General features: G+C 71.5%; 113 protein-coding genes (1 of these 113 cut by a window edge). 41 read left to right on the top strand and 72 right to left on the bottom strand.

The window, feature by feature from the left end:
- Together KE274_RS06170 and KE274_RS06165 are read right to left on the bottom strand one after the other, a co-directional pair.
- Positions 1-1,097, bottom strand: the 5' portion of a protein-coding gene (locus KE274_RS06170; RefSeq protein ID WP_211541905.1) for an ABC transporter substrate-binding protein. The gene continues 283 nt to the left of window position 1, outside the view; 1,097 of the gene's 1,380 nt are visible here — the first part of the coding sequence; its start codon is at positions 1,095-1,097; its stop codon lies beyond the left edge, outside the window.
- Between the two features lie 167 nt (positions 1,098-1,264).
- Positions 1,265-2,083: a sugar nucleotide-binding protein gene (locus KE274_RS06165; RefSeq protein ID WP_211541903.1), complete on the bottom strand. Its 819-nt coding sequence runs from the start codon at positions 2,081-2,083 to the stop codon at positions 1,265-1,267.
- A 64-nt stretch (positions 2,084-2,147) separates the two neighbouring features.
- On the opposite strand from KE274_RS06165, the gene KE274_RS06160 reads away from it, so the two are divergent.
- A complete protein-coding gene (locus KE274_RS06160) occupies positions 2,148-3,185 on the top strand; it encodes an FUSC family protein (protein WP_211541901.1) in 1,038 nt (345 codons plus the stop codon).
- 57 nt (positions 3,186-3,242) lie between these two features.
- Here KE274_RS06160 and KE274_RS06155 read toward each other — a convergent pair whose 3' ends face one another.
- Entirely contained in the window at positions 3,243-3,893 is a 651-nt protein-coding gene (locus KE274_RS06155) for an MIP/aquaporin family protein (protein WP_211541899.1), read from the bottom strand.
- 239 nt (positions 3,894-4,132) lie between these two features.
- Between KE274_RS06155 and KE274_RS06150 the strand changes: the two genes are divergently transcribed.
- Together KE274_RS06150 and KE274_RS06145 are read left to right on the top strand one after the other, a co-directional pair.
- A complete protein-coding gene (locus KE274_RS06150) occupies positions 4,133-5,500 on the top strand; it encodes an APC family permease (protein WP_211541897.1) in 1,368 nt (455 codons plus the stop codon).
- Positions 5,487-5,696, top strand: a complete 210-nt coding sequence (locus tag KE274_RS06145) for a multidrug transporter (protein WP_211541895.1) — start codon at positions 5,487-5,489, stop codon at positions 5,694-5,696. Before KE274_RS06150 ends, KE274_RS06145 begins: the two co-directional genes overlap by 14 nt.
- A 62-nt stretch (positions 5,697-5,758) precedes the next feature.
- Here KE274_RS06145 and KE274_RS06140 read toward each other — a convergent pair whose 3' ends face one another.
- From KE274_RS06140 to KE274_RS06105, 8 genes are all read right to left on the bottom strand, one after another.
- Positions 5,759-6,529, bottom strand: a complete 771-nt coding sequence (locus KE274_RS06140; RefSeq protein ID WP_211541893.1) for an SDR family NAD(P)-dependent oxidoreductase — start codon at positions 6,527-6,529, stop codon at positions 5,759-5,761.
- Positions 6,526-7,140 carry a nucleoside/nucleotide kinase family protein gene (locus tag KE274_RS06135; RefSeq protein WP_211541891.1) on the bottom strand — a complete coding sequence of 205 codons (615 nt, stop codon included), beginning with the start codon at positions 7,138-7,140 and terminating at the stop codon, positions 6,526-6,528. The genes KE274_RS06140 and KE274_RS06135 overlap by 4 nt, the downstream gene beginning before the upstream one ends.
- An 86-nt stretch (positions 7,141-7,226) precedes the next feature.
- Positions 7,227-8,237, bottom strand: a complete 1,011-nt coding sequence (locus KE274_RS06130; protein ID WP_211541889.1) for a sugar ABC transporter substrate-binding protein — start codon at positions 8,235-8,237, stop codon at positions 7,227-7,229.
- A gap of 45 nt (positions 8,238-8,282) precedes the next feature.
- Complete coding sequence (locus tag KE274_RS06125; RefSeq protein WP_249186118.1) at positions 8,283-9,326, bottom strand: ABC transporter permease; 1,044 nt, start codon at positions 9,324-9,326, stop codon at positions 8,283-8,285.
- On the bottom strand, positions 9,323-10,822 hold the full coding sequence (locus KE274_RS06120; RefSeq protein ID WP_211541887.1) for a sugar ABC transporter ATP-binding protein: 1,500 nt from the start codon (positions 10,820-10,822) through the stop codon (positions 9,323-9,325). Before KE274_RS06120 ends, KE274_RS06125 begins: the two co-directional genes overlap by 4 nt.
- A complete protein-coding gene (locus KE274_RS06115; protein ID WP_211541885.1) occupies positions 10,819-11,874 on the bottom strand; it encodes an NAD(P)-dependent alcohol dehydrogenase in 1,056 nt (351 codons plus the stop codon). The genes KE274_RS06120 and KE274_RS06115 overlap by 4 nt, the downstream gene beginning before the upstream one ends.
- Entirely contained in the window at positions 11,867-13,360 is a 1,494-nt protein-coding gene (gene xylB, locus KE274_RS06110; protein ID WP_211541883.1) for a xylulokinase, read from the bottom strand. The genes KE274_RS06115 and xylB overlap by 8 nt, the downstream gene beginning before the upstream one ends.
- Positions 13,357-14,046 carry an SIS domain-containing protein gene (locus KE274_RS06105; RefSeq protein WP_211541881.1) on the bottom strand — a complete coding sequence of 230 codons (690 nt, stop codon included), beginning with the start codon at positions 14,044-14,046 and terminating at the stop codon, positions 13,357-13,359. Before KE274_RS06105 ends, xylB begins: the two co-directional genes overlap by 4 nt.
- Positions 14,047-14,144: 98 nt before the next feature.
- Between KE274_RS06105 and KE274_RS06100 the strand changes: the two genes are divergently transcribed.
- The gene (locus KE274_RS06100) at positions 14,145-15,095 is read left to right on the top strand and encodes a sugar-binding transcriptional regulator (protein ID WP_211541879.1); all 951 of its coding nucleotides are present in this window, start codon (positions 14,145-14,147) and stop codon (positions 15,093-15,095) included.
- A complete protein-coding gene (locus tag KE274_RS06095; protein ID WP_211541877.1) occupies positions 15,095-15,715 on the top strand; it encodes a hypothetical protein in 621 nt (206 codons plus the stop codon). Before KE274_RS06100 ends, KE274_RS06095 begins: the two co-directional genes overlap by 1 nt.
- 10 nt (positions 15,716-15,725) lie before the next feature.
- Here the strand turns inward: KE274_RS06095 and KE274_RS06090 are convergent, their stop codons facing one another.
- Genes KE274_RS06090 through KE274_RS06080 form a run of 3 tightly spaced genes read right to left on the bottom strand, consistent with a single transcriptional unit; the run spans position 15,726 to position 19,383 of the window.
- Positions 15,726-17,036, bottom strand: a complete 1,311-nt coding sequence (locus KE274_RS06090; protein WP_211541875.1) for an FGGY family carbohydrate kinase — start codon at positions 17,034-17,036, stop codon at positions 15,726-15,728.
- A 20-nt stretch (positions 17,037-17,056) separates the two neighbouring features.
- Positions 17,057-18,073 carry a magnesium/cobalt transporter CorA gene (gene corA, locus KE274_RS06085; RefSeq protein WP_211541873.1) on the bottom strand — a complete coding sequence of 339 codons (1,017 nt, stop codon included), beginning with the start codon at positions 18,071-18,073 and terminating at the stop codon, positions 17,057-17,059.
- A 26-nt stretch (positions 18,074-18,099) separates the two neighbouring features.
- A complete protein-coding gene (locus tag KE274_RS06080; protein ID WP_211541871.1) occupies positions 18,100-19,383 on the bottom strand; it encodes a serine hydrolase domain-containing protein in 1,284 nt (427 codons plus the stop codon).
- A gap of 101 nt (positions 19,384-19,484) precedes the next feature.
- Between KE274_RS06080 and KE274_RS16500 the strand changes: the two genes are divergently transcribed.
- Complete coding sequence (locus KE274_RS16500) at positions 19,485-19,799, top strand: DUF2470 domain-containing protein (RefSeq protein WP_307872161.1); 315 nt, start codon at positions 19,485-19,487, stop codon at positions 19,797-19,799.
- Between the two features lie 57 nt (positions 19,800-19,856).
- Positions 19,857-20,504 (top strand): heme oxygenase (biliverdin-producing), encoded by a 648-nt coding sequence (locus tag KE274_RS06075; RefSeq protein WP_249186117.1) that lies wholly within the window; start codon positions 19,857-19,859, stop codon positions 20,502-20,504.
- A 6-nt stretch (positions 20,505-20,510) separates the two neighbouring features.
- Here the strand turns inward: KE274_RS06075 and KE274_RS06070 are convergent, their stop codons facing one another.
- Complete coding sequence (locus tag KE274_RS06070; RefSeq protein ID WP_211541869.1) at positions 20,511-21,896, bottom strand: ATP-dependent DNA helicase; 1,386 nt, start codon at positions 21,894-21,896, stop codon at positions 20,511-20,513.
- A 114-nt stretch (positions 21,897-22,010) separates the two neighbouring features.
- Here KE274_RS06070 and KE274_RS06065 point away from each other — a divergent pair, with 114 nt between their 5' ends.
- Complete coding sequence (locus KE274_RS06065) at positions 22,011-23,084, top strand: hypothetical protein (RefSeq protein ID WP_211541867.1); 1,074 nt, start codon at positions 22,011-22,013, stop codon at positions 23,082-23,084.
- A 10-nt stretch (positions 23,085-23,094) separates the two neighbouring features.
- Here the strand turns inward: KE274_RS06065 and KE274_RS06060 are convergent, their stop codons facing one another.
- The 5 genes from KE274_RS06060 to KE274_RS06040 all read right to left on the bottom strand — a co-directional run bounded on the left by KE274_RS06060 (position 23,095) and on the right by KE274_RS06040 (position 27,375).
- A complete protein-coding gene (locus KE274_RS06060) occupies positions 23,095-25,119 on the bottom strand; it encodes a cytochrome c oxidase assembly protein (protein ID WP_211541865.1) in 2,025 nt (674 codons plus the stop codon).
- An 82-nt stretch (positions 25,120-25,201) separates the two neighbouring features.
- Positions 25,202-25,489: an HU family DNA-binding protein gene (locus tag KE274_RS06055; protein ID WP_017203554.1), complete on the bottom strand. Its 288-nt coding sequence runs from the start codon at positions 25,487-25,489 to the stop codon at positions 25,202-25,204.
- 187 nt (positions 25,490-25,676) lie between these two features.
- A complete protein-coding gene (locus KE274_RS06050; RefSeq protein WP_211541863.1) occupies positions 25,677-26,258 on the bottom strand; it encodes a TetR/AcrR family transcriptional regulator in 582 nt (193 codons plus the stop codon).
- Positions 26,259-26,410: 152 nt separating this feature from the next.
- Positions 26,411-27,160 (bottom strand): hypothetical protein, encoded by a 750-nt coding sequence (locus tag KE274_RS06045; RefSeq protein WP_211541861.1) that lies wholly within the window; start codon positions 27,158-27,160, stop codon positions 26,411-26,413.
- Positions 27,157-27,375 (bottom strand): PLDc N-terminal domain-containing protein, encoded by a 219-nt coding sequence (locus tag KE274_RS06040; RefSeq protein WP_211541859.1) that lies wholly within the window; start codon positions 27,373-27,375, stop codon positions 27,157-27,159. The genes KE274_RS06045 and KE274_RS06040 overlap by 4 nt, the downstream gene beginning before the upstream one ends.
- 263 nt (positions 27,376-27,638) lie before the next feature.
- Between KE274_RS06040 and KE274_RS06035 the strand changes: the two genes are divergently transcribed.
- Positions 27,639-28,466, top strand: a complete 828-nt coding sequence (locus KE274_RS06035) for an alpha/beta hydrolase (RefSeq protein WP_211541857.1) — start codon at positions 27,639-27,641, stop codon at positions 28,464-28,466.
- A gap of 64 nt (positions 28,467-28,530) precedes the next feature.
- On the opposite strand, the gene rpsN is transcribed toward KE274_RS06035, so the two are convergent.
- From rpsN to KE274_RS05960, 15 genes are all read right to left on the bottom strand, one after another.
- Positions 28,531-28,836: a 30S ribosomal protein S14 gene (gene rpsN / locus KE274_RS06030; RefSeq protein WP_017829734.1), complete on the bottom strand. Its 306-nt coding sequence runs from the start codon at positions 28,834-28,836 to the stop codon at positions 28,531-28,533.
- Positions 28,837-28,839: 3 nt separating this feature from the next.
- The gene (rpmG, locus tag KE274_RS06025) at positions 28,840-29,010 is read right to left on the bottom strand and encodes a 50S ribosomal protein L33 (protein WP_017203558.1); all 171 of its coding nucleotides are present in this window, start codon (positions 29,008-29,010) and stop codon (positions 28,840-28,842) included.
- Entirely contained in the window at positions 29,010-29,246 is a 237-nt protein-coding gene (gene rpmB, locus KE274_RS06020; protein ID WP_025102729.1) for a 50S ribosomal protein L28, read from the bottom strand. Before rpmB ends, rpmG begins: the two co-directional genes overlap by 1 nt.
- 140 nt (positions 29,247-29,386) lie before the next feature.
- Entirely contained in the window at positions 29,387-30,109 is a 723-nt protein-coding gene (locus KE274_RS06015) for a DNA-3-methyladenine glycosylase (protein ID WP_307872160.1), read from the bottom strand.
- A gap of 1 nt (position 30,110) precedes the next feature.
- Positions 30,111-31,838: an Ig-like domain-containing protein gene (locus KE274_RS06010; protein WP_249186115.1), complete on the bottom strand. Its 1,728-nt coding sequence runs from the start codon at positions 31,836-31,838 to the stop codon at positions 30,111-30,113.
- Complete coding sequence (locus tag KE274_RS06005) at positions 31,828-32,634, bottom strand: TIGR03943 family putative permease subunit (RefSeq protein ID WP_211541855.1); 807 nt, start codon at positions 32,632-32,634, stop codon at positions 31,828-31,830. The genes KE274_RS06010 and KE274_RS06005 overlap by 11 nt, the downstream gene beginning before the upstream one ends.
- Entirely contained in the window at positions 32,627-33,667 is a 1,041-nt protein-coding gene (locus tag KE274_RS06000) for a permease (protein ID WP_211541853.1), read from the bottom strand. Before KE274_RS06000 ends, KE274_RS06005 begins: the two co-directional genes overlap by 8 nt.
- Positions 33,664-34,080: a Fur family transcriptional regulator gene (locus KE274_RS05995; protein WP_211541851.1), complete on the bottom strand. Its 417-nt coding sequence runs from the start codon at positions 34,078-34,080 to the stop codon at positions 33,664-33,666. Before KE274_RS05995 ends, KE274_RS06000 begins: the two co-directional genes overlap by 4 nt.
- Before the next feature lie 99 nt (positions 34,081-34,179).
- Positions 34,180-35,058, bottom strand: a complete 879-nt coding sequence (locus tag KE274_RS05990) for a metal ABC transporter permease (RefSeq protein ID WP_249186114.1) — start codon at positions 35,056-35,058, stop codon at positions 34,180-34,182.
- The gene (locus KE274_RS05985) at positions 35,055-35,879 is read right to left on the bottom strand and encodes a metal ABC transporter ATP-binding protein (protein ID WP_211541850.1); all 825 of its coding nucleotides are present in this window, start codon (positions 35,877-35,879) and stop codon (positions 35,055-35,057) included. The genes KE274_RS05990 and KE274_RS05985 overlap by 4 nt, the downstream gene beginning before the upstream one ends.
- On the bottom strand, positions 35,876-36,895 hold the full coding sequence (locus KE274_RS05980; RefSeq protein WP_211541848.1) for a metal ABC transporter solute-binding protein, Zn/Mn family: 1,020 nt from the start codon (positions 36,893-36,895) through the stop codon (positions 35,876-35,878). Before KE274_RS05980 ends, KE274_RS05985 begins: the two co-directional genes overlap by 4 nt.
- Positions 36,896-37,010: 115 nt before the next feature.
- Positions 37,011-38,702, bottom strand: a complete 1,692-nt coding sequence (locus KE274_RS05975) for a glycoside hydrolase family 13 protein (protein ID WP_211541846.1) — start codon at positions 38,700-38,702, stop codon at positions 37,011-37,013.
- 37 nt (positions 38,703-38,739) lie between these two features.
- Positions 38,740-39,618, bottom strand: coding sequence for a carbohydrate ABC transporter permease (locus tag KE274_RS05970; protein ID WP_211541844.1), 879 nt, complete (start codon positions 39,616-39,618; stop codon positions 38,740-38,742).
- On the bottom strand, positions 39,618-40,556 hold the full coding sequence (locus KE274_RS05965) for a carbohydrate ABC transporter permease (protein ID WP_211541842.1): 939 nt from the start codon (positions 40,554-40,556) through the stop codon (positions 39,618-39,620). Before KE274_RS05965 ends, KE274_RS05970 begins: the two co-directional genes overlap by 1 nt.
- Complete coding sequence (locus KE274_RS05960) at positions 40,553-41,878, bottom strand: ABC transporter substrate-binding protein (protein ID WP_211541840.1); 1,326 nt, start codon at positions 41,876-41,878, stop codon at positions 40,553-40,555. Before KE274_RS05960 ends, KE274_RS05965 begins: the two co-directional genes overlap by 4 nt.
- Positions 41,879-41,978: 100 nt before the next feature.
- On the opposite strand from KE274_RS05960, the gene KE274_RS05955 reads away from it, so the two are divergent.
- Positions 41,979-43,199 carry an ROK family protein gene (locus tag KE274_RS05955; RefSeq protein WP_211541838.1) on the top strand — a complete coding sequence of 407 codons (1,221 nt, stop codon included), beginning with the start codon at positions 41,979-41,981 and terminating at the stop codon, positions 43,197-43,199.
- Between the two features lie 16 nt (positions 43,200-43,215).
- Here the strand turns inward: KE274_RS05955 and KE274_RS05950 are convergent, their stop codons facing one another.
- Positions 43,216-44,301, bottom strand: coding sequence for a serine hydrolase domain-containing protein (locus tag KE274_RS05950; protein ID WP_211541836.1), 1,086 nt, complete (start codon positions 44,299-44,301; stop codon positions 43,216-43,218).
- Between the two features lie 106 nt (positions 44,302-44,407).
- Complete coding sequence (locus tag KE274_RS05945; RefSeq protein WP_249186113.1) at positions 44,408-44,788, bottom strand: winged helix-turn-helix transcriptional regulator; 381 nt, start codon at positions 44,786-44,788, stop codon at positions 44,408-44,410.
- Between the two features lie 118 nt (positions 44,789-44,906).
- On the opposite strand from KE274_RS05945, the gene KE274_RS05940 reads away from it, so the two are divergent.
- On the top strand, positions 44,907-46,460 hold the full coding sequence (locus KE274_RS05940) for an MFS transporter (protein ID WP_211541834.1): 1,554 nt from the start codon (positions 44,907-44,909) through the stop codon (positions 46,458-46,460).
- Positions 46,461-46,472: 12 nt separating this feature from the next.
- Here the strand turns inward: KE274_RS05940 and KE274_RS05935 are convergent, their stop codons facing one another.
- The 4 genes from KE274_RS05935 to KE274_RS05920 form a co-directional block, all read right to left on the bottom strand.
- Positions 46,473-47,816 (bottom strand): dihydrolipoamide acetyltransferase family protein, encoded by a 1,344-nt coding sequence (locus KE274_RS05935; RefSeq protein ID WP_211541832.1) that lies wholly within the window; start codon positions 47,814-47,816, stop codon positions 46,473-46,475.
- Between the two features lie 27 nt (positions 47,817-47,843).
- Entirely contained in the window at positions 47,844-48,809 is a 966-nt protein-coding gene (locus KE274_RS05930; protein WP_211543317.1) for an alpha-ketoacid dehydrogenase subunit beta, read from the bottom strand.
- An 11-nt stretch (positions 48,810-48,820) separates the two neighbouring features.
- Positions 48,821-49,948 (bottom strand): thiamine pyrophosphate-dependent dehydrogenase E1 component subunit alpha, encoded by a 1,128-nt coding sequence (locus KE274_RS05925; protein WP_211541830.1) that lies wholly within the window; start codon positions 49,946-49,948, stop codon positions 48,821-48,823.
- A 97-nt stretch (positions 49,949-50,045) separates the two neighbouring features.
- The gene (locus KE274_RS05920) at positions 50,046-51,113 is read right to left on the bottom strand and encodes a histidinol-phosphate transaminase (RefSeq protein WP_211541828.1); all 1,068 of its coding nucleotides are present in this window, start codon (positions 51,111-51,113) and stop codon (positions 50,046-50,048) included.
- 52 nt (positions 51,114-51,165) lie between these two features.
- Between KE274_RS05920 and KE274_RS05915 the strand changes: the two genes are divergently transcribed.
- Together KE274_RS05915 and KE274_RS05910 are read left to right on the top strand one after the other, a co-directional pair.
- Complete coding sequence (locus KE274_RS05915) at positions 51,166-51,570, top strand: phage holin family protein (protein WP_211541826.1); 405 nt, start codon at positions 51,166-51,168, stop codon at positions 51,568-51,570.
- A gap of 1 nt (position 51,571) precedes the next feature.
- The gene (locus KE274_RS05910) at positions 51,572-52,255 is read left to right on the top strand and encodes a hypothetical protein (RefSeq protein ID WP_211541824.1); all 684 of its coding nucleotides are present in this window, start codon (positions 51,572-51,574) and stop codon (positions 52,253-52,255) included.
- Between the two features lie 17 nt (positions 52,256-52,272).
- On the opposite strand, the gene KE274_RS05905 is transcribed toward KE274_RS05910, so the two are convergent.
- Both KE274_RS05905 and KE274_RS05900 read right to left on the bottom strand, forming a co-directional pair.
- Positions 52,273-53,556, bottom strand: a complete 1,284-nt coding sequence (locus KE274_RS05905; RefSeq protein WP_211541822.1) for a hypothetical protein — start codon at positions 53,554-53,556, stop codon at positions 52,273-52,275.
- Positions 53,553-53,816: a hypothetical protein gene (locus KE274_RS05900; RefSeq protein WP_211541820.1), complete on the bottom strand. Its 264-nt coding sequence runs from the start codon at positions 53,814-53,816 to the stop codon at positions 53,553-53,555. Before KE274_RS05900 ends, KE274_RS05905 begins: the two co-directional genes overlap by 4 nt.
- A 211-nt stretch (positions 53,817-54,027) precedes the next feature.
- Here KE274_RS05900 and KE274_RS05895 point away from each other — a divergent pair, with 211 nt between their 5' ends.
- Together KE274_RS05895 and purB are read left to right on the top strand one after the other, a co-directional pair.
- Complete coding sequence (locus KE274_RS05895) at positions 54,028-54,477, top strand: low molecular weight protein-tyrosine-phosphatase (RefSeq protein ID WP_249186162.1); 450 nt, start codon at positions 54,028-54,030, stop codon at positions 54,475-54,477.
- A 23-nt stretch (positions 54,478-54,500) separates the two neighbouring features.
- Positions 54,501-55,883 (top strand): adenylosuccinate lyase, encoded by a 1,383-nt coding sequence (gene purB / locus KE274_RS05890; RefSeq protein WP_211543315.1) that lies wholly within the window; start codon positions 54,501-54,503, stop codon positions 55,881-55,883.
- A gap of 9 nt (positions 55,884-55,892) precedes the next feature.
- Here purB and KE274_RS05885 read toward each other — a convergent pair whose 3' ends face one another.
- The 4 genes from KE274_RS05885 to KE274_RS05870 form a co-directional block, all read right to left on the bottom strand.
- The gene (locus tag KE274_RS05885) at positions 55,893-57,245 is read right to left on the bottom strand and encodes an MFS transporter (RefSeq protein WP_249186161.1); all 1,353 of its coding nucleotides are present in this window, start codon (positions 57,243-57,245) and stop codon (positions 55,893-55,895) included.
- A gap of 127 nt (positions 57,246-57,372) precedes the next feature.
- Positions 57,373-60,579 carry a glycosyl hydrolase family 95 catalytic domain-containing protein gene (locus KE274_RS05880; protein ID WP_211541814.1) on the bottom strand — a complete coding sequence of 1,069 codons (3,207 nt, stop codon included), beginning with the start codon at positions 60,577-60,579 and terminating at the stop codon, positions 57,373-57,375.
- 196 nt (positions 60,580-60,775) lie between these two features.
- Positions 60,776-61,135, bottom strand: coding sequence for a hypothetical protein (locus tag KE274_RS05875; protein WP_211541812.1), 360 nt, complete (start codon positions 61,133-61,135; stop codon positions 60,776-60,778).
- The gene (locus KE274_RS05870; protein WP_211541810.1) at positions 61,132-61,776 is read right to left on the bottom strand and encodes an acyl-CoA synthetase; all 645 of its coding nucleotides are present in this window, start codon (positions 61,774-61,776) and stop codon (positions 61,132-61,134) included. Before KE274_RS05870 ends, KE274_RS05875 begins: the two co-directional genes overlap by 4 nt.
- A 312-nt stretch (positions 61,777-62,088) precedes the next feature.
- Here KE274_RS05870 and KE274_RS05865 point away from each other — a divergent pair, with 312 nt between their 5' ends.
- Positions 62,089-63,000, top strand: coding sequence for a hypothetical protein (locus KE274_RS05865; protein ID WP_211541808.1), 912 nt, complete (start codon positions 62,089-62,091; stop codon positions 62,998-63,000).
- Here the strand turns inward: KE274_RS05865 and KE274_RS05860 are convergent.
- Positions 62,988-63,827 carry a sulfurtransferase gene (locus KE274_RS05860; protein ID WP_211541806.1) on the bottom strand — a complete coding sequence of 280 codons (840 nt, stop codon included), beginning with the start codon at positions 63,825-63,827 and terminating at the stop codon, positions 62,988-62,990. The genes KE274_RS05865 and KE274_RS05860 overlap by 13 nt on opposite strands.
- 96 nt (positions 63,828-63,923) lie before the next feature.
- Between KE274_RS05860 and KE274_RS05855 the strand changes: the two genes are divergently transcribed.
- From KE274_RS05855 to KE274_RS05845, 3 genes are read left to right on the top strand one after another with little or no spacing between them, the layout of a single operon-like run.
- A complete protein-coding gene (locus KE274_RS05855) occupies positions 63,924-64,583 on the top strand; it encodes a GTP cyclohydrolase II (RefSeq protein WP_211541804.1) in 660 nt (219 codons plus the stop codon).
- A 17-nt stretch (positions 64,584-64,600) separates the two neighbouring features.
- The gene (locus KE274_RS05850; protein WP_211541802.1) at positions 64,601-65,071 is read left to right on the top strand and encodes a MarR family winged helix-turn-helix transcriptional regulator; all 471 of its coding nucleotides are present in this window, start codon (positions 64,601-64,603) and stop codon (positions 65,069-65,071) included.
- Positions 65,072-65,131: 60 nt separating this feature from the next.
- Positions 65,132-65,485, top strand: a complete 354-nt coding sequence (locus KE274_RS05845) for a helix-turn-helix domain-containing protein (protein ID WP_211541800.1) — start codon at positions 65,132-65,134, stop codon at positions 65,483-65,485.
- A gap of 53 nt (positions 65,486-65,538) precedes the next feature.
- Here the strand turns inward: KE274_RS05845 and KE274_RS05840 are convergent, their stop codons facing one another.
- Together KE274_RS05840 and KE274_RS05835 are read right to left on the bottom strand one after the other, a co-directional pair.
- A complete protein-coding gene (locus KE274_RS05840; RefSeq protein ID WP_211541798.1) occupies positions 65,539-66,135 on the bottom strand; it encodes a ClpP family protease in 597 nt (198 codons plus the stop codon).
- A complete protein-coding gene (locus KE274_RS05835; RefSeq protein WP_211541796.1) occupies positions 66,132-66,746 on the bottom strand; it encodes a ClpP family protease in 615 nt (204 codons plus the stop codon). Before KE274_RS05835 ends, KE274_RS05840 begins: the two co-directional genes overlap by 4 nt.
- 138 nt (positions 66,747-66,884) lie before the next feature.
- Between KE274_RS05835 and KE274_RS05830 the strand changes: the two genes are divergently transcribed.
- Positions 66,885-67,358, top strand: a complete 474-nt coding sequence (locus KE274_RS05830) for an acyl-CoA thioesterase (RefSeq protein WP_211541794.1) — start codon at positions 66,885-66,887, stop codon at positions 67,356-67,358.
- Positions 67,359-67,419: 61 nt separating this feature from the next.
- Here the strand turns inward: KE274_RS05830 and KE274_RS05825 are convergent, their stop codons facing one another.
- Together KE274_RS05825 and KE274_RS05820 are read right to left on the bottom strand one after the other, a co-directional pair.
- On the bottom strand, positions 67,420-68,847 hold the full coding sequence (locus KE274_RS05825; RefSeq protein ID WP_211541792.1) for a hypothetical protein: 1,428 nt from the start codon (positions 68,845-68,847) through the stop codon (positions 67,420-67,422).
- 182 nt (positions 68,848-69,029) lie between these two features.
- On the bottom strand, positions 69,030-70,271 hold the full coding sequence (locus tag KE274_RS05820; protein WP_249186112.1) for a trans-sulfuration enzyme family protein: 1,242 nt from the start codon (positions 70,269-70,271) through the stop codon (positions 69,030-69,032).
- A gap of 112 nt (positions 70,272-70,383) precedes the next feature.
- Here KE274_RS05820 and KE274_RS05815 point away from each other — a divergent pair, with 112 nt between their 5' ends.
- Entirely contained in the window at positions 70,384-70,869 is a 486-nt protein-coding gene (locus KE274_RS05815; RefSeq protein ID WP_211541790.1) for an Lrp/AsnC family transcriptional regulator, read from the top strand.
- Here KE274_RS05815 and KE274_RS05810 read toward each other — a convergent pair.
- Entirely contained in the window at positions 70,858-71,061 is a 204-nt protein-coding gene (locus KE274_RS05810; RefSeq protein ID WP_211541788.1) for a hypothetical protein, read from the bottom strand. The two genes, KE274_RS05815 and KE274_RS05810, sit on opposite strands and share 12 nt — an antisense overlap.
- A gap of 205 nt (positions 71,062-71,266) precedes the next feature.
- On the opposite strand from KE274_RS05810, the gene KE274_RS05805 reads away from it, so the two are divergent.
- Positions 71,267-72,970: an AMP-binding protein gene (locus KE274_RS05805; protein WP_211541786.1), complete on the top strand. Its 1,704-nt coding sequence runs from the start codon at positions 71,267-71,269 to the stop codon at positions 72,968-72,970.
- Positions 72,971-72,974: 4 nt separating this feature from the next.
- Here the strand turns inward: KE274_RS05805 and KE274_RS05800 are convergent, their stop codons facing one another.
- The 3 genes from KE274_RS05800 to KE274_RS05790 form a co-directional block, all read right to left on the bottom strand.
- Positions 72,975-73,361 carry a hypothetical protein gene (locus KE274_RS05800; RefSeq protein ID WP_211541784.1) on the bottom strand — a complete coding sequence of 129 codons (387 nt, stop codon included), beginning with the start codon at positions 73,359-73,361 and terminating at the stop codon, positions 72,975-72,977.
- Between the two features lie 238 nt (positions 73,362-73,599).
- Positions 73,600-74,100, bottom strand: a complete 501-nt coding sequence (locus KE274_RS05795) for a hypothetical protein (RefSeq protein ID WP_211541782.1) — start codon at positions 74,098-74,100, stop codon at positions 73,600-73,602.
- Between the two features lie 168 nt (positions 74,101-74,268).
- Positions 74,269-75,741, bottom strand: coding sequence for an MATE family efflux transporter (locus KE274_RS05790; RefSeq protein WP_211541780.1), 1,473 nt, complete (start codon positions 75,739-75,741; stop codon positions 74,269-74,271).
- A gap of 220 nt (positions 75,742-75,961) precedes the next feature.
- Here KE274_RS05790 and cycA point away from each other — a divergent pair, with 220 nt between their 5' ends.
- Positions 75,962-77,407, top strand: a complete 1,446-nt coding sequence (gene cycA / locus KE274_RS05785; RefSeq protein ID WP_211543313.1) for a D-serine/D-alanine/glycine transporter — start codon at positions 75,962-75,964, stop codon at positions 77,405-77,407.
- A gap of 72 nt (positions 77,408-77,479) precedes the next feature.
- Here the strand turns inward: cycA and KE274_RS05780 are convergent, their stop codons facing one another.
- From KE274_RS05780 to KE274_RS05770, 3 genes are all read right to left on the bottom strand, one after another.
- On the bottom strand, positions 77,480-77,941 hold the full coding sequence (locus tag KE274_RS05780; protein WP_211541778.1) for a DUF2871 domain-containing protein: 462 nt from the start codon (positions 77,939-77,941) through the stop codon (positions 77,480-77,482).
- A 79-nt stretch (positions 77,942-78,020) separates the two neighbouring features.
- Entirely contained in the window at positions 78,021-78,644 is a 624-nt protein-coding gene (locus KE274_RS05775; RefSeq protein ID WP_211541777.1) for a response regulator, read from the bottom strand.
- Positions 78,641-79,912: a sensor histidine kinase gene (locus tag KE274_RS05770; protein WP_249186111.1), complete on the bottom strand. Its 1,272-nt coding sequence runs from the start codon at positions 79,910-79,912 to the stop codon at positions 78,641-78,643. The genes KE274_RS05775 and KE274_RS05770 overlap by 4 nt, the downstream gene beginning before the upstream one ends.
- Before the next feature lie 80 nt (positions 79,913-79,992).
- On the opposite strand from KE274_RS05770, the gene KE274_RS05765 reads away from it, so the two are divergent.
- The 11 genes from KE274_RS05765 to KE274_RS05715 all read left to right on the top strand — a co-directional run bounded on the left by KE274_RS05765 (position 79,993) and on the right by KE274_RS05715 (position 91,788).
- Positions 79,993-80,646, top strand: coding sequence for an IMPACT family protein (locus KE274_RS05765; protein ID WP_211541773.1), 654 nt, complete (start codon positions 79,993-79,995; stop codon positions 80,644-80,646).
- A 66-nt stretch (positions 80,647-80,712) separates the two neighbouring features.
- Positions 80,713-81,630, top strand: coding sequence for a J domain-containing protein (locus KE274_RS05760; protein WP_211541771.1), 918 nt, complete (start codon positions 80,713-80,715; stop codon positions 81,628-81,630).
- Positions 81,631-81,748: 118 nt separating this feature from the next.
- Positions 81,749-82,741: a LacI family DNA-binding transcriptional regulator gene (locus tag KE274_RS05755; RefSeq protein WP_211541769.1), complete on the top strand. Its 993-nt coding sequence runs from the start codon at positions 81,749-81,751 to the stop codon at positions 82,739-82,741.
- A gap of 35 nt (positions 82,742-82,776) precedes the next feature.
- Positions 82,777-84,042 (top strand): extracellular solute-binding protein, encoded by a 1,266-nt coding sequence (locus KE274_RS05750; protein ID WP_211541767.1) that lies wholly within the window; start codon positions 82,777-82,779, stop codon positions 84,040-84,042.
- Between the two features lie 4 nt (positions 84,043-84,046).
- Positions 84,047-84,943 (top strand): carbohydrate ABC transporter permease, encoded by an 897-nt coding sequence (locus KE274_RS05745; protein ID WP_211541765.1) that lies wholly within the window; start codon positions 84,047-84,049, stop codon positions 84,941-84,943.
- Positions 84,940-85,782 (top strand): carbohydrate ABC transporter permease, encoded by an 843-nt coding sequence (locus tag KE274_RS05740; RefSeq protein ID WP_211541763.1) that lies wholly within the window; start codon positions 84,940-84,942, stop codon positions 85,780-85,782. Before KE274_RS05745 ends, KE274_RS05740 begins: the two co-directional genes overlap by 4 nt.
- A gap of 15 nt (positions 85,783-85,797) precedes the next feature.
- On the top strand, positions 85,798-86,787 hold the full coding sequence (locus tag KE274_RS05735) for a glycoside hydrolase family 130 protein (protein WP_211541761.1): 990 nt from the start codon (positions 85,798-85,800) through the stop codon (positions 86,785-86,787).
- A 4-nt stretch (positions 86,788-86,791) separates the two neighbouring features.
- The gene (locus KE274_RS05730; RefSeq protein WP_307872159.1) at positions 86,792-88,819 is read left to right on the top strand and encodes a hypothetical protein; all 2,028 of its coding nucleotides are present in this window, start codon (positions 86,792-86,794) and stop codon (positions 88,817-88,819) included.
- A gap of 67 nt (positions 88,820-88,886) precedes the next feature.
- On the top strand, positions 88,887-89,306 hold the full coding sequence (locus KE274_RS05725; protein WP_136028563.1) for a Fur family transcriptional regulator: 420 nt from the start codon (positions 88,887-88,889) through the stop codon (positions 89,304-89,306).
- Positions 89,307-89,372: 66 nt separating this feature from the next.
- On the top strand, positions 89,373-90,842 hold the full coding sequence (locus KE274_RS05720) for a catalase (protein ID WP_211541757.1): 1,470 nt from the start codon (positions 89,373-89,375) through the stop codon (positions 90,840-90,842).
- Between the two features lie 145 nt (positions 90,843-90,987).
- A complete protein-coding gene (locus KE274_RS05715) occupies positions 90,988-91,788 on the top strand; it encodes an alpha/beta fold hydrolase (RefSeq protein ID WP_211541755.1) in 801 nt (266 codons plus the stop codon).
- Between the two features lie 3 nt (positions 91,789-91,791).
- Here KE274_RS05715 and msrA read toward each other — a convergent pair whose 3' ends face one another.
- From msrA to KE274_RS05665, 10 genes are all read right to left on the bottom strand, one after another.
- Positions 91,792-92,337, bottom strand: coding sequence for a peptide-methionine (S)-S-oxide reductase MsrA (gene msrA, locus KE274_RS05710; RefSeq protein WP_211541753.1), 546 nt, complete (start codon positions 92,335-92,337; stop codon positions 91,792-91,794).
- Positions 92,334-92,822: a peptide-methionine (R)-S-oxide reductase MsrB gene (msrB, locus tag KE274_RS05705; RefSeq protein WP_211541751.1), complete on the bottom strand. Its 489-nt coding sequence runs from the start codon at positions 92,820-92,822 to the stop codon at positions 92,334-92,336. The genes msrA and msrB overlap by 4 nt, the downstream gene beginning before the upstream one ends.
- Positions 92,823-92,931: 109 nt before the next feature.
- A complete protein-coding gene (locus KE274_RS05700) occupies positions 92,932-93,849 on the bottom strand; it encodes a DUF4862 family protein (RefSeq protein WP_211541749.1) in 918 nt (305 codons plus the stop codon).
- A complete protein-coding gene (locus KE274_RS05695; protein ID WP_211541747.1) occupies positions 93,846-94,532 on the bottom strand; it encodes an N-acetylmannosamine-6-phosphate 2-epimerase in 687 nt (228 codons plus the stop codon). Before KE274_RS05695 ends, KE274_RS05700 begins: the two co-directional genes overlap by 4 nt.
- Entirely contained in the window at positions 94,529-95,461 is a 933-nt protein-coding gene (locus KE274_RS05690) for an ROK family protein (protein WP_211541746.1), read from the bottom strand. The genes KE274_RS05695 and KE274_RS05690 overlap by 4 nt, the downstream gene beginning before the upstream one ends.
- The gene (locus tag KE274_RS05685) at positions 95,461-96,405 is read right to left on the bottom strand and encodes a dihydrodipicolinate synthase family protein (RefSeq protein ID WP_211541744.1); all 945 of its coding nucleotides are present in this window, start codon (positions 96,403-96,405) and stop codon (positions 95,461-95,463) included. The genes KE274_RS05690 and KE274_RS05685 overlap by 1 nt, the downstream gene beginning before the upstream one ends.
- Positions 96,406-96,421: 16 nt before the next feature.
- Positions 96,422-97,222, bottom strand: coding sequence for an ABC transporter ATP-binding protein (locus KE274_RS05680; protein WP_211541742.1), 801 nt, complete (start codon positions 97,220-97,222; stop codon positions 96,422-96,424).
- The gene (locus tag KE274_RS05675) at positions 97,219-99,270 is read right to left on the bottom strand and encodes a dipeptide/oligopeptide/nickel ABC transporter permease/ATP-binding protein (protein ID WP_211541740.1); all 2,052 of its coding nucleotides are present in this window, start codon (positions 99,268-99,270) and stop codon (positions 97,219-97,221) included. Before KE274_RS05675 ends, KE274_RS05680 begins: the two co-directional genes overlap by 4 nt.
- Before the next feature lies 1 nt (position 99,271).
- Positions 99,272-100,228: an ABC transporter permease gene (locus KE274_RS05670; RefSeq protein WP_307872157.1), complete on the bottom strand. Its 957-nt coding sequence runs from the start codon at positions 100,226-100,228 to the stop codon at positions 99,272-99,274.
- An 80-nt stretch (positions 100,229-100,308) separates the two neighbouring features.
- Positions 100,309-101,907: an ABC transporter substrate-binding protein gene (locus tag KE274_RS05665; RefSeq protein ID WP_211541738.1), complete on the bottom strand. Its 1,599-nt coding sequence runs from the start codon at positions 101,905-101,907 to the stop codon at positions 100,309-100,311.
- A 129-nt stretch (positions 101,908-102,036) separates the two neighbouring features.
- Here KE274_RS05665 and KE274_RS05660 point away from each other — a divergent pair, with 129 nt between their 5' ends.
- The 5 genes from KE274_RS05660 (at position 102,037) to KE274_RS05640 (ending at position 106,564) form a co-directional block, all read left to right on the top strand.
- Positions 102,037-102,759 (top strand): FadR/GntR family transcriptional regulator, encoded by a 723-nt coding sequence (locus tag KE274_RS05660; protein ID WP_249186110.1) that lies wholly within the window; start codon positions 102,037-102,039, stop codon positions 102,757-102,759.
- Between the two features lie 50 nt (positions 102,760-102,809).
- Entirely contained in the window at positions 102,810-103,727 is a 918-nt protein-coding gene (locus KE274_RS05655; RefSeq protein ID WP_211541737.1) for a DUF808 domain-containing protein, read from the top strand.
- 97 nt (positions 103,728-103,824) lie between these two features.
- Positions 103,825-104,364 carry a GNAT family N-acetyltransferase gene (locus tag KE274_RS05650; RefSeq protein ID WP_211541735.1) on the top strand — a complete coding sequence of 180 codons (540 nt, stop codon included), beginning with the start codon at positions 103,825-103,827 and terminating at the stop codon, positions 104,362-104,364.
- Between the two features lie 4 nt (positions 104,365-104,368).
- Complete coding sequence (gene pnuC / locus KE274_RS05645) at positions 104,369-105,076, top strand: nicotinamide riboside transporter PnuC (RefSeq protein ID WP_211541733.1); 708 nt, start codon at positions 104,369-104,371, stop codon at positions 105,074-105,076.
- Between the two features lie 105 nt (positions 105,077-105,181).
- Positions 105,182-106,564, top strand: coding sequence for an LLM class flavin-dependent oxidoreductase (locus tag KE274_RS05640; protein ID WP_211541731.1), 1,383 nt, complete (start codon positions 105,182-105,184; stop codon positions 106,562-106,564).
- Between the two features lie 35 nt (positions 106,565-106,599).
- Here the strand turns inward: KE274_RS05640 and KE274_RS05635 are convergent, their stop codons facing one another.
- Positions 106,600-107,445 (bottom strand): helix-turn-helix transcriptional regulator, encoded by an 846-nt coding sequence (locus tag KE274_RS05635; protein WP_211541730.1) that lies wholly within the window; start codon positions 107,443-107,445, stop codon positions 106,600-106,602.
- 121 nt (positions 107,446-107,566) lie between these two features.
- Between KE274_RS05635 and KE274_RS05630 the strand changes: the two genes are divergently transcribed.
- Positions 107,567-108,508 carry an SDR family oxidoreductase gene (locus KE274_RS05630; RefSeq protein WP_211541728.1) on the top strand — a complete coding sequence of 314 codons (942 nt, stop codon included), beginning with the start codon at positions 107,567-107,569 and terminating at the stop codon, positions 108,506-108,508.
- Positions 108,509-108,514: 6 nt separating this feature from the next.
- Here KE274_RS05630 and KE274_RS05625 read toward each other — a convergent pair whose 3' ends face one another.
- Together KE274_RS05625 and KE274_RS05620 are read right to left on the bottom strand one after the other, a co-directional pair.
- Complete coding sequence (locus tag KE274_RS05625; RefSeq protein WP_211541726.1) at positions 108,515-108,691, bottom strand: hypothetical protein; 177 nt, start codon at positions 108,689-108,691, stop codon at positions 108,515-108,517.
- Positions 108,688-109,437 carry a MerR family transcriptional regulator gene (locus KE274_RS05620; protein WP_307872156.1) on the bottom strand — a complete coding sequence of 250 codons (750 nt, stop codon included), beginning with the start codon at positions 109,435-109,437 and terminating at the stop codon, positions 108,688-108,690. Before KE274_RS05620 ends, KE274_RS05625 begins: the two co-directional genes overlap by 4 nt.
- A 141-nt stretch (positions 109,438-109,578) precedes the next feature.
- Here KE274_RS05620 and KE274_RS05615 point away from each other — a divergent pair.
- Positions 109,579-109,813: putative immunity protein (locus KE274_RS05615; RefSeq protein ID WP_368856134.1), on the top strand; the 235-nt coding region annotated here is incomplete at its 3' end.

Raw genomic sequence — 109,813 nt, 5'->3', positions numbered from 1 at the left:
AGCATGCCGCCGGGGACCGAGTGCAGGAAGTCGATGTAGTCCTCGTCCTGGTAGAGGAACTCGAGGAACGCCTTCGCCTCCTCCTGCACCTCGCTCTTCTGCCAGACGACCGTGGCGATATTGGAGGTCTCCCCGCCGTACAGCTCGTCGCCCTTCTCCAGGCGCGGCAGCGGCGCGGCCTTGATCACCGATTCCAGCTGCGGGGAGGTGCCGACGACGCCGGAGATCTGGAACCCGGAGTTGAAGTCGAACGCGGTCTTGCCCTGGTAGAACAGCGTCGCCTGGTCGAGCACGTTGTAGTTGACGCTCCCCTCGGGCGACGTCTTCTCGTACATGTCCACCCAGTACTCGATGCCGTCGATCGCGGCGTCGGAGGTGAGGTTGGCGCGTCCGTCCGCCTTGAGCAGGCTCTCGCCCGCCGACTGGAGGTAGAAGTTGAGGAAGCGCGTGCCCATGAGGTCGTTGGTGCCCATCGGCACCGCGAGCCCGTACTGGTCGGGGCCGGTGGTGAGCGCGACGGCCGCGTCCTTGAGCTCGTCCCACGTCTCCGGCACCTCGAGCCCCGCGGCCTCGAGCAGATCGGCGCGGTACCACATGACCTGGGCGTGGGAGTAGATCGGCAGCGAGTAGGAGACGCCGTCGAGGGTGCCCTCGCCGAGCGCGGCCTCGGTGAAGCGGTCGCGGCCGATGGCGTCGATCACGTCGTCGACCGGGGCGAGCGCGCCCACGTTGATCATCTGCACGACCTGGTTCGGTTGCGCGGTGGACAGGTCGGGCACCTGGCCGGCGGCGAGGCCGGTGGTCCACTTGGTCTGGAACTCGCCCCAGCTGAATGTCTCGATCGTGATGTCGACGTCGGGGTGCTCCGCCTCGAATTCCTCGGCCATGCGCTCCATGTACTCGGCGCGGGGACCCTGGGTGAAGCTGTGCCAGAAGACCACCTCGCCGCTGAGCTCGCCGTCTCCTGCTGCTGTGTCGGAGTCGGGGGTGGTGCCGGCACAGGAGGCGAGAGCCACGACGCTGACCGCGGCGGCTGCGGCGAGGGTCATGGTGCGCAGCCGGGCGCGCGATCCCTTATCGGGGTAGGGGAAAGCCATGAGGAACTCCTTTGTTGCTGGTGCATAGCTCGGACACTCCGACGGTAGATATCAGACGTCAGACAAGTCAATCGAAGCGCGCCGAGATCGCTCGATCACGGCGGCAGGTGACCGTTCTGTGCTAGCACCAGACGGTCAGCCGCACGCCGGAGTCGGGCGGGCGGGGCTCAGGCGGAGGCGTCGCGGTCGAGCATGGCGGCGTAGCCCTCCTCGAACGTCGGGAACTCGAGCGGCCCGAGCAGGGATCGCAGCAGCGCGCCGTCGTAGACGTGGCCGCTCGCGTCGCCGCCGTCGTCCGGGGGCACCGGCACACCGAGGCGCCGGGCGAGGAACGCCACCACGTCGCCCAGCGGTACCGGGCGCTCGTCGACCGCATGCACGAGCGACGGCGGCTCCGGCAGGCGCAGCAGCAGGTCGAGCGTGCGCACCAGGTCGCTCTCATGGATGCGGTTCGTGCGGCGGCGATGGGTCACGGCCGCGCCCTCCCGCACGCGCCGCACCAGGAACTCGCGCCCCGGACCGTAGATCCCCGCGGGGCGCACGACCACCGCATCGAACAGGTCGATCGCCGCGCGCTCCCCGTCGCGCAGCCCGCGACCGCGATCGGTGGTCGGCTCCGGGGCATCGCGCTCGGTCAGCGGCACGGGGCTCCCCGGCCCGTCGAAGACACCCGTGGACGACACGAACACGGTGCGCGACGGCCGGGAGGGCAGGGCCGCGGACAGGTGCCCCAGCATCGCCGGATACGCGGAGGGCCCCTCGCCGGGCGGCAGCGTGATCACCACGGCGTCCACGGCGGGCAGGGGCTCCGGCAGCGGGGCGGCCAGGTCTCCCACCACCCCGGCCACGCCCGCGGGCAGGGCGGCGTCGGTGCGCCGGAGCGCCACGACCTCTCCCCCATCGGCGATCAGCCGCGGGGCGAGCCGGGCGCCGAGCTTGCCGAAACCGACCAGGAGCGTGCGGGCGGGCGGTGGGGTCGTGGTCACCCTCCCACCCTCGCACAGCGCCACGGACGACCGGACGCCCGGGCGACGGACGTAGGCTGGATCGGTGGCGGAATCGCAGGGACGAGTGTGGACGGGGGTCCTGCGCGTCGGCCCGCACCGCGGCGACCACCGGGTGGCGATCCGTGCTGCCGTGAGCGTCGCCGTCCCGCTGCTCGTGCTCTGGGCGCTCGGCCGCCTCGACCTCAGCATCTACGCCAGCTTCGGCGCCTTCGCCGCGCTGTACGGCCGCCACGACGCGTTCCGCGACCGCCTCCGCATGCAGGCCAGCGCGGGCGGGGTGCTGCTCGCCGCGATGCTGATCGGCACGGCGCTGTCGGTGCTCGCCGCACCCGCCGTGCTCAGCGCCGTGGTCGTCGCGGTGGTCGCGGCCGGGGTCACCCTGCTCGCCTACGTCATGCACTGGCATCCGCCGGGCCCGCTGTTCACCGTGTTCGCGACCGGGGCGTGTGCCACCATCCCCGCCACCCCGGCCTCGTTCGGCGCCGTGCTGCTGGTGGGTGGTGCGAGCGTGCTGTTCGGCCTGACGCTCACGGCCTTGGTGGCCGTCGTCACGCGCACCACCGGGGAGGGGGCGCCGAAGGCCCGCCCGACCGTGGGCCCCGTCGCGGTCGAGATGGCGGTCTCGGTGGCGGTCGCGATCCTCGGCGCCGCGATCGTGGGGCTGCTGCTCGGCGGCACTCACTGGTACTGGGCGGCGGTCGGCGCGGTCGCGGCCGTGAGCGGCGCGCAGCTCAACGCCCGCATCATCCGCGGCATTCAGCGCCTGGTCGGCACGCTGCTCGGCGTGCTCGTGGCCGCCGGAGTCCTGGCGCTCGACCTTCCCCCGATCGCCGTGATCGCGCTCGTCGTGCTGCTGCAGGGGGCCGCGGAGCTGTTCATCGGCCGCAACTACGGCATCGCGATGGTGTTCGTCACCCCGCTCGCGCTGCTGATGGTGCACCTCGCCGCCCCCACCCCGGTCGACGAGCTGCTGACCGACCGCGTGCTCGAGACGCTCATCGGCGTGGCCGTGGGCACGGTGGTCGCCGTGGTGTCCGCCGCGCTGCGCCGTCGCCTCGGTCGTCGCCTCACCCGCCGCTGACCCCGTACACGCAGAAGCGCCGCACCCCGGAGGATGCGGCGCTTCGGTGTCACGGTGTCACTCGGCGGCGGCGATCTTCTTCGCGTCGTCGGTGTTGAGCACGCGGAACAGCACGGCGGCGATGATCGCGCCCACGGCCGGGGCCACGATGTAGAGCCACAGCGAGCTCCACGCGAAGTGGCCGCTGACCGAGAGGCCGAGCGCGACGGCGGGGTTGAAACCGCCGCCCGAGATCGAGCCGACCGTGGCGGCACCGATGAACACGGTCGCACCGATCGCGAGGCCGTAGAAGGAGTTGCCCGCGGTGTCCTTCGACGTGGCGGTGTTCAGCACGACCCACACGAGGATGAGCGTGAACAGTGCCTCGACCAGGAACGCGGGGCCGACCTCGATCACCATGGCCTTGTCGCCCGCGGGCCACACGGCGAGCGCGGCGAGCGCGGCGAGCGCGCCACCCGCGAACTGGGCGATCAGGTAGGCGACGAAGTCGGCGACGCTGAGGCCGCCGCGGAGGAACACGCCGAGCGAGACGGCGGGGTTCAGGTGAGCGCCGGAGATGTGGCCCGTGGAGTACACGAGCACCATCAGCGTGAAGCCGATCGCCAGCGGCGTCAGCGGGCCGCCGCTGTTGACGGCCGCGATGATCGCGAGGACGAAGAGGAAGGTGGCGATCGCTTCGGCGATGGCCTTCCGCGGTGTACCGGTCATGAGTGTGCCCTTTTCTGTGTCACTGAAGGCGGCCCCCCGTCCGCTCGGCAATTCGAAGCCGACGACCCGCCTTGCGGCACTGACGATAGCGGTTCCCCCGCGTCAGGATGAGGAGCCGCGCGGCTTTCCTGTGTATTCGCTGGACGCGGCCGGAGCCTGCGGACGCCCCGCCGTCGCGCATGCGTCGCACCCCTGTCAAGCCCGTGCCCCTCGCGGCGGCCGGGCCCTAGCGTGCGAGCATGACCTCCCAGACTCAGCCCCGCACCGAGGCGCCCGACCGGCTCCGTCGCGCGATCACCGGTCCCCTGCTGTTCGCGTTCATCCTCGGTGACGTGCTCGGCGCGGGCATCTACGCGCTCATGGGGGTACTGTCGGGCAAGGTCGGCGGCCTGCTGTGGGCGCCCCTGGTGCTGGCGCTGCTGCTGGCGCTGCTCACGGCCGGCTCCTATGCCGAGCTGGTCACCAAGTACCCGCGCGCGGGCGGTGCCGCCGTGTTCGCCGAACGCGCCTTCCACAGCCCGCTGGTGTCGTTCCTGGTGGGCTTCAGCATGCTCGCGGCCGGGGTGACCAGCGCCGCGGGGCTCGCGATCGCGTTCGCGGGCGACTATCTCGGCACGTTCGTCGATCTGCCGACCATCCCCGTCGCGATCGCCTTCCTCGCGCTCGTCGGCCTGCTGAACGCCCGGGGCATCCGTGAGTCGATGGGCGCGAACCTGGTGATGACCGCGATCGAACTGAGCGGACTGGTGATCGTGATCGTCGTGGTCGCGGTGTTCGTCGGCGGTGGCGGTGGCGACGTGTCGCGCGCGATGGCCGCCCCCGACGGGTCGAACGTGGCACTGGCCGTGCTGTCCGGCGCGGTGATCGCGTACTACTCGTTCGTGGGGTTCGAGACCTCGGCGAACATGATCGAAGAGGTCAAAGATCCGCGGCGCACCTACCCCCGCGCGCTGTTCGGGGCCCTGCTCACGGCCGGGGTCGTGTACGTGCTGGTGGGCCTGGCGAGCGCGGTCGCCCTGCCCTCGTCGGAGCTGCAGGAGTCGAGCGGCCCGCTGCTCGCGGTGGTCGAGGCCACCGGCGTGAGCGTGCCGTCGTGGCTGTTCAGCCTCATCGCACTCATCGCCGTCGCCAACGGCGCCCTGCTGACCATGATCATGGTCAGCCGTCTCACCTACGGCATGGCCGAGCAGAACCTGCTGCCGTCGGTGCTCGGCCGCGTGCTGCCGCGCCGCAAGACCCCGTGGGTGGCGATCCTCACGACCACCCTCGTCGCGATGGGTCTCACGCTCGTCGGCGACCTGGCGACCCTGGCCGAGACGGTCGTGCTGCTGCTGCTCGTGGTGTTCCTCAGCGTGAACGTCTCGGTGCTGGTGCTGCGGCGCGACCGCGTGGAGCACGACCACTTCCGCGTCTGGACCTTCGTGCCGGTGCTCGGCATCGGGTCCTGCATCCTGCTGCTCACCCAGCAGCGCCCGCAGGTGTGGCTGTTCGGGGCGATCCTGCTCGCGGTGGGCGGCGTGCTGTACGCCATCGCCCGCTGGGGCCGCAGCCGCACCACCCCCACCACCCCGCCCACCGATCAGAAGGAGAACCATGAGCACGCCTGAAGCCACCGACGACCGCTCGTTCGACGAGAACCGGCACGATCAGCTCACGACCGCGCCCGACGCGACCGAAGACGACGCCGCCCCGCGCATCGAGGTGTCCGAGCACGACGGCACCACGCGGGTGGACATCCGCGACGACGCCGAGGTGCGCCCCGGTCCCGGCCCCGGCATGCCCGAGGCCGACGGCGAGGACTGACCCCGCACGCACGAACGCCCGCTCTCCTCCCCCGGGAGCGGGCGTTCGCGTGTGTCTCGCGATCAGAACAGCGTGTAGCCGCCGTCGACCACGAGCACGGTACCCGACATGAAGCTCGCCGCGTCAGAGGCGAGGAACACGACGGACGGGCTGACCTCGCTCGGGGTGGCGTAACGCTGCTGAGCGGAATCCTCGATCCAGAACCGGCGGAACCGCGGCTCGTCCACCGGCGACATGTCCGTCTTGATGTAGCCGGGGGCCACGGCGTTCACGCGCACGCCGGACGGCGCCCACTCCGCCGCGAGCGACTTGGTCAGGTGGTGCACCGCGGCCTTGGAGGCGTTGTACGCGGGCTGCATCTGCGGCCGGTTCACGATCTGCGCGGAGATGGAGCCGACGTTCACGATCGACCCGGAGCCGCGCGCCACCATGTGCGCGCCGACCGTCTGCGACATCCGCCACAGCGCGGTGAGGTTGGTGTCGATCACGTGCGACCACTCGTCGTCCGTCACCTCCAGCGCCGGGCGGTGGATGCACGCACCGGCGTTGTTGACGAGGATGTCGAGCCGCCCGCCCGTGGCCTCGATGGCCTCCGCGGCGATGCGGTCGACCGAGGCGCGGTCGGTCAGGTCGCCGAGCACGACCCAGGCGCGGCGGCCGACGGCCTCGATCTCGGCGGCGGTCGCCCTGGCGGCGGCCTCGTCGCGGCCGTGCACGACCACGTCGGCCCCGGCCTCGGCGAGCGCGCGGGCGAACTCCCGGCCGAGACCACGGGTGGCGCCGGTGACGAGGGCGGTGCGGTCGGTGAGGGCGAATGCTTCCATGACGCTCATGCGTCGACTCCTTCGGTCGGGGTGAGGATCGCGTCGGCCCGGTGACGGGTGGCGCGGATGAGGACGGCGTTGGGGCCGTCGACGTCGGTGGCCCAGGCGACGGCGTCGGCGTGCGACCGGCCGTGCGCCTCGTGGCGGGCGACGAGGCGGCGCACGCGGAGGTCGTCGGGCACGTCGAGGTACCAGACCTCGTCGAGCAGGGGGCGCACGCGCTCCCAGCCGTCCGCGTCGTGCAGCAGGTAGTTCCCCTCGACCACGATCACGCGGTCGAGCGGGGAGAGCGGGAGGGCGCCGGCGACCGCGGCGTCGAGCTCGCGGTCGAAGCGCGGGGCCAGCACGGCCTCGCCCGCGCGCAGTCGGGCGAGCAGGGCGACGAAGCCGTGCACGTCGAAGGTCTCCGGAGCGCCCTTGCGGTGACGCAGTCCGAGACGGTCGAGGCGTTCGTTGGCGAGGTGGAACCCGTCCATCGGCAGCACCGGCTCTCCCAGGGCTGCGGCGAGCGTGGACTTCCCGGCGCCGGGAGCGCCGACGATACCCAGCAGGAACGGGCGGCCGTCGGCGGCCAGCGCGCGCACGAGGGCGGGGGCGTCGGCGGCGGGGAGTGCGCGCATCGGGGTTCCTCCGTCGAGAGGGGTGGGCGGGGTGTGGGCGGCACGGGTCGGGGGAACGGGCGGGTGCCCGCTCCCCCGACCTGGTGTCACTGATCCAGGAGTCCGGCTTCCTTGTACAGGTCGATGTACTCCTGCACGTTGTCCTTCGTGATCAGCGGGTTGCCGATGTCGACGTTCACCTCGTCCTCGGCGCCCGTGAGTAGGTCGTGCACGGCCTTGAGGTTGAGCTGCGCGAGCTCGCGGGCGTTCTGCAGCGAGGTCGCCGTCATGGTGCCCGCCTCGATCAGCAGCGTGGCCTCCGGGGTGCCGTCCACGCCGAACGCGAGGATGCCGTCGAAGCCGCCCTTGCCCTTCACGGCCTCCAGGGCGCCAGACGCCATGTTGTCGTTCATCGAGATGATCGCGTCGATCTTCGGGTTGGCGAGCGACCAGTCCTCCATGAGGGTCATGGCCTCGTCCTTGTTCCAGTTCGCGATGTCCTCCGCGACGATCTTCACGTCGGGGCGCTTCGCGAAGAACTCCTTCTCCCACGCGTCACGGCGGGCCGTGCTGTGGAAGTTGCCCGCTGGGCCGTTCAGCACCACGACGTTCGCGCCGTCGGGGATCTGCTCCACGGCGAGCTCGGCGACCACGGCACCCTGCTTGTACGGGTCGGCGTCGACCGAGCTGCCACCGCTCAGGCCCTCGACGCGCGGGTTCGTGGTGATGGTCACGATGCCCGCGTCGATCGACTGCTGGATGTAGGGCAGCTGCGCGTCGGCGTTGTTCGCCTGGATGATGATCGCGTCGAAACGGTTGGCGATCGCGTTCTCGATCATCTTGTTCTCGATCTCGTCGTCGGCCTGGCCGTCGAACACCTCGAGCGTGATGTCGTCGTAGTTGTCGGCCTCGGCCTTCATCTCGTTCGCGAGCCAGGCGGCGAACGAGTCGGCCTGGGCGCGGGCGATGTACGCGACGCGGTACTCGTCCTTCTCCTCCGAGGCGCCTCCGCCGCCGTTCCCGGTCGGGTTCCCGGTGGTGACGGCGCAGCCGGCGAGACTGATCGCCGCGGCGGCAGCGGCGCCGATCGCGATGATCCTGCGGGTAAGACTCTTCATTGTCTTCTCCTGTTTCTGTGGGTGGGGTGAAGCGGTGCGGAGGGGTCAGGACGTGGTCCTGCCGCCTCCCGGGTCGGATGCGGACGAGGGGGTTCCGACGGGGAACGGGTCGCCCTTCGCGTCGGACTTGAGGATCGTGGTCTTCGCCTTGCCGCGCTTGCTGAACACGTCGTAGGCGACGGCGACGACGATGATCGCGCCCATCACGATCTGCTGGATGTAGGAGCCGATCCCGATGAGGTTCATGATGTTGCCGAGGATGCCGACGATCAGCGCACCGGCGAGGGTGCCCATGACGGTGCCGACGCCGCCGGAGAAGCTCGTGCCACCGATGATCGGCGCGGTGATGGCCTGCAGCTCGTAGCCGACGCCCGCGTTGGGGAGCCCGGCGTTGACGCGCGACATGAAGATCACGCCCGCGATGCCCACCAGGGCGCCGTTGACGAGGAACGCCTGGTACTTCACGCGCTCGACCGAGATGCCCGCGGCGCGCGCCGCCTCCTCGTTGCCGCCGACCGCGTAGACGGAGCGGCCATAGCGGGTCTGGTTCATCAGATACCAGATCACGATGGTCACGCCGATGAGCACCAGCACGGGGATCGGCAGCCAGCCGAGGTTGCCCTGGCCGATGAGGATGAAGTCGCCCAGCTGCAGCACGTTCTGCCCCTGCGTCAGCTCCAGCACCGCCCCGCGGGCCATCAGCATCATGCCGAGCGTCACGATGAACGCGGGCGTCTTCAGGGTCGCCACGAGGAACGCGTTCACGAGGTTGCACAGCATGCCGATGAGGATGCCGGCGAGGATCGCGAGCAGCAGGTTGCCGGTCGACTTGTACACCAGGACCGACACGACCCCGGCGAACGCCATGACGGCACCCGCGGACAGGTCGATCATGCCGCCGATGATGAGCGTCATCGCGCCGAACGCGAGGATCGTGATCACCGCCACCTGGCGCAGCACGTTGAAGATGTTGTCCGAGCTCAGGAAGTTCGGGCTCAGGAAGCTCGCCGCGACGATCACCACCAGCAGGATGATGTAGATCGAGTAGCGGTTCACCTCGAGTCGCTTCAGGTTGGAGAGCATTGTCATGCCACCTCGATTTCATTCATGGCGTAGGTGAGGATGGTTTCCTGCGAGAACTGATCGGGCGTCAGCTCCGCGGTGAGGCGTCCGGCCGACATCACGTAGATGCGGTCGCACATGCCGATGAGCTCGGGGAGCTCGGACGAGATCATGAGGATGCCGCGGCCCTGGCGGGCGAGCTCGGTCATGATCTTGTAGATCTCGAACTTCGCGCCCACGTCGATGCCGCGGGTGGGCTCGTCGAGCAGCAGCACCTTCGGGTCGGCGATCAGCCAGCGGGCGAGCAGCACCTTCTGCTGGTTGCCGCCGCTGAGGTTCGCGATGCGCGTCTGCAGGCTGGGCGCCTTGACGTTCATCTTCTGGAAGTACTCGGTGACGAGCTGCTCCTCCTCGCGGCGACGGGCGAAGCCGCCGCGGATCACCTTGCGCAGGCTCGCGAGCGTGGCGTTCTTCATGATGCTCAGCTGCGGCACGATGCCCACCAGGCGCCGGTCCTCGGACAGCATCGCGACGCCCGCCTTGATCGCCTGGGTGGGGTTCTTGATCTTCACGGCCTTCGTGTCGACCTCGATCTCCCCGGCGTCGAGCTTGTCCAGGCCGAACACCGCGCGGATGACCTCGCTGCGTCCCGCGCCGATGAGCCCGGCGAGCCCGACGATCTCGCCCGCCCGGATGTGCAGGTCGATGTCCTCGAACATGCGGGCGGCCGACAGCCCGGTGGCACGGAAGACCGTGTCGCCGATCTCGACCTTCTCCTTCGGGTAGGACTGGTGGTCGAGGTCGCGGCCCACCATCTGCGCGATCACCTGGCTCGAGGTGATCTCCGATGCGGGCTGCGAGCTGACGACGGTGCCGTCGCGCAGCACGCTGATGTCGTCGGCGAGTTCGAAGACCTCGTCCATCTTGTGCGAGATGTAGATGATCGACTTGCCCTGGGCGCGCAGGTCGCGGATCTTCGCGAACAGCGACTCGACCTCCCTGTGCGCGATGGCCGAGGTCGGCTCGTCCATGATCAGCACGTCGGCGCTGTGATAGACCGCGCGGAGGATCTCCAGGGTCTGGATCTCCGACACCGTGAGGGTGCCCAGGCGCCGGTTGATGGAGAAGTCGAGTCCCTCCTCGGCGAGGATGCGGCGGGCCTCGCTGCGGATGTGCTTCCAGTCGACCTTGCCGTACTTCATGGGCAGGCGGCCGAGGAAGAAGCTCTCCGCGATGGTCATGCCCGGCACGTAGTTGAGCTCCTGGGAGATCATCGCGATGCCGCGGGCGCGGGCGTCGATCGGGTTCTTGATGCGCACCTCTTCGCCGCGCACGCGGACGGTGCCGGCGTCGGGCTGGTAGATCCCGTTGATGATCTTCATGAGCGTGGACTTGCCGGCGCCGTTCTCGCCGCACAGGGCGTGCACGGTCCCGGGGCGCACGTCGAACGACACGTCGTCGAGGGCCTTCACGCCGGGGAACGACTTCGAGACCCCGTCGACCGACAGCAGCGTCTCGCTCATGACGCGGCCCTGACGGAGGGCTCGTCCACGCGGCGCACGCGCGGCAGGACGATGCGCTTGAGGGAGTCGACCGATCCTTCGCCCGACAGCGCCTCCTCCACCTGCTCGATGCCGTACACGTGGGTCACGAGCGAGTCGAGCTCGACCTGTCCCGACTCGAGCAGCGCGCGGGCGATGGGCCACGTGCCGGTGTAGCGGAAGATCCCGGTGACGTTGAGCTCGCGCATCGCCACGTCGGGCACCGACAGCGGGAACTCGTCCGCGCTACCGACCAGCACCACGGTGCCGCCCGCCCGGGTGGAGCGGATGCCGTTCACGATCGCGGGGGTCGCGCCGGACGCGTCGATGAACACGTTCGCGGCGAGGTCCTCCGTGGACTCGGCCGCGGGGTCGACCACGCGGGCACCGTAGGAGGCGGCGAGCTCACGCCGGGCCGGGTTGATGTCGGCCACGACCACGTCGACCGCGCCGAACGCCTTCGCGACCTGCGCCGCGATGATGCCGATGGGGCCACCGCCCGCGATGAGCACGGTGTCGCCCACCTTGATGCCGCCCTTCTGCGCTGCCGCGATACCGACCGACAGCGGCTCCATGAGGGCGGCGGCGTGGTCGCTGATCGCGTCGGGCACCGCGTAGGCGAAGTCGTCCTGGATGAGCACGTAGTCGCAGAACGCGCCGTCGACCGGGGGCGTCGCGTAGAACTTCATCTGCGGGCAGAGGTTGTAGTCGCCCGCGCGGCAGAAGTCACAGCGACGGCAGGGCCGCTGCGGCTCGATCGCGACGCGCTCCCCCACCCGGGACGGGTCGACGTCGGCGCCGACCGCGACGATGCGGCCGCTCACCTCGTGGCCGAGGATCAGCGGGGTGTCGACGACGTAGGGGCCGATGCGGCCGTGCTCGTAGTAGTGCACGTCGGAGCCGCAGACGCCGACGCTCGCGACCTCCACGAGCACCTCGTCGGCGGCGGGCGTGGGGACGGGGCGCTGCTCGAGGGCGAGGTCCTTCACCCCCCGCAGCACGCTGGCGGTCATCGTGGACGGGATCTCAGACATGAGTGTCCTCTCTCTCCTGTGAAAGCTGCGGGACCGGGGCCTGCTCGGCCTGCAGGTCGGCGAGGTGCAGGTAGCGGTCCCACACGTCGCTGCGGTCGGCGGCGGGCTCGGTCACCGAGGTGGTGGCGGGGCGCCAGGCGGCGGTCACGGCGGCGACGGTCTCTCCGCGGTGCACGGCGGCGGCCTGGATCGCGGCTCCTCGCGCGGTGCCTTCGGGCGCGTCGACCGTGTGCACGGGGCGCTGGGTGAGGTCGGCGATCACCTGCCGGTAGGCGAGGGAGCGGGCGCCGCCGCCGATCGCGATGGTGTGGCCCGTGGTGGGGATGCCGAGCGCCGCGAGCGCGCGCTCTCCGCGGAGCAGTCCCAGCGCGACGCCCTCGAACGCCGCCAGTGCGAGCTGCTCGCGGCTGGTGGCGGTGGTGATCCCGGCGAGCATGCCCCGGGCGGAGGGGAGCCGCGGCGAGCGCTCCCCGTCGAGGTAGGCGGCGAGCACGGGGCGCTCCGGGTCGAGCGGGGCGGCGAGTGCGAGCGCGGTGAGCTCGGCGTGGTCGACGCCGAGGAGTCGTGCGACCGTGTCGGTGACCTTGGTGGCGTTGAGCGTGCACACGAGCGGCAGGTACCCGCCGGTGACGTTGGCGACGCCGTCCACGGCCCCGGTGACGTCGGCGACCGGGTGGGGTGTGGTGGCGAACACGACGCCGGACGTGCCGAGGCTGTACGCGACGTCGCCCTCGGCCAGCCCGATGCCCTGGGCGGCGAGGTGCTGGTCACCGCCGCCCGCGCTCACCTGCGCGTCGCGGTCGATGCCGAGGGCGTCGGCAGCCGCGGGGAGGATGCGTCCGGCGGACTCGTCGGGTCCGAGCACCTCGGGCAGCAGCGGCGCCCAGTCGCGCTCGCCCACCGCCTCGTCGAGGATGTCGGTGCGCCAGCGGCCCGTGGCGGCGGAGTAGTAGCCCGTGCCGGAGGCGTCGGAGCGGTCGGTCACGCGGCGGCCGGTGAGGCGGTACGTCAGCCAGTCGTGCGGCACGGAGAGGTGGCGCGCGCGGGCGAGGGTCTCCGGTTCGGTCTGGGCGAGGAGCGCGAGCTTCGACACGGTGATGGCCGCGGAGGGCACGATCCCGATCTCCTGCGCCCACCAGGCGGCGGGGTGCTGCGCGAGCAGGGCGGCGGCCTGCGGGGCGGAGGTGGTGTCGTTCCACAGCCGGGCGGGGCGGAGCACGCGGCCGTCCGCGTCGGACACGACGAGTCCGTGGCACTGTGCGCCGACGCCCACGGCGACGATGCGCACGTCCACGCCGCGACGGGCCTCGGCCATCGCCGCGACCAGGGCGGCCCACCACGCCTCGGGGTCCTGCTCGCTGACGGGCGGGTGCGTGACCGGGTGCGGGGCGCGCCCGGTGGAGACGAGCGCACCGGTGGCGGCGTCGCGCAGTTCGACCGTGCACGACTGCGTGGAGCTGTCGACCCCGGCGACGACGTCGATCATCGCGCTGCCTCCTCGAACGGGGGCACCGTGAGGCGGGCCGGGTCGCGGGGCAGGTCTTCGAGTCGTCCGACGGCACCGGCGGGGTGCGTGGTCATGAACTCGGCCCACGTGTAGCCGCGGCCGCGCATGAGCACTTCGGCGAGAGCGTCGCCCCACGCGGACTGCGCGATGGTGACGCCGGTGGCGACGATGCCGCCGATGTCGGCCGAGGGGTGCACGGCCACGGCGACGCTGTGGTCGGCGAGGCGCGCGAGGGGGGTGTCGTGGCCGCGGGTGAGGGCGATCACACGGGCGCCGCGGCCGCGGGCGATGCGGGCGAGCTGCACGACCTCGTCGGAGGCGCCGCCGTTGGAGATCAGCAGCACGAGGTCGTCGGCGGTGATGGCACCGGAGGCTCCGTGCAGGCCGTCCATGGGCGAGAAGGGCAGCGAGGGCGTGCCGGTGACGGAGAGGATGTGCGCCATGCGCCGGGCGACCGTGCCGGAGGTGCCGGAGCCGCCGATGAAGAGCTTGCCCGTGCCGGAGAGGATCATCGAGGCGGCGGTGACGAGGGTGTCGTCGATCGTGTCGATCAGGGCGCGTACGGCGTCGGCCTCGGCCTGGAGCCGCCCGCGCGCTACCGCCAGGATGTCGTCATCGACGTTCAACACGTTCTCCCTTGACCGCGCTGCAACTGCTGCGCTCATCTGTGATGCTTGGATGTACGTTTGAGCATAGGAACCGTCGCGAGCCGGAGGAAAGGCAGCCGTCACATATGTCACAGTTTCGTGATTTCGACGCTCAAATGAGCGATGCGACGAAGAGCGTGGATCAGGACCGCGCCCTCATGGCGGCGGTCGCCAGGGCGCACTACCTGGAGGATCGCTCCCGCGTCGACATCTCCGACGCCCTCGGCATCTCGCGCTTCAAGGTGGCGCGCCTGCTCTCCCGCGCCAAGGAAGAGGGCATCGTCACGATCGAGATCCACGACTGGGGCCTGCCCGACGTCGAGCTGAGCCAGCGGCTGCAGGACAAGCTCGGCCTGGAGCGGTGCCTGGTCGTGCGCTCGCACGGCGACGACGACGACGTGCGCCGGCAGATCGGCGCCGCCGCCGCACGCGCCCTCAGCGAGACCCTGCAGGAAGACGAGGTGCTTGGCGTCACCTGGGGCCGCACGCTCACCGCCACCGCGAGCCAGTTCGCGCATCTGCCCCGCCTGTCGATCGTGCAGCTCACCGGCGTCGTCGCCGGCGACCTCGCGTCCTCCCCGATCGAGGTCGTCCGGCAGACGTCCCGTCGCGCCGGCGGCGCGGTGTACCCGATCTTCTCGCCCCTCATCGTCGACGACCGCGAGACCGCGATGAGCCTGCGACGGCACCCCGACATCCGCTCCGCGATCGACCTGTTCCCCTCGGTCACCACGGCGCTGCTGTCGGTCGGCGCCTGGGATCCGCCCGTGTCGCAGGTGCGCGACGTGCTCCCGATCGACGACCTCGCCAACGCGCTCCGGAAGGGCTGCGTGGCCGACATCGCCGGGATCCTCATCCAGAGCGACGGCACCCCCGTCGACACCGAGTTCCAGGACCGGTGCATCAACATCTCGTACGAGCAGCTGCAGAAGGTGCCGCGCGTGGTGGCCGTCGCGGGAGGCGCCGCGAAGGCCGACGCCATCCGCACCGTGTCGCGCGTGGGCCTCATCACCGAGCTGTTCACCGACCACGCGCTCGCGCAGGCCGTGCTGGCGGACGACGAGTGATGCGCATCGCCGGGTCGCTGTGGTCGGTCCCCCCGGACGACCGCCTGCCGACCGCACACCGGCTGCACGCCGCCGGGCTGCGTCGCCTGCACTGGGACACCACCGACGGACGGTTCGCCGCGGCCGGAGGCTTCACGCCCGACGACGCCGCCGAGCTCGCGGCCCGCACCGGCATGACGGCCGAGGCGCACGTGATGGCGCACCGCTCCGCGGGAGAGGTCGACGCGTGGGCCGACTTCTGCGACCTCGTGATCGTGCACGTCGAGAGCGACGACTGGCGGGACGCGGTCGCCCGGGTCGAGCGCCGCGGTGTGCGCGCGGGGCTCGCCGTGTCCCCGCAGACCCCCGCGGCTGCCGTGCCGCACGACCTGCCCGTGCTGTGCATGTCGATCGTGCCCGGGCAGGCCGGGAGCGTGTTCGACGAGCGGGTGCTGGCGAAGCTCACGGCGCTCCGCGACGCCGCGCCCGAGCGGCTCCTGGGAGTGGACGGCGGAGTGCGCCGCGAACACGCGGAGGCGCTCGCCCTGGCCGGCGCCGACTGGGCCGTGGTGGGCACCGACCTCGTGTTCGACCGCGCCGACGCGTGGGCCGAGCTGCTGCAGCCCGCCGCGGCCGACTGAGCAGCCGGGGTCAGGCGGCCGGGGGCAGCTCGTGCCCCAGCGTGCGGGCGGCCTGACGCGCCATGCCCCACGCGACGAACTCCCCGGCGGGCGGCGCCGTCATCGGGATGTCGAGGATGAGCGGGGCGATCGCCCGCACCGCCGCGGACCGGGCGCCCCCGCCGATCAGGATGCCGCGGGCCGTGGGCACCCCGAGCGCACGGATCGCGTCGAGGCCGTAGCGCAGGCCGCCCAGCACGCCCTCGAACGCGGAGCGCGCCAGGTTCTCCCGGGTGGTGGCCGCGAGGGTCATGCCGAACAGCGTGCCGGTGGCGTCGGGCAGGTTCGGGGTGCGCTCACCCTCGAAGTACGGCTCCAGTACCAGTCCCCCGGCGCCGGGTTCGGCGGCGAGCGCGAGCCGCCCGAGCTCGGCGTGGTCCACCGCCAGCAGCGTCGCCAGGGTGTCGAGCACACGCGCCGCGTTCACGGTCGCGACCAGGGGCAGGTGCCCGCCCGCGGCATCGGCGAAGCCCGCGACCATGCCGGAGGGGTCGATCGTGCGGTGCGCACTCGTGGCGAACACGGTACCGCTCGTGCCGATCGACACCACCACGTCGCCCACGCCGGCGCCGAGGCCCAGCGCGGCGCCCGCGTTGTCACCCGATCCGGGGCCGACACGGCGGCCGTCCGCATCCGTCACGGCTGCGTCGTGCGGGAGCACCCGCGGCAGGATCGCATCGCGGCCCAGCGCGGCGCCGAACAGCTCCCGGTCGTAGCCCGCGTCGGTCCAGTAGCCGGTGCCGGAGGCCTCGGAGCGGTCGGTCACCAGCTCGTCCAGGTCGGCCCCGCGCTCCCCCTCCGGCCCGAAGCCGCGCAACCGCCACGTGAGCCAGTCGTGCGGGAGGGCGACCGCGCGCACCAGGGCGGCGTGCTGCGGCTCGTGCTCGCGCAGCCACCGCACCTTCGTGAGCGTGAACGACGGCACGGGCACGAGCCCGGTGCGCTCGGCGAGGACCGCCGCACCGTGCTCCGCGATCAGGGCGGCGGCCGCGTCCGCGGAGCGCAGGTCGTTCCACAGCAGCGCCGGTCGCACGACCCGCCCGCCCGCGTCGAGGGCGACCATGCCGTGCTGCTGCCCGCTGATGGCCCAGGCCCGCACGTCGTCGAACCCGCCGGCGGCCGCGATCGCCGCCTGCAGCGCGCGCCACCACTCTTCCGGGTCCACCTCGGTCCCCGGCGGATGCGGCGCGCGACCCTCGCGGATCACCCGGCCGGAGAGGGCGTCGGCGATGACCACCTTGCAGGACTGGGTCGAGGAGTCGATTCCCGCCACGAGTTCCATCCTGCGATCATCCCACGGCGCTACAGCCACCCCTTGTTCTTGAACGCCGCGTACAGCCCGAGGCCCATCGCCACCATGAGCGCGATCGCCATCGGGTAGCCGAGCACCCAGTGCAGCTCGGGCATGTGGTCGAAGTTCATGCCGTAGATCGTGCCCACCAGGGTCGGGGCGAACAGGATGGCCGCCCACCCGGAGATCTTCTTCACCTCGTCGTTCTGGCGGATGCTCAGCTCGGTCATGCGCCGCATCTCCTCGTTCTGGCGGCGGGCGACGATGGTCGACTCCACCGTGAGCGCGTTGTCGAGCACCGTGCGGAACGTGGTGGCCTTGTCGCTCACGCGCAGGGTGTGGTCGAGCACGTCCCGCAGGTACCGCTGCAGCTCCTCGCTCACGCGGTACTTGTCGGAGCCGCGCAGCAGCGCCTCCAGCATGCCGACGAGCGGCTGGGTGGCGCGCTGGAAATCGATCACCTCCCGGCCGAGGTCGTAGATGCGCTGCGTGGCGTCGACGTCCTCCTCGAACAGCTGGCTCTCGATCTCGTCGATGTCGTTCTCGAGCCCGGCCAGCACGGGCGCGTACTCGTCGACCACCTCGTCGAGGATCGCGTAGAGCACAGCCTCTGGCCCGTGCGCGAGCAGCGCGGGGTCGCCCTCCAGCCGCCTCCGCACCCGCGCCAGGTCCGGGGCTTCCGCGTGCCGGATGGTCACCACGAAGTCCGGCCCGACGAGCACGTGCACCTCGCCGAACTCGACCTCCTCCAGGTCGTCGAGGTACCGGGCGGGCCGCAGCACCATGAACAGCACGTCGCCGTAGCGCTCGATCTTGGAGCGCTGGTGGCCCGACAGGGCGTCCTCCACCACGAGCTCGTGGAGGCCGAACTCGTCGGCCACCGCGCGGATCTCGTCCGGGCTCGGGCGGTAGAGCCCGATCCAGCTCATGCCGCGCCGCTCGCGCATGCGCTCGAACGTCTCGCTGAGGGTCCGCGGGTTCTCCGTGCGGACGCCGTCCACATAGATCGCGTTGTCGACGATCGCCACGACGACCCCTTCCGATCAGCCGGTGCTCACTCCTCCGCGGGCGCGACGCACGGGAGCGCGGCGTCCGTGGTGGCCTGGTGGTACTGCTCCGCCGTGAACGGGAGACCGAAGTCGGGCGCGGTCTGACCGGACGCGGCTGGCGCCTTCGAGGCGATGGCCGCGAGCTCCCACGACAGCTGCTGCGCGAACTGCGCCCCGGCCGTCGAGTCGTTCAGCACCACCGCGACCGTGAAGCCGGTGGTGGGGTCGGAGTACGCGGCGGTGGCGTAACCGGGGGTCCAGCCGTGCTGGCCGACCATCGAGCCCACCAGGTACGCGCCGCCGGTGGCCTGGAACCACGACGCCGCCGTCTCCGACACGGGAAGCGGCGAACCGAAGCGCGCCGGCTTCTCCTTCGTGCGCAGCGCCTGGGCGGCCTCGGCCTGCGCGTAGCGGCCCAGGTCGGTGATGGTCGACACGACGCCGGAGTCGGTGAAGCCCGAGCTCGACGACAGCGTGGTGATGTCGACCGGCGCCGCGCAGTTGAAGCCGCCCTCGACCGCGGTCATGTAGTGGCCGTTCATGGCGGGGGCCGGAACGGGCGGCGCGGCCTGCGGCGTGGGCAGCTCGGTCTGGGTGAGTCCGAGCGGCTCGGTGACGTACTCCGCGATGAGCTCCCGCGCGGTCATGCCGGTGGCCCGCTCGAGCGCGAGACCGAGCAGCAGGTAGCCGGCGTCGGAGTCGCGGAAAGTCGTGTGCGGGGCCACCCTCGCGCGACCGAGACCGTAGCCGGCGAGCTCGAGCGGGGCCCACACGCGCTCGGGGGTGTTCAGCCACGCGGCCTTCGCGGTCTCCTCGGACGACCCGGCGCCGCTCGTGCCGTTGCACAGGTCGAGCAGGGTCACGTCGCTCATGTCGGCCACGCCCGACACGTACGTCGGCACCTTGGCGTCGAGCTCGATCGAGCCCTCGTCGGCGAGGGCGTACAGCACGTCGCACGTCATCAGTCGCGTGACGTCGGCGATGCGGAACGACATGTCCGTGGTCAGCTCGGCGCCGCCCGCCTTGTCCTGCGTGCCGGACGCGGCGACCCAGCTGCCGCTCCAGGGCACCCACACGCCGACGATGGCGCCCGACGCCCCGGAGGAGGTGAGGGCGTTGTCGACCGCCGTCTGCATCGCCGCGACCGTGTCGTCGGGCAGGGAGGCGTCGACCTGGTCAGGCGGCGTGTAGCTGAAGGAGTCCTCGGACGAACAACCGGTGAGGACGAGCCCGAGCACGACGGCCGTGGCCGCTGCGGCGCGCCACCGGCGCGACGAGAGAAGCTGCATGTGTAGGAACCCCCGAGGACGTATCTCCCGAGTCTAGAGCGCGGATGCTGAAAGTCCGCCCCCGCGAGCGCCCCGCCGACCGCGGACCGTAGGGTGTGAGGGTGCCCCACGACTTCGCCCCCGACGTGATCTCCGCCGTGCTCCGCCACATGAACGACGACCACACCGACGACAACCTGCTCATCGCCCGCGCGTTCGCCGAGCCCGCCGACGCCGAGGTGACCGCCGCGGTCATGACCGGCTTCGACGGCGCGGCCGGGGTGTGGGAGGTCACACGGGGCGACTCCGCCTCGACGCTGCGCGTGCCGTGGCCCGGTGGGGCGATCACGGAGCGCCGCGAGGTGCGCCGGGAGATCGTCGCGCTGTACGACGCGGCCTGCGCGCGGCTCGGCATCGAGCCGCGTCCGCACGACTGACGCGCGCGACGCGAAACGGACTTCCATCCAAGGTTAGGCTGCCCTTACACTGGGGCCATGCCCGAGATCCTCTCCTTCTCCGCCGCCCTCCGCGAGCGCTCCTCCAGCTCGCACTCGCGCAGCGAGACCGCCGGCTTCATGTCCGATCTCCTCAAGGGCGAGGGCTCCCGGGAGGACTACATCGCGCTCGTCGCCCAGCACTACTTCATCTACGAGGCGCTGGAGGGCGCGGGCGAGCGCATGCGCACCGACCCCGTCGCCGCCGTCTTCCTGAGCGACAAGCTGACCCGCCTCCCCGCGCTCGAGGCCGACCTGGAGTTCCTGCTCGGCGCGGACTGGCGCGACCGCATCTCGCCGCTGCCGACCACGCAGCGCTACGTCGAGCGCATCCGCCAGGTGGGCGCCACGTGGGCCGGCGGCTTCGTCGCCCACCACTACACGCGCTACCTCGGCGACCTATCCGGCGGCATCTTCATCGGCCGCGTCATGGCCCGCCGCTTCGGCTTCGAGACCAACGGCATCGGCTTCTACCTGTTCGACGACATCGCGGACCCGTCCGCGTTCAAGGACGTGTACCGCGAGCAGCTCGACGCCGCCCCGTGGGACGAGGCCGAGCGCGAGCGCGTGATCGACGAGGTGCTGCTCGCCTACCGCTTCAACACCGAGCTGTTCGAAGACCTCGACCGCGCCCGCGTCGCCGCCTGACCCCCGTCACGCGGTCGGCAGTTCCGGCGTCGACGCCGCCAGCCACGCATCCCGCATGAACCGGCGCACGTCCTCGTCCACGCGGATGTCGCTCGGCCGCAACGGCCGCGACAGGTACAGACCGTCGAGCGAGGTCAGCCGGCTCAGCGCCACATACGTCTGCCCTGGCGCGAACGCGCCGGAGCCCAGGTCGATGATCGCGCGGTCGTACGTCTTGCCCTGCGACTTGTGGATCGTCACGGCCCACGCCAGCCGCAGCGGGAACTGCGTGAACTCGGCCACCACGTCGCGCGACAACTTCTTCGTGTTCGGGTCGTAGGCGTAGCGGAACCGTTCCCACACGGCCGGCTCGACCTCGACCTCCTCGCCGTCGATCTCGACCCGCACGGCCCCGCCGAGGATGCGCGTGACCGTGCCGATCGTGCCGTTCACCCACCGCGGCGGCTCCCCCGACATCGCGGTGTCGTTGCGGAGGAACATCACCTGCGCGCCGACCTTGAGCTTGAGCTCCGACTCGGCGGGAAGCGCGGCCTCGCCCCGGCCGAAGTCGCCGTTGATCTCGGCTCGCGCGGTCTGCTCCTTGCCGGGCAGCGCCGCGAGGTGCCGGCTGTTGATGCCGTTGACGATGTCGTTGCGCGTCGCGAGCGTGATCATCGGCACCTCGCCGGGCTCCGGCTCGGGCGGCGTGCGGGCCCCCTGGGCGTTGAGCACCCCGGCGATCTCCGCGGTCACCCGGCCGTACCGCACCGCGTTCAGCATGGCCTTGAACCCGTCGTCGGACTGCCGGTGGATCTGCACCAGCTCCCGCACGTGCAGCTCGGCCCTGGTGTCGACCTGGAACAGTCCCTCCTGGTCGCTCAGTCCGGAGCCACCCGCCCACACCTTCGCGTCGAAGAACCAGAACGACCGGTAGTGATCCTTCACGTAGCGCGCCTCGTCGCCGCGCGGCGGGACGGGAGCCAGCTGGTACGGGTCGCCGAACATCACCACCTGCACCCCGCCGAACGGCTCCCCGCGGCGGCCGCGGGCCTGGCGCAGCGACCGGTCGATCGCGTCCATCAGGTCGGCGTTGACCATCGAGATCTCGTCGATCACGAGCGTCTCGATCGCATTGAGGATGCGGCGGGTGGCGTCGTTCTGGTCGATGTCCGCGTCGCCGATCAGCCCGATCGGCAGGCGGAACAGCGAGTGGATCGTCTGCCCCTCCACGTTGAGCGCCGCCACGCCGGTGGGGGCGCAGATCGCGATCTGCTTCTTGGTGTTCCACGCGAAGTGCTGCAGCAGCGTCGACTTCCCGGTACCGGCGCGACCGGTGATGAACACGTGCTCCCCGGTGTCCTCGATGAGCCGGAACAGCTCCTGCTGCTCCTCGGACAGGGCGGGAAGGGACACGGTTCTCTCAGGGCTGCGGGGCGGACGGGGACGCTCACCCATGCTACGTCGCGGCGCGTGCGGCAGGGCGCCGACGCTCGGCGTCCCCCCAGGACTCCCTCCTAGACTGACGCCATGGAGCGGGCCGGGAGGAGCACGCCCCGGCGTGCGCGCCTGGGCGTGGATCTGACCATGCTCGCGGTCGTCGGCGTGATGCTGTTCGCCGCGATCGGAGCCGGCGGCGCGACGCTCTACCAGCAGTTCTACGGGCCCTCCGCGTTCGTCGTCCGCTACCTCGACCTGCTGGCCTCCGGCCGCGCGGCCGATGCCCTCCGGGTGCCCGGCGTCGCGATCGACCGCGAGACGCTCGAGAAGGCGGGGATCGACCCGCGCGCCTCGGAAGCGATGCTGCGCCGCTCCGCCCTCGGCCCGCTCACCGACGTCGAGGTCACGGCCGAGAAGCCCTCCGGCGACGGCACCGCGGTCACGGTCAGCTACACGGCCGGCGGCCATCACGGCACCACGACCTTCCAGGTGGAGCAGGACGGCTGGGCCGGCGTCACCCCCAACTGGCGCTTCACCACGAGCCCGCTCGCCGTGGTCGAGCTGACCGTGCGCGGCTCCGACCGGTTCGCCGTCAACGGGTTCGAGGTCGACCGCCGGCAGGTCTCCGCCGCGGGAGCCGAGGCGCAGCCCCTCGACGCGCTGCCGCTGCTGGTGTTCACGCCCGGGGTCTACTCGGTCACGGTCGACACCCCCATCTCCACCTCGTCCGGCCACGGAGTGCTCGCCGACAAGCCCCTCGCCGTGACCCCGCTCGACGTGCAGACCGAGCCCACGCCCGAGTTCGTGTCCGTCGTGCAGCAGCGCGTGGAGGAGTTCCTCACGCAGTGCACGACGCAGGAGGTGCTGCAGCCCACCGCGTGCCCGTTCGGCCTGCGCGTGACGAACCGCATCTCGGCGCCGCCCACCTGGTCGATCGCCACGCAGCCGCAGATCACGGTCGCCCCGGCGGAGGACGGTCAGTGGCAGATCCCACCGGCCGACGCCGTGGCCCACGTCGAGGTCGAGATCCAGTCGCTGTTCGACGGTTCGGTCGAGCCCGTCTCGGAAGACGTGCCGTTCCGGGTGAACGGCACCATCGCGATCCTCCCCGACGGCTCCGCCTCGATCAGGGTCGGCTCGCCCGACGAGCCCGCCCAGGAATGACGCGGGCGCCTCAGCCGCGTTCGCGCTGCGCCTGGCGCTCGGCCGCGCGCTGATCGCGAGCCGCGAGTTCCGCGAGACGCGCGTTGTACTCCTCCAGCTCCGCGTCGCCCGTGCGGTCGGCGTGCCGGTCGCGGCGCTTCTGCAGCTTGCTGTCGCTGCGGCTCCACTGGATGGCGACCGTGATGGCGAGGATCAGCGTGGGGATCTCGCCGATCGACCACGCGATGCCGCCGCCCACGTACTGGTCGGTCATGGGGTCGGCACCCCAGTCGCGGCCCATCGCCCCGAACCAGTCGGCGACCATCAGCCCCTCCTGCATCATGATCGCCATGCCGAAGAACGCGTGCATGGCCATCACCGCGATCAGGGTGATCAGGCGGCCGGGGTACGGCAGCCGGTACGGCACGGGGTCGGCGCCGATCAGGCTCATGACGAACAGGTAGCCCGACAGCAGGAAGTGGATGACCATCCACTCGTGCCCGAGGTGCTCGTACATCGACCAGCGCACGAGGTCGGTGAAGTAGAACGCCCACAGCGACACGATGAAGATCGCGGCCGCGACGAACGGGTGCGTGACCACGCGCGCGAACGGCGAGTGCACGGCCCACATGATCCACTCGCGACCGCCGCGCGTGCCGTCGTCGCGCTTGTGGATCGCGCGCAGCGCCAGCGTGATCGGAGCGCCCGAGACGAGCAGCAGCGGGATCGCCATCGACAGCATCATGTGGCCCAGCATGTGCACGCTGAACAGGTACTCCTGGTACGCGTTGATCGGCCCGCCGGTCACCCAGACGAGCATCAGCATGCCGGCCACCCAGAAGACGGTGCGGTGGATCGGCCACCGGTCGCCGCGGAGCCGCAGCCGGCGCACTCCCGCGAGGTAGAGGAACAGCCCGAAGCCGGCGGCGACGAGCCACAGCACGTCGATGTCCCACGCCGTGAACCAGCGCGCCAGGGTGAGCTCGGGCGGAAGCAGCGAGCCGGTGAGGATCTGCGCGGGGGTCTGCGCGAACGCCGCGGTCTCCCCCGTGGGCGGGGGCGTGCGCGCGAGAGCGGCCGCGGCGCCCGAGGCGAGACCCATGAGCGCGACCTCGCCGAGCACGAGCAGCCAGAACCAGCGGGCGGCACGGTCGCCGGCGAGTTTCGGGATGAGACGCGCGCGATACCAGGCGCCGAGCAGGCCCATGCCGACCAGCAGCACGGCCTTCGCGACCACGATCGCGCCATAGGGCGTGGTCCACACCGCCTCCCACGAGCCCACCGCGACGATCGACCGCGTGAACCCGGAGAGGGCCACGACCGCGAACGCCGCGATCGCGAGGGAGGAGTAGCGCGACACCAGCCGGGTGCGGTCGACGCCCGGCTCACCGCGCAGCAGCACCAGCAGCAGCAGACCGCCGAGCCACACCGCCGCGCCGATGGTGTGCAGCAGGATCGAGTTGACCGCCATGTTGTGGCCGTCGAGGTCGCCCGCATGGCCCTGGGTTGCGAGCGGCAGGAACGACACCGCCGCGAGCAGCGCCGTGATGAGCGTGGGCGTCCAGGACCGCCAGGCGAACGCGAGCACCGTGATGACCGCGCCGAGGATGGTCGTGATGAGCCACGACTGCCCGAGCGGAAGCTCCAGCAGGAAGCGGCCGAGCTGCGCGCCGAACTCCCTCTCGATGCTGAGCTTGGGGTTGAACGCCGCCATGAAGGCGAAGAAGCCCGCAAGGCCCGCCGAGACGGTGAACACCGCGGCACCGACGGACGCGATGTTCAGTGCCTTGTCGAACGACCGCTCGCCCGCGCGGAGTCCGAACAGCGCGAGGACGAGCGACCCCAGCATCAGCGCGCCGGAGAGGTTCATCACGAGCTTCGCGATCGGCGTGCCCCACAGCACGATGGGCCCGGGGTCCTGCAGCAGCGGCGGCTTGGCGCCCCCGCCGACCAGCAACGCCCACACGAGGGCGACGAGGGCCGCGGCGAGCAGGATGACCACGCCGGCGACGCGATACGCCGACGTCGTGCTCGGCGTCTCGGTGCGGGAACTCACCCCTCCAGCCTAGGCGCGCCGGACCGTGAGAAAGCACGAAGGCCGCTCCCGGAACGGGAGCGGCCTTCGAACGGGTGCGGTCTTACTTGACGGCAGCCTTGAGCTTGGAGCCGGCGGTCACCTTGACGCGCTTGCCGGCCGGGATCTTGATCTCGGCGCCGGTCTGCGGGTTGCGGCCCGTGCGAGCGGCCGTGTCGACCTGCTCGAAGGAGATCCAGCCCGGGATCGAGACCTTGCTGCCCTTGGCGACAGCGTCGGAGACCGTGGCGAACAGCGAGTCGAGGACACCGGAGACGGTGGCCTGGCTCTGGCCGGTGGCGGAAGCGATGCTCGCGACGAGCTCGGTCTTGGTGATGGACTTGTCAGCCATGTCATCCTCCAGCGACGAAGGACCGTCGCATCGTTGTGGGTGCGAGAGGCGGGTGCCTCCCGTTGGTCGAGTGACCGCCTTGAATGTACCAACGACGACCCGGATTTCCGCGTCATTTCGCGGGTTTTGACCAATTACCCGGCGTGTCGCGCCACATTGGTCACACGTGTCACAGTTTTGAGGCGGCTCACGCGGGACGGTGGGCTGCGACCACGGCGCGCGCGGTGCGCTCGAACGCGGGAGTGACGCGGTCGTCGCCGTCGAGGTAGCCGCCCACCAGCGCGGCGTCGCGCAGCAGCACGAGCGAGGCCGCAGCGTCCTTCGGGCGAGTCAGCCCGGCACCGCGCGCGACCTCCTCCAGCGTCGAGCGGAACCACTCGCGGTGCTCGTCGATGAGCAGGCGCACGGCCCCGGTCGCATCGGGGTACTCGGCCGCGGCGTTGATGAACGGGCAGCCGCGGGTGTGCCGTCCGCGGATGTCGGCGGCGATGCCCTGGATCACGGCGTCGAGCAGGGCGTCGGGCGCGGTGACACCCTCCCCCGCCTGGGCGAACAGCGCGCGCAGCTGCTCGTCCTCGTTGCGGAGGTAGGCGAGGACGAGGTTCTCCTTGCCGCCGAACTGCTTGTAGAGGGTGGCACGCGTGACGCCGGCCTCCTCGATCACCCGGTCGACGCCGACCGCGTGGATGCCCTCCTCGTAGAAGAGCCGGGTGGCGGCGTCGATCAGCCGGGCACGGGCGGGACTGGGGCGCTTCGTCGTGGTGTTCATGATGCTCCTCCTCATCGTGGCATCCGCGTGCGGCCTTCGACGGGTCGGATTCGCGATTCCCGGGATCATCCGAAGTACGTGAATGCGTTGGCTGCAGCCACAATCGAGGGCCCTTCCGTCATCTGCCGGGAGGGCCCTCAATCAGCCGCAGCTTAGCCGTAGGTGACGGCGGTACCGGTCGGTGTGACCTTCAACTGCAGGTAGCCGGGGATGCTTCCCCACCCCGCGAGGCCAGTGGTGAACGAGTACCGGATACGAGTTCCGTTGTCGTAGGTGTTGACCTTCTCGTTGGAGACGGTCATGGTCAAGGACACGAACTGCGCAGTTCCGTTGATGTACTGAGCCTTCGAACCACCGCTCCACTGCTGGTAGTTCGCCTTGAAGCTGTTGCTCGCCGTTACGCCGTGGTAATAGATGTGGCAGTTGCTGGCGTATCGCACGCCCGCGCTGTATCCGAACTTGCAGCTGGTGATGCCACTCGCACGCGTTGTGATCGGAGTCACCGTGTAGTCGCCGGCATATCCGTCTTCGAGGAAAGGCGCGGCTGCTGCGACCATCGCCGCGAGTTCGGCCGGGGTCGCTTCCCGGCCGATTTCCTGGCCGGTCTCCGTGACGGATCCGTCAGCGAAGTGCTCAGTGGTGACGGTGTAACCATCGCGAACCTCAGTCTCGACATCGACCGGTGCATCCCCCGTCATCGAGTCCCACAGAACCCCGTCCTCGATCTTCTGCACAAGAGCATCCTGCGTGTCCGCATCGACCGCGACGGCGCTCAACGCTTCCCGCACCTCTTGTTCGTCCGTACCGGACAGTTCTGACCCCGCAGCGTGCGCCGGGGCCCCGACAAAGAGAGCGGCGGTCAGAGCGGCCGCCGTTGCAAAGGACATATTGAGTGCTTTCATGTGTTCTCCATCTCTGGCCTCTTTCGATAGACAGCGCGGAACAGGAACCAGAGGAGCGGCCCGACGACGGGCAGGAGAACGATCACGAAGAACCACACGATGGACACGATGAGAGTCAATCGAGGTACCCGTCGAAACAGGCTCACCAGCGCCGTTCCCATGAGAACGAGCACTGGCACCAACCCAATAGACCACACGATGTCGTACGGAGCCATCCCCACCGCCTCTCTTTCTCCGGCCTGTCGCTGTCAGGACCGGTTTCTGCCTGCCAGGTAACCATCACTCGCAAACGCTTGTCTGTCCCCTCTTCGGCCGACAGACAAGGATTCGAACAGAGTGAGTCGGCTCTCGGGTCGACGCCTCGCATTCGAAGCAGCCCGGTTGGTCTCGGGAATAGATTGTGGTGGATAGAACGTTCGGTCTACTATCAGCGTACCGCACTCCCGAACCCCGGGATCCGACACAGAGAGAACAGATCATGACCACCACCGAGAAGACCCCCATCGTCCTCATCCATGGCCTCTGGATGACCCCCGCCAGCTGGGACACCTGGGCGGAAAGGTTCCGCGCCAAGGGCCACCAGGTCATCGTCCCCGGCTGGCCCGGCATCGACGACCGCACCGTCGCCGACATCCGCCGCGACCCAGCCGCCCTGAAAGGCATCGGCCTGACACAGATCGTCGACCACTACGAGCGCCTCATCCGCACCCTCCCGGTCAAGCCGATCATCATGGGCCACTCGTTCGGCGGCGTCATCACGCAGATGCTCGCCGACCGCGGACTCGGCGCCGCCTACGTCGGCGTCGCCCCGGGACAGACCGCCGGCATCACGACCCTCCCCCTCTCGACCCTCTGGACCGGCACCCCGATCCTGTCGAACCCGTTCGGCCGCAACGGCGCCAAGCCCCTGTCCAAGGGGCACTTCCACTTCACCTTCGGCAACGACCTCAGCCGGGCGGCGTCCGACCGCCTGTGGGAGCAGTACGCCGTCAACTCTTACAACCGGGTGTTCTTCGAGGGCGTGAGCTCGGCGTTCAACGAGAAGGGCGGCGTCACCCACGTCGACTACGCCCGCGCCGACCGCGCCCCGCTCTACGTCATCACCGGGGAGATCGACCACGTGGTCCCGCCGGCCATCGGTCGCGCGATCGTGAAGAAGTACCGCTCGACCGGCAGCCCCGCGATCGTGGAGTACAAGGAGTACCCCGGTCGCACCCACCGCCTCGTCAGCCAGGACGGCTGGGAGGAGATCGCCGACGACGCCCTCGCCTGGGCCGTCGCGCACGCCACCACCTCCGTCGCGTGACGCCGAGGACGCGAAAGGGGCGAGGATCCGAAGATCCTCGCCCCTTTCGGCTGTCTGCTGTGACTTACCAGCTCGACTTGGTGACGCCGGGCAGCTCGCCACGGTGCGCCATGTCACGGAAGCGGACACGCGAGATGCCGAACTTCGTGAGCACACCACGGGGGCGGCCGTCGATGACGTCGCGCGAACGCACGCGAGCCGGCGACGCGTTGCGCGGCAGCTTCTGCAGGCCGACGCGGGCGGCCTCGCGGGCCTCGTCGGTGGCGTTCGGGTCGACCAGGGTCTTCTTCAGCTCGGCACGACGCTCGGCGTAGCGCTCGACGATGACCTTGCGCTGCTCGTTGCGCGCGATCTTGCTCTTCTTAGCCATGGATCAACGCTCCTCTCGGAATTCGACGTGCTGACGGATGACCGGGTCGTACTTCTTGAGCACGAGGCGGTCGGGGGTGTTGCGGCGGTTCTTCTTGGTCACGTACGTGTAGCCCGTACCCGCCGTCGAACGCAGCTTGATGATCGGACGAACGTCCTGAGCCTTCTTGGCCATTAGAGCTTCACACCCTTCGCCTGGAGGTCCTTGACGACGTTCTCGATGCCGCGCGCGTCGATCACCTTGATGCCCTTGGCGGACACGTTGAGGGTGATCTTACGGCCGAGCGACGGCACGAAATAGGTCTTCTTCTGCACGTTCGGGTCGAAGCGACGCTTCGTCCGGCGGTGCGAGTGCGAGACGTTGTGACCGAAGCCGGGAACAGCTCCGGTCACCTGGCACACTGCTGCCATGATGATGACTCCTTCATTACCGTGAGGCCGGACGGCCCCACCCAAGATCCCTTGTCTGCACGCGGCCTCGACCCGCCGATCTCTCGGCCGCGGAAGGGGAAGCATGCGAACTACGCACAGGAGCGTGCGCAGACAAAGAGTCAGTCTAGCACGGACGACGCCGCGCGCTGTGCCGCAGCCTCCGCCGCACCCCGCCCCCACCGGAACGCCGACACGGTCGGGTCGCCCGGGATCCAGAACCGCCACGGGAAGGCGTCCGTCCCGGCGACCCCCGCGACACCGACCCTGGGTCCCTGCGCCACGTCCGCGACCGGCGACCCGAGCCACAGTTCCGCGCGGGCACCGTGGCGCTCCTCCCCCGTGACCGCGTCGATCCCGTCGTGCAGCGCGTGCCGAAGACCCACCGCCTGGCCCAGCCGCCCTGGTCCCCGCGCGAGGTCGCGCCGCGCCGTGCGACCGAGCGGGAGCACGGCCCCCCGGCGAACGGCAGCAGCCTCCTCGCCCGCCACCACCTCGCCCGCGCGCAGCAGCACGCCGTCGCCCTGGCCCTCCGGCCCGCACGCCACGTTCACGCACGAGTGGATGCCGTGACTCAGGTACACGTACAGGTGTCCCGGCTCGCCCCACATCGTGGCGTTGCGCGCCGTGCGACCCATGCGGGCGTGCGAACCGGGGTCGGCGCGGTCGCCCGTGCCCTGCCCGTGATACGCCTCGACCTCGGTGATGCGCACCCGCACCTCCACGGGAACGCCGCCCTCGAGCACCAGGGTGCGCAGCTCGGCGCCGAGGAGGGTGGGCGCCACGTCGACGGCGGAGCGCATCACGTCGTCGCGGGTCACGCGTCGCAGCGGGGCGGGCGACACGTCAGAACCGCGGCGCCGTCTGACACCAGGAGGCGTCGAAGCCGGTGAGGGCCACGAGCTCCTCCCCCGAGTCCATATCGATCAGGTGGGTCTCGACGCGCTCCGGGAGCGGCAGCAGCATGCCGTCGTAGGGGTTGTTCGCCATGTCGGGGGCGACCACGACGGCCGCGTACTGTCCGCTCGGCGAGGCGCACGCCTGGAGGATCGAGTCGCTCGAGCCCACCTCGACCAGCGGTTCCGCCGCCCCCTCGTCGTCCACGCGCACGACCGCCTGCCCGATCGGCAGCCCAGCATCGTCGCGCGAGACGACGTGACGCAGCGTGCCGCCCGGGAACGGCGTGATCGTGGTGGCCGTGCCGTAGTCGGGGGTCGATGCCGCGAGCGGCTGCTCCGACCCGTCGGTCAGGTTGAGCTCGACCACCGTGCCGTCGAGGCGCTCCACGATCGCGGTGTACGTGCCGCGGGAGATGCCCTGGATGGTCGTGGCGAGCCCGAGGGACTGCACCCCCGTGTCGGCGGAACGGTCGACCAGGGCGAGTGCGCCGTCGAAATCGATGAAGAGCACGGCGGCGCTGTCCGGCACGAACTGCCACACGAACACGCTCGCCTCCTCACCCGCGACCTCGATGATCTGGGGCTCGTCGTCGCCGCTCAGCGACTGCGTGACGAGCACGCTCGCGCGACCCTCGGTGTCGCTGAGCTCGCGGTCGGAGTAGCTGTAGCCCACGAGGTTGCCGCGCTCGGACACCTGGATCTCTCCGACGTAGCCCTCGCCGGGCAGCGTCAGCTCGCGCTGTTCCTTGCCGTCGCGGTCCATCACGAGCAGGTGCGAACCGTCGTCCTCCTCGACCGAGGCGACCAGGCGGCTCGACGTGGCGCGGAAGTCGTTGATCCGCGGGTGCGAGAACACCGGCACCGCGTTCTCGCCGCTCAGGTCGGTGCGGAAGATCGTGTCGTCGCCGTCGACGTCTCGCCGCAGCAGGAACATGGTCGAGGCCGGGGTCGTGAAGCTCGTGGTCAGCTCGGCCGACGGCCCGCCGCTCGCACCCGTGACATCGGAGACGGTGACCGTATAGGTGGTGTCGTCGTCGAGCGGCACGGTGAAGCGCACGCCCACACCGCGCCCGGCCGCGTCGACCGTGAACGGCACCTTCGGCTCCACCGACACCTGGTCGGCGTCGATCGCCGCGAGCGGCTGGTTGGCGGTCAGGATCAGCCGGCTGCCGGAGGACTCGATCGCCTGGGCACCGTCGACCTGCACCTCGGAGATGCGCGGACCCTGCAGCAGGCTGACGATGCCGAAACCCGTGCCGACCAGCACCAGCACGCCGAGCACGGCCCCGATCGTCAGCAGGAACCGGCGTGACATCCGGGGGGACGGCGTCGCCGGCGCGCCGGTACCGTCCGCGGGCGGGGCGTCGGCCGGCCGCCACCCCGGCGCGGTGTCATCGGTCCCCTCGACCTCGGTCTCGACCGGCTCCTCGGACGCGGAAGGGACGGCGGGGGCGAACACGGGCTCGGGAGCAACGGGGATCGCGGGTGCGGACGGCTCGGTGGACGCTGCGGCCGGTGCGGACGGCTCTGGCGCCGCGGCGGGGGCGGGACCCTCACCCTCGACCAGCGAGACCGACTCGGCGGCCGCGCGCTCCGCCGCCTCCCGCGCGGCGCGCAGTTCGGCGCGCGTGCGCGGCACGGCGGGCGACTCGCGGCGCTCGTCGTCAGTACTCATAGGGGTCCTTCGGCTCGTCGATCGCGACGACGTCCGTCGGCTCGATGCGCAGCTTGCCGTCGGCGTCGGCGCGCACCGTGCCCTTCACCTCGACCCACTGCCCCGTCTCGTACTCGCCGGGGTCGACGTCGGTCGGCAGCGCCGCGGTCTGCGCGTCGATCACACAGTGCGTGATGACGAGTCGCGTGAGGTTCACGCCGTCGCCCTTGCCCGCCGGGGTGACGAAGCCGGTCAGGGTGACCGGCGCCCCGTCGTACGCAGCCGTGTTGGTGGCACCCGCGAACACGCTGGCCCAGTCGCCGATGCCGAACGTCGAGGTGTCCGCGACCCCCAGGGCCACGGTGTCGGCCCCGGCGAACAGCGTCGACTGCTCCCCCGCGCGCGACATGGCCAGCTCGACCGAGAGCGAGGCGGGCGGCAGCACGAGCGCCGCGGCCACGACCCCGGTGGCGACCACGCCGCCCGCGACCGCGCCGACTCCGGCCAGGGTGCGCCGCGGAGAGGGCGTCGCGCGTGGGGCCTCGCCGTCCACCGGCTCGGGCTCCGCGGCGGCGTGGTCGTGTCCGTGGTCGTGGTCGCCCTCCGCGCCGAGCGGCAGCGTGCACGACCACACCGCCCCGGCCAAGGTCACCACGGCCGCGGCGCTCGCGAACCACACCGACTCGGGGCTGATGTAGAGCGTCAGGCGCCCGGTCACAGCGAGGCCGAGCGTGACCACCGCGACCGCGGACGCGAGGCCCACGCCCAGCCACCGGGTGGCGAGAGCGCGACGGCGCGAGATCTGCTGCTCAGACAAAGACGTTCACCCCGATCCCGATCGCGAAGGCCGCGGCCAGCACGACGGCGGTGATCCCGACGAGCGTGCGCGCCGTGAAGGTGGTGCGCATGAGCGCGAGCATCTTGATGTCGACGAGTGGCCCGACCAGCAGGAACGCCACGATCGCCCCGGACGAGAACGTGGATGCGAACGACAGCGCGAAGAACGCGTCGACGTTGGAGCAGATGGCGACCACGATCGCGAGGAGCATCATCGCCACGATCGACAGCACCGGGTTCGAGCCGATCGCGAGGAGCACGTCGCGCGGGATCAGCACCTGCACGGCACCCGCGAGGGCGGAGCCGATCACGAGCGCCGGCATGACGGCCCGCAGCTCCACCAGGAACTGCGTGAGACTGCGGCGCACGGGGGTGCCCGGCTCGTGCGTCACGCGCTCGCACGTGTCGACGAAGCGCTGGGTGAGCAGGGAGTCGGGCGAGGGGTGACGGCTGTAGATCCAGCCGATCAGGTTCGCGATCAGGTAGCCGCCCACCAGACGAGCGACGAGGATCCCGCCGTCCCAGCCGAACGCGGCGTGCGTCGTGAGGATCACGATCGGGTTGACGATCGGCGCGGCGATCAGGAACGTGAGGGCTTCCGCCGGGGCCAGGCCGCGCATCATCAGGCCGCGCGCGAAGGGGACGTTGCCGCACTCGCACACCGGGATCAGCATGCCGAGCAGCGACAGCACCGCACGGCGGGCCCACGCGCGCCGCGGGAGCCAGCGGTGGATGACGTCGGCGGGCAGCCACACCTGCACCACGATCGACAGCAGCACGCCGAGGATCACGAACGGCAACGCCTCGATCAGCACGCTGAGCGCGAGAGTCAGACCGTCCTGTGCTCTGGTGGGCAGCGACGCCGGGTACAGCGAGGGAAGCAGGAGGTCGATGAGGAACAGCGCCGCCACGATCGCGGCGCCCAGCCCGACACCGATCCAGGGCGATCGCGGAGGTGTCGCGTGCCGGTGCGTGTGGCCCGGACGGGGAGCCGTTCGTGCCGTGGAACTCACGCTGTCGCTGCCCTCGCGGCCTCGCGCTTGTTGGCGCACGGGGTGCAGAGGCCGAAGATGTCGACCACGTGGGCGGCATCGGTGAATCCGTGCAGTGCGGCGGTGCGGTGCGCCCACTGCTCCACGTCTTTGGCCTCGATCTCGACCGTGAGCCCGCACGACCGGCAGATCAGGTGGTGGTGGTGCCCCTGCGTGGAGCACGCGCGATACAGCGCCTCACCCTCGGGGCTCTGCAGCGAGTCGGCATCACCCGAGGCGGCGAGTCCCGCCAGTGCGCGGTACACCGTGGCCAGGCCGATGCCGGTGTTGTCGTCGCGGAGCGAGGCGTGCAGGCTCTGCGCGCTGACGAAGCCACGCGCGTCGGCGAGTGCTTCGCGCACGCGTTCGCGCTGCCAGGTGTTCCGCTGAGCCATGCCTTCGATTCTAGGCCGGAGGGGGTTGGCGAGGGCTGGGAGCGGATGCGGGCGGGACCGGAGCCGCGGCCGACGACCCGGTTTTCCCAGCGGGAACGGTCAGGCGGCGACGCGGCGCACGCGCGACCGCGTCTTCTGCACGATCCAGCACACGACGTAGATCGTGAACGACAGCGTGGTGATGTACGGGCTCACCGGCAGCGTGCCCGCCAGCGCCAGCAGGATCCCGCCCACCGCCGAGACGAACCCGAACAGCGCGGCGAGCAGCGGCACCGCGACCGGACCCGCCGTGATCCGCATGGCCGCGGCCGCCGGGGTGACCAGGAGCGCCATCACCAGCAGAGCCCCGATGATGTGCACGCTGACCGCGACGATGAGCCCCAGCAGCACCATGAACAGCAGGCTCACGGCCCGCGTCGGCACCCCGCGCGCCGCGGCCGACTCGGGGTCGAGCGAGTCGAAGCGCAGCGGGTTCCACATCACCAGCAGCCCCAGCAGCACCACCAGGCTGATGCCGATGAGCCACCCGAGGTCGGGGCTCGACACCGACACGATCTGCCCCGTCAGCAGACTGAACCGGTTGGCACTGCGCCCGTCGTACAGCGACAGGAACAAGATGCCGAGGCCCAGGCCGAACGGCATCAGCACGCCGACGATCGAATTGCGGTCGCGCGCCTTGGCCCCCAGCACGCCGATCAGGATCGCCGCGACCAGCGCCCCGCCGAGCGAGCCGAAGACCACGCTCCCCCCGAACAGCAGCGCCGCCGCGGCACCTGCGAACGACAGCTCGCTCACGCCGTGCACCGCGAACGCGAGGTCGCGCTGCATCACGAACACGCCGATCAGGCCGCCGACGATGCCGAGCACCGCCCCCGCGATGATCGAGTTCGCCAGCAGGGCGACCAGCTCGCCGTAGTCCTGGAAGGAGAAGATGTCGTCCCACCCGACCGCGGGCACCAGCAGCGCCGCGGCGGTCATGCCACGTCTCCGTGATCGTGGTCGTGATGGGGCTCCGCGTCGGGCACGCCCACCACGACCAGCCGGTCGCCCGCGCGCAGCACGAACACGGGCGTGCCGTAGAGGTCGCTGAGCACGCGCGTCTGCAGCACCTCGTCCGGAGTGCCGAGCAGGAAGCGCCCGCCGGCGATGTAGAGGATGCGGTCGACGCGGCCGAGGATCGGGTTGATGTCGTGCGTCACGAACAGCACGGCCGCCCCGCGCTCGCGCCGCTGGCGGTCGATGATGTCGGTCACGCCGAGCTGGTTCGCCAGGTCGAGGTTCGACAGCGGCTCGTCGCACAGCAGCAGCGCCGGCTCGTCGGCGAGCGCCTGACCCACCCGGAGCCGCTGCTGCTCACCGCCCGACAGCAGTCCGACGCGCCGGTCGGCATAGTGCGCGGCGCCGACCGCGTCGAGCAGCGCATCGACCTTGGCGCGGTCGCCGCGGTGCGGGATCGGGAACCCGAACCGGCTGCCCTGCACGCCGAGCGCCACCAGGTCTCTCGCCCGCATGCTCGTGTCCGGGGCGATGGCGCGCTGCTGAGGGATGTAGCCGATGCGGGCGTTGCCGCGGTGCACCGGCTCACCCGCCACCCGGATCGTGCCGCGCGAGAGGGGCTGAAGGCCGAGGATGCTGCGCAGGAGCGTGGTCTTGCCCGAGCCGGAGGGGCCGAGCACCGCGATGAACTCGCCCGGCTGCACGGTGAGGTCGAGGCCGGACCAGAGCTCGCGGTCTCCGCGGTGCAGCGCCCCGTCGGCGATCTCGAGCACGGGCGTCGCGCGGTCGACCGGGCCGCTCACGACTGGACGGCGGCGGCGAGGCTCTGGATCGCGTCACGCATCCACTCAGAGTACGACGATCCGTCCTCCAGCAGCTCCGTGAAGGCGACCACCGGCACCCCGGCGTCCTTCGCCGCCTTCTCCACGCGCTCGGTCTCGGCGCCGCCCGTCTGCGCGTTGGTCAGCAGCGCGGTCACCTGCCCGGAGGCGATCACGTCGAGCGACTCGAGCAGCACGGCGGGGGCGACGTCGCTGCCCTCCTCGACCGCCTCGGCGAAACCGTCGGGCGTCACGTCGGTGAGGCCCGCGGCGGTGGCGAGGTAGCCCGGCAGCGGCTCGGTCATGAACACGGTCTTACCCTCGGCCTGGGTCTTGAGCGTCTCGAGGTCGGCCTCGAAGCCCTCGAGCTCGGCGACCAGGTCGTCGGCGTTCGCGCTGTACGTGTCGGCGCCGTCGGGGTCGAGCGCGGTCAGCTCGTCGGCGATGGCCTCGACCACGTGGACCATGGTGTGCGGGTCGAACCAGACGTGCTCGTTGAAGCCCTCGATGTGGTCGTGTCCGGCGTGGTCGTGGCCGTCTTCGCCCTCCGCGTGCTCGTGGTCGTGCGGCTCCTCGGCGGTGGTGGACTCGTCGGCGTGGTCGTGGCCGTCGTCCTCGTGACCCTCGTTGCCGGGGAAGTCGTGGGAGTACTCGACGGCCGTGACCACGTGCGGGTCGTCGGCGTCCTGCAGCAGGCTGTCGATGAAGGCGTCGTAGCCGCCGCCGTTCTCGATCACGAGGTCGGCCTTCTGCAGCGTGAGCCGGTCGCGGGCACTGGCCTCGTACGAGTGCGGGTCCTGCGTGGCCGAGGTGATGATCGACTCGACGTCGATGCGGTCGCCGCCGATCTGGGCGGCGATGTCGCCGTAGACGTTGGTGCTCGCCACGACGGTGAGGGTGCCGTCGTCGCCCTGTCCCGATGCGGCGGTGCTGGAGCATCCGGCCAGCGCGAGGGCGGCGACGGAGGCGAGAGCGAGGGCGATGACGGGCTTCTTCATGATGCCAGCGTAAACGCTAATGAGAACCATTATCAAATCGACGGCGGACCGGACCGGGGGAGACATCGCGAGGGCGAAGGATGCGACCGCACCCTCCGCCCTCGGCACGCGCGGGTCAGGCCACGAGCCCCTGCGGCGCGATCCAGGCCGTCGCCTCGCCCGGCAGCGCGGAGCCGTCGAGCGCCACCGTCGCGAGCACCGCGTCATCCGCCGCCACCCCCAGGTCGAACGGCTCCGTGCCGAAGTTCGTCACGACCTCCCAGCCGTTCGGGCGACGGAACCGCAGCACGTCGGCGCGCCCGGTGTCGATCCACTCCAGGGTCTCCGCGGTCTGCAGCAGCCTCCGCAGCCGCAGGGCCTCGCGGTACAGGTTGAGCGTGGATGCGGGGTCGGCATCCTCCACCTCGACCGCGGACGCGGCGAACCACTCCGGCTGCGGCAGATGCGCGCCGCCCTCGCCGAAGCCGTACGAGCTGCCGGAGGCCGTCCACGGCAGCGGCACGCGGCAGCCGTCGCGACCGAGGCCGTCGAAGTCGGCGCCACGGAAGAACCCGGGGTCCTGGCGCTGCTCCGGCGCGATGTCGGCGACCTCGTGCAGACCGAGCTCCTCCCCCTGATACAGGTAGGCGCTGCCGGGAAGGCCGAGCAGCAGCAGGGTCGCGGCGTGCGCCCGGCGCAGTCCGCCCTCGCGGTCGAGCCCCTCCTCCGGTCCCCCGGCGCGCACCCACTCCGTGCCCTGCTTGACCGCGCGGCCGCGCAGCGGCGGCAGGCCGTAGCGCGTCGCGTGGCGGGTCACGTCGTGATTCGACAGCACCCACGTGGTCGACGAGCCCGCAGCCTGCGCCTGGGCGAGGTTGTCGGCGATGATGCGCTGGAAGTCGGCGGCGTCGAAGTCGGCCACGAGCAGGTCGAAGTTGAACGCCTGACCCAGCCCCTCGGCCGAGGCGTACTTCGCGCGGCGCTCCGGGGTCTCCACCCACGCCTCGGCGACGGCCGTGCGCGGCGGGTCGTACTCGTTGAACACCCGGCGCCACTCGGCGTAGATCTCGTGCACGTCGTCGCGGTCGATCATGGGGTGCGTGCCGGAGGAGCGGTCCATCGCGTCGAGCTCCGCGCGCGACGGCAGCGGTTCGGTGAGGTCCTTCGTGAGCATGTGGGCGACGTCGATGCGGAAGCCGTCCACCCCGCGGTCCGACCAGAAGCGCAGCGTCGTGAGGAAGTCCTCGCGCACCTCCGGGTGGTCCCAGTTCAGGTCGGGCTGCTCCACCGCGAAGTTGTGCAGGTACCACTGGCCGTCGTCGACACGCTCCCACGCGCTGCCGCCGAACACCGACACCCAGTCGGTGGGCGGCTCCGCGCCGTCGGGGCCGCTGCCCTCACGGAAGATGTAGCGCTCCCTCGCGGCGGAACCGCGGCCGGCCGCGAGGGCCTCCTGGAACCAGGCGTGCCGGTCGGACGTGTGGTTGGGGACGATGTCGACGACCACGCGGATGCCGCGGGCGTGCAGTGCCTCGACCATGGCGTCGAAGTCGTCGAGCGTGCCCAGCCGCGGATCGACGTCGCGGTAGTCCGCCACGTCGTAGCCACCGTCGGCGAGCTCGGACGGGTAGAACGGGCTCAGCCACACCGCGTCGATGCCGAGTTCGGCGAGGTAGTCGGCGCGCGACACGATGCCCGGGATGTCGCCCAGCCCGTCGCCGTCCGCGTCGGCGAAGCTGCGGGGGTAAATCTGGTAGACGGCGGCCTGGCGCCACCAGGTCGCGGTCTTGTCGTCTTCGCGGGTCTCGGTGAGCAGCGAATCGGTCATGAGGGGTGGAACTCCTTGCTTTCTTGCGGTGGTCGGGTCAGCCCTTGACGGCGCCCTGCGTCACGCCCTCCATCACCCAGCGCTGAGTGAAGAGATAGGCGACGATCGCGGGCGCCATCGCCATCAGGTAGGAGGCGAAGGCGACGTTGTAGTTGTTGCTGAACTGGTTCTGGAACAGGTTCTGCCGCACCGGCAGCGTCTGCAGCGCCGGGTCGGAGATGATGAGCGACGGCATCATGAAGTCGTTCCAGGCGTACAGGAACGCGAAGATCCCGACCGTGGCGCTCATGGGGGCGAGCAGCGGGAAGATCAGCCGCCAGAACGTCTGCCATGTGGTCGCCCCGTCGATGCGGGCGCTCTCCTCCAGCTCGATCGGGATCGACCGCAGGAATGCGGTGAACAGCAGCACGCTGAAGCTGAGCTGGAACATCGTGGCCAGGATGATCACGCCGAACGGGTTGTCGAGCCCGACGCGTCCGGTGAGCTGGATCTGCGGCAGCGCCACGACCGGGAACGGGATGAACATCGCCGCGAGCAGGTAGAAGAAGGAGTACCGGAACAGCCGGCGGTCCCAGTTGCGCACGATCGCATACGACGCGAAAGCCGCGAGCACGATCGTCGCGGCGACCGTCCCCGCCGTGACGAGCAGGGAGATCGCGGCACCGACGGGGAACTTGGTGAGGTTCCACGCCTGCACGAAGCCGTCGATGCTGAATGGCGCCGGCAGCGAGAACGCGTTGCCGTCGACCGCCTGACCGGTGGTCTTGAACGCCATCGAGATCGTGACGTACAGCGGGATCAGGACGGTCGCGGTGCACAGGATCAGGATGATGGTGCCCGGCCAGTTGACGCGCTCCATCCTCTCCCGCTTCTTCCGGCCGTCGGCGGGGACGGTGGTGAGGGTCTGCGTGGTCATCAGAAGGTGTTCCTTCCGCGGGTGAGCGAGAGCTGGAGGAGGGAGATGAGCACGGCCACGATGAAGAAGATGGTGGCGTTGGCCATCTGGTAGGCGTAGTCGCCGCCGTTGAAGCCCGCGATGATCGTCATGGCGACGCTGCGGGTCGCGGTGCCCGGACCGCCGTTGGTGAGGCCGACGATGATGTCGTAGGCGTTGAGGAAGCCCTTGAAGCCGAGGATCACGTTGATCACGACGTACCCCGCCACGAGCGGGATCGTGATGCGGGTGAGCTGCTGCGTGCGGCTCGCCCCGTCGATGCTCGCCGCCTCGTACACCTCCCCCGGCACCGACAGCAGTCCCGCGATGTAGATGAGCAGGGTGCCGGGCACGGCCTGCCACGCGGTGACGATCACGATCGCGACCCAGGCGAGGTCGGGGTTCGCGAGCAGGCTGGTCTCCAGCCACGGGATGCCGGTGGCGGCGCCCGCCGCGGGCAGCGAGTTGGAGAACAGGAAGTTGAAGACGTACGCGATGATGATGCCCGAGATCACCATCGGGATCACGAAGATCGTCCGCAGCCCCGTCTTGAAGCGGATGCGGGAGGTGAGCCCCACCGCGAGCAGGAACGCGATTACGTTCACCACGATCACGGTCGCGATCGAGAAGCCGAACGTGAACAGATAGCTCTGCAGGATGGCGGGATCGCTGAACAGGGCGATGTAGTTCGTGAGGCCGTTGAAGCTCCACTCGCCGATGCCGATCGAGTCGGTGAAGCTGAAGAAGATGCCGATCACGCCGGGCACGGTGATCGCGAGCGTGAAGATCACGAGCGTCGGCAGCAGGAACAGGTAGTAGATGGGTTCGACGCGGCGGGTGTGACGGCGGAGCTTGCGCTCCCCTCCCGTCACGATCGCGGTGGTGCTGGCGCCCGTCTCGGGGGCGGCGGTGGTGGTCATGGCGCGGACTCCTCTGTCTCGGCCGAGGCGGAATCCTCCGAGGTGGGGAGGGGGGCGCGGAAGGCGATGCGGGCCCAGTCGGCGTCCATCGTGCGGAGGATGGACGACGGCGAGGCGCCCAGCACCATGGCCTGCGCGTAGTTGAAGATCGGGAGCGTCTTGGGCACGAGCACGGACGGCCCCTGGTAGATCTTGCCTTCGTCGTAGTAGGGGATCATGCCCTCGATGCGCGGGTCGTCGGGCGGGGCCGCGTCGGTCGTGGGCGTGAAGCCGAGCTGCGAGGCGTTGTAGGCCTCGATGTTCTCCGGCAGGTACAGGTACTCCAGGAAGTCGCGGGCGGCCTCCTGGTGCCGCGACTCGACCGGGATCATCGCGGCGAGGTCCATGTTGACGCGCACCGCGAGGTCGTCCGGGTCGTCGGTCATGGGCAGCGGGAAGGTGCCGAGCGGCAGGTCGGGGTCGGTCTTCGCGATCTCGCTGAAGGCCCACGGCCCCTGGAGGTACATGGCCGCCTCGCCCTTGGCGAAGGCGAGGTTGCCGTCGCCGTAGCCGCGGCTCGGGGCGTCCTCGTTGGTGTAGTCGTCGGCGAGCTGCATCATCCGGTCCATCGGCTCGGCGAAGTCCTTCTCGAACGAGACCTCGGAGTCGGGACCGACGTCGGTGCCCTCGGCTGCCAGTGCGTCGAAGAAGTCGAGCACGTCGAGCGATCCTCCGACCGCGTAGTCGTACCAGCCCTGCGCCACGGTCCAGTCGTCCTTGAAGGTGCCGTAGAACGGGTCGATGCCGGCTTCGCGGAGCTGGTCGCACACGGCGATGAGCTCGTCCCACGTCTGCGGGACCTCGAGTCCCTGTTCCTCGAAGATCTGCGTGTTGTAGATGACCGACGCGGCCATGACCGAGTACGGCAGCGCGCTCGTGCGGCCCGAGCACGACCCGTACTGGTCCATGAGCGGCTGCAGATCGTCGCGGATGCCCGCGGCAGCCTCGGTGTCGGAGAGGTCGGTGAGCGCGCAGCGCTGCACGAAGCGGGCGACCTCGTAGTTGTAGTTGGCGAGCATGATGTCGGGCGGGTTGCCGCGGACGAAGCTCGCCGAGACGACGTCGACGCCCGAGGTGTCGATCTCGACCCGCACGTCGTCCTGGGAGGCGTTGTACTCGGCGACCAGATCGGTCATGAACGGGATGGCCTCGCGCTTGCTGAAGGTGAACCGGATGGTCTCCGGCCCGTCCCCTGCCGCGCAGCTCGTGAGCGCGGCACCCGCGATGGCAAGGCCGAGCGCTCCGGCGACCCAGCGCAGCGGGCGTGTTCGTCGTGCAGACACCGTTGTCCCTTCGTCGGTAGATCGCGGGACTAAATCTAGTGAGCGAATTTAGTCCGTCAGGAGGTACTGTCTCATCTGGGCGACAGAAAGGTCAAGGGGAGTGGCGGAGGTCTCGACGGGGCTGGGCACCGGGCGCGCGAGCGTCGGCGCCGTGCTCGACTTCGCCTGGACCGCCGGGGAGTTCACCGCGACCGAAGCCATGGCCGGCACCTCCCTCACCCGCTCGACCGCGATCGATGCGATCGACACCCTCGTGGGCGCCGAGGTGCTGCGGGAACTGCCCAACGCCCGGGCCACGGGCGACTACCGCGCCGGCCGCCCCGCCCGACGCTTCACCCTCTCCCCCGACCTCGGCGTGGTCATCGGCGTCGACGCCGGCGACACGCACCTCGCCGTCACGGTCGCGGATCCGCTCGACCGCACGCTCGTGCACCACCGCGCCGAGCTCGACCCGACGCAGAGCGCCAAGGCCCGTCGCGCCACCATCGTCGAGCGGATGCGCGCCGCCCTGGACGAAGCGGGCGTCGACGCGGATCACGTGCTCGCGGTGTGCGTCGGCGTCGCAGCGCCGGTCGACCGCGACGGCATCTCGCCGCCCCACCCCGAAGGGTTCTGGGAGCGCACCAACCCCGGCCTCGCCGCGGTCCTGCACGACTGGGCCCCCGTGGTCGAGGTGAAGAACGACGCGCAGCTCGCCGCGATCGCCGAGGGGACGCTCGGCGCCGCGCAGGGCTGCCGCGACTACGTGGCGCTCCTGGCCAGCGAGCGCTTCGGCGGCGGGGTCGTGGTGGACGGCCATGTGCTGCACGGCGCCCACGGCGGCGTGGGCGAAGGTGTGGTGTTCGACCACATCGTCGGGGTCGGCTCGGCGTTCGGCCTCCGGTACGCGCTGCAGGACCAGGCGCGCGCCGCTGTCGAGTCGGGAGAGGCCCCCGCCGACAGCCCGCTCGGACGGCTCGTGGCGGAGGGCCCCGTGGAACCCCGGCTCGTGCTCACCCTCGCCGCCTCGGGCGACGCCGACGCCGTGCGGGTCGCCGAGCGCGTGGGGGCCACGGTCGCCCGCGTGGTCGGCGTGCTCGGCAGCATGTACGACCCGGCGCGCGTGATCGTGTGCGGTGCCGTGGCCGAGAGCGTGGAGCCCGTGCTCGCGGCCGCCCGCCGCATCCTCCCCGCGGAACTGCACCTGCCGGCCCCCGAGATCCTCGCGTCGTCGCTCGGCGCTGAGGTCGTGTCGGTCGGCGCGGTCGCCACGGCCCGCCGTGCGGCGAGGGAGCGCGCGGTGCCGCTGCTCGCCGAGCGCCGCCTGCGCACGACCGCCTAGCGCGCGACAGCCCGGGTCACGGGGTGCGGGGTGACGCCGCCGTCGCATCCGGCGGCTCGGGGGTGTGCGCCTCAGCGGTCCCGTGCGCCCGCGACTCGACCGCGGGTGCCCCGGCGGCCAGGTAGCGGGCGGCGAAGGAGTCGATGCGGCGAGGGGTGGCCGTGAGCGCGACGACGGCACGGCCGGTGCTCGGCTGCACCGTGAACTGCGCCTGCGACCCCCAGGTGCCCCCGGTGTGCTCGATCACGGGCGCGGATCCCGGGCCCACCAGGAACCAGCAGAGCCCCAGCTGCAGGTCGTCCTTGATCCGGTGGTGCGGGGTGACCGCCAGGCGCAGCCCCTCGGCGACCTCCGCGGGCGCCGGGCCGAGGAGCGCGTCCGCCAGCCGCTGCAGGTCGTCGAGCGTGGAGGCGTACATGCCCGCGGCCGGCATCGCGTCCTGCAGGTAGGGCAGCGCGACGCCCTTGCCGTTCGTGGGGCGCTCCACCACGTCCGGACCCGCGGTGGGGCGGTCGAGTCCGGTCCTGGTCATGCCGAGCGGACCCAGCAGCCGCTCGCGCATCAGCTCGGCGAACGGCACCCCGGTCACCGCGGCGAGCGCGTCGCCCAAGAGCCCGACGCCCATGCTGGAGTAACGGAACCGGCCGTCACGGCGCGCCCGGGCGGCGCTGGCGGACAGCAGTCGCCGGTAGTCGTCGTCGCTCACGCCGCGCCACGGATCCTTCACGCTGAACCCCAGCGCGGTGGCGAGTTCGCGTCGCACGAGCGGGCGCGGGGTGTTGGGCAGTCCGGCGCGGTGGGTGGCCAGGTCGAGCAGCGTGGGCGCTGTGCCTCGCCACGGGAGCCTCTCGTCGCGTGCCTCGTCGATCGGCTGCTCTGGGTCGACCTCCCCCGCCGCGATCAGCACCCCGAACAGCGACCCCGTGAGCGCCTTGCTCACCGAGCCGATCTCGAACCGCCGCTGCGCCGCCTCCACGGGATAGCCGAGCTGCGTCCACTCGCCGTCGCCGTCTCGGAGGGCGGCCGCGACCCCCGCCCCGGCCGTACCGGCCAGCCTCGCCAGCTCCGCGGCGGCATCCCCGAACCCCTCGCTGCGTCGCATCGATCCTCCCCCGCCGTGTCCCTGCCGTCTTGTTCCACCGTAGGGAGCGGGCGCGGGCGCCCACATCCACCGGCGGGGGGATTCTGCGGGCGCACCCGCACCGGGTTCAGGGGCGGGGCATGCGCGGGGCGTCGGCATGATCGACGAGCACGATCTCGTCACGCCGGATGCGCTCGCGCCCCCAGTCGCCGAGCGGCTCGAGCGCGCGGTTGAGCGCGATCCCCGAGTCGGTGAGCGAGTACTCGACCTTGGGCGGCACATCCGCGAACACTTTCCGGTGCACCAGCCCGTCCTGCTCCATCTCCCGCAGGTGCTGCGTGAGCATCTTCTCGCTCACGCCCGGGAGCGACCGGCGCAGCTGCGCGAAACGCAGGGTGCCGTGCTCCTCGAGTTCCCAGAGGATCAGGCCCTTCCACTTGCCGCTCACCACGTCGAGCGCCGCGTCGATGCCGCAGACGTACGGACCGTTTCTCGTCTTCATCGTCATGATCGTCCCCTACTTACCAAAACGTTCGTACCGCAGTAAATAGTGGGTACTTCCTCATTCCGCGGTTCGAACCCAGTATGGGACGCACTCCGGCGTTTGAGAAGAGAAGAGCCCCGCCATGAACCCGTCACCGGCCGTCACCGTCACCCGCTCGGGAGCGAAGCAGTGGTGGGGCCTGGCCGTCCTGGCACTCCCCACGCTCCTGCTCTCCCTCGACATCACGGTCCTCCACCTCGGCGTCCCCCTGCTGAGCGACGACCTCCGGCCCACCTCGAACCAGCTGCTCTGGATCATCGACATCTACGGGTTCATGATCGCCGGCTTCCTCATCACGATGGGCTCCCTCGGCGACCGGGTCGGACGCCGACGGCTCCTCCTCCTCGGAGCAGCTGCGTTCGGCATCGCGTCCATCGCCGCCGCGTTCTCCCCGACCGCGGAGGTACTGATCCTGAGCCGTGCGGTCATGGGCATCGCAGGGGCGACCCTCATGCCGTCGACGCTCGCGCTCATCAGCAGCATGTTCCCCGAACCACACCGACGCACCCTCGCCATCGGCATCTGGGCCACCATGTTCTCGGCCGGGATCGCTCTCGGGCCGATCGTGGGCGGAGCGCTGCTCGAGCACTTCTGGTGGGGCTCGGTGTTCCTCCTCGGGGTTCCGGTGATGCTGCTCCTGCTGATCGCGGGACCGCTGCTGCTGCCCGAACACCGCGACCGGACGGCGGGGCGACCCGATGCGGCGAGCGTCGTCCTCATCATCGCGACCATGCTTCTCGTGACCTTCGGGGTCAAGGAGCTGTCGGCGTACGGTCCCGCCCCGATCCCGGTGCTCGCCGCGATCTTCGGCGTCACCCTCGGCATCGCGTTCGTGCGCCGTCAGCGGCGACTGCCCGATCCGCTGCTCGACCTGCGGCTGCTCTCGACGCCCGCCGTGCGCGCGGGGCTGATCGCTCTCCTGATCTCCACGTTCGCGGTCGGCGGGATCTACCTCTTCCTCACCCAGCACCTCCAGCTGGTGGGCGGCCACCCGCCCCTGGCGTCCGGGCTCCTGCTGCTCCCGGCCGCGGGGGCGCTGATCCTCACGTCACTGGGGGCTCCGCTCCTCGCCCGCCGGGTCCGGCCGATGCTGATCGTGGCGGGCTCCCTCACCGTCGCCGCGGTCGGGTTCGTCGTGCTCGCCCAGGTGTCCAGGGTCGACGGGGCGGAGGCGCAGACCGTCGTGGTGCTGATCGGCTTCGGTCTCGCCTATGCCGGGATCGGTCCCGTGACGGCGCTCGGAACGGACGTGGTCGTGGGGTCCGCTCCCGCCGAACGGGCCGGATCGGCGTCGGCGCTCAGCGAGACGAGCACCGAGATCGGGGTGTCGCTCGGCATCGCGATCCTGGGCAGCCTCGGCTTCGCCCTGTACCGCGCGGGTATCCCCCAGGGCTCCCAGGCCGACGGGACTCTCGCCGCGCACGACAGCGCGCGCGAGACGCTCGCGGCCGCCCTGAGCGCGGCACAGGACCTTCCGCAGCCGCTCGGAGAATCCCTGCGGACGATCGCCACGACCGCGTTCGCCTCGGGGTTCAGCGCGGCCGCGTGGCTCGGGGCGGTGCTGCTCGTCCTCGCGGGCGGCGTCGCGCTCCTCAGCCTCCGCCGCACCGGAGCGGCGTCGATACCGCCGCAGTGACCCGAACCGGGCTCAGTCGACCAGCAGCGCGGGCTCCTCCAGGACCGAGGCGACATCGGCGACGAAGCGGCTCATGCCGTCACCGTCGATCACGCGGTGATCGAACGACCCGGCGACCGTGGTCACCCAGCGCGGGCGCACCTCGCCGTCGACCACCCACGGCTTCTGGCTGATCGTGCCCATCGCCACGATGCCCGCCTCACCCGGGTTGATGATCGGCGTGCCCGCGTCCATCCCGAACACACCGATGTTCGTGATCGTGATGGTGCCGCCCTGCTGATCGGCCGGGGGCGTCTTGCCCTCGCGTGCCGTGAGCGTCAGACGGTTCAGCGCGCGGGCCAGCTCCTTCATGCTGAGGTCCTGCGCGTCCTTGATGTTCGGCACGAGCAGGCCCCGCGGCGTCGCGGCCGCGATGCCCAGGTTCACGTAGTGCCGCACGGCGATCTCGGCCCCCGCCTCCGTGTCGATCCACGCGGCGTTCACCATCGGGGTGCGTCGGACCGCCCAGATCACCGCGCGTGCCATGATCAGCAGCGGCGAGACCTTGATGTCGGCGTAGTCGGGCGACGCCTTGAGCCGCTTCACCAGCTCCATCGTGCGGGTCGCGTCGACCTCTTTCCACACCGTCACGTGCGGGGCCGAATAGGCGCTCTGCACCATCGCCGACGACGTGGCCTTGCGCACGCCCTTGACCGGGATCGACTCGGTGCGGTCGTCACCGGCCGCGGAGGGCCGCGTGACCGTGAGGCCCCGCGCCAGGCCGGACGGCGCCGCCTGCGGAGCGGGCACCGTCTCCTCGCGCACGCTTCCCCACTCGGGCGTCTCGATGTTGCGGAACACGCTCGCCTGCGACGCGTGCTTCATCACGTCGTCGCGCGTGACCTCGCCGTCGGCGCCCGTCGGGGTCACCGCGGTCAGGTCGACCCCGAGGTCGCGCGCGAGCTTGCGGATCGGCGGCTTCGCGATCACCCCCACGGACGACCGCACGGGCCGCTCGGCCGGGCGCTTGCGCCGCGACGTCGCCCCGCCGCCCGAGCCGTAGCCCACCAGCACGGAACCACCGCCGTCGTCGGCCGCGGGAACCGCGGGAGCCGCGGGTGCCGCAGCCACCGCCTCCTCGGTCACGAAGGTGATGATGGGCGTGCCCACCTCGACCGTCGCGCCCTCCTCCACCAGCAGCTCGCCCACCACGCCCGCGTGCGGCGACGGCAGCTCCACGAGCGACTTCGCGGTCTCGATCTCGCAGATCACGTCGTTGATCGCGACCGTGTCACCCGGGGCGACCTTCCACGCGACGATCTCCGCCTCGGTCAGACCCTCGCCGACATCGGGAAGGGGGAAGTTCTGCGTGCTCATGACGGGTCCTTTCGGCTGGTGCCGGTGTCAGTAGGCCAGGGAGCGGTCGACGGCCTCGAGGATGCGATCCGCGTCGGGCAGGTAGGCGCCCTCGAGCTTGGCGGCCGGGAACGGGGTGTCGTAACCCGACACCCGCAGCACCGGGGCTTCGAGCGCGTAGAACGCCCGCTCCATCACGGTCGCGGCGATCTCGCTGCCGAGGCTCGTGTGCCCGGGGGCCTCCTGCGCGTACACCATGCGGCCGGTCTTGCGGACGGAACCGAGGATGGGCTCGTAGTCGACCGGCGACAGCGACCGCACGTCGACGACCTCGCAGCTCGTGCCCTCGGCCTCCGCGAGCGCCGCGGCCTGCAGCAGCGTGGTGACCATGGCGCCGTGGCCCACCAGGGTCACGTCGGTGCCGGTGCGCACGACCCGCGAGGAGTGCAGTGGCACGGCCGATGCGTCGAGCTCGACCTCGCCCTTCGGCCAGTACCGGCTCTTCGGCTCCAGGAAGATGACCGGGTCGTTCGACGCGATGGCCTCCTGGATCATCCAGTACGCGTCGTTCGCGGTCGACGGCGATACCACGCGCAGGCCGGGGGTGTGCGTGAAGTACGCCTCGGGGCTCTCCTGGTGGTGCTCGACCGCGCCGATGTGGCCGCCGTAGGGGATGCGGATCACGATCGGCAGGCTCAGCGAGCCCTCGTGCCGGTTCGTGAGCTTCGCGAGCTGCGTGGTGATCTGGTCGAACGCCGGGAACACGAACCCGTCGAACTGGATCTCCACGACCGGGCGGAACCCGGCCATCGCCAATCCGATCGCCGTGCCGACGATGCCGGACTCCGCGAGCGGCGTGTCCAGCACCCGGCGGTCGCCGAAGTCGCGCTGCAGGTGCTCGGTGATGCGGAACACCCCGCCGAGCTTGCCGATGTCCTCGCCCATCAGGAGGACCTTCGGGTCGTCCTCCATCGCCTTGCGCAGACCGGCGTTCAGCGCCTTGCCGAGCGGCATCGTCTCCAGGGTCACTTGCCCTCTCCTTCGAACGAGGCCTCGTACTGCGCGCGCCAGGCTTTCTGCTGCTCGATCAGCGGGTGCGGCTCGCTGTACACGTGGTCGAACATCGCGTCGGGACTGGGCGGGCCGAGCTGCACCGTGCGCGCACGCAGATCCTCCGCCGCCTCCGCCGCCTCCGCGTCGACCTCGGAGAAGAACTGCGCGGACGCGCCACGGTTCTCCAGGAACGCCCGCATGCGCACGATCGGGTCGCGTCCCGCCCACATCAGCTCTTCGTCGTTGCCGCGGTATTTGGTGGGGTCGTCGCTCGTGGTGTGCGCGCCGAGCCGGTACGTCACGGCCTCGATCGCGCGCGGACCGCCGCCGGCGCGGGCCTCGTCGAGCGCGACGCGGGACACGGCGTAACTGGCCATCACGTCGTTGCCGTCGACGCGCACGCTCGGGATGCCGTAGCCGGCGCTGCGCTGCACGAGCGGCACGCGCGACTGCGTGGTGACCGGCACCGAGATGGCCCAGTGGTTGTTCTGCAGGAAGAAGACGGTGGGGGCCTGGTAGCTCGCGGCGAAGACCATCGCCTCGTGCACGTCGCCCTGACTGGAGGCCCCGTCACCGTAGTAGACGATGACGGCCTCGTCGCGGTCGGGGTCGCCGGTGCCCGTGCGGCCGTCGAACGTGAGACCCATCGCGTAGCCCGCGGCGTGCAGCACCTGCGAGCCCAGCACGAGCGTGTACAGGCGCGTGTTGCCGTTCTTCGGGTCGGTCGGGTCCCAGCCGCCGTGCGAGACACCGCGCATCAGCTTGATGATGTCGAGCGGGTCGACGCCGCGGATACGCGTGACCGCATGCTCGCGGTACGACGGGAAGATCGTGTCCTGCGCGCGGGCGGCGCGACCGGAGCCCACCTGCGCCGCCTCCTGTCCGCGGCTCGGCGGCCACAGCGCGAGCTGCCCCTGTCGCTGCAGGTTCGTCGCCTGGGTGTCGATGGCCCGGATGCTGACCATGTCGCGGTAGAACTGCTCGAGCTCGGCGTCGGGGATGGCCTCGACGAGCGGCAGATACTGCTCGGCCTCGGCGCTGGGCGCGACCTTGCCGGTCTCGTCCAGCACGCGTACGAGGGGGGTCTCTGGGGTGCTCACCGGCCCCACGCTACCCGTGCCGGCATTCCGGGTCACGCATACCTAGGACGCCCTCGTATCTTCCCGGAAGCCCGAGATTCCGCGGATCGCGGGGGCGTCAGCGCTGGGCAGCGGCGACCTCCAGCACGCGGTCGAGCGACTCCTCCTCGCCCACCGAGATGCGGATGCCGTCGCCCGAGAACGGGCGCACGATGAGGTCGGCCGCCACGAACGCGGCAGCCACCTCGTCGGTGCGCTCCCCGGTGGGCAGCCAGACGAAGTTCGCCTGCGAGTCGGGCACGTCCCAGCCGTGTGCGCGGAGCCCGGCCAGCAGGCGCTCCCGGCGCTCCACGATCACGGCGACGCGCTCGAGCAACTCGGCCTCGGCGTCGAGGCTCGCGATCGCGGCACTCTCGGCGGCCGACGTGACCGACAGCGGGATGCCCGTGGTGCGCGCGGCGTCGAGCACCTTCTCGTGCCCGATCGCGTAGCCGACCCGCAGGCCGGCCAGGCCGTACGCCTTCGAGAACGTGCGCAGCACCACCACGTTCGGGTGACGCTCGAACACCCGGGCGGCGAGACCGTCGACCGCGTCCGGCGCGGTGACGAACTCCGCGTACGCCTCGTCGAGGATCACCAGCACGTCGGCGGGCACGCGGTCGATGAAGCGGTCGAACTCGCCGGCCGTGATGATCGGGCCGGTGGGGTTGTTGGGCGTGCAGAGGATGATCGCGCGCGTGCGGTCGGTCACCGCGGCGGCCATCGCGTCCAGGTCGTGGCGGGCGTCGGCCGTGAGGGGCACCTGCACCCCGGTGGCTCCGGCCACGAGCGGCAGGCTCGGGTACGCCTCGAACGACCGCCACGCGTAGACCACCTCATCACCGACCGAGGCGGTCGCCAGGATCAGCTGGTGCAGGATCGACACGCTGCCGGAGGCGACGTGCACCTCGTCGGGCCGCACACCGTAGCGCGCACCCAGGCGCTCGCGCAGCCGCGCGGCCGTCGCGTCGGGGTAGCGGTTGATCGGGGTGGTGCGCTGCAGTGCCTCGACCACCGACGGCAGCGGCTCGAACGGGTTCTCGTTGCTGGACAGCTTGAAGGCCTCGGGCCCTGCCTGCTTGCCCTGCCGGTACGGCGCGAGGGCGGCGATGGCGGGACGGATGCGGGGCAGGATCGGCTCGGTCACGCGTCGAGTCTAGGCTGACAGCCCGCAGTGGCCGTGGGACACTGAACGGACTATGCGCTTCATCATCCGCGTCGTCGTCAACGCCTTCGCCATCTGGGTCGTCACCCTCATCCCGGTCCTCCAGGTGACCGTGACCGCCTTCCCGCCCGGAGAGACGCTGCAGCTCGTGCTCACGCTGCTCGCGGTCGGTGCGATCTTCGCCCTGGTGAACACCATCATCGGCACGGTCGTGAAGGTGGTGGCGTTCCCGCTGTACATCCTCACGCTCGGGCTCATCGGCTTCGTGATCAACGGGTTCCTGCTCTGGCTCACCGCCTGGATCACGAGCAGCTTCGGCTGGGGGCTCTCGGTCGGCTCGTTCTGGTGGGGCGTGCTGGCCGCGCTGATCATCTCGATCATCAACGGGATCTTCGGCGCCATCCTGCGGCCGCAGGACAAGCGCTCGCGCCGCGACTGACGTGCGCCCGTTCGAGCCGCAGCCCCGCGGGGAGCAGCGGTCACGGGGGTCGGAGCCGGCGGGGATCACGCGGCGCACCGTGGTCGCCGCCACCTGGAGCGTTCCCGTGATCGCGGCCGTCGCCGCCAGCCCGGTCGCTGCGGCGAGCGCGACGCCGGAGCTCACGGCCTGGACCGTGACCGCGTGCGAGGCCCCCGACCGCGTGACGCTCATGCTGCGCAACGACACCGCGGCGCCGCTGCAGACGTACCTCGAGATCACGGCGGACGGCACGACGCCCGACGCGGGTCCGGGACCACTGCTCGCCGCGGGCGAAACCCGTCCGGTCGGCTTCGGGCTGCTGCCCAACGGCGGGTACACCTTCCGGGCGAGCACCGACGGCGGGCTCCGCTTCGAGCAGCGGGTCGAGCTCGACTGCGCGCCGCTCGGGCTCACGGCACGGCTCGACCCGGACGACGGCTCCGGCGTGGTGACCGTGCACGTGCGCAACGAGTCGTCCGCCCCCATGACCGTGTACATCGCGTTCGACCTGGGCAGCGACGGCAGCTCCGAGTCGACCGACACGGTGGTGCTGGGCCCCGGCGAGGAGCGGGCCCTGCCTTACCCCGCCCCGCGGGTGGACTACACCGTGCGCGTGTCGAACGACCAGGGGTACGCGCTCGTCGAGTCGTTCGCGTTCGCCTAGCCCCCGGGCGACGCCCCTCATCCGATGCGCTCGGCGCGGTACTCCGTGCGCTCCACCTCGGCGGCCTCGCCCAGCTCGGCCCAGTACCGGTCGAGGGCTTCGGCACGCGGGTCGGACGACCCGTCGACCATGCGTGCCGTCTCCTCGTATTGCTCGATCCCGTGCGACCCCAGCCCCAGGTCGCCCGGATCGGGCAGCGGCTCGACCGTCCTGCTGGCCGTGAAGCTGTCGCCCGAGCCCGTGCCCGCGGCGGACCCGCCCGCGGCCAGCCCGGATACCAGGTCGTCGTCGTGACGGAGCTGCACGAGCGTCTGATCGTCGTTCACCGTCGGCTCCACCGGGCTGCCGACCGTGATCTGCATCGGCACGTCGAACTCGCCCTCCATTCCGAGCTGCGCCGCGATCATGCCCGACTGCGAGTACGCCACCACGTCGACGCGATCCCCCGGCCGTGCCCCCGCCGCCGCGAGCGCGTCCACGGTCGCCTGGTACGACGCCGACCGGGTGCCGGTGTAGAGCTGGGCGTTGGAGCGCATGTCCCACGGCTCCGATCCCTTCGCATCGACGGAGAGCGAGTGCGTGCCGGAGAGGTACGCCACGTAGCGGGTGGTGCCGTCGCGCATGGCGTAGCGCTCGACGGCGACCTGCGCTCCACGGCGCTCCGGGAGGCGGCGCAGCGCCGCGGCGAGGTCGGCGGGGGCAGCAGGGGCGGACCGCGCGACCGCCGTCACGCGCACCGGATCCGCACGCCCCCGCAGACGCTCGCCCGGTTGCACCTTCGCGAACCCCGTGGTCGTGCCGAGCAGCTGCGCCAGGCCGATCGCGGACGGCACCGCGGGGCCGAGCGCCCCGAGGAGCAGGCCGGGATCCGTGAGCGGACGGGACTCCCACGGGAGCACGAGCCCGGACGCGACGAGGCCTAGCGCGGGATCGGCGGCGAGCACCCGGTGGAGCCGGGCCCTGGCCACGGCCGCCGCGGCGGCATCCGTGTGCGCGAGGGCCTCGACTCTGGCACGCAGCTCCACGATCTCGAACACATCGGCCGCGCGTCGCGCCCCGTGTGCTGCGTGCTCCAGCTCGGCGGCGACGTCGTGCAGCTCCTGGGCGGCGGCGCGCAGGGCAGGGAGAGGCACCCCGTCGAACGCCGCCGGATCGGACGACACCGCGGTGCGCGTCTGCTCCACCGCGGTCGCGGCCCGCCGGCACTCCCCCGCCGCGGTGACGAGGCGCGCAGCCACCGAGCGCAGCTCTCCGGTGTCGACCGCCACCACGCCCCCGTGGTCGATGCTCAGCCCGCTCACCGGTCGCCTCCCGCGAGGCAGTGGTCGCGCACGCCCCGGAGCCGCGTGAGCTCGGCGGACGCAGCGTGGAGCTGTCCCTCGATCGTCTGGTGGAGCGCCCGCAACGCCGAGCACTCCCACGCGGTGTCGTGCGCCACGGCACGCAGGATCGCGATGGCGTGGTCCAGGGTGTCGAGCGCGTCGCCCAGATGACTCGCGGCGCGGATGCGGGCCCACGTGTGCGGCGGGGCGTCGAAGCTGGTGGTGGCGAACGGGGTCATGGCCTCCACCCTGCGCGAGCGTCGGCACCGCACCGGACCCGGTTCGCAGCGCACGTGCACAGCTCGCGCGGATGCACGGACGTGCAGGAAGAGCGGGTCGCGGGAGCCTCCGCTGTGCACGAGGCGCGGCGACCGGCAGAATGGTCCCGTGACAGCACAGGATCCCTTCCGCGTGATCTTCGTCTGCACGGGCAACATCTGCCGCTCCCCCATGGCCGAGGTCGTGTTCCGCGACCTCGCGGAGCGCCAGGGCCTCGGCTCGCGGATCGTCTCGCGCAGCGCGGGCACGGGCGACTGGCACCTGGGCGAGCGCGCCGACCACCGCACGATCGACTCCCTCGCGCGACGCGGCTACGACGGCTCCCAGCACCGCGCCAAGCAGTTCACGTTCGCGTCGTTCGCGGAGAACGACCTCGTGGTCGCGCTCGACCGCACGCACGAGCGGATCCTGCGCGAGTGGGCGCGCGACGAGGACGAGGAGGGCAAGGTCACGCTGCTGCTCTCGTTCGACCCGAACGCGCCCAGCCCCGACGTGCCCGACCCGTACTACGCGGGGGCCGAGATGTTCGATTCGGTGCTCGGTATGATTGAGACCGCCACGCGGGGGCTGTTCCGCCAGCTCGAACCCGCTCTGCGCCTGCCCCGCACGCCCCGACTCTGAGGGGCCCGATCAGGAGGACTCCCCTGACTTTCCAGCCCTCGCTCCCGCCGCAGCCCCTGAGCCCGCTCGACGGCCGCTACCGCAGCGCCGTCACCGGACTCGCCGACTTCCTCTCGGAGGCCGGACTCAACCGCGCGCGCGTCGAGGTGGAGGTGGAGTGGCTGATCGCCCTCACCGACCGCTCGCTGTTCGAGACCAGCCCGCTCTCCGACGCCGACAAGGAGCGGCTGCGCGCGCTGTACCGCGACTTCGGTCAGGCCGAGATCGACTGGCTGGCCGAGAAGGAGGCCGTCACGCAGCACGACGTGAAGGCCGTCGAGTACCTGGTGCGCGACCGCCTCTCGTCGCTCGGGCTCGACGCGATCGCCGAGCTCACGCACTTCGCCTGCACGAGCGAGGACATCAACTCCGCCTCCTACGCGCTCACCGTCAAGCGTGCCGTGGAAGAGGTGTGGCTGCCGGCGTTCGACACCGTGATCGCGAAGCTGCGCGAGCTCGCCGTCGAGCACGCCGACGCCCCCATGCTGTCGCGCACGCACGGCCAGCCCGCCACGCCCTCCACGATGGGCAAGGAGCTCGCGGTGTTCGCCTGGCGTCTGGAGCGTGTGCGCGGACAGATCGCCGCGACCGAGTACCTCGCCAAGTTCTCCGGCGCGACCGGCACCTGGTCGGCTCACCTCGCGGCCGACCCCGACGCCGACTGGCCCGCGATCGCCCGCGAGTACATCGAGGGGCTGGGCCTGGGCTTCAACGTGCTCACGACGCAGATCGAGTCGCACGACTGGCAGGTCGAGCTGTACGACCGGGTGCGCCACGCGGGCGGCATCCTGCACAACCTCGCGACCGACATCTGGACCTACATCTCGCTCGGCTACTTCGCGCAGATCCCGGTCGCCGGTGCCACCGGCTCGTCGACCATGCCGCACAAGATCAACCCGATCCGCTTCGAGAACGCCGAGGCGAACCTGGAGATCTCCGGCGCGCTGTTCGCATCGCTCGGGCAGACCCTCGTGACCAGCCGCCTGCAGCGCGACCTCACCGACTCGACCACGCAGCGCAACATCGGCGTCGCGTTCGGCCACTCGCTGCTCGCGCTCGACAACCTGCGCCGCGGCCTGAACGCAATCTCGCTCTCGCGCGACGTGCTGCTCGCCGACCTCGACGGCAACTGGGAGGTGCTGGCCGAGGCGATCCAGACGGTCATCCGCGCCGAGGTCGTCGCCGGACGCTCCACCATCACCGACCCCTACGCGCTGCTGAAGGAGCTCACGCGCGGCCACCGCGTCGGCGCGGCCGAGCTGGCCGCGTTCGTCGAGGGGCTGGAGATCGGCGAGGCCGCCAAGCAGCGCTTGCTCGCCCTGACCCCCGCGACCTATACGGGCATCGCCGAGCGCCTCGCCCGCTGAGCCCCGGCGTCAGCCGGAGTACGACTCGGCGGAGTCGCGCGGCATGAACGACGCCGCGAGCAGGGTGAGCAGCGCGGTCACAGCGACCGCGACGAACACCCCCACCGAGGCGTGCACGATCGTGCTCGGGTCGTCCGGACCGGCGCCCCGGGCGATGATCGCGTTCGAGATCGCCCCGAACACGGCCACCCCGACGGCGCTGCCGGCCGAGCGGGCGAACGCGTTCATGCCGGTCACGGCGCCACGCTCCCCCCACTCCACGGACGACTGCGCGGCGATCAGCGTCGGCGCCGCGCTCCACCCGAGGCCGAACCCCAGCACGAACGCGATCACCGCGAGCACGTACGGATTCGGCCACGACGCGACCGAGGCCAGCACGATCGCCGCACCCGAGGCGATGCTCATGCCGATCAGCGTGGTGCGGCGGAAGCCGATGCGAAGGTACAGCTTCCCCACGTTCGCCGCGGCGATGGGCCAGCCGAGGGTGAGGGCGGCCACGGCGAGCCCCGACAGCAGCGGCACGATGCCGAGCGACCCCTCCAGGTAGGCGGGCGCGAAGCTGGTCACACCGATCATGAGCGCGCCCACCCCGAGCGACACCAGGGTCGTGGTGAGGATGAGCCGCCGCGAGATGAGCCGCAGGTCGACGATGGGCTCCGGCGCGCGGCGCTCCACCAGCGCGAACAGCACGAGCGCCGCGATGCCGACCCCGAAGCACAGCGCGCTCGGCGCCGACAGCCACTCCCACGCGTTGCCGCCCTCCAGCAGCCCCAGGATCACGCCGGTGAGGCCGAGCGTCAGCAGGACGGCGCCGAGGTAGTCGATGCGGTGCCGCTGGGTCTGCTTCCGCTCCGTGTAGCGCCGCAGCAGCACCCAGGCGGCGAGCAGACACAGCGGGATGTTGATGAGGAAGATCCAGCGCCAGGCGTCGAGCTGCGCGAACACGCCGCCGAGCGCCGGTCCGACCACCGACGACACGGCCCACACGCTGGCGATGTAGCCCTGCACCTTCGCGCGCTCGGCCACGGTGTAGATATCGCCGACGATCGTCATCGACATCGGGGCGACGGCTCCCGCGCCGAGGCCCTGGACCACCCGGAACGCGATCAGCGCCGGCATGCTCCACGCGAGACCGCAGAGGACCGAGCCGAGCAGGAACAGGGCGATGCCGAGCAGGATGATGGGCTTGCGGCCGACCGTGTCGGCGAAGCGGGAGTAGATGGGCACGCTCACGGCCTGCGCGAGCAGGTAGACGGAGAACAGCCACGGGAACTGCTGGTAGCTGCCGAGGTCGCGCACGATGCTCGGCACCGCGGTGGCCAGGATCGTGGCGTCGATCGCGATGAGGCCCGTGGAGAGCATCAGCGCCGCGAGCACCGGTCCGCGTTCCGAACGGAGTCCGACGGAGGCGCGATCGATGGGGGTGCTCACCTCAGGCACAAGCCGCCCGTCCACCGGAGTATTCCGACGGACGGGCGGCTTTCCGGTGTCACTTCGCGGGACCGAGGTCTCGCATGGGCTTGCCGTTGCGCGGATTGCCCGGCTTGACCTTGCGCCGCTCGCCGTTGACGACCACCACCACGTTGCTCATGTTCGGCGCACGGTCGGCCACCACGTCGTAGGTCACGACGGCCCCGTCGCGCCACTCGCAGTCGATACGGTAACCGCCGCGGGCGCGCAGCCCGGTGAAGGATCCCGACGCCGCCCAGTCGGACGGCACGGCGGGCAGCAGCCGGATCACGCCGTCGTGGCTCTGCACGAGCATCTCCACCACGGCGCCGACGATGCCGAAGTTGCCGTCGAGCTGGAACGGCGGGTGGTCGGCCCACAGGTTGGGGAGGACGTTGTAGGTGAGCAGGCCGCGCACCATGATGCCCGCCCGCTCCGCGTCGCCGAGCCGCGCGAACAGGGCGGCACGCCACGGCCAGGTCCACGAGCGGCGGCTGTCCCCGGAGACCGTCGCGGCCGTGAAGGGCACGCCCTCCTTCTCGCCGCAGCGGGCCTTGAGCGACACCAGCGCCGCGGCCGAGAAATCGGGCGTTTCCGGGGTGATCTGCCGCCCCGGGTACACCGCGAACAGGTGCGAGGTGTGCCGGTGGATGTCGGCGGGGTCGTCGCGGTCGGTCTGCCACTCCTGCAGCTGGCCCCATCGGCCGATCCTGTTCGGCGCGAGGCGCTTCTGCATGTCGGCCACGGTCGCGCGGTACTTCTTGTCGACCCCGAGCGCCTCGGCGCACTCGCGGTAGTTCTGGAACAGGTCCCAGATGATCTGCTGGTCGTGCATGACGCCGTCTTCGCGCGGGCCGTGCTCGGGCGACCAGCCGAGCGGGGCGACCAGGGTGCCGTCCGGCAGCTCCTTGAGCCGGTCCTCCCAGAACTCGCAGATCTCCTTGATCAGCGGATACGCCAGGTCGCGCAGGTACTCCTTGTCCTGCGTGAAGGCCCAGTGCTCGTACAGGTGCTGTGCGTACCAGGCGCTCGCGATCGTGTTCCACTCCCACGAGTTGCCGCCGAAGATGCTCTGCGACGTGCGGGCCGTCCAGCCGCGCACGTCGGCGCCGAACGCGTTGCGGGTGGCGACGCGGCTGGGCACGGCGACCTCGCGGATGAACGCGGCGAGCGCCTCGTGCGACTCGGGGAGGTCGGCCGTCTCGGCGCCCCAGTAGTTCATCTGCACGTTGATGTTGGTGTGGTAGTCGCTCGCCCAGGCCGGCTGGTTGCTGTTGTTCCACAGCCCCTGCAGGTTCGCCGGCAGGCCGCCGGGACGGGAGGAGCTCAGCAGCAGGTAGCGGCCGTAGGCGTACAGCAGCTGCTCCAGTTCGGGGTCGGCCCCGCCCGCCGCGTAGCGCGCTCGACGTCGCTCGGTCGGCAACGCCATCACGTCGTCGGCGGAGCGCCCCCAGTCGACCGTGGCGCGCGCCATCAGCGCGTTCACCTGCTCGACGTGCGCGCCGAGGAGGTCGTCCCAGGAGCGGGCGGCCGCGGCCGCGAGGGCCTTGTCGATCGCGGGCTCCGGCGCACCGCCGCGCCAGCCGTCTGCCGCGCTGAGCCGGTAGTCGGTGCGGGCGTCGATCAGCAGCGTGATGGTGGAGGCGCCGGCCACGCGGAGTCCGGCGTCGACCGCGGTGACCTCGCCGTCGGTGTCGGCGACCGCGACGACCGCGGCGTAGGAGAGGTCGTTGGCCATGGTGCCGGAGAACGCGAGGCGGCGGTGGCCGGCGTCGGCGGCGGTGGTCGTGCCGTCCTGGTGGCTCGTGAGGCTCACGACCGCGTCGAGCGCCCCCGGGCGGTCCGCGGTGAAGCGCACCGCGAGCACGTCGGCCTCCCGGCTCGCGAACGCCTCGCGCAGCACGGTGCCCTGCGCGGTGCCGAAGTGCACGGTGTGCACGCCCGGCTCCAGGTCGAGCGCGCGGCGGTAGTCGACCACGGCGCGGGTGCCCGCGGTGCTGAAGCCGCCGCCCGTGAACGCGACACCACCGAGGCGCAGCGCCCCCGGGGCCGTGAACACGATGCGGTACATCGCGAACGCGCGGGTGTTGGCGAACGCGAACGCCTTCGCGGTGCCGCGCTCGGAAAAGGCCTCGCCCTGCCGCGCGTCGAGCGGCACCCAGTCGAGACCGTCGTCGGAGCCGGCGACCGTCCAGTCGCGGGGGTCGCCGGCCGGGTCGTCGCCGGCGCTCGTGAGCAGGTAGCCGTCGAGCACGCGGGAACCGCCGAGCTCCACCTGCCACGTCGCGCCCTCGCCGGTCTGCGGCACCTCCCACACGGTCATCGGGTCGGCGTCGATGCTGCCGATGAGGCTGTCGGCATGACCGCTCGGCGACGACACATACACGGCACTGCCCCGCGCGAGCTCGACACCGCCGAGGGCGATCTCCGCGACCTGGAAGTGGCTCACGCCGGGCACGGGCGCGAACACGAAACGGTAGTGGCGGTACGCGGTGCCGTTGTCGACCGTGAAGCTCTTGGTGAGCAGGCGCTGCTCGAACGGGGCGATCGAGCGGGTGTCGAGCGTGGTCCAGGCGGCGCCGTCGTCCGACCCCTCGAAGCGCCAGTTCTGCGGATCGCGGGCGGGCACGTCGTTCGCGCTCGTGAGGGCGTAGGAGGTCACGGTCGCGGGCTCGGCGAGGTCGGCCTGCCACAGCACCTCGGCGGGCGGCGAGATGAGGCACCACTTGGTGGTGGGCATGCCGTCGATGGTCTTGTCGACGCTCTCGGAACCCGACACCTGGTAGGGGCCGCCCGGGGAGCCGACGGTGGTGCGGGCGCCGAACGCGACGGTCACGTCGCCGAAGTCGCGGAACGAGCCGAAGCCGGTCACGCTGGTGTCGTAGGCGCCGTCGGGCTGCCCGGCGAGCGCGTTGTCGTAGTCGTTGAGGCCGCCCCACAGGCTCTGTTCGCTGAAATGGATCACCTCGGCGTCGGGGTTGCCGAAGAGCTTCGCGCCGAGGCGGGCGTTGCCGATGGGCAGCGCGTGCCGCTCCCAGTCGGTCGCGGGGGTGCCGTACCAGAGGGCGCGGCGCGACAGGGCGGGGCGGGGGATGCCGGCGCCCGCGGCGACCTGTCGGAGTGCGGTGGCCGCGGCGGTGCTCGCGGCGGCGGGGCGCGCGGCGAGGAACTGCGGGACGAGGGGCGCGAGCAGGGCGAGACCTCCGAGCTGCAGGGTCTGGCGGCGGGTGAGGGCGTGGTCCAGCACGGGGGAACCTCCGGAGCGTCGTCGATCGTGCGGGTTCGGCGGCCTCGCGCAGCGTCACGCGGACCGTGAAGCGAGTGTGCCCCGGCTATACATCGGATGTCTAGGGACGATCAGCCAGATGGGTTCGCGAAACTATCGGCCAAAGGTCAGCATGGCCGACGAGAACATCGGACGTCGCGCCGCCCGGAGAGAGGAACTACGCCGCGCCGGAGCGACCGGGAGCCTCGTCGTCGCCCTCGGTCTCGCCGTCGGGCTCCGCGTCGTACAGCACGGGCCGGTCGATCGTCTTGGTCACATCGGCGGGGTCGACCGCGAGGATCAGCATCGCCAGGATCAGCAGCGTCACGATGAACGCCGAGCCGCCGACGACCAGGCTCAGCGCGAGCGGCGTGAGGCCCTCGTACGTCCCGTTCGCGATGGCCGTGTTGACGCGCAGAGTGAAGGCACCGGTCGACACCAGCGTCACCACCATCGCGAACACACCGCAGCCCAGCGCGATCCCCAGCAGGTGGAGCGGGCGCAGGATGTCCCGCCGGGTGGGCTTCTCGTCGCTCATCGCTCTCCTCCGTGCTGGACCGCCGCGCCCTGTTCGCCGAGGGGAGCCGCCGGCGCCTCGGCCCGCTTCGGAGTGAGGCCCGCGATGCCGAGGAACACGGCGACGATCGCCGCATAGCCGCCGAACATGCCGACGCCGAGGATGATGCCCGACAGCACGAACGTGCCGGCCGCGTCGATCGTGTACTCCTGCACGAATCCGGCCGGGATCAGCAGCATCACCACGGCCAGGAGCAGCGTCAGTGCGCCCACCGTGATCGCGTCGCGCGCGAGCATGCCGCCCGCGCGGCGGGCCCGGATGCCGGCGAGCAGTTCGATCCCGCCGCTGAGCACCGCCCAGGCGATCACGACGATGAAGAACATGTCCTCGGTGCGCCACGCGGGGACCCCGCTCGCCATGCCGGCGAGAGCGCACACCACCGCGAGCAGGATGGAGGACCAGCGCGAGCCGGCCGGCAGGACGAGCCACGCGGCGAGCACGTGCACGAGCGCCGTGACCAGCACGAACCCGCTGAACACGGAGAGCCCGACCGGGGCCGAGTGGTCGGACGAGAAGGTGATCATGAGGGCGGCGACGGCCGCGAACAGTGCGCGCAGCAGTTGCACGTGGCGCATGGTGAACGCGCGAGCAGGGGCAGACATGCAGAGTCCTCCGGGGTTTCCCCCCAGTCTACGCGGGGGTGGGAGACGCGAGTGCGCCGGGCAGATGCGCGTGAAGCCCGGCGGATCTCCCCAGATCGATTGCCGGGCTTCACGACATACGCAGCACGGGGGGCATCACTGCGTCAGGCCGGCCGGTCGCGGGGTCGGGCACCCTCCCCGCCACGTCGCAGCCCAGTGACCCACGTGCTCGCTCGGTCCCCTGAAGCGTGCTCGCGCGGTCTTATGCTCACTCTAGGGAAGTGTTCTTCACATACCGGACGGGGGGCTGTGATGGAGTACACGGATGACGGAATGCCGCGCACGCCGGGGCGCAGCGCGTTCGCCAGGGCGCTGCGGGATGCGATCAACGCCAGGCCGGTGACGCTGTCGTGGCTGCAGCGCCAGCTCAAGGCGCGCGGCAACCGCGTGTCGATGGCCACGCTGAGCTACTGGCGCTCCGGATCCCGGCGCCCCGAGGGCGCGCAGTCGCTCGCAGCCCTTGCGGATATCGAGGAGCTGCTCGGACTGGAGGACGCGGCGCTCAGCCGCCTGCTGCGCCCCAACCGCACCGGACCGCTCGGGGCGAGCGGCTTCCCGATCGACCACCGGGAGATCGAGCAGGCCGTGATGGACGCGTACGCGGCGATGGGCACGCCCTACCCCGACACGTCGCGCGAGGTGACCACGCACTCGGTCACGGACGTCGACGAGCACGGCAACGTGTCGTTCTGCTCGACGCGGAGCATCGTGCAGTCCACGACCGGCACGATCCACGCGATCCCGTTCCTGGAGATCATGCCGGGGCTGCCCTCCCCCGCCCCCGTGCTGCGGGCCGTGTCGGGCGGCCGGTTCACCCACCACTACTCCCACCCCGGCGGCGAGGTGCACGGCGCGCTGTTCGAGCTCGACGTGCCGCTCGAGGCACCGGACACCGCGATGGTCGAGTGGACGGTGGAGTATCCGCCGGGATCGCCGCCCTCGCGCGACACCGGGCATGCGGTCGCACGCCAGTGCCGGGAGCTGCTGGTGTGGACGCGGTTCCACCCGAACGCGGTGCCCGACTGGTGCGAAGAGGTGGTGGAGACCCCGGACGGCATCTCTGTCGCCCCGGTGCCGCTCACCCGCGGCACCTCGGTGCACCTGGTGCGCCGCGCGTTCGGGCCGGGCGCCCTGCAGCTGCGCTGGGGCTACGGGCCGCGCGACGCGGAGGGTCAGCCGGGCTGATCGCCCGTCGCCACCGGGCGACCGGGAGTGTTCGACCACTGGCTCCACGAGCCGGGGAACACGCGGGCGTCGATGCCGACCTCGTGCAGCACGAGTGCCGTATGAGCCGCCGTGATGCCGGAGCCGCAGTACGCCGCGACCGGGGTGTCGGCCGTCACGCCGACGCTCGCGAGCGTGGTCAGCACGGTGTCACGGTCGAGCACGCGGCCGTCCGCGTCGAGGTGCAGCCCGGTGGGGAGGTTGCGGGCGCCGGGGATGTGCCCGGCCACGGGGTCGAGCGGTTCGGTCTCGCCGCGGTACCGCTCCGGGGCACGCACATCGAGCAGCACACCCGACTCCGGGAACGCCGCGGCCTCGTCGATCGTGAGGGCGTCGCCGCCGATCTCCTCGAGCACCACGTCGCCCGGCTCCGGGGTCACGTCGTCGGTCGCGGTGTCGTACCCGGCGGCCGTCCAGGCGCGGAGCCCACCGTCGAGCACCCGCACGGGCACCCCGGCCTGCCGCAGCAGCCACCACGCGCGAGCCGCCGCGAGCCCCTTCGTGTCGTCGTAGGCGACGACCGTGTCTCCCTCGCGCACGCCCCACCGGCGGGCGGCCGCCTGGAGCGTCGCGGTGGACGGCAGCGGGTGGCGACCCTCGTCTGGCTCGCCGTGCGTGGACAGCTCGGTGTCGAGGGCCGCGAACACCGCGCCCGGGATGTGGCCGGTGAGGTAGTCGGAGTGCCCGGCCTCCGGGCGGTCGAGTCGCCAGCGCACGTCGATCACGCGCACGGGGGCGCCGTCGGCGAGGAGGTGGTGCAGTTCGGTCGCGGAGACGAGGTCGCTCATGCTGCGAGGCTACCGACTCCGCGGGACGCGGAGACGACCGCCGCCATTCGACGACACAGTCGGGAATAGTCCGGGGGGAGGCGTGTTGCACTCCGCATGATTGAAAGTTCAACCGTCGCGCCGGCCGCCACCGAACGGACCCGCGTGCAGGTGCCGTTGCGTTTCGGCGACGGGTACACCACCACCGCCGACGTCGTCACGTTCGACGGGCTCGTGGACGGACGCGAGCACCTGCTGCTCGGCCTCGGCGACTGGCGCGCGGCGCTCGAGCGCGCGGGCGACGGCGGCGACGCCCCGCTCGTGCGCCCGCACAGCGAGTGCCTCACCGGCGACGTGTTCGGCTCCGAGCGCTGCGACTGCGGTCCGCAGCTGCGCGAAGCGGTCGAGCGGATCGCCGAGCAGGGCGGGTTCCTGCTGTATCTGCGCCAGGAGGGTCGCGGCATCGGCCTGTACGCCAAGCTCGACGCCTACGCGCTGCAGGACTCGGGCCTCGACACGTACGAGGCGAACGTCGCCCTGGGCCGCGGCGAGGACGAGCGCGACTACACCGTCGCCGCGCAGATGCTCCGGGCCGTGGGCGTCGACGCGATCCGCCTGCTGAGCAACAACCCCGACAAGGCCGTGCAGCTGGAGGCGCTGGGCATCCGCGTGACCGAGCGTGTACCCACCGGCGTGCACCTGTCGGAGTCGAACTCCCGCTACCTGCGGGCCAAGCGCGACCACACCGCGCACACGATCGACCTCACCGCGGCGTGACCATCCGGGAGGACACCATGACGGCCCAGCGCCAGAAGCGCCGGCTCGACGACGCGGAGATGGCGACGTGGCTCCCCGTCATCCGCTTCGTGCAGCTGCTGCCCCAGGTGCTCGACCGCACGCTCAAAGACGAGGTGGGCCTGAACCACGCGCGCTACGCGATCATGGTCACCCTCGCCGCCCGCGACGACGGCGCCGTCACCATGACCGAGCTCGCGCGCATCGCCGGACTGAGCCGTTCCCGGCTGAGCCATGCGCTCGACTCGCTGGAGGAGCGCGGGTGGGTGGAGCGCACGTCGTGCCGCACCGACAAGCGCACCCTGTCGGCCGCGCTCACCCCCGCCGGCAGGGAGATGCTGCGCACCGCCGCGCCCGTGCACGTGGAGCAGGTGCGCGAGCTGGTGCTCGACCCCCTCACGCCGGAGGAGCGCACGCAGCTGCAGTCGATCCTCACGAAGCTGCTGCCCGGCGTGACCGCGGCGCTCTGACGCGTTCTGCTCTGAGCAGAACGCCTCGAACCCGGCGGAGCGCCCGGATTATCGTGAGGCATGGCCGACATCGTCCCGTTCCCCCGCGCCCCTCGACCCGTCCGCCCGCACCCGGCCGACCCGGAGCCGCTGTGGCGGCAGCTGCTGGGCGACCAGCTGCGTCGTCGACGACACGACCGCGACGAGACCCTCACCGCGACCGCGGAGAAGGCCGGGGTGTCGCCGCAGTATCTCTCCGAGGTCGAGCGTGGCCTGAAGGAGCCGTCGAGCGAGATGATCGCCGCGATCGCCGGTGCCCTCGACACGAGCCTGATCGAGCTGACGAGCGCCGTGGCCGAGGAACTGCGCACCGCCGCGGCCCCTGCATCGGCGGCGGTCTCGGCCACGCGCGGCGCCTTCGCCCTCGCCGCCTGACGCGACCGGTCGCACCCCGGGCCGACGCCGCAGCGCCGGCCCGGGGCGCTGCGTCACCCGGCGTCGCGCGGCCCGAGCACGGTGTCGATCAGCCCGTACTCCCGCGCCGCCGCGGCTGTGAACACGCGGTCGCGGTCGGTGTCGACGCGGAGCTCCTCGAGCGTGCGACCGCTGTGCCTGGCCAGGATGCTCTCCAGGTCGGACCGCACCCGCACGACCTCGTCGGCCGCGAGGATGAGGTCGGGGATCGCACCCCGCGACTGCCCGGCCGGCTGGTGCAGCACGATGCGAGCGTGGGCGAGGGCCGCGCGCTCCCCCGCCGCCCCGGCCGCGACGAGCAGGGCCGCGGGGCCGATCGCCTGTCCCACGCAGGTCGTGGCGATGCGCGGACGGATGTGCTGCATCGTGTCGTAGATCGCGAGGGCCGCCCCCGGGTCACCGCCCTCGCTGTTGATGTAGAACTGCACGCCGGTCTCCGGGCTGTCCGCGTCGAGGTGCAGCAGCTGCGCGATGAGCGCGTTCGCCACCCCCGCGTCGATCCCGGTGCCGAGGTAGATCACGCGCTCCGCGAGCAGGTGCGAGTACACGTCCATGACCCGCTCGCCGCGTGGGTGCTGGGCGATCACATTGGGGATCGTGTAGCTGCTCATGCGTCTGCTCCCAGTCCCACGCGCGCGCGGCGTCGCGGCATGATCTCCGCCGCCGACTCCACGATCCGGTCGATGAAGCCGTACTCCTGCGCCTGGCTCGCGGTGTACCAGCGGTCGTGCAGCGAGTCCTCGAAGATCCGCTCCACGGGCTGACCGGTGTCGTCCGCGATGAGGCCGAGCACGGTGTCGCGCATATGCCGGAGGTCGTCCGCCTGCGCCTCGATCTCCACGGCCGAACCGCCGATGCCCGCCGAGCCCTGGTGCATCAGGATGCGCGCGTGCGGCAGAGCCCGGCGCTTGCCCGGCGTGCCGGCCGACAGCAGGAACTGCCCGGCGCTGCACGCGAGGCCGAGCGCGAGGGTCGAGACATCGTTGGGCACGAGCCGCATGAGGTCGCGGATCGCGAGCATCGACGGCACGGAGCCGCCCGGGGAGTGGATCCACAGCGCGATGTCCGTGGTGGGGTCCTCCGCCGAGAGGGTGAGCAGCTGCGTCATCAGCAGGGTGCCGTTGTCGTCGTCGAGGGCGCCGTCCAGCACCAGCACGCGCTCGTGGAACAGTGCGCGCCGGGCCTCCTGGCTGAACTGTGGGAGGGGTTTCTCTTCGCTCATGACCTCAGCCTCCGCGGTTTCCGCGGCGGGCGGGCCGGTCTCCGCCGTGAGCGGATCCGCCGTGGGCAGAGGCCGCGTGCACCCGCCGGAAAACAGCGCGTAACACCCCCGACTCACGACGCTCCTAGCCTCGGGGGCATGGCGAGACAGAAGGCTCCGGAGTGGCTGTGGTCGGAGGACGGGATCAACTTCCGCACGCGCAAGTGGGTGCGCCCGGAGGATCTGAACGCGAACGGCACGCTGTTCGGCGGGAGCCTGCTGAAGTGGATCGACGAGGAGGCGGCGATCTACGCGATCGTGCAGCTGGGCAACTACCGCGCCGTCACGAAGCACATCTCCGCGATCACGTTCGAGGCGTCGGCGGTGCAGGGCGATCTGATCGAGATCGGCCTGCAGGCGACGCGCTTCGGCACGACCTCGCTGACCATGCGCGCGGTGGCTCGCAACATGATCACCCGCAAGCGCATCCTCACGATCGACGAGATCGTGTTCGTGAGCCTGGACGAGGACGGGATGCCGACCCCGCACGGGTACCGCGAGATCACCTACAACCGCGACCGCATGCCCACCGAGCGCATCGCCACGGGAACCGTCCGGCTGCCGAAGCTCTGAGCGGACGCCGCCGGGGGGAACGGCGTCCGCTCAGTGCGCTCCGGACTCAGAGCCGCCGGGGTCAGGCGGCCAGGGCGAGTGCGCGGCGGTGGCTGATGCGGTGCCCCACCCAGAACCCGATCGCGATGAGCCCCGCGAGCGCGACCCCGAGGATCCACGGCAGGATCGACGGCGCGGCACCCGCGGTGGCGGTGGCCAGGGTGCCGGAGCCGTCGGCGATGCGACCGTTGCCGGAGGCGAGATCGGCCGCTCCCGCTTCGAGCTTCCCGCCGCCCGCGGCCAGGTCACCCGAGCCGTCCGCGACCGCGTCGGCGCCGGCGCTGAGCTCGCCCATGCCCGTGTGGAGGGCGCTCGCCCCGGACTGCAGCGTGCCGATGCCGGTGGCCAGGGTGCTGGCGCCCTCGGTGAGCCGGCCGGCGCCGTCGTCGAGTCGCACGGTGCCGGCGTGCAGCGTGGATGCACCGGTGGAGAGCGTGCCGAGGCCCTGCGTGAGCTTCGACGCCCCGGCGCTGAGCTGTGCGGTTCCGGCCTGGAGCGCCTGGGTGCCGGCCACGAGCGCGGGGGCGCCCTCCGGGGCGACCAGGGCGACCGTGCCGGGCCACCCGAGCGCGGGGTCGCCGTTCGCGATCGCGTTGACGCCGGCGGTCACGCGGCTGGCACCGTCGGCCGCACCGATGAGGCCCTGTGCGAGCGAGGGGGCCGCGGCGGCCGGGGCCGCGAGGGCGTCGACGGCCTGATCGACACCGGCCGCGAGCTGCGCGAGCTGCTGCAGCTGCACGTTGCCCGGGTCGGCGGCGAGCATCCCGGCGAGGCTGTCCGCCAGCTGCTGCGAGCGACCGGGGGCGGCTGCGGCGGCGTTCTGCAGCGCGGTCTTGGTGTCGGGGTGCGCGAGCGTCTGCACCGAGGTGGTCACTCCGGCGCGGAGGGTGTCGCTCAGCGTGGTCGCTCCCGCGAGCACGCCGGTCGTGTACTGGTGCGCGCCCGTGACGCCCGCCGACAGCCGGCTGGCGCCCGCGACGAGCTGCTGCGCGCCCGCATCGGCCGCGGCGGCTCCGGCCGCGAGGTCCTGCGATCCGGCCAGCGCGGTCTGCGCGCCACCGCTGAGGCGGCTCGCACCGGCTTCGGCGCTCGCGGCACCCGCGGCCAGGTCCCCCGCACCCGCGGCGAGGGTGGTGGCTCCGGCCGCGGCGGTGGTGGCACCGTCGCTCAGCTTCTGCGATCCGTCCTCGGCACTCGCGGCGCCCGCGGCGAGGTCCTGCGTGCCGTCGGCGAGCGTCTGCGCGCCGTCGGAGAGCTCGGCGGCACCGGCGGCGAGCTGCGCCGATCCGTCTTCTGCGGCCGTGGTGCCGTCGGCGAGTTCCGCGGCACCCGCGGCGATCTTGCTCGTGGTGGCGAAGAACAGCAGGATCATGGCGGCCAGCAGCAGGCTCAGCACGATCACGGCGATGCGCATGCCGAGGCCGTGCGCGTGGGGTGTTGCACTCGTCATTGAGGACTCCCGGGTGGTGGGTGGCGTCGTTGCCACGGGCGACTGTATGGCCACGGTCCCGCGCCGCCCCGGAATTGCCGGTCGAAACCAAGTCCCAGACCGCGCGGGACTCAGTTTCTTGTGGCGGATGCACAAAGCGGCGTTCGCGCCCCACCCCGCGAACGCCGCCCGTGCCCCGGCCGCTAGCCCCGAAGTGCCGCGTGCGGGGCGACCGCCGCCGCCTCAGCCGCAGCATGGCCCGGCGAGCGCTCGGCGAGCATCCCGAACGCGCGGCCCAGGTCGGCGATCAGGTCGTCCGCGTTCTCCAGGCCGATCGACAGGCGCAGCACGTCGGCGGCCGGACGCGCCTCGGGCGGCACCGGGCGGTGCGTCAGCGCGGCGGGGTGCTGGATCAGCGAGTCCACGCCTCCGAGCGACACCGCATGCGTGAACAGCTCGGTGGCCGACGCCACCGCCGCGGCCGCCCGGTAGCCCCCGCGCATCCGCATCGCGATCATCGCCCCCGTTCCCCGCAGCTGCCGCCCGAGAAGGCCGCGCGGATCCCCGTCGAGCCCCGGATAGAACACCTCGGCGACCTCGGGACGGTCCACCAGCCACTGCACGATGCGGCGAGCGCTCTCCTGCTGCTGCCGCACGCGCACGGGCAGCGTCGTGAGCCCGCGGTGGAGGAGGTACGCGCCGAGCGGGTGCAGCAGCCCCCCGGTCACCGCACGCACGCGGCGCAGCGCCTCCGCGGTCTCCTCGTCGCAGGCGACGACTCCGGCGATGACGTCGCCATGGCCGCCGAGGTACTTGGTGGCGCTGTGCAGCGACATCGCCGCGCCCAGGTCGATCGGGTTCTGCAGCACCGGCGTCGCGAACGTGTTGTCGACCACCACGGGGACGCGGCCCGCCTGACGCACGACGTCGGCGATGTCGGCGAGGTCGAGCGTGGGGTTGGCGGGGGTCTCGAGCACCACGAGCCCGGTGTCGGGCCGGAGCGACGCGGCGACCTCGTCCGGGCGGCAGTACGTGGTGTCCACGCCGAGCAGTCCGGAGCCCAGCAGGTGGTCGGTGCCGCCGTAGAGCGGGCGGACGGCGACCACGTGGCGGGTGCCGGTCGCGCCGGTGCGGGCGAGGATCACCGCGGTCATGGCGGCCATGCCGGAGGCGAACGCGACCGCGGCCTCGGCGTGCTCGAGCTCGGCGAGCGCCTCCTCGAAGCGTGCGACCGTGGGGTTCCAGAGCCGGGCGTAGACCATGCTGCCGTCGGAGGGCGGGCGGCCCCCGGTCGCCATAGCCTCGTACGACTCGCCGCCGCGCTCGACATCGGGCAGCGGGTTGGTGGTGGACAGGTCGATCGGCAGCGCGTGGACTCCGAGCTCACCCAGGTCGGAGCGGCCGCTGTGGACGGCGACGGTGTCGGGATGCAGCGGTGCAGTCATGCCTCCACGTTGCCGGAAACGCGAGGGAGCCGCGGTGATTCGACAGCATCCCCAGCGGCACGCGCCGAATCCGATATTCTGTGCAACATCCGGCGGGCGGGAAGGCGGCACCTTGGCGAAAGCGCAACTCGACGAGATCGACCTGGACCTCCTGGCCGTACTCACGCGCGACGCGGAGATCACGAACAAGGCGCTCGCGCATCGCCTGGGGCTGGCCGAGTCCACGTGCGCGCACCGGGTCCGCGGCCTTCGCGATCGGGGCGTGATCAGGGACACGCGCATCCGGGTCGACGGCGCGGCCCTCGGCTTCCCGCTGCAGGCGATCATCAAGGTGCGCCTCGCGAACCACACCGGCCCGAAGGTGACGGCGCTGTTCGACGCCCTGGTCGCGGTGCCGCGCGTGCTTCAGGTGTTCCACGTCGCCGGCGTCGACGACTTCCTGGTGCACGTGGCGGTGGAGGATGCGACCGCGCTGCGCGACATCGTGCTCGAGCACATCACGGTGCACCCCGTCGTGCGCGGCACGGAGACCCAGCTCGTCTTCGAGCTCCGCGACGGCACCGGCCTCCTCCCCCGCCAGCCTGTCTCAGTCGGCTGACTCCGCTCGCTCCGCCTCTCGCCGCACCTGAGCCGCAGTAAGCCGGTTGGTCGTGATGCCGACAACGATCGCGGCCCCGATCCCCACCGGGACACCGAGGGGCGACGGCAGGAAGAGGGCCGCCGCGAGGAACGCTACGGGGAGCATCAGCATTCCGACAACGAACACAGCAGGCGGCGCGTTGGTGCTCATGCGCGGGCGCCGAGTCCCCTTCTTCGCCTCCACCATTGCTTTCCTCTCGTCCGCCCGCCCGAGATCGTCAACCGGACACATGTCCTCGCTTGAGGACACTACCCTGGGTTGTCGTTCCCTGTCGAGGGACGTACGCAGCGGCGCGTGGCGTGCCGTCCGGCGAGTCGACACGGAAAGATGGAGGGCACGTCAGCAAGGGAGCACCATGAGCCGCAGCGCCACCGCCGCCACGCACGCCGTCCGCGAGATGCGCGACTTCCTGTTCGCGAACGCCACCGACTACGAAGCCGCGAGAGCCGGGTTCGCGTGGCCCGAGGTCGACGCGTTCAACTTCGCCCTGGAATGGTTCGACGTGGTCGCCGCGGAGCGCCCCGACCGGCCGGCCGTGCAGATTGTCGACGCCGATCTCAGCCTGCGGTCATGGACCTACGGCGAGCTGTCCGCCCGCTCCGACCAGGTCGCCTCGTGGCTGGCAGGTCTCGGCATCCGCCGCGGCGACCACGTGATCGTCATGCTCAACAACACGATCGAGCTGTGGGAGGTGATGCTGGCGATCACCAAGCTCGGGGCGGTGTCGATCCCGACCTCCACTCTGCTGTCGGCCAGCGACCTGGCCTACCGCGTGGAGCACGGCCGCGCCAGGGCCGTCGTCACGCTCGGGTCGCTGGCCGACCGGCTCGACGGCATCTCCGCCGACATCCTCCGCATCGGCGTGGGCGAGGCTCCGGAGGGCTGGGCGCGCTACGCCGAATCCGCCTCCGCCCCCGCCGCGTTCGAGCCCGACGGCCCGACGCCCGCGACCGACACCGCCCTGCTGTACTTCACCTCCGGCACGACGAACCGGCCGAAGCTGGTGCAGCACACACACGTGTCGTATCCGGTCGGGCACCTGTCGACCATGTGGTGGCTGGGCGTGCGCCCCGACGACGTGCACCTCAACATCTCCTCGCCCGGATGGGCGAAGCACGCGTGGTCGAGCTTCTACTCGCCGTTCCTGGCCGAAGCGACGGTCTTCGTCTACAACTACGCGCGGTTCGACGCGAACACCCTCATGCAGGTGATGGACACGCACCACGTGTCGACGTTCTGCGCCCCGCCGACGGTGTGGCGCATGCTGATCCAGGCCGACCTCGGGCGCCTGACGCACCCGCCTCGCGAGCTGGTCGGCGCGGGCGAACCGCTGAACCCCGAGGTCATCGACCGGGTGCGGGAGGCGTGGGGCGGCACGATCCGCGACGGCTTCGGCCAGACGGAGATGACCGCGTGCATCGGCAACTCGCCAGGGCAGCCGGTCAAGATCGGGTCGATGGGCCGCCCCCTGCCCGGCTACCCCGTGGTGCTGCTCGATCCGGCGACGGGCGAGGTCGTCGAGCGGGAGGGCGAGATCGCGCTCGACCTGTCGCGGGCGCCGCTCGGACTCATGGCGGGCTACTACGACGACCCGGGCAAGACGGCGGAGTCACGCGCCGGCGGCTTCCACCACACGGGCGACATCGCGGTGCGCGACGACGACGGCTACCTCACCTACGTCGGTCGCTCCGACGACGTCTTCAAGGCGTCGGACTACAAGATCTCGCCGTTCGAGCTCGAGTCGGTGCTGCTGGAACACGAGCTCGTCGTCGAAGCGGCCGTCATCCCCAGCCCCGACCCCACCCGGCTCGCGGTACCCAAGGCCTACGTGTGCCTGACTCCGGAGGCGTCGGACGAGGCGGCCGCCGCCCGGTCGATCTTCGCGTATGCGCACGACCGCCTGTCGTCGCACCTGTGGGTGCGCCTCATCGAGTTCGTGCCGGAGCTGCCGAAGACCATCTCCGGCAAGATCCGCCGCGTGGAACTGCGGGCGCGCGAGGCCGAGCGCGTGACGTCGGGCGACGAGTCGCGGCAGCACCGCGACCGCGACTACCGCTGAGCGCTCAGGAGACGACCGCGACGGGCGAGGTGGCCGTGGATGGCGTGGCCGCCTTGACGACCGCGGCCACCTTCGGCGCCGCGGCCTTCGACGGCGCGGTCACCGGGAGCGCGTCGACCGACGCCTCCGCGCGGCGCGGCAGCCCGGCCGCGCTCACCATGCCGCGGACGATCCCGCCGATCGTGAGCGCCACCACGAGCGCGGCACCCGAGATGATCAGCGGCAGCCACTGACTCCCGAACGATGCCGTGACGCTCATGAGCGCCCCGACCATCCACACACCCACGGCGCCGCCGGTGAGACCACCGGCACCGCGCGCGATCGCGATGCCCGCGATGATCGCGCACAGCGCGGCGATCGCCGCACCCACGTATCCGATCGGTACCAGCACCGATGCCAAATCGTTGGCCACCCTCAATGTCGTCATGTTGACCCCCCGGTCTGCGGAATTCCCGCATTCTCGACACTAGAAGTGTGTCGCCTGGTGGCCATCCGTCTCAAGTCCGATCCGCATCATCCCTCAGAGTGATTTGTCGGCGGGCACGCGTGCGCCGACGCCGGCCCGTCACCGGATGCACAGCGCCCCGCGGTTCCGAGCGGGACCGCGGGGCGCTGTGCGCGAGGAACCGTTAGCCGACGCTGCCGGGACCCTGGCCCGGTGCCGGCTGCCCCAGGAGCGCGCCGAGGATCCACTGGTTCTCCGCCCGCTGCCGCGGCTGCAGCCCCAGCGGCACCGGCTGCTGCGGCGGCGCCGGAACCTGCGGACCCTGGAGCTGATCCAGGATCCACTGGCTCTCCGCCCGCTGCCGTGGCTGCATCCCCAGCGGCACCGGCTGCTGCGGCGGCGCCGGGACCTGCGGGCCCTGGAGCTGATCCAGGATCCACTGGTTCTCCGCCCGCTGCCGCGGCTGCAGTCCGAGCGGCCCGCCCTGCGGCGGCGCCGGGGTCTCGGCCCCGTCGGTGGTACCGAACGGCTGCCCCTGCTCTACCGGGAACCATTGGTCCTGCGGCGCCCACGGCTCTCCCGTGTCCGCACCAGCGAACCCCGGGGTCAGGAGCACTCCCGCCACCGCGACCGCGACCCCGCAGACCGCGAGACCCGACGTCGTTCCAGACCTTCTGCGCTTCATGATGTCCCTCACTCTCGTTCCGTGATGGAACGCCGCACGGAGAAGTGCCCGTGCCCCTCTCCCGCCCCGGCCGCCGGCGTCGTCCGCGTGGCAGGTTACGGGGAGATAACGGCGCAGACGAGGGATCCCTCGCGCTCCATTCCGCGATACGGGTGTACGAGGGCCGAGTCAGCGGCGAACGGGCCAGCGCAGGCGGCGAGGGCGCACGACGCGAACCGGCTGCGTGACCACTGCGTCGACGACCATCGAGCCGTCGGTCGGACCGACGATCGCGATCGCCGAGGTCTCGGTCGCCTCGGCCGGCGCGACCGGCTGCCTGGCCAGCCCGCGGTGCGCGCGGACATACGCGGGCACGAGCAGCAGGATCGCCCCCACCCAGGCGAGCGGATTGCTGAGCGCGACGCCGTCGAACCCGATCAGGGCACCGAGCACCACTGCCGCGCCCACGCGCATCACCAGCTCGATCACACCCGTCACGGTCGGCACCAGCGTGTGCCCCAGGCCCTGCAGGGCGCCGCGCAGCACGAACAGCATGCCCAGCGCCCAGTAGCCGCAGCCGTTGATGATGAGCATGCGGTGCGCCATGTCCACCACGTCGTCGGAGCCCTCGCCCACGAACAGCCGCACCATCGGAGCGCCGAACGCGATCAGCAGCCCGCCGAGCACGACCGCGGCGGCGACCGCCATCCAGGTCGCCTCGACCACGCCGCGGCGGATGCGGTCGGGACGGCGTCCGCCGTGGTTCTGCGCCGCGTACATCGACACGGCGAGGCCGAGCGAGGAGAGCAGGGCGACCGCGAGGCTGTCCACGCGGGAGGCCGTCGTGTAGGCGGCGACCGCGTCGGCGCCCAGGGTGTTCAGGGCGACCTGCACCGTGAGGGTGCCGATCGCGATGATCGACGCCTGGAACCCCATCGGCAGTCCCAGACGGAGGTGCTCGGAGATGTCGGAGCCGGTGATGCGCCAGTCGGCGCGGCGCAGGTGCAGCATCGGCAGGCGGCGGCGCACGAACTCCAGGCACAGGATCACCGACACGGCCTGCGCGACGACGGTGGCCAGGGCCGCCCCGGCGACGCCCCACTCGAGCGGCCCCACCATGAGGACCACGAGCCCCACGTTGAGCGCGCACGAGACCGTGAGGAACACGAGCGGGGTCTTCGAGTCGCCGATCGCGCGGATGATCGCCGACAGGTAGTTGAAGAACATGGTCGCGCCGGCGCCGAGGAAGCTGATCTGGGTGAAGACCGTCGCCTCGGGAAGGAGCTCGGTCGGCGTCTGCAGCAGCGACAGGATCGGGCCGGCGATGAGCGGCGCGACGACGGTGAGGATCACGCTGGTGATGCCGCTCAGCAGCACCCCGGTGGCGACCGAGCGGCGCACGGCCGCGTCGTCCCTCGCGCCGAAGGCCTGTGCGACCGGGATCGCGAAACCGCTCGTGAGACCCCACGCGAAACCGAGCAGCAGGAACAGCAGGCTTCCGGTGGCGCCGACGGCCGCGAGCGACTGCACGCCGAGGTGACGTCCGACGACGATCGCGTCGGCGAACTGATACAGCTGCTGCACGACGTTGCCGAGCAGGAGCGGGATGGAGAAGGCGAGGATGACACGCCACGGGCGGCCCGTGGTGAGGGTGGTGGCCATGAAGAGCGGCTCGCAGAAGACGGAGGGCGGATCGGGGAGCCGCCAGTTTATCGAATCGTTTCGGGCAGAGGAAGCGCCCGACCGACGGAGCACCCGGAGGGCCGCTCGATTTCGGACGAGCGGGAGCCGGTGGTTACTCTGCATCAGTCGCCCGCGCGGGTGCGGCGACGCTGTCGACGAGGACCGGAGGAATGACGTGACGAAGGAAGACACGGGGGCGATCGGAGCCGCGGGGGCGAGCGCCGACACCGGGAACGAGCAGCATCTGCGACGGGCGCTCAGCAACCGGCACATCCAGCTGCTCGCGATCGGCGGGGCCATCGGCACCGGCCTGTTCATGGGCAGCGGAAAGACGATCTCGGTCGCCGGGCCATCGGTGATCTTCGTCTACATGATCATCGGCTTCATGCTGTTCTTCGTCATGCGGGCGATGGGCGAGCTGCTGCTCTCCAACCTCAAGTACAAGTCGTTCAGCGACTTCGCGAGCGACCTGCTCGGCCCGTGGGCGGGGTTCTTCACCGGCTGGACCTACTGGTTCTGCTGGGTGGTCACCGGCGTGGCCGACGTGATCGCGATCGCCGGGTACACCGACGCGCTCATCCCCGGCATCCCGCTGTGGATCCCGGGGCTGCTGGTCGTCGTGATCCTGCTCGCGCTGAACCTGCCCACCGTCGCCGCGTTCGGCGAGATGGAGTTCTGGTTCGCGCTGATCAAGATCGTCGCGATCGTGGCGCTCATCGTGACCGGCCTCGTGATGGTGTTCACCGGCTTCCAGCACGACGCGGGCACCGCGAGCTTCGCCAACCTGTGGGACCACGGCGGCATGTTCCCGCACGGCTTCCTGGGCTTCGTCGCCGGGTTCCAGATCGCCGTGTTCGCGTTCGTGGGCATCGAGCTGGTCGGCACCGCCGCCGCCGAGACCAAGGACCCGAAGCGCAACCTCCCCAAGGCGATCAACGCCATCCCGATCCGCGTGCTGCTGTTCTACGTCGGCGCGCTGATCGTCCTGATGGCGGTGACCCCGTGGACCGAGTACGTGGCCGGCGAGAGCCCGTTCATCGCCATGTTCGCGCTCGCGGGGCTCGGCATCGCCGCGACCGTCGTCAACCTGGTCGTGCTCACCTCGGCCATGTCCAGCGCGAACTCCGGCATCTACTCGACCTCGCGCATGGTGTTCGGCCTGGCGCAGGACGGCGACGCCCCGGCCGTGTTCGCCCGCCTGTCGAAGCGCCGCGTGCCGCAGAACGCCCTGTTCCTCTCCTGCATCCTGCTGCTGTCGGGCGTCGTGCTGCTCTACGCGGGCAAGGACATCGGGACGGCGTTCGACATGGTGACCACGGTGTCGGCCGTGTGCTTCATGTTCGTGTGGACGATCTTCCTGTGCAGCTACCTCGTGTACCGCCGCACCCGTCCGGAGAAGGCGGCGACCTCCGCGTTCAAGATGCCCGGTGGCGTGTTCATGGTGTTCGTGGTGCTCGCGTTCTTCGTGTTCATCCTGTGGGCGCTCACCACGCAGCCCGACACGCTGACCGCACTGCTGGTCACCCCGATCTGGTTCGCGATTCTCGTCGTCGCATGGCTGTTCGTGCGCAAGTCGCCGCACCACATCGCCCGGCACGAAGCCCACATCGCCTACCTGCGCGACGAGACCGTCGAGGCCGACTGACCCCAGACGCACGAATCGGCGGGTTCCCCAGGGAACCCGCCGATTCGCGTATGACGCCCTCGCCGCGGCCGATCAGCCGATCGCGGCGGGAGACGCCTCCGCGGCCGGAGCCGCCGCGGCGCGCGTGGACGCGGGCAGGCGCTTGCGCAGCGCCAGGAACAGCAGGACCATCCCCGCCGTGAGCAGCATGTGACCCAGACCGGCGATGCCCGCGATCATCTTGGACGACTCCAGGCCGAGCACCGTCAGCGACCCGTGCCACAGCAGCATGGCCGAGGTGAGCACCAGCCCCGCGGTGTAGAGCCAGAAGAACCAGCCGAACAGGCGGCTCGCGGAGAGCGTGAACGCCCGCTCGAGCAGCAGCACGATCAGGTACACGACGAAGCCCAGCACGAGCAGGTGCGTGTGCACGAGCCCGAGCTGCGTCGGGGCGCCCTCGGGGAAGTCGTTGAGCTTGGTGAACTCGCGGTAGAAGAGGCCGGAGGCGACCCCGGCGAGCATGGAGGCGAACGCGGCGTAGAAGAGTCGGCGCATGGGTGTTCCTTTCGGGTCCCCTCCAGCCTCCGCCGGGGCCGCGCGCCGCGGATCCATCGAACGGTGGAGATGCGCGGGCTCAGATCACGCCGGTCTCGCGCGCGATCGCCACGGCCCTGGCGCGACTGTCCGCACCGAGCTTCTCGAACACGTGCACGAGGTGGGTCTTGACCGTGGCCTCCGTGACGAACAGGGTCTTCGCGATCTCGCGGTTGGAGGCGCCCGTGGCGAGCAGCCGCAGCACGTCGAGCTCCCGGTCGGTCAGCCGTACCCGCGGCGCCCGCAGCACCTGGCCGACGCGCTCGCTGAGCTCGGGCGTGAGGACGAGCCCGCCCGCCGCGGCGTCGCGCACCGCACGCACGATGTCGTCCGGGGCGATGTCCTTCAGCAGGTAGCCCGCGGCACCGGCCTCGATCGCCCCCAGGATCTCCGCATCGCGGTCGAACGTGGTGAGGATGAGCACGGCGGGCGCGGGGTCCTGCGCGCGCAGCGCCGCGGTGGTCTGCACGCCGTCCATGCCCGCGCCCAGCCGCAGGTCGCACAGCACCACGTCGGGGTGCAGGTGCCGCGCCAGGGCCACGGCCTCCTCCCCCGACGCCGCCTCGCCCACGACCTCCACATCGTCGCGGTGGTCGAACAGCGACCTCACGCCCGCGCGCACGATGGGGTGATCGTCGACGAGCAGCACGCGCACCGCGGTCATCGCGTCCCTCCCGCATCCCGGGGCCCCGCGACGCGCAGCGGCACGTGCGCCGACAGGGCCGTGCCGTCGCCCGGGGCGCTCTCCACGTCGAGGCCCCCGCCGAGCTCGCGCAGCCGTGCCCGCATCGACCGCAGCCCGTAACCGCCGCCGTCCGCGCTCCGCTGGCCGTGCGCATCCCACCGCGACGCGTCGAACCCGGCCCCGTCGTCGACGATGTCGAGCCGCACCGCGTCGCCCGCGTCGGCCAGGGTCACCACGACGCGCGAGGCGTGCGCGTGCGTGCGGACGTTCGCGAGTGCCGACTGCGCCGTCCGCAGCAGCGCGATCTCGGCATCGATGCCCAGCGGCGGCAGCTCGTCGTCGGCATGCAGGGTCGTGGCGATGCCGGTCTCGTCGGCCAGGCGGTCGAGCATCCGCGCCAGGGCGTCCGCCAGGGCGGTGGACTCCAGCTCCGCCGGCATCAGGTCGTTCACGATGCGTCGCGCGTCGGCGAGCCCCTCGGCCGCGAGCGCGCCGATCTGCTCCAGCGCGCGCGTGCGCTGCCCCGGATCGTCGGCCGCGAGCGCCGCGCGCGACAGCATCCCCACCGACGACAGGCTCTGGGCGACCGTGTCGTGCAGGTCGCGCGAGACCCGCGTGCGCTCGGCGCTCGCCCCGGACTCGCGCTGCATGCGGGCGAGCTCGTCCTGCACCGCCGCCATCTCCTCCTGCGTCGCGACGAGCGACGCGATCAGCCGCCGCCGCTCCCGCCCGTCGCGCACCAGCACGAGGTAGCCGCGGGAGATCCCGAGCGCGAAGACGCCGCCCACGAGCGGGCCGATCACGTTCGCGTACGTGGTCTCGCCCGTGTGCACCACCGGGGCGAGGATCACCACCGCGAGCACGAGCACGCTCAGCGGCACCGCCCACCGCAACGGCAGGATGAACCCGGCCAGCAGCCACAGCGCGAACGCCAGCCACACGAACTCGGGCGACACCACCACGGCCCCGAGCCAGATGAGCGTGAGACCCAGCAGCCACCAGGTCGCCAGGCGCCGGTCGGCCGTGCGCTCGCTCAGCAGCAGCGCGCCACCGTACCAGCCGAGGAACACGAGCGCGAGGGCGAGCACCCACGGCAGCGGCACCCCGTCGGTCGCGGCCCTGACCACCCCGACCACGAGCAGCACCGCCGTGATCACGGCCTGCCCCACCCGGATCGACCCCACCAGCGTCGCCCACGACCACCGGCCAGCGGGCACGGAGGGCGGGGAGGGCTCGGGCGACGACATGCTCACATTCTTCCCCCGGCCGCTCTCCCGCGGGTCCATCGTTCGACGGAGGCGACGCGGGGCCTCGGTATCGTGAGGCCGTGACCTCCGCCCGCCCGTACCCCGCGACGATCGCGGCACCGGTGGAGCACGAGCTCGTGATCCGCAAGTCGCGCTTCCTCACCCTGGTCGCGCCCGTCACCTCGGTCGACGAAGCGGAGACGGTGATCGCGGGCGTGCGCAAGAGAGCGTGGGACGCGAACCACAACTGCACCGCCATGATCACCGGGCTGCACGGCGATCAGGCTCGTTCCTCGGACGACGGCGAGCCGTCGGGCACCGCGGGGGTGCCGATGCTGGAGGTGTTGCGCCGCCGCGACCTCACCGACGTGGTCGCGATCGTGACGCGCTACTTCGGCGGGGTCAAGCTCGGCGCGGGCGGGCTCGTGCGCGCCTACGGCTCCGCGGTGTCGGAGGCCCTGGACCGGGCGGCCCTCGTGCACCGGCGGGCGCTCACCCAGGCCACGGTCGAGGTGCCGCACGCCGATGCGGGACGCTACGACAACCTGCTGCGCGAGTGGGCGGAGCACCACGGCGCGACCCTCGGCACGCCCCGCTATGGGGAGGCCGCGCGCCTGGAGCTGTGGGTTCCCGCGGACGAGCTGCCCCGGCTGGCCGACGACCTCGCGGCGGCCTCGGCCGGAACCGTGCGTCCCGTGACGGGCATCGAGCGCGTGGTGGACGTGCCCGCCTGAAACGGCTCCCGGCGGGTGCATACGTGCGACGGATATCCTGGACGCCGCGGTCGCGGAAGGAGAGCGATGTTCGACAGTCCGCTCTCGGCCTCGCCGTACGAGATCCTCGAGGTCGACCCGTCGGTCGACGAGGCGGAACTGCGCCGGGCGTACCGCCTCCGCCTCCGCCAGACCCACCCCGACACGGGCGGCGACGCCGCGGTGTTCATCCAGGTGCAGCGAGCGTGGGAGCTGATCGGCACGGCGGAGGGCCGCGCGGCCTACGACCGCCGCGCGGGCGTGACCGAGGACGGCGCCGAGTGGAGCGGGTGGCGACCGCAGGCCGCACGCACCGACACGCGTCCGCGGGCCCGCTCGTACGGGCACCCCGGCGGCTGGCGGCGCGAGCGCTACCTCACGCTCATCCGGGAGTGGGCGGGCCACGGGGTCGAGGTGCCCGACCCGTACGCCCCCGCGCTCGTGCGGGCGGCCCCGCGGGAGCTGCGGCGCATGCTGGCGGACGCGCTCGCCGAGGAGGCGACGGCGCGCACGGTGTCCGACCTCGGCATGGGCTTCACGGTGTGGCATGACGTGGCGGCAGGACAGACGCCCGACGACAAGCTCGACCACGTGGTGCTCAGCCCGTCCGGTTTGTACGGCCTGATGTCGGAGGACTTCGGCGGGGTCGTCGGCTTCCGCCGCGGCGAGATCACCGGCCCGAACATCGGCGCCAGAGCCCCGGTCACGGCGGCGCTCGGCCGCATGCGCCACGTGGCCAAGGCCGCGAAGGTGAAGTTCGGTGGCGCGATCGTGGTGCTGCCGGACGACGATCTGGCGCAGGCGGTGACCCCGCTCGGCAGCAGCCGCGGGGTGCCGGTGGTGGTGGTGCGGCGGAGTGCTCTGGCGATGGTGCTGCGCCAGGGCGTGCCGGGGGCCAGGGCGATCGGCGGCAACGGGCTGTTCGACATCCGCACGCGGCTGCAGCAGACCGTCCGCTTCGTCTGACCTCGCCGCGCCCGCTGCGCGCCGCGGCACCGTCCCTTGACGCTCGCCGTCAAACCGGTTTACACTCATCAAACCGGTTCACGCACCCGAGTGAGCCCGACACCCGCGAGGAGGCGGCATGGGCCGCACCACGATCGCCGACGTCGCCCGCGAGGCCGGCGTCACCAAGGCCACCGTGTCGCACGCGCTCAGCGGCAACCGCCCCATCTCCGAGGAGACCAGGGCCAAGGTCCTCGCCGCCGCCCGCAAGCTCGACTGGGCCCCGAGCCAGAGCGCCAGAGCCCTCGCCACACGCCGCGCCAACGCGATCGCCGTGGTCCTCGCCCGCGACCCCCAGGTCATCGCGAACGACTCGTTCTTCCCCGCCTTCATCGCCGGGGTCGAATCGGTGCTCGCAGAGACCGAGACCGCGCTCGTACTCCAGGTGGTGCAGGGCCGCGAGGCCGAGGAGCGCGCCTACCGCACGCTGGCCCGCGGCCGCGCCGACGGGGCGCTCCTGCTCGACCTGCGCACCGACGACTGGCGCGTGCCCTTCCTCGACGAACTCGCACTCCCCACCGTCCTGGTCGGCGCCTACGACCAGGACAGTCCGTTCTCCTGCGTGCGCACCGACGACGCCGCCCCCGTGCGCGAGCTCATCGCCCGGCTGCGCGCCGCCGGGCACACCCGCATCGCCCACGTGTCGGGCCCGCTCGACTACGTGCACTCCCGCGCCCGCGCCGACGCCTACATCGAGGCCATGGGCTCCGACGAGCTGCTGCGCGAGGGCGACTTCACCGCCGCCAGCGGCCGCGACGTGACCGAGGAACTCCTCGCGCTCCCCGACCGCCCCACCGCGATCCTCTACTCGAACGACACCATGGCCATCGCCGGACTCTCGCTCGCCCGCTCCCGCGGCCTCGCGATCCCCCACGACCTCGCCATCTCCGGCTTCGACGACGACCACCTGTCCGCGCACCTCTCCCCCGCGCTCACCAGCGTCTCGTCCGACCCCGCCGCCCGCGGCCGCGCCGCCGCCCGGCTGCTGCAGGAGAGCATCCTCGGCGCCGAACCGCGCACCGAGATCGTCGACGTCAACGTCGTGCACTTCCGGGAGAGCACCGGCTCGTAAGCACCCGCACCACCCATCGCGTCAAGGAGGACACCATGAAGAAGATCCGTGCAGCAGCGCTCGTGGGCGCCGTCGCGCTCGTCGTGACCGGATGCTCGGCCGGCGGCGGCGGTGGCGAGGGCTCGGGCGACGGCACCGGCCCCATCGACATCTGGCTGTCGAACAACGAGCAGGAGCTCGCGTGGGGCCAGGCCGTGGTCGAGGCCTGGAACAAGGACCACCCCGACGAGAAGGTCACCGCGCAGGAGATCCCCGCCGGATCGTCGTCGGAGGAGGCGATCACCGCCGCGATCACCGCCGGCACCGCCCCGTGCCTGGTGTACAACGTGGCCCCCGCGGCCGTGTCGGGCTGGGTCAAGCAGGGCGGCCTGGTCGACCTGAGCTCGATGGACGGCGGCAGCGACTACATCACCGAGCGCAGCGGCGACGTGGAGCCCTACGCCACCGACGGGAAGTACTACCAGCTGCCGTGGAAGTCGAACCCGGTCATGGTCATGTACAACAAGACGCTGTTCCAGGCCGCCGGCATCGACCCGGAGAACCCGCAGCTCGACACCTACGACGCGTTCCTCGACGGAGCTCGCGCCATCGTCGACTCGGGCGTGCAGAGCGCCATCTGGCCCGCGCCGACCAGCGAGTTCTACCAGCCGTGGTTCGACTTCTACCCCCTGTACCTCGCCGAGACTGACGGCACCATGCTCGTGGAAGACGGCAAGGCCACGTTCGACTCCGACGAGGGCAAGACGGTCGCCGACTTCTGGGCCACCGTGTACCAGGAGAAGCTCGCCCCCAACGAGGCCGCGACCGACGACGCCATGTCGGCCGGGACCACGGCCATGCAGCTCGCCGGGCCCTGGGCCATCCCGTCGTACGCCGACACGGTCGACGTGGGCTTCATGCCCGTGCCGACCAGCGACGGCCGCGACAACCCGACCACGTTCGCCGACTCGAAGAGCGTGTCGATGTTCACGGCATGCGACAACCAGGCGACCGCGTGGGAGTTCCTGAAGTACTCCACCAGCGAGGACGCCGACGGCCAGCTGCTCGAGGCCACCGGCCAGATGCCGATGCGCACCGACCTCACCGACACGTACGCCGACTACTTCTCCGCCAACCCGAACTACGTGGCGTTCGCCGAGCAGGCGGAGAACACCGCCGACGTGCCGAGCATCCCGAACTCGGTCGAGGCGTGGCAGGCGTTCCGCGACGAGTACTCCTCCGCGGTGATCTTCGCCAAGGAGTCGACGTCCGACTTCCTGAAGAACGCCGCGGCGAAGATCGACGAGCTCGTCGCCGAGTGACGTGATGACCGACAACCGACGGCTGCGCACCCGGTGGCTGGGTGCGCAGCCGATCGGCGGCCTCTTCGCGCTGCCGTACCTCGTGTTCGTGATCGCGATCTTCGCGTATCCGCTCGCGTTCGCCGTCTACATCGCCTTCCACGACTACTTCTTCACCGCACCGGGCGCGGAGGTCGAGCGGCCGTTCGTCGGCTTCGACAACTTCGTCACGGTGCTCACCGACCCGCGCGTGCTCGGGGCGTTCCGCAACACGCTCGTGTTCCTGGCGATCAACGTGCCTCTCACGGCGGTGCTGGCCCTCGTGCTCGCGGCCGCCCTGAACACGGGCATCCGCTGGGTGGCCGCCTACCGCGTGGCCTTCTACGTGCCGTACCTCACCGCGAGCGTGTCGCTGGTGGGCGTGTGGATGCTGCTGTTCTCCGGCAACGGGCTGGTCAACACCATCCTCGGGCCGCTCGCGCCCGACCCGTCGTGGCTCGTGAACAGCGGGCTGGCCATGCCGATGATCGCGCTCTACGTCACCTGGAAGCAGCTCGGGTTCTACATCCTGCTGTACCTGGCGGCACTGCAGAACGTGCCGAAGGAGCTGTACGAGTCGGCGGAGACCGACGGCGCCGGCGCGCTCGCGCGGTTCTGGAACGTGACCGTGCCGGGGGTGCGCAGCGCCACCACGCTCGTGCTGATCCTCTCGATCATCACCGGCGCCAACCTCTTCACCGAGCCGTACCTGCTCACCAACGGCGGCGGCCCGGACGGCGCCTCCACCACGCCCGTGCTGCTGATCTACCAGCTGGGCATCCAGCAGCAGAACCCCGATACCGCCGCCGCGATCGGCATGATCCTGGTGGTGCTCGTGGGGATGCTGTCGCTGGCCGCCAACCGCGCGACGAGGGAGCGATGATGCGCCGCACGAGAAGACTTCCCCGCATCCTGAGCCTGATCGCGCTGACGATCGCGGCGATCGGGTTCGCGTTCCCGTTCTACTTCATGCTGGTCGGCGCGTTCCAGGAGAACCCCACGAACTCGCCCAGCCAGCTGATCCCCACGGGCGGGTGGACGATCGACAACTTCGTCGCGATCGACTCCCGCATCGACCTGGTCGGCTCGCTCGTGAACTCGATGATCTTCACGCTCGGGGTGCTGCTCGGCACGGTCGTGTTCGGGCTCCTCGCCGGGTACGCGATCGCGCGCCTCGACTTCCGCGGGCGCGGCGTGATCTGGGTGCTGATGCTGCTGGTGCAGATGGTGCCGTTCCAGTTGCTGATGATCCCGCTGTACGTGCAGATCACGCGCAGCTACGGCCTGGGCGACTCGTACCTCGGGATGATCCTGCCGTTCCTGATCAACACGACCGCGGTGTTCATCTTCGTGCAGTTCTTCAAGGCGCTGCCGGTCGAGATCTTCGAGGCGGCGCGGATCGACGGGGCGGGCGAGATCCGCCTGCTCACCTCGGTGGCCATCCCGCTGATCCGGCCCGTGCTGGTGACGGTCGTGCTGGTCACCTTCATCGGGCCGTGGAACGAGTTCCTGTGGCCGTTCCTCATCACGAAGGACGCCTCGCTGCAGCCGCTCGCGGTGTCGCTCGCCAACTACATCTCCAACGTGGCGCAGTCCACCGCCAACCCGAACGGGGCGATCCTCGCCGGTGCCACCGCGCTGGCCTTCCCCGTCGTGATCCTGTTCATCGTCTTCCAGCGCTTCTTCCGGGCCACCGACCTCGGTGCCGCCGTCAAGGGCTAATCAGAAAGGGCATCCATGTTCACCGGAGCATCCTTCCCCCTCGGTCCGTTCACCCCGTACGAGGGGAACCCCATCCTCCGTCCGCGCGGCGACAGCTGGGAGTCGGCCAACCTGTACAACCCGGCGGCGCTCGTGGACGGCGACGAGGTGCTGCTGCTGTATCGCGCGCACGCCGACGACATCGTGTCGCACATCGGCCTGGCCCGCTCACGCGACGGCGTCACGTTCACGCGGGAGGACGCCCCCATCCTCTCCCCCGTCGAGGACTACGAGCGTTACGGCTGCGAGGATCCGCGCATCGCGCTGATCGACGGCACCTACTACCTCACCTACACCGGGTGGGACCGGCGCAGCGCCCAGCTGTGCCTGGCCACCTCGACCGACCTGCGCACGTGGACCAGGCACGGGCCGCTGTTCGACGACTTCGACACGTTCAAGACCATGGACCCGCGCGGCTTCAACTGGTCGAAGGCCGGGGTGATCGTGCCGAAGAAGCTGCACGGGAAGTGGTGGATGTACTTCGGCGAGGGCGGCATCTACTGGGCCACGAGCGACGACCTGATCCACTGGACGCCCGGCACGCCGGACACCGAGCCGATGTACACGCCCACGCCGGGCACGTGGGACGAGGCCCTGGTGGAGATCGGCACCTCACCCGTCGTCACCGACAACGGGCTGCTGGTGATGCTGACCAACGGCGCCACGCGCACCGTGCACGACGACGGCACGGTCGACGTGGACTACCGCTGCGGGCAGATCGCGATCGACCCCGACGAGCCCACGAAGGTGATCGCCCGCATGCAGGAGCCGTGGCTGCGCCCGCAGAGCTTCGAGGACCTGCACGGCCTGGTGTCGAACGTGACCTTCGTGGAGGGACTGGTGAAGTTCCGCGGCAAGTGGTTCGCGTACTACGGGCAGTCCGACACGACCCTGGCCGTGGCGATCCACGACCCCGCCGAGCCGTGGGGCCGTGCGCTCCGCGACACCGAGGGCCGAGAGGGGTGAGGTCGTGGAGACCACGCGCCGCACGTTCCTGACGCTCGCCGCCACCGCCTCGGCGCTCGCGCTGCTTCCCGCGGATCCCGCGACGGCGCAGACCGGGACGACCGGGACCATCGGGCTCTCCGCCGCGGCACGGGGCCAGCGGCTGACCAATCTGGCGCACCTGCGGTTCCTGCTGGCCGAGGTGCCCGTCGCCGCGAGCGACACCCACACCACGGAGGGCATCGCGGAGCGTCCGCTCGTGCGGGCGCCGTGGACGTACGCCGACACCGACGGAGCGGGCGGCTACCGTCCGGTCGGCGGCGGTACGCGCGATGCCGCCACGGGGTACTGGTCGCAGGGGGCGTTCAACGCCGACGACATCGCCCGCGCGGCGGTCGTGTTCCTCCGCGACTGGCGCGCCACGGGCGACCCGCAGAGCCGCGACGACGCCCGCGACGTGCTGCGCTCCCTCGCGTTCCTGCAGACCGCGTCCGGCCCGAACGCCGGCCGCGTGGTGCTGTGGCAGCAGGAGGACGGCACGCTCACGCCGAGCGCGATCCCCGTGGAACTGCCCGACCCGTCGGATTCGGCCGAGTCGTACTGGCTGGCCCGCACGGTGTGGGCGTTCGGCGAGGGGTGGGCGGCGTTCCGCCGGGAGGATCCGGCGTTCGCGGAGTTCCTGCGCGCCCGGCTGCACCTGGGCCTGGACGCCCTGCAGCGCGAGTCGCTCGGTCGGGCGGGCCAGTGGGTGCGCAGCGACGGCCGCGACCTGCCCGCCTGGCTCATCGCGGGCGGCGCGGACGCCACGGCCGAGGCTATGCTCGGGCTCGCCGCCGCCGCAGAGGCCGGAGACACCCGCAGTCGTGCGGCGCTCCAGACCTACGCGGAGGGGGTGGCCGCGATGGCGACCGACCCCGGCGCCTGGCCGTTCGGCGCGGTGCTGCCGTGGACGGGCTCGCTCGGGTTCTGGCACGCGTGGGGCGCCGCGGCCCCGGAGGCCCTGGCGCGGGCGGGAGCGGTGCTGCGGCGCGGGGACCTCGCGGCGAAGGCCGTGGCCGACGCCGGCCGGTTCACGCCGCAGGTGCTGACCTCGGGCGGCCCGCACAACGCGTGGGCGCCGCTGCCCGCCGAGGCGCAGATCGCGTACGGCGCGCACGGGCGTGTGGCCGGCGCGCTGGCGGCATCAGCGTCGGGTGGCGAGGGGCTGCGCGCGATCGCCGGTCTCGCGGCGGGCTGGTTCTTCGGCGCGAACACGGCCGGGGTGCCGGTCTACGACCCGGCAACCGGCGTGACCTTCGACGGGGTGGAGACCGACGGCCGCGTGAACCGCAACTCCGGCGCGGAGTCGACCATCCACGGCCTGCTCACGATGCTGCTGCTCGACGAGAACCCCGACGTGGCGCGGCTCGCGACCTCGATCACGGGGTTGTCGTCGTTCGACGGGCTGCGGGCGGTCGACGCCGAGAGCGCCCGCCTCTCCGCGGGGTGCACGGTCGAACGGCCCGAGGGCGGCGCGTGGACGGGCGAGGGCAACCTCTCCGCAGGCGCGTTCGTCCGGGTGCCGCCGGGCGAGTCGGTGGAGTTCGACGTGACCGAGCCGGGCGGGGTGCTGCACGGCCTGGTGTGGCGGCAGGCCGGGGAGTCCGGCATGGCGGTGTGGGAGGTGCGTCGCGGCGGCCGGCTGCTGTGGAGCACCGAGACCCCCGCGGGCGGCGCGGGTGACCGCGGACTGACCGAGGCCGACGGCATGCTCGTGCCGCAGCTGCTCGGCGGCGGACTGCCGGACGGCCCCGTGACCGTGCGCTGCACGAGCCGCGGCGACCTGCGCCTGGACGCGCTCGTGATCCAGCCGCGCGTGACCACGGCGGTGTATGCGACCACGGGCGGCGCCGCGGTGCTCTACGCCAACGCCACCGCGGAACAGCAGCGCGTGGCGCCCCTGGCACCGGGCGGCGGTACGGCCTACGACGGCACGGGTGCCGCTCGGGGTAACGGCACTCCGGGCGGCCGGGTGCGGGTGCGCGGCGGGGGCTTCACCATCACCCGGAGCTGACGCGGACGCCACGCCGGGCGAGCACAGTCTTTTTGAATCACTCAAAACAGCGTGTAGAGTCGGGGGCATGGAGACAGACCTCGACTCGGCGCTGAGAGGCGCCGGGCTGCGTGCGACCGCGGGCCGCGTCGCCGTTCTCGAGGCTCTCGGCTCCATGGCCCATACGGATGCGGAGCGCGTCTACCGCGCGGTCTCCGAGTCGCTGCCGACCACGTCGATCCAGTCGGTGCACAACATCCTCGCGGACCTGACGACGGCGGGGCTCATCCGCCGGATCGAACCGGCAGGCTCCGCGGCGCTCTACGAACGGCGCATCGGCGACAACCACCACCACGTCGTCTGCACCTCCTGCGGTGCGATCGGCGACGTGGACTGCGTCGTCGGCGAAGCGCCGTGTCTCACCCCGTCGTCCACGGGGGGATTCACCGTCCAGACAGCCGAAGTCACCTTCTGGGGCCTGTGCCCCAGTTGCCAGAACGCCGCGTAGGCCCACCCCCGACCGCCGTCCCCCGACGGCGTCGTTCGGCGTGCCCGCGCGCAGAAGGAGAACACCATGTCGAACCCCACCGGGTCGAACCGTCCGGCCACCACCACGCAGACGGGAACGCCCATCGCGAGCGACACCCACTCCCTCACGGTCGGCGCCGACGGCCCCACCGTGCTGCACGACCACCACCTGGTGGAGAAGCTCGCGTCGTTCAACCGCGAGCGCGTGCCGGAGCGCAACCCCCACGCCAAGGGCGGCGGCGCGTTCGGTGAGTTCGTCGTCACGGAAGACGTGTCGCAGTACACCAAGGCGGCCGTGTTCCAGCCGGGCGCCACGTCCGAGACGCTGCTCCGCTTCTCCTCGGTCGCGGGCGAGCAGGGATCGCCCGACACCTGGCGCGACGTGCGCGGCTTCTCGCTGCGCTTCTACACGACCGAGGGCAACCTCGACATCGTCGGCAACAACACCCCCACGTTCTTCCTCCGCGACGCCATGAAGTTCCCCGACTTCATCCACTCGCAGAAGCGCCTCGGCGACTCAGGTCTGCGCGACGCCGACATGCAGTGGGACTTCTGGACCCTGTCGCCCGAGTCCGCCCACCAGGTGACCTACCTCATGGGCGACCGCGGCCTCCCCCGCAGCTGGCGGCACATGAACGGCTACGGATCGCACACGTACGCGTGGGTCAACGCGGCGGGCGAGCTGTTCTGGGTGAAGTACCACTTCCTCGCGCACCAGGGGGTCGAGGCGATGAGCCCGGAGGAGGCCGAGAAGCTCGCCGGCACCGACGCCGACCACTACCGCCGCGACCTGTTCGAGTCGATCGCCCGCGGCGACTTCCCGAAGTGGGACCTCTACATCCAGGTCATGCCGTACGAGGAGGCGAAGGACTACCGCTTCAACCCGTTCGACCTGACCAAGACGATCTCCAAGAAGGACTACCCGCGCATCAAGGTCGGCACGCTGACCCTGAACCGCAACCCGGAGAACTTCTTCGCCCAGATCGAGCAGGCCGGCTTCGCCCCGGGCAACCAGGTGCCGGGCACGGGCATCTCGCCCGACAAGATGCTGATGGGCCGCATCTTCGCGTACCCCGACGCGCAGCGTCACCGCATCGGCGCGAACTACAACCAGCTGCCGGTCAACCAGCCGCACGCCGCCGAGGTGCGCAACTACCAGCACGAGGGCTCCATGCGGTACCAGTACAACGACGCCGCCCACCGCACCTACCAGCCGAACTCCTTCGGCCCCGCGGGCGGCCCCGAGGCCGACCCGGTGAAGGGTGCCGAGGCGAACTGGGCAGCCGACGGCGAGCTCACCCGCGCGGCCGCCACGCTGCACGCCGAGGACGACGACTTCGGTCAGGCCGGCACGCTGTACCGCGAGGTGTTCGACGGGGAGCAGCGCGCCCGCTTCCTCGAGACGCTGACCGGCCAGGGCCGCTCGATCACGATCGACGCGATCCGCGAGCGCTTCTTCCAGTACTGGACGAACGTGGACGCCGAGCTCGGCGCCGCGCTCCGCGACCGGGTCTGAACGGCTCGGGGCCCCTCCCTCCGTCATCCGGGGAGGGGCCCCGTCGGCGGGGACCCCGACGAGACGCCCCCTCCTGCACTGTGCCCGCAGGAGGGGGTTCGTCGTGTTCCGGCCCGGCGGCTGCCGGAGGGGGGAGGATGGTGGGGTGGCCGTTCCCCTCTCCGACCTGACCGCGATGCCCGCCCCGCAGCACGTGTACGCCCCCGACGGCACGCGCCTGGCGACCTACACGTGGGGGGAGCTCGACGCCCCGGTCGTGGTGGCCGTGCACGGCTTCGCGTCGAGCGCGCGCGACAACTGGGTGCTCACCGGCTGGGTGCGCGAGCTCACGGCGGCGGGGTACCGCGTGCTGGCGCTCGACCAGCGCGGACACGGCCAGAGCGAGAAGCCCCACGAGGCCGCCGCGTATGCGATCCGCACGCTGGCGACCGACCTGGAGACCGTGATGGACACGTATCTCGTCGACGACGCGTTCTACCTCGGCTACTCGCTCGGGGCGCGCGTGGGGTGGGAGGTCGTGCGCGAGCTGCCGCACCGCATCGGGCGGGCCGTGCTCGGGGGCGTCCCGGACGGGATCCCGCTGGCCCGGCTCGACCTCGACGAGGTGCGCGCGTACCTGGCCGACGGAACACCGGTGTCCGACCGGACGACGCAGAACTACATCGCGCTGACCGAGCGCGTGCCCGGCAACGACCTGCGGGCACTCGTGGCCCTGGCCGAGGGCCTGCGCACCTCGGGAACGATCGACCCCGACCCGGCCCAGGCGCCCTCCCGGCCGATCCTGTTCGCGACCGGGTCGAAGGACGCGATCATCGAGGGCTCGCGGGCGCTGGCGTCCGCGGCCCCCGACGGCCGGTTCGTGGAACTCCCGAACCGGCATCACTTCAACGCGCCGGGCTCGCGCGACTTCAAGGAAGCCGCGCTCGCCTTCTTCGCCGAGGGCTGAGCGTCAGCTCGCCGCGGCGTCCTCGCGCTTCGGCAGCACCCAGCCCGCACGCGGGAAGTGGCACGTGTAGCCGTTGGGGTACTTGATCAGGTAGTCCTGGTGCTCCTCCTCGGCCTCCCAGAACGGGCCGGCCGGCTCGATCGTGGTGACCGCCTTGCCCGGCCACAGCCCGGAGGCGTCGACGTCGGCGATCGTGTCGCGGGCGACCTGCTCCTGCTCGGGAGTGAGCGGGAAGATCGCGGAACGGTAGCTCGAGCCGATGTCGTTGCCCTGACGGTTCAGGGTGGACGGGTCGTGGATCTGGAAGAAGAACGCGAGGATGTCGCGGTAGGTCGTCTGCGTCGGGTCGAACACGATCTCGACGGCCTCCGCGTGGCCGGGGTGGTTGCGGTAGGTGGCGTGGTCGTTCTCACCGCCCGTGTAGCCCACCCGGGTGTCGAGCACGCCGGGCTGGCGGCGGATGAGGTCTTCCATGCCCCAGAAACAACCGCCGGCGAGCACGGCGGTCTCGGTTCCGGGCGTACGGGTGATGGTTCCGGTGTCGGTCATGACTGCTCCTCAGCGGTGTCGGGGGTGCGGGTGTCGGGGGTCTCGGTGAAGAGGCGGCTGTAGCGACCGTACCCCTCCTCCTCCAGCCTGTCAGCCGGGATGAAGCGCAGGGCCGCGGAGTTCATGCAGTAGCGCAGCCCGCCCTCGGCCGCCGGACCGTCGTCGAACACGTGGCCCAGGTGGCTGTCGGCCCCGGAGGACCGCGCCTCGGTGCGGGTCATCCACAGCGTGCGGTCGGTCTTGGTGGTCACCGCGGCCTCGTCGATCGGGCGGGTGAAGCTCGGCCAGCCGGTGCCGCTGTCGTACTTGTCGGTCGAGGAGAACAACGGCTGACCGGAGACCACGTCGACGTAGATGCCGTCCTCGTGGTTGTTCCAGTAGGCGTTGCGGAAGGGCGGCTCGGTGGCGTCCTGCTGCGTCACCTCGTACTGCAGGTTCGTCAGGGCGCTGACCGCCTCGGGGGTCTTGCCGTAGTCGTTCGACATGAGTGGCTCCTTTGTCCGACGCCGCTGGCTGCGGCGTCATAGAGGAGAACCAGGGGCGGGGCGGTTTTGGTCCCGCGGGGCTGGGAGCGGCCTGTGAGTTTCGCCCGGCTCAGGCGGCGCGCAGCACGGCGAGGTGGCGCTCGGCCGTGCGCCGCACCTCCGCGGCGGTCGTGTCCTCGGGGCGTCGGGCGACCTTGAGGCCGAGCCACTCGACGTCGCCCGCCGCCGCCAGTGCCGCCGCGACGTGTGCCGCGTCGAGCAGCGACCGCGACTCCGGGTGGGTCTCCGCAAACGGCAGGTGCGCGTCGATCCACGGGTAGCCGTAGGGACTCGCCACCGCGGCCGCCCCGGAGAGCGCGAGCCCGGCCAGCAGCCCGGACGCGGCGGCTTCGGCGATCTGTGCCGTGACGGCGTCGGCGTCGCGCAGCTCGATCGCGGAGCGGCCCCAGTTCAGCCACAGCCCCACGGGCACCGCGGCCGCCCGGATCGCGGCGACCTCGGCCGCGAGCGGCAGGAACCCCTTCTCGGGCGTCCGGCCGGGCACGTGCGCGTCGCAGTGCTCGATCACCAGTCGCGCGCCCGACCAGTCGAGTGCGGCGACCTCGGCCAGCGACCGGGCCAGCGGCTCGACCGCACCGGTGCCGCGCGGCGCGGTGTGCAGCGTGACCACGGCGACCTCGGCCGCGCTCTCGCTGCGGAGCCGTGCGACGTCGGCGGCCACGCGGCGCAGGTCGGCGACCGCGGCCGCACGGCCCTCGGGGTCGGACGACGCCAGGCCGTAGCGGGGGTCGTCCGCCACGCGGCGCATCACGAACGGCACGGGGGTGACCGCGAGCGGCACGGCGGGCACGTGCGCGAGGAACCAGGCGTCGTCGTGCGGGTGCAGGCCGCCCGTCCACGGCACCTCGAGCCCGGCGACCCCGGGGAGCGCGCACAGCACCGGCAGCAGCTCGGCCTCCAGCGCCGGGTCCCACCGCGCATGCGCCGGGGACAGCGGGTACGCGCTGACGAGGATCGGCGCGGTCATGCGTGCGTGCGCGCGAGGGCGTCCGCGAACCACGACGTGATGGTGGCCGGGTGGGTGATCGCGGTGCCGACGCACACCGCGAGCGCGCCCGCCGCGATCGCCGCCGCCGCGTGGTCCGGGGTGTGGATGCGCCCCTCGGCCACGATCGGGCGCGTGCAGCGCTCCGCGATGAGGCCGATCAGCTCCAGGTCGGGCCCGTCGGTCTTCGGCCGCTCGCCCGTGTAGCCCGACAGGGTGGTGCCGAGGATGTCGGCACCGGCGGCCTCGGCGGCGACCGCGTCGTCGAGCGAACCGCAGTCGGCCATGATGAGCGCGTCGGTGTGCGCGCGGATCCCGGCGACGGTCTCGGCGAGCGTCCGGCCGTCTGGGCGCGGTCGCCGCGTGCCGTCGATCGCCACGATGTCGGCTCCCGCGTCGGCCACGGCCTTCGCGTGCTCCAGCGTGGGGGTGATGAAGACGTCGGCGTCGCCGTCCTTCCACAGGCCCACGACGGGCACCGGCAGCTCGGCGACCGCGCGGATGTCGTCGAGACCCTGCACCCGGATGCCGATGGCACCGCCGACGAGGGCCGCGGCGGCGACCTGCGCCATCGTGCGGGGGTCGCGCATGGCCTCACCGGGGTACGCCTGGCACGAGACGATGAGGCCGCCGCGCAGGCGGTCGATGGTGTCGGTGAATCTCATGGGGTCCTCCAGGCGGATGCGGCTGCTCCTCGCAGCGGGGCGTCGTCGCCGAGCGCACCCGGCAGGATCGGTGTGGACTGCAGGGCGTCGATCGCTTCGGCGCGGTAGGCCGCGCGCATCGGGCCCCACCACGGCTCGCCGATGTTCGGCACGCCGCCGGTCACCACGACACGCTCGGGGTCGAGCAGCGCGGCGGCCCCCGCGAGTGCCCGGCCGACCGCGGCGGCGGAGTCCTCGAGCGCGCGCAGGGCCAGCCGGTCTTCCGCGGTCGCGGCGGCGGCCACGGCCCTGGCGTCGCGCAGCCCGGGGTCGCCGCCGAGCGACAGGTAGTGGCGGTGCAGGCCGAGACCGGAGCCGATGGCCTCCAGGTGTCCGCGACGTCCGCACGGGCAGCGCAGGTGCTCGGCCCCGGGGGTCGGCACGTGCGCGATCTCGCCCGCCACGTGGTGGGCGCCGCGGGCCGGGCGGCCGTCGAGGATCAGGCCGGCCCCGACCCCGGTGCCGACCGCGACCACCAGGGCGCTCGCGGCGCCGGCGGCCGCCCCGTGCCGGTACTCCCCCGCGGCATGGGCGTCCACGTCGTTCTGCACCGCGACCGGTGCCGCGGGACGCAGCCGCGACCCCAGGGCCGTGCGCACCAGGGCGGCGAGCGGCGTGCCCGGCCAGTCCGCGAACGTGTCGGTGGCCGACACGATGGTGCCGGTGGCCGCGTTCACGACCCCGGCCGTGCCGATCCCGACACCCGCAAACGTCGCACCGGCGGGCAGCAGCCGCTCGGCCAGTGCCGCCACGGTCGCCACGACCGCGGCGGGTCCGTCGGCGGCGGGGGTCGCGGCCACCTCGGTGCGCAGCAGCACGTCGGAGCGGTCGGCCAGCGCCGCGGCGGTCTTGGTGCCCCCGATGTCGACGGCGAGGACGACCTCGGGCATCACACCGCGACCGGGAGCAGGCCGAGCTCGTCGAGGATGGCGCGGATCGCGGCGACCGCGCCGGCGTCGAGCGTCTGCACCGTGTCGGCCATGGTGGCGTGGTCGATGATGCCGCGGGCGTGCATGGCGGCCTTGAACGCGCCGACCCCGGTGGCGTCGCCGGAGAGTCCGCGCGGCTGGAACACGATGTCGAACAGGCGGTTGATGCGCTCCTGCTCGGTGCGCGCTGCGGTCCAGTCGCCCCGCTGCGCGGCGTCCCACAGCCGCACGTAGCCCGCAGCCTCGACGTTCGCGAGCCCCGGCACGACCCCGGCGGCCCCGACGAGCGCCATCGCGTCGACCACGACCTCGTGCCCGGTGAGCAGCTGCAGCGGCCGCCCGGCGGCCTCGTTCGCGGCGACCAGGCGGCGGAACGACACGTCGTCGCCCGAGGAGTCCTTGACGCCCTGGATCACGCCCTCGCTGCCGAGCTGCACGAGCAGGTCGACGCCGAGCTTGGTGTGCACGCGCACCGGCACGTCGTACGCCCACAGCGGCGCGTCGATCGCGGCGGCGATGGTGCGGAAGTGGTCGGCGATCTCGGCGGCCGAGTTCAGCGTGTACAGGGGTGCCGTGGTGACGATCGCCTGCGCCCCCGCCTCGACCAGGCGGCGGGCGGTCTGGATGATGCGCGGGGCGGTCAGCTCGATGGCTCCGGCGATCACGGGCACGCGGCCGGCGTTCGCGGCGACGATCGTGCGCAGCAGCGCGACGCGCTGGTCGTCGGTGAAGTAGGCGGTCTCGCCGGTCGAGCCGAGCGCGAACAGCCCGGACACGCCCTCGCCGATCAGGCGGTCGACCAGGCGGCCCAGCGAGGCGTGGTCGATCGTGCCGTCCGGGAGGAGCGGGGTGGCGACGGGCGGGACGACGCCCGAGAACGAAGGGGCGGTGGAGGCAGAGGGCATGGCGGTTCCGGTCGTTTCAGTGGTGGGGGTCGAGCAGCGAGGGCGCAGCGCCCAGCAGCGTTCTGGTGTAGTCGTCGGCGGGGTCGTCGAACACGCGGGCCGCGTCGCCGAACTCGACGACCCTGCCCCGGTTCATGACGGCGATCTCGTCGGACAGGTAGCGGACGGTCTGGATGTCGTGCGAGATGAAAACCATCCCAAGGCCGAGCTGCTCCTTCAGGTCGGTCAGGAGGTTGAGGATCTGCGCGCGCACCGACACGTCGAGCGCCGAGGTGGGCTCGTCCGCGACGATCACCTGCGGGTCGAGCACGAGCGCCCGGGCGATCGCTACGCGCTGCCGCTGCCCGCCGGAGAGCTGGCTGGGCAGGGCGTCGAGCGCGGACGCGGGCAGCCCGACCAGGCCGATCAGGTCGCGCACCTTCCGCGACCGGCTGGCGGCCGTGCCGAGGCGGTGCACCTGCAGCGGGTCGAGCAGCGCGTCGCGCACGGTCATGCGGGCGTTGAGCGCGGTCGCCGGGTCCTGGAACACCACCGACAGGATGCGTCCGAGGCGCTTTCGCACGGCGGGCGTGAAGGACCGCACGGGCTCCCCGCCGAACACGACCTGCCCGCTCGTGGGCTTCTCCAGGCCGATGAGCACCTTCGCGGATGTCGACTTGCCGGAGCCGGACTCGCCCACGATGCCGAGCGTCTGCCCGCGGCGCACCGTGAGGGAGACGCCGTCGAGCGCATCGACGTAGCGGGGGCGGAACAGCGACGACGCCCTGGTCTTGTAGCGGACGTGCACGTCCTGCAGCTGGATGACGGGCTCGCTCATCGTCCTGCTCCGATCGCCTCGACGGGCGCATCGTCGGGATGCGCGGAGTAGTAGTGCTCTGTGCCCTCGATGCGACGGCGCACGGGCTCGACGCCCGCGTAGCGCGCCGGGTCGGACGAGCGCGGGGCGAAGCGGTCGCCCGCGGGGAAGTCGCGCGGAGACGGCACCACGCCGGACACCTGGTGCAGCCGGTCGGATCCGGCCTCGATCGACAGCACGGCCCCGAGCAGCCCCTGCGTGTACTCGTGCACGGGCTGCGTCAGCACCTCGCGCGTCGTCCCCTGCTCGACCACCTGTCCCGCGTACATCACGGTGATGCGGTGCGACAGCTCGGCGACCAGGGCGAGGTCGTGCGAGACGAACACGAGCGCGAACCCGAGCTCCCGCTGCAACCGCATCAGCAGCTCGACCACCTGCGCCTGCACGGTCACGTCGAGCGCCGTGGTGGGCTCGTCCGCGATCACGAGGCGCGGGTCGCGGGTCAGGGCCATCGCGATCAGCACGCGCTGCCGCTGGCCGCCCGACAGTTCGTGCGGGTAGGAGGCGAGCGTGCGCTGCGGGTCGAGGCCCACCAGCTCCAGCAGCTCCTGGGCCGTGCGGGTGCCGCCGCGTGAGGTGAGCTGCTTCAGCTGCGAGCGGATCAGCATCGCCGGGTTCAGGGAGCTCAGGGCGTCCTGGTACACCATCGCGATGTCGTGCCCGCGGAGGGCGTTGCGCTCCTTCGGGGAGAGCTGCAACAGGTCCCTGCCGTCGAACAGGATGCGGCCGCGGATGTCGGCCTTCGGGTCGAGCAGCCCCATGATCGCAAGCGAGGTGATGGACTTGCCGCAGCCCGACTCGCCCACGAGCGACATGGTCTCGCCCGGGCGCACCGTGAAGCTGACGTGGTCGACCACGTCGACGTCACCGTGGCGCGGGAACGAGATGCACAAGTCCTGAACCTCCAGCAGCGGCGCCGCGTCTCCGGTGTACTCGAGCCGGTCGGTGCGGCTGAGCTCGCGCTCCCGCAGCTGGGCCAGGCGCTCGGCGAGAGGCACGGCCTCCGCGGTGGGCACCAGCACGTCGGGCACGCCGCTGGGCACGGAGAGGTTCACGGCCGTGTCGACCGTGGCGATCACGTGCGTGTCGTCGGGGGCGGCCGCGGCCTCCAGCTCCTGCGTCGACTCCTCGGTGTTGGCGGCGTCGGCGGTCACCTTGCGGGCGCGCGGCGACACCATCGCGTCGGTCATGCCCTCGGACAGGATGTTGAGGCACAGCACCGTGATCATGATGAGGATGCCGGGGAAGAAGGTCGCCCACCACGCGCCGCTCATCAGCAGGTTGCGGCCGGCGGCGATCACGTTGCCCCACGACGGCTCGGGGTCGGGCACCCCGGCCTGCAGGAACGACAGCGACGCCTCGAACACGATCGCGTCGGCGACCAGCACCGTGGCGAACACGAGCACGGGGGCCATGGCGTTGCGGGCGACGTGCCGCACGATGATGCGCGGGGTGCCCGCTCCCATCACCCGCACCGCCGAGACGTAGTCCTCGCCGTACTGGTCGAGGATGTTGGCGCGCACGATGCGGGTGAGCTGCGGCACGTAGAGGAACGCGATGGTCAGCACGAGCACGGGCAGCGACTTGCCGAACACCGCCACGAACACGGCGGCCAGCGCGATGCCGGGGAACGACATGATCACGTCCATGACGCGCATCAGGGTCTCGGAGATCCACCGCGGGGCGGTCGCGGCGATCGTGCCGAGCACGCATGCGACGGCCAGCGCGACGAGCGTGGCGCCGAGGCCGATCACGAGCGAGTAGCGGGCGCCGTAGACCAGGCGGGAGAAGATGTCGCGCCCCTGCCTGTCGGTGCCGAACCAGTGCTCGGGACCGGGGGCCTGCACGGGCGTGCCGGAGGCGAGCGGGTCGTACGGCGAGATCAGCGGCGCCAGGATCGCGGCGAGCGCGATGAGCGCGAGCACGGTGAGGCAGATGATCGAGCCGAGGGAGAGCCGGCCCCAGCGGAGGCCGGGGACGGAGAGTCGTTCCGTGAGTCTGCGTCGCATGTCACACCGCCCGGATTCGAGGATTGATGAGCACGTACAGGAGGTCGACGATGATGTTGATCACGACGAACGCGAGGGCGACCGCGAGCGTCACTCCCTGCACGAGGTTCGGTTCGTTGTTGGTGACGCCGTTGAGGATCAGGGTGCCCATGCCGGGGATCGCGAAGATGATCTCGATCACCACGGCGCCGCCGAGCAGGTAGCCGATGCGCAGGCCGAGCACCGTGACCGGGGTGATGAGGGCGTTGCGCAGCACGTTGCGGCCCACCACGATCACGCGCGGGATGCCGGCGCCGAGCGCGGTGCGCACGTAGTCGCGGTCGAGCTCCTCCACCATCGAGGTGCGCACCACGCGGGACAGCTGTCCGATCACGGGCACGGCGAGCGCCACGGCAGGGAGGGTCATGCGGGCGAGCCAGCCGGACGGGTCGGTCCAGAAGTCGGGCAGGGGTCCGGAGGCGGGCAGCAGTCCGAGGCCCAGCGTGAACAGCTGGATGAGCAGGATCGCGAGCCAGAACGACGGCGTGGAGAGCGCGGCGACACCGAACACGCGGATCACCTGGTCGGGCCAGCGGTCGCGGTAGACGGCGGCGAGCACGCCGATCACGAACGCGACGATCACGGCGATCAGCAGGCCGAGGAAGGTGAGCGCGAGCGTGACGGGGAAGGCACGGGCCACCTCGTCGATCACAGGGAGGCTGCGCGCGGAGTAGGTGCCGAGGTCGCCCTGCACGAGGCCGAACAGGAAGTTCACGTAGCGCACGAACAGCGGAAGGTTCAGTCCGTGCTCTTCGCGGTAGGCCTCGAGGGCTTCGGGAGACGCGGTCTCGCCGAGCGCGGTGCGCGCCGGGTCGACGGGCGAGAACGACATCACGAAGAAGACCAGGAACGTGATGCCGAGGATCATCAGCGGCAGCTGCAGTAGTCGCCGTCCGACGAGGCGGAGCGTGGTGGACACGTGCCGCTCCTTCCGGGTGGGGTGGGGGTGGCGGGGGCGCTCTCTTCGGGTGAGCGCGCCCCCGCGTGGTCGGGCCGGTGCTACTTCGCCGCCACGCCGACGTCGAGGAACGACAGTCCGGTGGTGGGCACGGGCTGGAAGCCGACGAGCTCCTGGCTGCTCCAGGCGGTGGGCAGCTTGCGGTGGAACAGCGGGTACAGCACGGCCTGGTCGGAGATCAGGTCGAACGCCTGGTTCCAGGTGTCCTGCTGCTCGTCGCCCTCCTGCGTCACGGCGGTGTCGAGCAGGGTGCGCAGCTCGGCGTATTCGGGCGAGTCGGCCCAGGCGGTGCGGGTCTGCGTCCAGACGTTCTCGCCGTACCACCAGTTCAGGAGCAGGTCGGGGTCGACGCCGAACACGGACGGGTCACCGGGGGCGATGGCGACCGTGTAGTCGCCGGAGTCGATCTTCTCGTACATGGACGCCGACTGGCTGATGTCGAGGGTGGTGTCGATGCCGATCGCGTCGAGCGACTCCTTGATCAGCGGGGCGACCTCCTTGACCCAGCCGGTGTCGGTCATGCGCAGCGTGATGGCGAGGTCGGAGACCCCGGCCTCGTCGAGCAGTTCCTTGGCCTTGTCGGGGTCGTACGTGTAGACCGTGGACGCCTCGTGGTAGTTGGGGTAGTCCTCGGGCAGGAACGACGTGGCCGGGGTGGCGTTGCCGAGCATGCCGGTCTCGATGATGGTGTCCATGTCGAGCGCGTAGTGCAGCGCCTGGCGCACGCGCACGTCGTCGAACGGCGCGGCCTTCGTGTTGAACATCATGAACAGCAGGCCGAACGACTGCACGCTCTCCACGTCGGCGGAGGCGGCGAGCGCGTCGGCGTCGATGTAGGGCACGTCCTCGATGGCCTGCACGGTGCCGGTCGACATCGCGGTGACGCGGGCGGAGGCGTCGGCGAGGAGGTTCCAGTTCATGCCGGCGGCGAGCGCGGGGCGCGGGCCGTTGTAGTCGTCGTAGCGCTCGAACACGAGCTTGTCCTCGGGCACGGCCGACACGAGCGCGTAGGGGCCGGAGCCGATCGGGTGGGCGCCGAAGTCCTCGGGGTCGGCCTCGACCACGGCCTTCGGGACGATCTTGACCACGCCGAGGCGGTCGTCGATGAGGGAGAACGGGTAGTCGGTGGTGATGCGGACGGTGTCCTCGTCGACGGCGGTGACGGTGTCGATGAAGTCGACGAAGGAGCGGAACAGGGAGTTGTTGGCGGGGTCGAGCACACGCTGGTAGCTGAAGACGACGTCGTCGGCGGTGACGGGGTCGCCGTTCTGGAACGTGGCGCCTTCGCGGAGGTCGATGTCGTAGGTGGTGTCGTCGACCTTGGTGGGGAAGTCGGCGGCGAGCGCCGGGGCGGCCTCCTGCGTCACGGGGTCGAGGTCGATCAGGCCCTCGAAGATGTGCCAGTTGGCGGAGACCGTGACGGCGCCGGACGCGACCATCGGGTCGAAGCTGCCGTTGAGCGTGTAGGAGATCCCGGCCTCGATGATGCCGTCGGGGTCGATCTCGCTCGCGGCGGGGCTCTCGTTCGGGGTGTTCGCGGCGCCGGTGCCGCAGCCGGCGAGCGCGATGGCCGCGGCGACCGTGCCGGCGATCGCCATCGCGAATCGACCCGCGGGGCGGCGGGTGCTGTGTCGGTTCATGTGTGCTCCAGGGTGAAGGGGGGACATCTTGAGGACATCTGATGTCTGATGTACTCTAAACACACGTTCGACCGGATCACAAGAGTGAGATGATCGGAGCGTTTTCCGCCAGGCAGGAGAAGGGGCCCCATGAAGTCCACCACGGGGAGGGCATCGCGCATGCGCCGTGCCACGACGGCCGACCAGATCAAGCAGCTCATCCTCACCCGCGGCCTGACCCCCGGCGACCCGCTGCCCACCGAGGCCGAGCTGTGCGAAGAGCTCGACGTCTCCCGGTCCTCCGTGCGCGAGGCCATCCGCACCCTCTCCACGCTCGACATCGTCGACGTGCGGCACGGCCACGGCACCTACGTCGGGCCGATGTCGCTCGACCCCATGGTGGAGGCACTGGTGTTCCGCGGCGTGCTGTCGCCGGAGGGGTCGCTGCAGGCGTTGCGCGAAGTGGTCGAGGTGCGGCTCGCGCTCGACCTGTCGATGGCGGAGCGCGTGGTCGCCGCCGCCCAGGAGCAGGCCGACACGCAGCTCGACGAGCTCGTGGCCGAGATGGTCGACAAGGCCGAGCGCGGCGAGTACTTCCTCGAGGAGGACAGGGCCTTCCACACGCGGCTGTTCGGTGCGATCGACAACCGCCTGGTCGGACAGCTGGTCGGCGCGTTCTGGGACGTGCACACCGCGGTGCTGCCCCAGCTGGGGATCGCCCAGCCGGACGACATCACCCAGACCGCGAAGGCGCACGGCGACATGCTCGCCGCGGCCCGGGCGGGCGACGTCGAGCGCTACCGTCAGGCGGTCGTCGAGCACTACCAGCCGCTGCAGCGCGTGCTGGCGACGGCGGAGGATGCGCGGTCCTGACCCCGCCGAGTCGGTAGTCTGACCTTCCCCCCACCGGAAAGAGGACTCCCATGTCCGTAGGACTGCTCGCCGTCGTCGACGACATCCTGAGCGCGGCCATGAAGGCCTCCGCGAAGGCCGCCGGCGTCGTGATCGATGACGCCGCCGTCACCCCGCAGTACGTGCAGGGTCTCACGCCGGCGCGCGAGCTGCCGGTGGTCGGGAAGATCGCGCTCGGCTCGCTGGTGAACAAGTTCGTCATCATCATCCCGATCGCGCTGCTGCTCACGGCGTTCGCGCCCTGGGTGCTGCCGTACCTGCTGATCGTCGGCGGCTCGTACCTGTGCTTCGAGGGCGCCGAGAAGGTGCTCGAGTGGTTCGGGGTGCACCACGGCCACGCCGACGAAGGCGCCCGCGACGAGCGGAAGCTCGTGCTCGGCGCCGTCCGCACCGACCTCATCCTCTCGACCGAGATCATGCTCATCTCGCTCGCCAGCCTCGACAAGGGGCTCGACGTGTGGTCGACGCTGGCGATCCTCGCGGTGATCGCCCTGCTCATGACCGTCGCGGTCTACGGCGTGGTCGCGCTGCTGGTGAAGATCGACGACATCGGCCTGAAGATGGCGAAGAACCCGGTGCAGCGCGTGCGGCACACGGGCACCAGGATCGTGCGGTCGATGCCCGCGGTGTTCCGTTTCATCAGCGTGCTCGGCACGGTCGCGATGCTGTGGGTGGGTGGCCACCTGGTGCTGATCAACCTGGGCGAAGTCGGGCTGCACGCCCCCGCTGATCTGCTGCACGCGGTCGAGCATGCGCTCGAGCCGCTGGGCGGGGTCGTGGTGTGGATCGTCGACACGATCATCTCCGCGATCGCCGGGCTGGTGCTCGGGCTGGTCATCGTCGGCGTGGTGCTCGGCATCGCGAAGCTCTTCGGCCGGAAGCCGAGCTTCCACGAGGGCGAGACCTCGCCCGCCGACGTCCACGCCTGACCGCCGGGGCGCGGCGGACCACGCGGATGCGCGACCGCCCCGTCGCGTCCTGCTAGCGTCGGCGATGCGCACCCGAAGCGCAGACGCAGGAGACCCGATGACAGCCGTGCACCTCAGGGATGCCGAGGACGCCGACCTCGACACGATCACCGAGATCCACAACGACGCGGTGGTGCACACCACGGCCATCTGGAACGAGGTGGCGGTCGATCGCGCCGACCGCGAAGCCTGGCTCGCCGACCGCGTGTCCCGCGGCTACCCCGTGATCGTGGCGGTCGACGAGTCCGGGGTGCTCGGCTACGCGTCGTACGCCCAGTGGCGCCCGCACAGCGGCTACCGCCTCACGGTCGAGCACTCCGTGTACGTGCGCGGCGATCAGCGCGGCCGCGGCATCGGCCACACGCTCCTGCGCGAGCTCATCGCCCGGGCCAGGGCCGCCGGCGTGCACGTGATGATGGGCGGTGTGGAGAGCGGCAACGCGGCCTCGATCGCGCTGCACGAGAAGCTGGGGTTCCGCGAGGTCGGACGCATGCCGCAGGTGGGGGCGAAGTTCGGCCGCTGGCTCGACCTGAGCATGCTGCAGCTCACGCTCGACGACCGCCCCGCCCCCGACGCCCCTCTCGCGACGAAGCCCTGAGCCGATGGACCCGCTGCAGTGGCTCGTCGAGGTGTTCTCGTCGCAGTGGGTGCTGCCGGGCGGGCAGACCCTGCTGGTGCGGGAGGTGGTCGGCAACGCGTTCGGCCTGGCCAGCGCGCTGGGCGGCATGCGTCGCAAGGTGTGGGCGTGGCCGGTCGGCATCGTCGGCAATCTGCTGCTGCTGACGGTGTTCCTCGGCTCGGCGCTCAGCCCCGACCCGTCGCTCCCCCACCTGCTGGGCCAGGCCGGCCGGCAGCTCATGTTCATCGCGGTCGCGGTGTACGGCTGGGTCCGCTGGCGCCACGCCGACGGCGGTCGCATCGTGCCGCGGTGGGCTCCGGCAGGGGCGCGCGTGGGGCTCGTGCTGGTGCTGATCGTGGGCACGGTCGCCCTCACGCCGGTGTTCCGCGCGCTGGGCTCGTGGGAGCCGGTGTGGGCCGACGCGTGGACGTTCGTGGGCTCGCTGCTCGCGACCTACGGCATGGCGAAGGGCTGGACGGAGTTCTGGCTGATCTGGATCGCGGTCGACGTGGTCGGCGTGCCGCTGCTGTTCAGCTCCGGCTACTACGCCACCGGCGTGATGTACCTGTTCTACGGGGTGTTCACCGCGATCGGCTTCGTGATCTGGTGGCGGGCGCAGCGGCGTGAGGCCGCGCCGATCGAGATCCTCCCGCCCGATCCGAGCCCCCGCCGCCCCGACGACGACGCCTGACCGAGACGTCTACGAGCGCTGAGCCTGACCGCCGCTCTCGCGAATGTGTCGGTGCGTGTCGGCGGCGCTCGACCACGGCACGGCGGTTCGCGTTTCATGGGTCGCATGACCCGACAGATCCGCTTCAACGCCTTCGACATGAACTGCGTCGCCCACCAGTCGTCCGGGCTGTGGCGGCACCCCGACGACCGCTCGCGGCAGTACAACACCCTCTCGTACTGGACCGACCTGGCGAAGCTGCTGGAGAGCGCGACGTTCGACGGCATCTTCATCGCCGACGTGCTCGGCACCTACGACGTGTACGGCGGCACGAACGAGGCGGCCATCCGCAACGGCGCCCAGGTTCCCGTGAACGACCCGATCCTGCTGGTGAGCGCGATGGCCGCGGTCACCGAGCACCTCGGCTTCGGCATCACCGCCGGTACCGCGTTCGAGCACCCCTACCCGTTCGCACGCCGCCTCAGCACGCTCGACCATCTGACGCAGGGTCGCGTCGGGTGGAACGTCGTGACGGGCTACCTGCCCAGCGCCGCGCGCAACATGGGCCAGGAGGACCAGCTCGGTCACGACGACCGCTACGACCATGCCGACGAGTACGTCGAGGTGCTGTACAAGCTGTGGGAGGGGTCGTGGGAGGACGACGCCGTGGTGGAGGACCGTGAGCGCGGCATCTTCACCGACCCCGCCAAGGTGCACCCGATCGGCCACGAGGGGAAGCACTTCCGGGTGCCGGGCATCCACATCTCGGAACCGTCGCCGCAGCGCACCCCCGTGATCTACCAGGCCGGCGCGAGCCCCCGCGGAGTGCGGTTCGCGGCAGAGAACGCGGAGGCGATCTTCGTCGCCGCCCCGTCGAAGGAGGTGCTCGCCGGCACGGTGAAGCGCATCCGCGACGCCCTGGAGGCCGCGGGCCGCGACCGCTACGACGCCCGCATCTACACGCTGCTCACGGTCATCACGGCCGCGACCAGCGAGGAGGCGACCGCGAAGCACGCCGAGTACCTGTCGTACGCGAGCCCGGAGGGGGCGCTCACGTTCATGTCGGGGTGGATGGGCGTCGACCTGTCGCAGTACGACGAGGACGAGCCGGTCGGCAACGTGGAGTCGAACGCCATCCAGTCGGTGCTGCAGCACCTGAAGGAGGAGGCCGACCTGGGGCGCGAGTGGACCGTGGGCGACTTCGGGCGGCACAACGCGATCGGCGGACTCGGACCCACCGTCGTCGGCTCCGGCGAGGAGATCGCCGACGAGCTGCAGTCGTGGGTGGAGCAGACCGACATCGACGGCTTCAACCTCGCCTACGCGGTGACCCCCGGCACGTGGCAGGACGTGATCGACCACGTGATCCCGGTGCTGCGCGAGCGCGGCGTCTACCCCGAGGAGTACACACCGGGCACGCTGCGCCACAAGCTCCACGGCAAGGGCGACCGCGTGCAGGACACCCACCGCGCAGCGCGCTACCGCGTGGGGGCCGCCGCCCGCGCCTGAGTCGCGCCCACGATGCCCGGACGCCCGGGGGTGCGTCAGGCGAGGAGGGGCCGCGGGGCGAGCGTCGCCAGCAACCGCAGCTTCTCGTGGCTCTCCGACCCCGGCGTCGCGGTGTAGACGAGCAGGAAGTGCGACTGCTCCGGATCGATCAGGCTCTGGCAGGTGAGCTCGAGGGCGCCGACGCTCGGGTGCACGAAGTGCTTCGTCTCGCGCGGCTGCAGCCCGATCTCCTGCCGGTCCCACACCTCCCGGAACTCCGCGCTGCGGGCGTGCAGCGACTCCGCGATGCGCGACGCCCGCGACGGCGTTCCCCGGCGTGCCACGACCTCGCGCAGCCCCGAAGCCCACAGCCGCGACAGGAACGGATGCTCGTCGGGCGCATACAGCTCGCGCGCGGACGGGTCGGTGAACCACCGGTACGCCAGGCTCCGCTCCATCCCGGAGAGCTGCGCCGTCTCGCCCGTGAGCGCCACCCCGAGCGGGGTCTGCCGCAGCGTCTCGCCGAGCTCGCTCACGATCTCGGCCGGCGTGTCGTTCAGGCGGTCGAGGATGCGCAGCATGCCGGGGCTGACGTGGTCGTTCTCGCCGCCGCGCGACGGCGGCTGATGACCGGCGAGGCGGAACAGGTGGTCGCGCTCGGCGACCGTGAGGTGCAGACCCTGCGCGATCGCGGCGAGCATCTGCTCCGAGGGCAACGGCCCGTCGCCGCGCTCGAGACGCGCGTAGTAGTCGGCCGACATGTGGCTGAGCGCCGCGACCTCCTCGCGCCGCAGTCCCTCCGTACGCCGTCTCGCCCCGCGGGAGAGCCCGACATCCTCGGGTTGCAGACTGTCGCGCCGCTGCCGCAGGAACGCGGCGAGCGCCGCCCTGTCGATCGCCATGTCCGCTCCTCCCGCCGCTGCCCTGATCCTCGCATCCCGCTGCGAGGCGCATCCACTGCATGGGGAGTCCTGGTTACGGCGGACGCCGGCCCGCACGCTGGAGGCGACACGAAGGAGCACCATGAGCACTCGCACCCCCGACCTCCCGATCCCCTCTCTCGCCGGCCGCCGCGCACTCGTCACCGGCGGGAGCGACGGGATCGGCCTGCGTATCGCGACGCGCCTGGCGGTGGCCGGAGCCGACGTGGTGCTCCCGGTCCGCAACCCGGCGAAGGGGGAAGCCGCAGCGGCGGCGATCCGCATGACGGCCCCCGGCGCGGAGGTCCAGCTGCTGCCGCTCGACCTGTCGTCGCTGGACTCGGTCGCCGCGTTCGGCGAGGCGATGCGCGCCGACGGTCGCCCGGTGCACCTGCTGATCAACAACGCGGGGGTGATGACGCCGCCGACCAGGCAGACCACGGCCGACGGGTTCGAACTGCAGTACGGCACCAACCATCTGGGGCACGTCGCCCTGGTCGCGCACCTCCTGCCGCTGCTGCGGGCGGGCGAGGCACGGGTGACCTCGCAGGTGAGCGTGGCCGCCGCCCGCGGAGCGCTCGACCTCGACGACCCGAACAGCGAGCGCTCCTACGACGCCATGCGCGCCTACCGGCGGTCGAAGATCGCGTTCGGCCTGTTCGGGCTCGAGCTGGATCGCCGCAGCCGTGCGCTCGGCTGGGGCCTCACGTCGAACCTGTCCCAACCGGGCGTGGCACCGACGAGCCTGCTGGCGGCACGCCCCGAGCTCGGCCGCTCCGGCGATACCCGCGAGGTGCGGCTGATCCGCTGGCTGTCGCAGCGCGGGCTCGTGGTCGGCACACCGGACAGCGCCGCCTTGCCCGCCCTGTACGCGGCGACGTCGCCGTCCGCGCGACCGGGGCGCCTGTATGGGCCGAGCGGGCCCGGGCATCTGGGCGGTGCCCCCGCCGCGCAGCCGCTGTACCGCCCGCTGCGCAGCACCGAGGACGCGGCGCGCAGCTGGGCGCTCTCGGAGGAGCTGATCGGGCTGCGCTTCCCGCGCTGAGCGGCGTCAGTCGGCGTCGCGGGCGAACAGGTTCCGCAGCACGAGGAACACCACGACGGCGACGACCGCGACGATCGCGAGCTTGGCGATGAACCAGAGCACCGAGAACAGGGCGCTCACGATCCACCACGCGATCACGATCGCCAGGATCACGCCGAGGACGGTCCAGATGTTCTTGGTCATGACTCCAGCCTACGGGGGTCGGACGACGCCGTCCTGCCGCCGGACGGCGGAGAATCACCGTCGACGAGCAGCGCGTGCAGGTGCCCGGATGCGCCGAGAAGGGCCACGCTGCGACCGGACAGGTCGGTCAGCCGTGCGGCCAGCAGCTGCCGCACCTCGGCGACGTCGCCGCGCGAGCGCACCGGGGCGAGGATCCGCGCGATCACCGGGATGCCGTACCCGCCCGCCCGGAGCGCCGCGACGATCCGGGCCTCCGTGATCGCGGACGCCCCGTACGACCGCGCCGGGGCCGCGCCCCGCACCGGGTGCACGAGCCCCTCGCGCTCCCAGTGCCGCAGGGCCGACGGCCGTACGCCGAGGGCCGGGGCGAGCTCGGCGATGGTCATCGCGTCGGCCGCGGCGAACACGTCGTCGGCCTCGGACAGCGCCACCTCCAGTCCCCGCAGCGCCTCGGTGACGCGGTCGCGCTCCGCGGCGAGGTCGGCGTGCAGTCGGTCGATGCGCGCCGCGGCGAGCGCCACGGGACCCCGGAGCAGCTCGGGCATGAGCTGTCGCGCGGGCACGGGTCCGAGCGCCGTGGCCAGCTCCCGGTACGCCCGCAGCGCCGTCTCGTGCCGCGCACCGTAGCGGCGGTACCCGTTGGCTCCGCGCGGAGCGGGCGGCAGCACGCCCAGCCGTTCGAGGTCGCGCACCTGCTGCGGTGAGTAGCCGACGCGGCGCCCCAGCGCGGCAGTGGTCAGCAACACCTCTGGACGGTTATGCGGCGAGATCATCGGGTTCCTCGGCTCGAAGTCCACATAGGTGCGTCAACCGCACCATTGAAGCATGAACAAGCACGAGATCATCGAGGCCGTCCAGTGGCGGTGACGGTGGGGACGGCACAGGGGATGACCGAGGCCGAGCGGCGCACCGTCGCCGCGTGGGCCGCCGACTGCGCCGAGCGCGCGCTGCCGCTGTTCGAGGCCGAGGCCCCGGGCGACGACCGGCCGCGCGACGCCGTCGCCCGCACCAGGGCGTTCGCGCGGGGGGAGCTCTCGGCCGCCGGGGAGATCCGGAGGCGGTTCGTCGCCGGTCGTGCCGCGGCGAGCGCCACCACGCCGGCCGGCCGGGCCGCGGCACGGG

The sequence above is a fragment of the Microbacterium paraoxydans genome, from assembly GCF_018224615.1.
GTDB lineage: Bacteria > Actinomycetota > Actinomycetes > Actinomycetales > Microbacteriaceae > Microbacterium > Microbacterium paraoxydans_B.
Note: the sequence above shows the minus strand (reverse complement) of the source record. Positions and strands in the feature narration are given on the sequence as shown.

Excerpts from the sequence above, each read along its gene's own strand:
- KE274_RS06035 (WP_211541857.1), top strand. The coding sequence starts at position 27,639 with ATGACCACCACCGAGAAGACCCCCATCGTCCTCATCCATGGCCTCTGG.
- KE274_RS05895 (WP_249186162.1), top strand. The coding sequence starts at position 54,028 with ATGGCCGAGGTCGTGTTCCGCGACCTCGCGGAGCGCCAGGGCCTCGGC.
- KE274_RS05665 (WP_211541738.1), bottom strand. The coding sequence starts at position 101,907 with ATGAACCGACACAGCACCCGCCGCCCCGCGGGTCGATTCGCGATGGCG.
- KE274_RS06065 (WP_211541867.1), top strand. The coding sequence starts at position 22,011 with ATGGAGCGGGCCGGGAGGAGCACGCCCCGGCGTGCGCGCCTGGGCGTG.
- KE274_RS05830 (WP_211541794.1), top strand. The coding sequence starts at position 66,885 with ATGGCGAGACAGAAGGCTCCGGAGTGGCTGTGGTCGGAGGACGGGATC.
- KE274_RS06140 (WP_211541893.1), bottom strand. The coding sequence starts at position 6,529 with ATGAGCGTCATGGAAGCATTCGCCCTCACCGACCGCACCGCCCTCGTC.
- KE274_RS05945 (WP_249186113.1), bottom strand. The coding sequence starts at position 44,788 with ATGACGATGAAGACGAGAAACGGTCCGTACGTCTGCGGCATCGACGCG.
- KE274_RS06115 (WP_211541885.1), bottom strand. The coding sequence starts at position 11,874 with ATGTCTGAGATCCCGTCCACGATGACCGCCAGCGTGCTGCGGGGGGTG.
- KE274_RS05750 (WP_211541767.1), top strand. The coding sequence starts at position 82,777 with ATGAAGAAGATCCGTGCAGCAGCGCTCGTGGGCGCCGTCGCGCTCGTC.
- KE274_RS05875 (WP_211541812.1), bottom strand. The coding sequence starts at position 61,135 with ATGAGCGACGAGAAGCCCACCCGGCGGGACATCCTGCGCCCGCTCCAC.
- KE274_RS06095 (WP_211541877.1), top strand. The coding sequence starts at position 15,095 with ATGCGCATCGCCGGGTCGCTGTGGTCGGTCCCCCCGGACGACCGCCTG.
- KE274_RS06040 (WP_211541859.1), bottom strand. The coding sequence starts at position 27,375 with ATGGCTCCGTACGACATCGTGTGGTCTATTGGGTTGGTGCCAGTGCTC.
- KE274_RS05720 (WP_211541757.1), top strand. The coding sequence starts at position 89,373 with ATGTCGAACCCCACCGGGTCGAACCGTCCGGCCACCACCACGCAGACG.
- KE274_RS05885 (WP_249186161.1), bottom strand. The coding sequence starts at position 57,245 with ATGCTCTCCACGGGCCTCATCGCGATCGACGCCACGATCCTGGCCACC.
- xylB (WP_211541883.1), bottom strand. The coding sequence starts at position 13,360 with ATGATCGACGTCGTCGCCGGGGTCGACAGCTCCACGCAGTCGTGCACG.
- KE274_RS05930 (WP_211543317.1), bottom strand. The coding sequence starts at position 48,809 with ATGCCGCTCGGCAAGGCGCTGAACGCCGGTCTGCGCAAGGCGATGGAG.
- KE274_RS06105 (WP_211541881.1), bottom strand. The coding sequence starts at position 14,046 with ATGAGCGCAGCAGTTGCAGCGCGGTCAAGGGAGAACGTGTTGAACGTC.
- KE274_RS05870 (WP_211541810.1), bottom strand. The coding sequence starts at position 61,776 with ATGTCTGCCCCTGCTCGCGCGTTCACCATGCGCCACGTGCAACTGCTG.
- KE274_RS06145 (WP_211541895.1), top strand. The coding sequence starts at position 5,487 with ATGAGCACGCCTGAAGCCACCGACGACCGCTCGTTCGACGAGAACCGG.
- KE274_RS05860 (WP_211541806.1), bottom strand. The coding sequence starts at position 63,827 with ATGAGCGACCTCGTCTCCGCGACCGAACTGCACCACCTCCTCGCCGAC.
- KE274_RS05970 (WP_211541844.1), bottom strand. The coding sequence starts at position 39,618 with ATGACCACGCAGACCCTCACCACCGTCCCCGCCGACGGCCGGAAGAAG.
- KE274_RS06135 (WP_211541891.1), bottom strand. The coding sequence starts at position 7,140 with ATGCGCGCACTCCCCGCCGCCGACGCCCCCGCCCTCGTGCGCGCGCTG.
- KE274_RS05965 (WP_211541842.1), bottom strand. The coding sequence starts at position 40,556 with ATGACCACCACCGCCGCCCCCGAGACGGGCGCCAGCACCACCGCGATC.
- KE274_RS05745 (WP_211541765.1), top strand. The coding sequence starts at position 84,047 with ATGACCGACAACCGACGGCTGCGCACCCGGTGGCTGGGTGCGCAGCCG.
- KE274_RS05660 (WP_249186110.1), top strand. The coding sequence starts at position 102,037 with ATGAAGTCCACCACGGGGAGGGCATCGCGCATGCGCCGTGCCACGACG.
- KE274_RS05755 (WP_211541769.1), top strand. The coding sequence starts at position 81,749 with ATGGGCCGCACCACGATCGCCGACGTCGCCCGCGAGGCCGGCGTCACC.
- KE274_RS05980 (WP_211541848.1), bottom strand. The coding sequence starts at position 36,895 with ATGAAGAAGCCCGTCATCGCCCTCGCTCTCGCCTCCGTCGCCGCCCTC.
- KE274_RS05805 (WP_211541786.1), top strand. The coding sequence starts at position 71,267 with ATGAGCCGCAGCGCCACCGCCGCCACGCACGCCGTCCGCGAGATGCGC.
- KE274_RS05790 (WP_211541780.1), bottom strand. The coding sequence starts at position 75,741 with ATGGCCACCACCCTCACCACGGGCCGCCCGTGGCGTGTCATCCTCGCC.
- KE274_RS05810 (WP_211541788.1), bottom strand. The coding sequence starts at position 71,061 with ATGAGCACCAACGCGCCGCCTGCTGTGTTCGTTGTCGGAATGCTGATG.
- KE274_RS05990 (WP_249186114.1), bottom strand. The coding sequence starts at position 35,058 with ATGACCGCCGCGGCGCTGCTGGTGCCCGCGGTCGGGTGGGACGACATC.
- KE274_RS06055 (WP_017203554.1), bottom strand. The coding sequence starts at position 25,489 with ATGGCTGACAAGTCCATCACCAAGACCGAGCTCGTCGCGAGCATCGCT.
- KE274_RS05845 (WP_211541800.1), top strand. The coding sequence starts at position 65,132 with ATGGCCGACATCGTCCCGTTCCCCCGCGCCCCTCGACCCGTCCGCCCG.
- rpmG (WP_017203558.1), bottom strand. The coding sequence starts at position 29,010 with ATGGCCAAGAAGGCTCAGGACGTTCGTCCGATCATCAAGCTGCGTTCG.
- KE274_RS06155 (WP_211541899.1), bottom strand. The coding sequence starts at position 3,893 with ATGACCGGTACACCGCGGAAGGCCATCGCCGAAGCGATCGCCACCTTC.
- KE274_RS06100 (WP_211541879.1), top strand. The coding sequence starts at position 14,145 with ATGAGCGATGCGACGAAGAGCGTGGATCAGGACCGCGCCCTCATGGCG.
- KE274_RS05820 (WP_249186112.1), bottom strand. The coding sequence starts at position 70,271 with ATGACTGCACCGCTGCATCCCGACACCGTCGCCGTCCACAGCGGCCGC.
- KE274_RS05825 (WP_211541792.1), bottom strand. The coding sequence starts at position 68,847 with ATGACGAGTGCAACACCCCACGCGCACGGCCTCGGCATGCGCATCGCC.
- KE274_RS06050 (WP_211541863.1), bottom strand. The coding sequence starts at position 26,258 with ATGAACACCACGACGAAGCGCCCCAGTCCCGCCCGTGCCCGGCTGATC.
- KE274_RS06090 (WP_211541875.1), bottom strand. The coding sequence starts at position 17,036 with ATGGAACTCGTGGCGGGAATCGACTCCTCGACCCAGTCCTGCAAGGTG.
- KE274_RS06045 (WP_211541861.1), bottom strand. The coding sequence starts at position 27,160 with ATGAAAGCACTCAATATGTCCTTTGCAACGGCGGCCGCTCTGACCGCC.
- KE274_RS05840 (WP_211541798.1), bottom strand. The coding sequence starts at position 66,135 with ATGAGCAGCTACACGATCCCCAATGTGATCGCCCAGCACCCACGCGGC.
- rpmB (WP_025102729.1), bottom strand. The coding sequence starts at position 29,246 with ATGGCAGCAGTGTGCCAGGTGACCGGAGCTGTTCCCGGCTTCGGTCAC.
- rpsN (WP_017829734.1), bottom strand. The coding sequence starts at position 28,836 with ATGGCTAAGAAGAGCAAGATCGCGCGCAACGAGCAGCGCAAGGTCATC.
- KE274_RS05780 (WP_211541778.1), bottom strand. The coding sequence starts at position 77,941 with ATGCGCCGACTCTTCTACGCCGCGTTCGCCTCCATGCTCGCCGGGGTC.
- KE274_RS05915 (WP_211541826.1), top strand. The coding sequence starts at position 51,166 with ATGCGCTTCATCATCCGCGTCGTCGTCAACGCCTTCGCCATCTGGGTC.
- KE274_RS05695 (WP_211541747.1), bottom strand. The coding sequence starts at position 94,532 with ATGAGATTCACCGACACCATCGACCGCCTGCGCGGCGGCCTCATCGTC.
- KE274_RS05975 (WP_211541846.1), bottom strand. The coding sequence starts at position 38,702 with ATGACCGATTCGCTGCTCACCGAGACCCGCGAAGACGACAAGACCGCG.
- KE274_RS06120 (WP_211541887.1), bottom strand. The coding sequence starts at position 10,822 with ATGAGCGAGACGCTGCTGTCGGTCGACGGGGTCTCGAAGTCGTTCCCC.
- KE274_RS05835 (WP_211541796.1), bottom strand. The coding sequence starts at position 66,746 with ATGAGCGAAGAGAAACCCCTCCCACAGTTCAGCCAGGAGGCCCGGCGC.
- KE274_RS05760 (WP_211541771.1), top strand. The coding sequence starts at position 80,713 with ATGTTCGACAGTCCGCTCTCGGCCTCGCCGTACGAGATCCTCGAGGTC.
- KE274_RS05635 (WP_211541730.1), bottom strand. The coding sequence starts at position 107,445 with ATGGCGATCGACAGGGCGGCGCTCGCCGCGTTCCTGCGGCAGCGGCGC.
- KE274_RS06010 (WP_249186115.1), bottom strand. The coding sequence starts at position 31,838 with ATGAGTACTGACGACGAGCGCCGCGAGTCGCCCGCCGTGCCGCGCACG.
- KE274_RS05900 (WP_211541820.1), bottom strand. The coding sequence starts at position 53,816 with ATGACCCCGTTCGCCACCACCAGCTTCGACGCCCCGCCGCACACGTGG.
- KE274_RS05680 (WP_211541742.1), bottom strand. The coding sequence starts at position 97,222 with ATGAGCGAGCCCGTCATCCAGCTGCAGGACGTGCACGTCCGCTACAAG.
- KE274_RS05995 (WP_211541851.1), bottom strand. The coding sequence starts at position 34,080 with ATGGCTCAGCGGAACACCTGGCAGCGCGAACGCGTGCGCGAAGCACTC.
- KE274_RS05640 (WP_211541731.1), top strand. The coding sequence starts at position 105,182 with ATGACCCGACAGATCCGCTTCAACGCCTTCGACATGAACTGCGTCGCC.
- KE274_RS06075 (WP_249186117.1), top strand. The coding sequence starts at position 19,857 with ATGCCCGAGATCCTCTCCTTCTCCGCCGCCCTCCGCGAGCGCTCCTCC.
- KE274_RS05725 (WP_136028563.1), top strand. The coding sequence starts at position 88,887 with ATGGAGACAGACCTCGACTCGGCGCTGAGAGGCGCCGGGCTGCGTGCG.
- KE274_RS05655 (WP_211541737.1), top strand. The coding sequence starts at position 102,810 with ATGTCCGTAGGACTGCTCGCCGTCGTCGACGACATCCTGAGCGCGGCC.
- KE274_RS06125 (WP_249186118.1), bottom strand. The coding sequence starts at position 9,326 with ATGACAATGCTCTCCAACCTGAAGCGACTCGAGGTGAACCGCTACTCG.
- msrA (WP_211541753.1), bottom strand. The coding sequence starts at position 92,337 with ATGACCGACACCGGAACCATCACCCGTACGCCCGGAACCGAGACCGCC.
- KE274_RS05735 (WP_211541761.1), top strand. The coding sequence starts at position 85,798 with ATGTTCACCGGAGCATCCTTCCCCCTCGGTCCGTTCACCCCGTACGAG.
- KE274_RS05630 (WP_211541728.1), top strand. The coding sequence starts at position 107,567 with ATGAGCACTCGCACCCCCGACCTCCCGATCCCCTCTCTCGCCGGCCGC.
- KE274_RS06130 (WP_211541889.1), bottom strand. The coding sequence starts at position 8,237 with ATGAAGAGTCTTACCCGCAGGATCATCGCGATCGGCGCCGCTGCCGCC.
- KE274_RS05850 (WP_211541802.1), top strand. The coding sequence starts at position 64,601 with ATGACGGCCCAGCGCCAGAAGCGCCGGCTCGACGACGCGGAGATGGCG.
- KE274_RS05950 (WP_211541836.1), bottom strand. The coding sequence starts at position 44,301 with ATGCGACGCAGCGAGGGGTTCGGGGATGCCGCCGCGGAGCTGGCGAGG.
- msrB (WP_211541751.1), bottom strand. The coding sequence starts at position 92,822 with ATGTCGAACGACTACGGCAAGACCCCCGAGGCGGTCAGCGCCCTGACG.
- KE274_RS05770 (WP_249186111.1), bottom strand. The coding sequence starts at position 79,912 with ATGTCGTCGCCCGAGCCCTCCCCGCCCTCCGTGCCCGCTGGCCGGTGG.
- KE274_RS05690 (WP_211541746.1), bottom strand. The coding sequence starts at position 95,461 with ATGCCCGAGGTCGTCCTCGCCGTCGACATCGGGGGCACCAAGACCGCC.
- KE274_RS05625 (WP_211541726.1), bottom strand. The coding sequence starts at position 108,691 with ATGACCAAGAACATCTGGACCGTCCTCGGCGTGATCCTGGCGATCGTG.
- KE274_RS05855 (WP_211541804.1), top strand. The coding sequence starts at position 63,924 with ATGATTGAAAGTTCAACCGTCGCGCCGGCCGCCACCGAACGGACCCGC.
- KE274_RS05865 (WP_211541808.1), top strand. The coding sequence starts at position 62,089 with ATGCCGCGCACGCCGGGGCGCAGCGCGTTCGCCAGGGCGCTGCGGGAT.
- KE274_RS05935 (WP_211541832.1), bottom strand. The coding sequence starts at position 47,816 with ATGAGCACGCAGAACTTCCCCCTTCCCGATGTCGGCGAGGGTCTGACC.
- KE274_RS05740 (WP_211541763.1), top strand. The coding sequence starts at position 84,940 with ATGATGCGCCGCACGAGAAGACTTCCCCGCATCCTGAGCCTGATCGCG.
- KE274_RS05675 (WP_211541740.1), bottom strand. The coding sequence starts at position 99,270 with ATGCGACGCAGACTCACGGAACGACTCTCCGTCCCCGGCCTCCGCTGG.
- KE274_RS06080 (WP_211541871.1), bottom strand. The coding sequence starts at position 19,383 with ATGCAGCTTCTCTCGTCGCGCCGGTGGCGCGCCGCAGCGGCCACGGCC.
- KE274_RS05940 (WP_211541834.1), top strand. The coding sequence starts at position 44,907 with ATGAACCCGTCACCGGCCGTCACCGTCACCCGCTCGGGAGCGAAGCAG.
- KE274_RS06150 (WP_211541897.1), top strand. The coding sequence starts at position 4,133 with ATGACCTCCCAGACTCAGCCCCGCACCGAGGCGCCCGACCGGCTCCGT.
- KE274_RS05795 (WP_211541782.1), bottom strand. The coding sequence starts at position 74,100 with ATGAAGCGCAGAAGGTCTGGAACGACGTCGGGTCTCGCGGTCTGCGGG.
- KE274_RS05685 (WP_211541744.1), bottom strand. The coding sequence starts at position 96,405 with ATGCCCTCTGCCTCCACCGCCCCTTCGTTCTCGGGCGTCGTCCCGCCC.
- KE274_RS05775 (WP_211541777.1), bottom strand. The coding sequence starts at position 78,644 with ATGACCGCGGTGCGCGTGCTGCTCGTCGACGATCACCCCATCGTGCGC.
- pnuC (WP_211541733.1), top strand. The coding sequence starts at position 104,369 with ATGGACCCGCTGCAGTGGCTCGTCGAGGTGTTCTCGTCGCAGTGGGTG.
- KE274_RS05650 (WP_211541735.1), top strand. The coding sequence starts at position 103,825 with ATGACAGCCGTGCACCTCAGGGATGCCGAGGACGCCGACCTCGACACG.
- KE274_RS05700 (WP_211541749.1), bottom strand. The coding sequence starts at position 93,849 with ATGACCGCGCCGATCCTCGTCAGCGCGTACCCGCTGTCCCCGGCGCAT.